At 63.6% G+C, this 113,435-nt stretch carries 97 protein-coding genes (2 of these 97 only partly in view); 54 read left to right on the top strand and 43 right to left on the bottom strand.

Translation table 11 applies throughout. The annotated features are described in order from the left end of the window. From HNQ39_RS02470 to HNQ39_RS02460, 3 genes are all read right to left on the bottom strand, one after another. A protein-coding gene (locus HNQ39_RS02470) for a beta strand repeat-containing protein (protein WP_184192373.1) crosses the window boundary here: on the bottom strand, positions 1 to 2,836 show its 5' portion. The gene continues 554 nt to the left of window position 1, outside the view; 2,836 of the gene's 3,390 nt are visible here — the first part of the coding sequence; its start codon is at positions 2,834 to 2,836; its stop codon lies beyond the left edge, outside the window. A gap of 183 nt (positions 2,837 to 3,019) precedes the next feature. Then, entirely contained in the window at positions 3,020 to 3,322 is a 303-nt protein-coding gene (locus HNQ39_RS02465) for an FmdB family zinc ribbon protein (RefSeq protein ID WP_184192372.1), read from the bottom strand. Positions 3,323 to 3,326: 4 nt separating this feature from the next. Next, a complete protein-coding gene (locus HNQ39_RS02460; RefSeq protein ID WP_184192371.1) occupies positions 3,327 to 4,373 on the bottom strand; it encodes a hypothetical protein in 1,047 nt (348 codons plus the stop codon). A 174-nt stretch (positions 4,374 to 4,547) separates the two neighbouring features. On the opposite strand from HNQ39_RS02460, the gene HNQ39_RS02455 reads away from it, so the two are divergent. The 19 genes from HNQ39_RS02455 to HNQ39_RS02365 all read left to right on the top strand — a co-directional run bounded on the left by HNQ39_RS02455 (position 4,548) and on the right by HNQ39_RS02365 (position 29,291). Then, positions 4,548 to 5,375 carry a DUF4114 domain-containing protein gene (locus tag HNQ39_RS02455; protein WP_184192370.1) on the top strand — a complete coding sequence of 276 codons (828 nt, stop codon included), beginning with the start codon at positions 4,548 to 4,550 and terminating at the stop codon, positions 5,373 to 5,375. A gap of 1 nt (position 5,376) precedes the next feature. After that, positions 5,377 to 7,284 (top strand): tetratricopeptide repeat protein, encoded by a 1,908-nt coding sequence (locus tag HNQ39_RS02450; protein ID WP_184192369.1) that lies wholly within the window; start codon positions 5,377 to 5,379, stop codon positions 7,282 to 7,284. Beyond that, positions 7,281 to 8,090 carry an archaeosortase/exosortase family protein gene (locus HNQ39_RS02445; RefSeq protein WP_184192368.1) on the top strand — a complete coding sequence of 270 codons (810 nt, stop codon included), beginning with the start codon at positions 7,281 to 7,283 and terminating at the stop codon, positions 8,088 to 8,090. Before HNQ39_RS02450 ends, HNQ39_RS02445 begins: the two co-directional genes overlap by 4 nt. Next, positions 8,087 to 8,527: a hypothetical protein gene (locus HNQ39_RS02440; RefSeq protein WP_184192367.1), complete on the top strand. Its 441-nt coding sequence runs from the start codon at positions 8,087 to 8,089 to the stop codon at positions 8,525 to 8,527. The genes HNQ39_RS02445 and HNQ39_RS02440 overlap by 4 nt, the downstream gene beginning before the upstream one ends. Next, positions 8,514 to 9,110, top strand: coding sequence for an exosortase-associated EpsI family protein (locus HNQ39_RS02435; RefSeq protein WP_184192366.1), 597 nt, complete (start codon positions 8,514 to 8,516; stop codon positions 9,108 to 9,110). Before HNQ39_RS02440 ends, HNQ39_RS02435 begins: the two co-directional genes overlap by 14 nt. Positions 9,111 to 9,142: 32 nt before the next feature. After that, positions 9,143 to 11,809: a BTAD domain-containing putative transcriptional regulator gene (locus HNQ39_RS02430; RefSeq protein ID WP_184192365.1), complete on the top strand. Its 2,667-nt coding sequence runs from the start codon at positions 9,143 to 9,145 to the stop codon at positions 11,807 to 11,809. Further along, entirely contained in the window at positions 11,806 to 14,274 is a 2,469-nt protein-coding gene (locus tag HNQ39_RS02425) for a PAS domain-containing sensor histidine kinase (RefSeq protein ID WP_184192364.1), read from the top strand. The genes HNQ39_RS02430 and HNQ39_RS02425 overlap by 4 nt, the downstream gene beginning before the upstream one ends. Beyond that, a complete protein-coding gene (locus tag HNQ39_RS02420; protein ID WP_184192363.1) occupies positions 14,271 to 14,690 on the top strand; it encodes a response regulator in 420 nt (139 codons plus the stop codon). Before HNQ39_RS02425 ends, HNQ39_RS02420 begins: the two co-directional genes overlap by 4 nt. Further along, the gene (locus tag HNQ39_RS02415; protein WP_184192362.1) at positions 14,687 to 16,321 is read left to right on the top strand and encodes an ATP-binding SpoIIE family protein phosphatase; all 1,635 of its coding nucleotides are present in this window, start codon (positions 14,687 to 14,689) and stop codon (positions 16,319 to 16,321) included. Before HNQ39_RS02420 ends, HNQ39_RS02415 begins: the two co-directional genes overlap by 4 nt. 4 nt (positions 16,322 to 16,325) lie before the next feature. Beyond that, a complete protein-coding gene (locus tag HNQ39_RS02410; RefSeq protein WP_184192361.1) occupies positions 16,326 to 16,679 on the top strand; it encodes an STAS domain-containing protein in 354 nt (117 codons plus the stop codon). A 38-nt stretch (positions 16,680 to 16,717) separates the two neighbouring features. Continuing rightward, a complete protein-coding gene (locus HNQ39_RS02405; RefSeq protein WP_184192360.1) occupies positions 16,718 to 17,881 on the top strand; it encodes an alkaline phosphatase family protein in 1,164 nt (387 codons plus the stop codon). After that, a complete protein-coding gene (locus HNQ39_RS02400; RefSeq protein WP_184192359.1) occupies positions 17,878 to 19,269 on the top strand; it encodes an O-antigen ligase family protein in 1,392 nt (463 codons plus the stop codon). Before HNQ39_RS02405 ends, HNQ39_RS02400 begins: the two co-directional genes overlap by 4 nt. Continuing rightward, positions 19,257 to 20,747, top strand: a complete 1,491-nt coding sequence (locus tag HNQ39_RS02395; RefSeq protein WP_184192358.1) for an MATE family efflux transporter — start codon at positions 19,257 to 19,259, stop codon at positions 20,745 to 20,747. The genes HNQ39_RS02400 and HNQ39_RS02395 overlap by 13 nt, the downstream gene beginning before the upstream one ends. A gap of 15 nt (positions 20,748 to 20,762) precedes the next feature. Further along, entirely contained in the window at positions 20,763 to 22,775 is a 2,013-nt protein-coding gene (locus HNQ39_RS02390; RefSeq protein ID WP_184192357.1) for a GumC domain-containing protein, read from the top strand. A 44-nt stretch (positions 22,776 to 22,819) separates the two neighbouring features. After that, positions 22,820 to 24,001: a glycosyltransferase family 4 protein gene (locus tag HNQ39_RS02385; protein ID WP_184192356.1), complete on the top strand. Its 1,182-nt coding sequence runs from the start codon at positions 22,820 to 22,822 to the stop codon at positions 23,999 to 24,001. Further along, positions 23,998 to 25,209 carry a hypothetical protein gene (locus HNQ39_RS02380; RefSeq protein ID WP_184192355.1) on the top strand — a complete coding sequence of 404 codons (1,212 nt, stop codon included), beginning with the start codon at positions 23,998 to 24,000 and terminating at the stop codon, positions 25,207 to 25,209. Before HNQ39_RS02385 ends, HNQ39_RS02380 begins: the two co-directional genes overlap by 4 nt. Next, entirely contained in the window at positions 25,206 to 26,054 is an 849-nt protein-coding gene (locus HNQ39_RS02375; protein ID WP_184192354.1) for a polysaccharide deacetylase family protein, read from the top strand. The genes HNQ39_RS02380 and HNQ39_RS02375 overlap by 4 nt, the downstream gene beginning before the upstream one ends. Before the next feature lie 40 nt (positions 26,055 to 26,094). Continuing rightward, entirely contained in the window at positions 26,095 to 26,823 is a 729-nt protein-coding gene (locus HNQ39_RS02370; RefSeq protein WP_184192353.1) for a phytanoyl-CoA dioxygenase family protein, read from the top strand. 155 nt (positions 26,824 to 26,978) lie between these two features. Continuing rightward, positions 26,979 to 29,291, top strand: a complete 2,313-nt coding sequence (locus tag HNQ39_RS02365; RefSeq protein ID WP_184192352.1) for a sensor domain-containing diguanylate cyclase/phosphohydrolase — start codon at positions 26,979 to 26,981, stop codon at positions 29,289 to 29,291. A gap of 14 nt (positions 29,292 to 29,305) precedes the next feature. On the opposite strand, the gene HNQ39_RS02360 is transcribed toward HNQ39_RS02365, so the two are convergent. Beyond that, a complete protein-coding gene (locus HNQ39_RS02360) occupies positions 29,306 to 31,036 on the bottom strand; it encodes a TPR end-of-group domain-containing protein (RefSeq protein WP_184192351.1) in 1,731 nt (576 codons plus the stop codon). A gap of 47 nt (positions 31,037 to 31,083) precedes the next feature. Between HNQ39_RS02360 and HNQ39_RS02355 the strand changes: the two genes are divergently transcribed. Continuing rightward, a complete protein-coding gene (locus tag HNQ39_RS02355; protein ID WP_184192350.1) occupies positions 31,084 to 32,094 on the top strand; it encodes an alpha/beta hydrolase family protein in 1,011 nt (336 codons plus the stop codon). A gap of 9 nt (positions 32,095 to 32,103) precedes the next feature. Here HNQ39_RS02355 and HNQ39_RS02350 read toward each other — a convergent pair whose 3' ends face one another. The 7 genes from HNQ39_RS02350 to HNQ39_RS02320 all read right to left on the bottom strand — a co-directional run bounded on the left by HNQ39_RS02350 (position 32,104) and on the right by HNQ39_RS02320 (position 41,490). Further along, positions 32,104 to 32,760 (bottom strand): hypothetical protein, encoded by a 657-nt coding sequence (locus HNQ39_RS02350; RefSeq protein WP_184192349.1) that lies wholly within the window; start codon positions 32,758 to 32,760, stop codon positions 32,104 to 32,106. A 12-nt stretch (positions 32,761 to 32,772) separates the two neighbouring features. Further along, a complete protein-coding gene (locus HNQ39_RS02345) occupies positions 32,773 to 34,170 on the bottom strand; it encodes an MATE family efflux transporter (protein WP_184192348.1) in 1,398 nt (465 codons plus the stop codon). A gap of 40 nt (positions 34,171 to 34,210) precedes the next feature. Beyond that, positions 34,211 to 34,801 (bottom strand): hypothetical protein, encoded by a 591-nt coding sequence (locus HNQ39_RS02340; RefSeq protein WP_184192347.1) that lies wholly within the window; start codon positions 34,799 to 34,801, stop codon positions 34,211 to 34,213. Positions 34,802 to 34,808: 7 nt separating this feature from the next. Then, positions 34,809 to 35,780 (bottom strand): hypothetical protein, encoded by a 972-nt coding sequence (locus HNQ39_RS02335; RefSeq protein WP_184192346.1) that lies wholly within the window; start codon positions 35,778 to 35,780, stop codon positions 34,809 to 34,811. A 72-nt stretch (positions 35,781 to 35,852) separates the two neighbouring features. Further along, positions 35,853 to 38,927 carry a PSD1 and planctomycete cytochrome C domain-containing protein gene (locus tag HNQ39_RS02330; protein ID WP_184192345.1) on the bottom strand — a complete coding sequence of 1,025 codons (3,075 nt, stop codon included), beginning with the start codon at positions 38,925 to 38,927 and terminating at the stop codon, positions 35,853 to 35,855. Further along, complete coding sequence (locus HNQ39_RS02325) at positions 38,911 to 40,299, bottom strand: DUF1501 domain-containing protein (protein ID WP_184192344.1); 1,389 nt, start codon at positions 40,297 to 40,299, stop codon at positions 38,911 to 38,913. Before HNQ39_RS02325 ends, HNQ39_RS02330 begins: the two co-directional genes overlap by 17 nt. Positions 40,300 to 40,389: 90 nt before the next feature. Beyond that, on the bottom strand, positions 40,390 to 41,490 hold the full coding sequence (locus HNQ39_RS02320) for a polysaccharide deacetylase family protein (RefSeq protein ID WP_184192343.1): 1,101 nt from the start codon (positions 41,488 to 41,490) through the stop codon (positions 40,390 to 40,392). Positions 41,491 to 41,592: 102 nt separating this feature from the next. Here HNQ39_RS02320 and HNQ39_RS02315 point away from each other — a divergent pair, with 102 nt between their 5' ends. Continuing rightward, positions 41,593 to 42,102, top strand: coding sequence for a hypothetical protein (locus HNQ39_RS02315; protein WP_184192342.1), 510 nt, complete (start codon positions 41,593 to 41,595; stop codon positions 42,100 to 42,102). Here HNQ39_RS02315 and HNQ39_RS02310 read toward each other — a convergent pair. The 6 genes from HNQ39_RS02310 to def all read right to left on the bottom strand — a co-directional run bounded on the left by HNQ39_RS02310 (position 42,094) and on the right by def (position 48,175). Further along, entirely contained in the window at positions 42,094 to 42,945 is an 852-nt protein-coding gene (locus tag HNQ39_RS02310) for an amidohydrolase family protein (RefSeq protein WP_184192341.1), read from the bottom strand. The two genes, HNQ39_RS02315 and HNQ39_RS02310, sit on opposite strands and share 9 nt — an antisense overlap. 3 nt (positions 42,946 to 42,948) lie before the next feature. Continuing rightward, the gene (locus HNQ39_RS02305) at positions 42,949 to 44,469 is read right to left on the bottom strand and encodes a carboxypeptidase M32 (RefSeq protein ID WP_184192340.1); all 1,521 of its coding nucleotides are present in this window, start codon (positions 44,467 to 44,469) and stop codon (positions 42,949 to 42,951) included. A 28-nt stretch (positions 44,470 to 44,497) separates the two neighbouring features. Further along, a complete protein-coding gene (locus HNQ39_RS02300) occupies positions 44,498 to 45,442 on the bottom strand; it encodes a decaprenyl-phosphate phosphoribosyltransferase (RefSeq protein ID WP_184192339.1) in 945 nt (314 codons plus the stop codon). A gap of 12 nt (positions 45,443 to 45,454) precedes the next feature. Then, positions 45,455 to 46,387 (bottom strand): hypothetical protein, encoded by a 933-nt coding sequence (locus HNQ39_RS02295; protein WP_184192338.1) that lies wholly within the window; start codon positions 46,385 to 46,387, stop codon positions 45,455 to 45,457. Positions 46,388 to 46,496: 109 nt separating this feature from the next. Beyond that, the gene (gene fmt / locus HNQ39_RS02290) at positions 46,497 to 47,441 is read right to left on the bottom strand and encodes a methionyl-tRNA formyltransferase (RefSeq protein ID WP_184192337.1); all 945 of its coding nucleotides are present in this window, start codon (positions 47,439 to 47,441) and stop codon (positions 46,497 to 46,499) included. Positions 47,442 to 47,611: 170 nt separating this feature from the next. Then, positions 47,612 to 48,175 (bottom strand): peptide deformylase, encoded by a 564-nt coding sequence (gene def, locus HNQ39_RS02285; RefSeq protein ID WP_184192336.1) that lies wholly within the window; start codon positions 48,173 to 48,175, stop codon positions 47,612 to 47,614. Between the two features lie 126 nt (positions 48,176 to 48,301). On the opposite strand from def, the gene HNQ39_RS02280 reads away from it, so the two are divergent. Then, positions 48,302 to 49,048: a hypothetical protein gene (locus HNQ39_RS02280; RefSeq protein WP_184192335.1), complete on the top strand. Its 747-nt coding sequence runs from the start codon at positions 48,302 to 48,304 to the stop codon at positions 49,046 to 49,048. Positions 49,049 to 49,150: 102 nt separating this feature from the next. Further along, on the top strand, positions 49,151 to 49,753 hold the full coding sequence (locus tag HNQ39_RS02275; protein WP_184192334.1) for a hypothetical protein: 603 nt from the start codon (positions 49,151 to 49,153) through the stop codon (positions 49,751 to 49,753). Between the two features lie 50 nt (positions 49,754 to 49,803). Here HNQ39_RS02275 and rplA read toward each other — a convergent pair whose 3' ends face one another. The 7 genes from rplA to HNQ39_RS02240 all read right to left on the bottom strand — a co-directional run bounded on the left by rplA (position 49,804) and on the right by HNQ39_RS02240 (position 55,441). After that, positions 49,804 to 50,526 (bottom strand): 50S ribosomal protein L1, encoded by a 723-nt coding sequence (gene rplA / locus HNQ39_RS02270; protein WP_184192333.1) that lies wholly within the window; start codon positions 50,524 to 50,526, stop codon positions 49,804 to 49,806. 11 nt (positions 50,527 to 50,537) lie between these two features. Next, complete coding sequence (rplK, locus tag HNQ39_RS02265; protein ID WP_184192332.1) at positions 50,538 to 50,963, bottom strand: 50S ribosomal protein L11; 426 nt, start codon at positions 50,961 to 50,963, stop codon at positions 50,538 to 50,540. A gap of 98 nt (positions 50,964 to 51,061) precedes the next feature. Then, the gene (gene nusG, locus HNQ39_RS02260) at positions 51,062 to 51,592 is read right to left on the bottom strand and encodes a transcription termination/antitermination protein NusG (RefSeq protein WP_184192331.1); all 531 of its coding nucleotides are present in this window, start codon (positions 51,590 to 51,592) and stop codon (positions 51,062 to 51,064) included. Between the two features lie 21 nt (positions 51,593 to 51,613). Further along, on the bottom strand, positions 51,614 to 51,859 hold the full coding sequence (secE, locus tag HNQ39_RS02255) for a preprotein translocase subunit SecE (RefSeq protein ID WP_184192330.1): 246 nt from the start codon (positions 51,857 to 51,859) through the stop codon (positions 51,614 to 51,616). Between the two features lie 225 nt (positions 51,860 to 52,084). Next, positions 52,085 to 52,582, bottom strand: coding sequence for an RNA polymerase sigma factor (locus tag HNQ39_RS02250; RefSeq protein ID WP_184192329.1), 498 nt, complete (start codon positions 52,580 to 52,582; stop codon positions 52,085 to 52,087). Between the two features lie 83 nt (positions 52,583 to 52,665). Then, positions 52,666 to 54,114 carry a glutamate synthase small subunit gene (locus tag HNQ39_RS02245; protein ID WP_184192328.1) on the bottom strand — a complete coding sequence of 483 codons (1,449 nt, stop codon included), beginning with the start codon at positions 54,112 to 54,114 and terminating at the stop codon, positions 52,666 to 52,668. A gap of 76 nt (positions 54,115 to 54,190) precedes the next feature. Then, positions 54,191 to 55,441, bottom strand: coding sequence for a hypothetical protein (locus HNQ39_RS02240; protein WP_184192327.1), 1,251 nt, complete (start codon positions 55,439 to 55,441; stop codon positions 54,191 to 54,193). 245 nt (positions 55,442 to 55,686) lie between these two features. Between HNQ39_RS02240 and HNQ39_RS02235 the strand changes: the two genes are divergently transcribed. From HNQ39_RS02235 to HNQ39_RS02210, 6 genes are read left to right on the top strand one after another with little or no spacing between them, the layout of a single operon-like run. Beyond that, entirely contained in the window at positions 55,687 to 56,502 is an 816-nt protein-coding gene (locus tag HNQ39_RS02235; RefSeq protein WP_184192326.1) for a CHAD domain-containing protein, read from the top strand. Positions 56,503 to 56,516: 14 nt separating this feature from the next. Further along, positions 56,517 to 57,230, top strand: a complete 714-nt coding sequence (locus HNQ39_RS02230; RefSeq protein ID WP_184192325.1) for a metallophosphoesterase — start codon at positions 56,517 to 56,519, stop codon at positions 57,228 to 57,230. Positions 57,231 to 57,238: 8 nt separating this feature from the next. Next, positions 57,239 to 58,567, top strand: a complete 1,329-nt coding sequence (locus HNQ39_RS02225; RefSeq protein ID WP_184192324.1) for an MFS transporter — start codon at positions 57,239 to 57,241, stop codon at positions 58,565 to 58,567. 18 nt (positions 58,568 to 58,585) lie between these two features. Then, entirely contained in the window at positions 58,586 to 61,279 is a 2,694-nt protein-coding gene (locus HNQ39_RS02220) for an adenylate/guanylate cyclase domain-containing protein (protein WP_184192323.1), read from the top strand. Positions 61,280 to 61,311: 32 nt separating this feature from the next. Next, positions 61,312 to 64,218 carry a CHAT domain-containing tetratricopeptide repeat protein gene (locus HNQ39_RS02215; RefSeq protein WP_184192322.1) on the top strand — a complete coding sequence of 969 codons (2,907 nt, stop codon included), beginning with the start codon at positions 61,312 to 61,314 and terminating at the stop codon, positions 64,216 to 64,218. A gap of 34 nt (positions 64,219 to 64,252) precedes the next feature. Further along, entirely contained in the window at positions 64,253 to 67,405 is a 3,153-nt protein-coding gene (locus HNQ39_RS02210) for a CHAT domain-containing tetratricopeptide repeat protein (RefSeq protein ID WP_184192321.1), read from the top strand. Here the strand turns inward: HNQ39_RS02210 and HNQ39_RS02205 are convergent. The 3 genes from HNQ39_RS02205 to HNQ39_RS02195 all read right to left on the bottom strand — a co-directional run bounded on the left by HNQ39_RS02205 (position 67,386) and on the right by HNQ39_RS02195 (position 73,914). Then, on the bottom strand, positions 67,386 to 69,611 hold the full coding sequence (locus HNQ39_RS02205) for a glycosyl hydrolase (RefSeq protein ID WP_184192320.1): 2,226 nt from the start codon (positions 69,609 to 69,611) through the stop codon (positions 67,386 to 67,388). The two genes, HNQ39_RS02210 and HNQ39_RS02205, sit on opposite strands and share 20 nt — an antisense overlap. A 146-nt stretch (positions 69,612 to 69,757) precedes the next feature. Then, positions 69,758 to 71,215: a glycoside hydrolase family 44 protein gene (locus HNQ39_RS02200; protein WP_184192319.1), complete on the bottom strand. Its 1,458-nt coding sequence runs from the start codon at positions 71,213 to 71,215 to the stop codon at positions 69,758 to 69,760. A 17-nt stretch (positions 71,216 to 71,232) separates the two neighbouring features. After that, positions 71,233 to 73,914, bottom strand: a complete 2,682-nt coding sequence (locus tag HNQ39_RS02195; protein WP_184192318.1) for a hypothetical protein — start codon at positions 73,912 to 73,914, stop codon at positions 71,233 to 71,235. A gap of 74 nt (positions 73,915 to 73,988) precedes the next feature. Between HNQ39_RS02195 and HNQ39_RS02190 the strand changes: the two genes are divergently transcribed. Genes HNQ39_RS02190 through HNQ39_RS02170 form a run of 5 tightly spaced genes read left to right on the top strand, consistent with a single transcriptional unit; the run spans position 73,989 to position 79,702 of the window. Then, entirely contained in the window at positions 73,989 to 75,566 is a 1,578-nt protein-coding gene (locus HNQ39_RS02190; protein WP_184192317.1) for an NTP transferase domain-containing protein, read from the top strand. 10 nt (positions 75,567 to 75,576) lie between these two features. Continuing rightward, positions 75,577 to 77,664 carry a hypothetical protein gene (locus HNQ39_RS30480; RefSeq protein WP_184192316.1) on the top strand — a complete coding sequence of 696 codons (2,088 nt, stop codon included), beginning with the start codon at positions 75,577 to 75,579 and terminating at the stop codon, positions 77,662 to 77,664. Continuing rightward, positions 77,643 to 78,401 (top strand): glycosyltransferase family 2 protein, encoded by a 759-nt coding sequence (locus HNQ39_RS02180; RefSeq protein WP_184192315.1) that lies wholly within the window; start codon positions 77,643 to 77,645, stop codon positions 78,399 to 78,401. Before HNQ39_RS30480 ends, HNQ39_RS02180 begins: the two co-directional genes overlap by 22 nt. Beyond that, on the top strand, positions 78,367 to 78,957 hold the full coding sequence (locus HNQ39_RS02175; protein ID WP_184192314.1) for a PI-PLC domain-containing protein: 591 nt from the start codon (positions 78,367 to 78,369) through the stop codon (positions 78,955 to 78,957). The genes HNQ39_RS02180 and HNQ39_RS02175 overlap by 35 nt, the downstream gene beginning before the upstream one ends. Before the next feature lie 25 nt (positions 78,958 to 78,982). Then, positions 78,983 to 79,702 (top strand): hypothetical protein, encoded by a 720-nt coding sequence (locus tag HNQ39_RS02170; protein ID WP_184192313.1) that lies wholly within the window; start codon positions 78,983 to 78,985, stop codon positions 79,700 to 79,702. A gap of 3 nt (positions 79,703 to 79,705) precedes the next feature. On the opposite strand, the gene HNQ39_RS02165 is transcribed toward HNQ39_RS02170, so the two are convergent. Both HNQ39_RS02165 and HNQ39_RS02160 read right to left on the bottom strand, forming a co-directional pair. After that, positions 79,706 to 80,368, bottom strand: a complete 663-nt coding sequence (locus HNQ39_RS02165) for an HAD family hydrolase (protein WP_184192312.1) — start codon at positions 80,366 to 80,368, stop codon at positions 79,706 to 79,708. 18 nt (positions 80,369 to 80,386) lie between these two features. Beyond that, on the bottom strand, positions 80,387 to 81,340 hold the full coding sequence (locus HNQ39_RS02160) for an ADP-ribosylglycohydrolase family protein (protein WP_184192311.1): 954 nt from the start codon (positions 81,338 to 81,340) through the stop codon (positions 80,387 to 80,389). A 70-nt stretch (positions 81,341 to 81,410) separates the two neighbouring features. On the opposite strand from HNQ39_RS02160, the gene HNQ39_RS02155 reads away from it, so the two are divergent. After that, positions 81,411 to 81,911: a GNAT family N-acetyltransferase gene (locus tag HNQ39_RS02155; protein WP_184192310.1), complete on the top strand. Its 501-nt coding sequence runs from the start codon at positions 81,411 to 81,413 to the stop codon at positions 81,909 to 81,911. Here the strand turns inward: HNQ39_RS02155 and HNQ39_RS02150 are convergent. Beyond that, positions 81,908 to 82,885, bottom strand: coding sequence for a radical SAM protein (locus tag HNQ39_RS02150; protein WP_184192309.1), 978 nt, complete (start codon positions 82,883 to 82,885; stop codon positions 81,908 to 81,910). The two genes, HNQ39_RS02155 and HNQ39_RS02150, sit on opposite strands and share 4 nt — an antisense overlap. A 52-nt stretch (positions 82,886 to 82,937) precedes the next feature. Between HNQ39_RS02150 and HNQ39_RS02145 the strand changes: the two genes are divergently transcribed. The 3 genes from HNQ39_RS02145 to HNQ39_RS02135 all read left to right on the top strand — a co-directional run bounded on the left by HNQ39_RS02145 (position 82,938) and on the right by HNQ39_RS02135 (position 86,655). After that, positions 82,938 to 83,879 carry a UDP-glucuronic acid decarboxylase family protein gene (locus tag HNQ39_RS02145; protein WP_184192308.1) on the top strand — a complete coding sequence of 314 codons (942 nt, stop codon included), beginning with the start codon at positions 82,938 to 82,940 and terminating at the stop codon, positions 83,877 to 83,879. 105 nt (positions 83,880 to 83,984) lie between these two features. Next, a complete protein-coding gene (locus tag HNQ39_RS02140) occupies positions 83,985 to 85,550 on the top strand; it encodes a copper amine oxidase N-terminal domain-containing protein (RefSeq protein ID WP_184192307.1) in 1,566 nt (521 codons plus the stop codon). A 103-nt stretch (positions 85,551 to 85,653) separates the two neighbouring features. After that, the gene (locus HNQ39_RS02135) at positions 85,654 to 86,655 is read left to right on the top strand and encodes an NAD-dependent epimerase/dehydratase family protein (protein ID WP_184192306.1); all 1,002 of its coding nucleotides are present in this window, start codon (positions 85,654 to 85,656) and stop codon (positions 86,653 to 86,655) included. 71 nt (positions 86,656 to 86,726) lie between these two features. On the opposite strand, the gene HNQ39_RS02130 is transcribed toward HNQ39_RS02135, so the two are convergent. Continuing rightward, a complete protein-coding gene (locus HNQ39_RS02130) occupies positions 86,727 to 87,821 on the bottom strand; it encodes a substrate-binding domain-containing protein (protein WP_184192305.1) in 1,095 nt (364 codons plus the stop codon). Between the two features lie 55 nt (positions 87,822 to 87,876). On the opposite strand from HNQ39_RS02130, the gene HNQ39_RS02125 reads away from it, so the two are divergent. Next, entirely contained in the window at positions 87,877 to 88,995 is a 1,119-nt protein-coding gene (locus HNQ39_RS02125; RefSeq protein WP_184192304.1) for a tetratricopeptide repeat protein, read from the top strand. Here the strand turns inward: HNQ39_RS02125 and HNQ39_RS02120 are convergent. Further along, the gene (locus HNQ39_RS02120) at positions 88,979 to 90,625 is read right to left on the bottom strand and encodes a CRTAC1 family protein (protein ID WP_184192303.1); all 1,647 of its coding nucleotides are present in this window, start codon (positions 90,623 to 90,625) and stop codon (positions 88,979 to 88,981) included. The genes HNQ39_RS02125 and HNQ39_RS02120 overlap by 17 nt on opposite strands. Positions 90,626 to 90,855: 230 nt before the next feature. Between HNQ39_RS02120 and HNQ39_RS02115 the strand changes: the two genes are divergently transcribed. Continuing rightward, on the top strand, positions 90,856 to 92,643 hold the full coding sequence (locus HNQ39_RS02115) for an AMP-dependent synthetase/ligase (protein WP_184192302.1): 1,788 nt from the start codon (positions 90,856 to 90,858) through the stop codon (positions 92,641 to 92,643). After that, positions 92,636 to 93,895 carry an MFS transporter gene (locus tag HNQ39_RS02110; RefSeq protein WP_184192301.1) on the top strand — a complete coding sequence of 420 codons (1,260 nt, stop codon included), beginning with the start codon at positions 92,636 to 92,638 and terminating at the stop codon, positions 93,893 to 93,895. The genes HNQ39_RS02115 and HNQ39_RS02110 overlap by 8 nt, the downstream gene beginning before the upstream one ends. Before the next feature lie 3 nt (positions 93,896 to 93,898). On the opposite strand, the gene HNQ39_RS02105 is transcribed toward HNQ39_RS02110, so the two are convergent. Genes HNQ39_RS02105 through HNQ39_RS02090 form a run of 4 tightly spaced genes read right to left on the bottom strand, consistent with a single transcriptional unit; the run spans position 93,899 to position 95,782 of the window. Further along, positions 93,899 to 94,366, bottom strand: coding sequence for a DinB family protein (locus HNQ39_RS02105; protein ID WP_184192300.1), 468 nt, complete (start codon positions 94,364 to 94,366; stop codon positions 93,899 to 93,901). Then, entirely contained in the window at positions 94,363 to 94,827 is a 465-nt protein-coding gene (locus tag HNQ39_RS02100; protein WP_184192299.1) for an NADPH-dependent FMN reductase, read from the bottom strand. The genes HNQ39_RS02105 and HNQ39_RS02100 overlap by 4 nt, the downstream gene beginning before the upstream one ends. Before the next feature lie 2 nt (positions 94,828 to 94,829). Continuing rightward, a complete protein-coding gene (locus tag HNQ39_RS02095; RefSeq protein WP_281380181.1) occupies positions 94,830 to 95,279 on the bottom strand; it encodes a DinB family protein in 450 nt (149 codons plus the stop codon). A gap of 32 nt (positions 95,280 to 95,311) precedes the next feature. Continuing rightward, entirely contained in the window at positions 95,312 to 95,782 is a 471-nt protein-coding gene (locus HNQ39_RS02090; protein ID WP_184192297.1) for an NUDIX hydrolase, read from the bottom strand. Between the two features lie 208 nt (positions 95,783 to 95,990). Here HNQ39_RS02090 and HNQ39_RS02085 point away from each other — a divergent pair, with 208 nt between their 5' ends. From HNQ39_RS02085 to HNQ39_RS02075, 3 genes are all read left to right on the top strand, one after another. After that, the gene (locus HNQ39_RS02085; protein WP_184192296.1) at positions 95,991 to 98,372 is read left to right on the top strand and encodes a VIT and vWA domain-containing protein; all 2,382 of its coding nucleotides are present in this window, start codon (positions 95,991 to 95,993) and stop codon (positions 98,370 to 98,372) included. 80 nt (positions 98,373 to 98,452) lie between these two features. After that, positions 98,453 to 99,046, top strand: coding sequence for a PEP-CTERM sorting domain-containing protein (locus HNQ39_RS02080; RefSeq protein ID WP_184192295.1), 594 nt, complete (start codon positions 98,453 to 98,455; stop codon positions 99,044 to 99,046). Between the two features lie 8 nt (positions 99,047 to 99,054). Then, positions 99,055 to 99,507: a hypothetical protein gene (locus tag HNQ39_RS02075; RefSeq protein WP_184192294.1), complete on the top strand. Its 453-nt coding sequence runs from the start codon at positions 99,055 to 99,057 to the stop codon at positions 99,505 to 99,507. Positions 99,508 to 99,510: 3 nt separating this feature from the next. Here HNQ39_RS02075 and HNQ39_RS02070 read toward each other — a convergent pair whose 3' ends face one another. Then, complete coding sequence (locus tag HNQ39_RS02070) at positions 99,511 to 100,827, bottom strand: DUF1501 domain-containing protein (protein ID WP_184192293.1); 1,317 nt, start codon at positions 100,825 to 100,827, stop codon at positions 99,511 to 99,513. 1 nt (position 100,828) lies between these two features. Continuing rightward, on the bottom strand, positions 100,829 to 102,160 hold the full coding sequence (locus tag HNQ39_RS02065) for a DUF1501 domain-containing protein (protein WP_184192292.1): 1,332 nt from the start codon (positions 102,158 to 102,160) through the stop codon (positions 100,829 to 100,831). An 89-nt stretch (positions 102,161 to 102,249) separates the two neighbouring features. On the opposite strand from HNQ39_RS02065, the gene HNQ39_RS02060 reads away from it, so the two are divergent. The 5 genes from HNQ39_RS02060 (at position 102,250) to HNQ39_RS02040 (ending at position 106,005) form a co-directional block, all read left to right on the top strand. After that, entirely contained in the window at positions 102,250 to 102,837 is a 588-nt protein-coding gene (locus tag HNQ39_RS02060; RefSeq protein ID WP_184192291.1) for a hypothetical protein, read from the top strand. Between the two features lie 12 nt (positions 102,838 to 102,849). Then, positions 102,850 to 103,242 (top strand): hypothetical protein, encoded by a 393-nt coding sequence (locus HNQ39_RS02055; protein ID WP_184192290.1) that lies wholly within the window; start codon positions 102,850 to 102,852, stop codon positions 103,240 to 103,242. Between the two features lie 3 nt (positions 103,243 to 103,245). Then, entirely contained in the window at positions 103,246 to 103,680 is a 435-nt protein-coding gene (locus tag HNQ39_RS02050) for an HNH endonuclease (protein WP_184192289.1), read from the top strand. A gap of 69 nt (positions 103,681 to 103,749) precedes the next feature. Continuing rightward, the gene (gene thrS, locus HNQ39_RS02045; RefSeq protein WP_184192288.1) at positions 103,750 to 105,603 is read left to right on the top strand and encodes a threonine--tRNA ligase; all 1,854 of its coding nucleotides are present in this window, start codon (positions 103,750 to 103,752) and stop codon (positions 105,601 to 105,603) included. 66 nt (positions 105,604 to 105,669) lie between these two features. Further along, on the top strand, positions 105,670 to 106,005 hold the full coding sequence (locus HNQ39_RS02040; protein ID WP_184192287.1) for a hypothetical protein: 336 nt from the start codon (positions 105,670 to 105,672) through the stop codon (positions 106,003 to 106,005). Position 106,006: 1 nt separating this feature from the next. On the opposite strand, the gene HNQ39_RS02035 is transcribed toward HNQ39_RS02040, so the two are convergent. Both HNQ39_RS02035 and HNQ39_RS02030 read right to left on the bottom strand, forming a co-directional pair. Then, positions 106,007 to 106,342 carry a XisI protein gene (locus tag HNQ39_RS02035; protein WP_184192286.1) on the bottom strand — a complete coding sequence of 112 codons (336 nt, stop codon included), beginning with the start codon at positions 106,340 to 106,342 and terminating at the stop codon, positions 106,007 to 106,009. Next, complete coding sequence (locus HNQ39_RS02030; protein WP_184192285.1) at positions 106,330 to 106,746, bottom strand: XisH family protein; 417 nt, start codon at positions 106,744 to 106,746, stop codon at positions 106,330 to 106,332. The genes HNQ39_RS02035 and HNQ39_RS02030 overlap by 13 nt, the downstream gene beginning before the upstream one ends. Before the next feature lie 90 nt (positions 106,747 to 106,836). Between HNQ39_RS02030 and HNQ39_RS02025 the strand changes: the two genes are divergently transcribed. The 5 genes from HNQ39_RS02025 to HNQ39_RS02005 all read left to right on the top strand — a co-directional run bounded on the left by HNQ39_RS02025 (position 106,837) and on the right by HNQ39_RS02005 (position 111,509). Then, positions 106,837 to 108,156: an RNA-guided endonuclease InsQ/TnpB family protein gene (locus HNQ39_RS02025; protein ID WP_184192284.1), complete on the top strand. Its 1,320-nt coding sequence runs from the start codon at positions 106,837 to 106,839 to the stop codon at positions 108,154 to 108,156. A gap of 158 nt (positions 108,157 to 108,314) precedes the next feature. Next, on the top strand, positions 108,315 to 109,040 hold the full coding sequence (locus HNQ39_RS30475; protein WP_184192283.1) for a PEP-CTERM sorting domain-containing protein: 726 nt from the start codon (positions 108,315 to 108,317) through the stop codon (positions 109,038 to 109,040). 45 nt (positions 109,041 to 109,085) lie between these two features. Further along, positions 109,086 to 109,736: a hypothetical protein gene (locus HNQ39_RS02015; protein ID WP_184192282.1), complete on the top strand. Its 651-nt coding sequence runs from the start codon at positions 109,086 to 109,088 to the stop codon at positions 109,734 to 109,736. Next, positions 109,723 to 110,679 (top strand): nucleotidyl transferase AbiEii/AbiGii toxin family protein, encoded by a 957-nt coding sequence (locus HNQ39_RS02010; RefSeq protein WP_184192281.1) that lies wholly within the window; start codon positions 109,723 to 109,725, stop codon positions 110,677 to 110,679. The genes HNQ39_RS02015 and HNQ39_RS02010 overlap by 14 nt, the downstream gene beginning before the upstream one ends. Continuing rightward, on the top strand, positions 110,676 to 111,509 hold the full coding sequence (locus HNQ39_RS02005; RefSeq protein WP_184192280.1) for a nucleotidyl transferase AbiEii/AbiGii toxin family protein: 834 nt from the start codon (positions 110,676 to 110,678) through the stop codon (positions 111,507 to 111,509). Before HNQ39_RS02010 ends, HNQ39_RS02005 begins: the two co-directional genes overlap by 4 nt. Here HNQ39_RS02005 and HNQ39_RS02000 read toward each other — a convergent pair. The 3 genes in view from HNQ39_RS02000 to HNQ39_RS01990 are tightly spaced (each overlapping or abutting the next) and all read right to left on the bottom strand, a layout consistent with a single transcriptional unit that may run on beyond the window. After that, positions 111,506 to 111,862 (bottom strand): hypothetical protein, encoded by a 357-nt coding sequence (locus HNQ39_RS02000; RefSeq protein ID WP_184192279.1) that lies wholly within the window; start codon positions 111,860 to 111,862, stop codon positions 111,506 to 111,508. The genes HNQ39_RS02005 and HNQ39_RS02000 overlap by 4 nt on opposite strands. Next, positions 111,859 to 112,563, bottom strand: a complete 705-nt coding sequence (locus HNQ39_RS01995; RefSeq protein ID WP_184192278.1) for an alpha/beta fold hydrolase — start codon at positions 112,561 to 112,563, stop codon at positions 111,859 to 111,861. The genes HNQ39_RS02000 and HNQ39_RS01995 overlap by 4 nt, the downstream gene beginning before the upstream one ends. Beyond that, positions 112,560 to 113,435: the 3' portion of a PhoPQ-activated protein PqaA family protein gene (locus HNQ39_RS01990; RefSeq protein WP_184192277.1), read on the bottom strand. It continues 363 nt past the right edge of the window; the window shows 876 of its 1,239 coding nt (coding positions 364-1,239); the start codon falls outside the window, past its right edge — the gene reads right to left on this strand; the stop codon is at positions 112,560 to 112,562. Before HNQ39_RS01990 ends, HNQ39_RS01995 begins: the two co-directional genes overlap by 4 nt.

Below are 113,435 nucleotides of genomic sequence, written 5' to 3'. Positions count from 1 at the left end.
AGGTCGCGAGCGTGCCATTGACCAGCAGCGTCCCCGCGTTGACATTGATCGCGCCGGTGTGGGTCGAGGCATTGCTAGTGAGCGCCAGAGTCCCCGTGCCCGTGTTCTTGTTGAGCGTCCCCGTTCCCTGCAAGGGGCCGGCCCAGGTCGCCGACAGCCCGCTGGCGACATTGGCGTTGGCATCGCCGTTGAGCTGGATGGTGTTGCCGAGGGTCGAGCTCGAGGTCGGAGTAAGGGTCGGGGCGGTCGAGCCCGAGGCGTTCTGGACGGTGATCGTCCCGCCCGGCAGGCTGGTCGCCGAGCCATAGCTGACAACGTTGTTGTTGCCGCCGTTGATCGTCAGGGGGGCGTTGCCCGTGGCAGTCCCCTGGAAGTCGGCGATCATGGTATTGCCCGAGTTGCCCAGCGTGAACCCGCCGGCGTTCGAGAGAACCGACGTGGACGTGAAGCTTACCCGCCCGTTGGGGATAAAGAAGGCCGACGACCCTGAGATTGTCCCGGTGAAGTTGGTCGCGCCCGTACCGCCCCCGCCGCCGCCCTGGAGGTTGACCGGCGAGTTGAGGGTGATGTTGCCGTTCCAGGTCTGGGAGCCGGTGGTGTTGCTCAGCGGCGTAAGGCGCGCCATCATGGAGAAGGGCAGCGCATCGCCCGCCAGGTTCTGGGCCCCGTTATCGACAATCAGAGGCCGGTCGAAGGTCGCGTTGGCCCCCGCCCCGGAGAAGCTCAGGGTGGGAACCGTGCCCAGCAGGTTGGAGTCGTTCTGCGCGACCCCGAGCGTGATCGCCCCTAGGCCCGCCCCGGTCTGGCTGGTGTTGAGGTTGAGTGTCCCCGCGCGAACGTCGATCGGGCCGGTGAAGGTGCTGGTGGCCAGGGTCGCGGTCGCCCCGTTCGATGAGACAGTGAGCGGGCCGGTGAGACCGGAGAGGTTCGCGTTGGTGGTAAAGTTGGCGGTGCCGTTGGCGACAATAATCCCCTGCGTGCCGGTGATGGCAGTCGGGAAGCCGGTGGCCCCAAAGGTGGTCGAGCCGAACAAGACGCCGGGCGTTGCCCCGAAGGCCACGGTTCCCCCCGCGAGGGTGTGGGTTCCGCTCTGGCTAAAGAGCATCCCCGAGGCGACACTCAGGGTGTTTCCCGTGCCAATGGTCGTGGTGAAGGTCGCGGTGGTCTTGAGGGCGTTGATGTTGGCGTTGCCAATGGTCGAGGCCGCCGCGCGGGTGACATTCGTCCCCGGCGTGCTGAAGTCGGTGGCGTAGGCGGTGAAGGGAGTGAAGCCGGTGGCGGCGTTGTAGGTGAGAAAATCATTGGTTCCCACCATGCGCGGCAGGATTCCGGTGGAGTCGGCGGCGGGGAGGGTGCCATTGACAAAGAGCTTGCTCACCCCGCCCAGGCTCGTGTTGCCGATCACCATAGTCGCGCGGGGAGCCAGGGTAAGGTTCCCATTGACCGTCAAGGTGGCCGAGCCCGTCCCCGAGCCCGCCGCCCCCGCGCCGGTGATGATATTGACGACATTGTGGCCGCCACTGACCGTCAGCGCCCCAAAGGTCTCCGAGGCGGTCGCGTTCAGCAGCCCCCGGTAGATCAGGTTGCCATCGCGTAGCTCGATTGTCGCATCGTCGCGGATACGGTCGTTGTTCTGCGCCGCGGGGATATTGGGGGCGTTGTTCCCACTGGCTCCCGAGGCGGCGTTGTTGTCGATCACGAAGGTTCCCGCCGCGAACGCCTGGATTCGGGTAGCGGACTGAAGCGAGCCATTGGCCCCCTGGAGGATCGCCTGGCTCCCGCCCGGCCCCCCGATTCCGGCGATCTTCAGGGAGGTCGTGGCGTTGGTACCGGTAATGACATTGGTGCCAGAGTTGAGCACGGTCGAGCCAGTGTAGGTATTGTTCCCAAAGAGACTGATACCGTCGATGGAGCCGTAGGTCCCTGCAAAGGTATAGCCCGGCATCTTAAGGAGCGAGCCGTTGCTGAGTGAGCCGGTGAACATCAGGGCAGTGTTGAGCCCGAACGAGCTACTGACCCCCACCCGCACGAGCTGAGTCCCGCCGCCTAAATCTAGGTTCGCCGCGATCGAGTTGCCGAAGTTGTTGCCCGTAACACCAATGACATTAATGTCTCCCAGGACGCGTAGGGTGCCGCTTCCGACCACACCGTTGTTGGCATTGAGGGTCGTGTTCCAGGCGGCGCTGCTGGTCTGGTTGACGAAAGTAAGCTGCGAGAGGGTTAGGTTGTTGCTCCCGATATCCAGGTAGCCATTGGCGATACTGACACGGGTGGAAGAGGGCAAGACACTGGAGTTGAGCAGGCGCAGGGTCCCGGCGGCGATGTTGCCCGTGGTGCCCCCGACAATCACATCGGCCCTGAGGTTGCCATTCGAGGTCAGGGGGATACCGCCCGAGAAGTTACCGGCACCGCTCAGCTCCAGAACCCCCGCCCCGATCTTCTGAAAGCCCACTGTGCTAGTGATCGGGATACTGATCTGCGTCGTGAGCCCAGAGGCGACATTGACCACCCCCGTGGTCTGGGTACTAGAGCCCGCCCCAAAGATCAGCGAGCCACCTCCATTGAAGGAGTAAGCGCCCCCCGTAACATTCAGGCTATCCACGACAACGGGGCTGGCCACACTGACCGTCCCAGCACCGGTCGCGCCGAAGATCGCGCCATTGATAGGAGCATTGACCCAGGCCGCCCCGGTCCAGTTGAGACTGGAGGTGTTCCAGAGAAAGTCCCCCGAGCCATTGTCCCAGGTGAGATCGGCAGCGTGGGCATCGCCGATACCCAGAGAGACGACAGCGATACCCAGGGAGGCAAGTAAGGTCGCGCGAGAGCGGAAAATCATCAGCATATCCTTGTTGCCGATGCTATTTTCTGGCAGTTCGGCAGGTTTGGCGACGATTATACAGCACTTTTGCGGTTGGTATTCTTACCTAAGACCGTTATTTGACCTAGAAAATATCCTATATCGCCCCCTGGCCCCCAAAATTGGGGGTCATGGGCAGGCGGGGGTCAGGGGGCAAGCTTCCTACAGCCCGTCGGCGGTATTATTGCCATCGAGTGTCGCGGGCGCTTCGGCGGAGCCTGCCACTTTTTCGTAGCGGCCTTTTCCCGCGCGGACATACTTGGTGAAGCCCTTGGCCTCGATATTACTGTCGGAGAGGTTGCCGCTATTGACCACGGCGCGCAGGGGCAGGCTCACCACGCGACGGATCGCCTTGTCGCACTCCTGGCACTGGGTAAGGGGCGCATCGGACATGCGCTGAAAGACTTCCTGATTGCCGCCGCAGGTCTCACAGGGCTCGTCGCAGCGGTAGGTATAGGTGGGCATAGCCCTATTTTACCGCGTCGCGCCGCCGTGTCTTCCAGAGCACCATCGGGAGCAGAGGGAGCATCAGCGCCATCGAAGGCTCCGGTGCGGAGAGCGAGCCATCTCCTCCATCCCGTACGCTCTTACCACCACCTCCCCCGCCTGCATTTCCAAGGATATTCTCCAGTACCTCTGTACGCGTGACACGCGGTGCTACAGTGGGAGTGCGCACCATAACTTGGGAGGGAGGCTCCGTGCCGCCGGAAGGCGCCGACGAAGCCAAGCCCTCCATATTGGTTGGGCTTACTGTACTCATGCCACCAGGGCTCCCACCTCCCACAAGTCCCGAAGCAGCAGACGATCCCAGGCTACTGAGGATTAGGTTAAAGGGAAGCGCAAAGCCCCCTCCACGCTTTTTCTCTTGCTTGGGAGCCGCCCCCGGGTCTGTCGCAGCCTCAGGGGTCTCGGTCAGGAACGTCGTCTCAGGTGGGCTTGTGGGCTCGGCGGGGAGGGGAGCCCCAGACTCTTGCAGCGCCACCGAGCGCTGGTCTGGAGGAAAGGGAGCCGGGTCAGCCGGCGGCGGGGTGTCGGTGTGCAGGGTCTCGATACTCTCCTCGGGAGTGAAATCAGGGACCTTGGCCTGATCCTGTGGGGAAACCGGCTTGGCCGGCTTGGCGATCGGGTTGCCGCAGATCTTCATCATCACGGGCGTCCCATCCGTACGCAGAAAGACGGGAGTCCCCTGCTTCACCCGCCGGAGCTTGTAGCCCCAGCTCCCTGTCGTGGGCCGGAAGTAGTAGACATTCAGCATCGCGGTCTGTGGCAGCTTCCCCAGACGAATCCCCGCAAAGCGCTTGAGAGTCTCCACTGTCGAGAGCCCCCATGCCTTCTCATAGCGCTGGCGCACCAACGGCGATGTCCGCACCAGCTTCGTAAGATCCTGGCCACTCACCACGGGCCGCGTGATATAGGCCCCTCTCGGCACCGATGGCCCTGCCCAAGCAGCAGTCCCCAGAGAGACAACCACCAGTGTTGCCCCAAGGCCAAGCAGAAAGTGATTTCCAAGTTTCATAGCCCCAATTATCTAGGACCACCATAAAAATTCCATTAACAAGAGCCGATACTAATACCGGTTTAAAAATTAAACATAGGGCAGAGATATCTTAATACGTTAAGAGATCTTGCATTTCATGGAAACGATCTATTAATGCATCTTTTATGTCCGCATCGCCACACTTGGGCCATCATGAAGAAAAAAGTCTTACTCGTCACGTCTTTCGTCTTGCTTGCCGGTGCCGCACAAGCTCAGGGAGGCTTTAGCCTTACGGGAGGAACGACAGCGTCTGTGGAGTCCTCTGTACGCCCCTTTGGACTGAACATTGTCGATCATGTCAAGGTAGCAGGCTCGGACTCCGCATCGGCCTCTTTTAAGAACAACGAGCTCAAGACCCTCAAGAACTTCGCCAACACGAACTTGCGCGAAGGCACCCCGATGAGCAACTCCGATGTCCAGCTCCACCGGATCGATCCCTCCAAGATCAAGCTCAATACCGCCGCCGATGTACGTGCCTACTTTGTGGGCGAGGGCGCAGGCTACCACAACACGCTGGGCTTCAACTCGCAGGGAGGCTCGACCTCCACGTTTGGCAGCGACCCCAAGCTGATCTTCCCGGATGCGTCGGAGCGCGGTGGGACTACCCGAACGACATCGGAGCCCATGAAGTCCGGCGACTTTGTGAACATGGGGAACTTCAGTGCCAACACCCAGCTCAACTTCTTCCTGATCGCCAACGGGGCCAATGGGGGAACCAATAAATACTCAACCAACCACATCAACCCCGATAACCTTGTCCATGCGGTCGCCTTTACGCTCCCGGGCACTCCCTACCTGCTGATTGGCTTTGAGGACCTCTACGGCGGCGGCGACCGGGACTACAACGATATTCTCTTCACCCTCGATGTGGGCCGCGCCAATATCGACCACCTCTCCAGCCCAGAGCCGACAACCGGCCTGATCCTGCTGGGCTTTATCGGGCTGGCACTGGCTCGGCAGCGACGAAAGGTAGCGGCTTAAGATGCATAAGCACAAGCTCATCCTCCTCGCAGGAGGGCTCGCCGTGCTCGCGGGGGGGCTCTTCGCCTGGCGTGAGCTTGTGATCAACCGGCAAGACCAGCGCCATACCCAGACCGCCAAGAAGCTCATTGAGCGCGGACGAGCCGTGGAGGCGCTGGGTGTCCTGCGCCAGTCCGGCTTGTCGGAGAAGAGCAAGGAGCTGGAGAGGGCCGGCCTGGTCGCCCTTGGAGACACCGCACGCCTGGCGGCACTCTGGCGGCTGAACCCCGAGTCGGTGAGCGGTGATGAGCAGGCCGCGGCGCTGGCGGCGCGAGGCCTGCTCCAGTCCAAGGACACCGCGGCGGCGGAGCGCCTGATCGCCGCGTGGAAGCCCAAGGCAAAACACCCCGCCTGGTGGCTCTGCCTGCGCGCCGATGGCCTGCTCGCCCAGCACAAGCCCGCCGAGGCCAAGAAGCTCCTGACCACGAGCCACTTCGACGGCCCCGACGACGCCGGGCGCCTGCTACGGCTGGCCCTGCTCTGCAAGGTCAGTACCCCCGAGGGGCGCCAAGAGGCCTGGGCACACCTTGAAAAAGCCATGGCCTGCGCCCCCAAAGACCCCGATGTCCGCTCCTTCCGGGGCCAGCTCCTCGAAGCCGCGGGCCGGGTGGGAGAGGCGCGGGTGGAGTATGTCGCGGCCCACCTCGCCGCGCCGCGGAGCCCCATCCACTGCGACCTGCTCGGGGAGTTCTACCGCCGGCGCGGGGAGTACACGCAGGCGCTGGCCACCTGGGACGAAGGCCAATGGAGCAGCCCGGCGGACTTTCTGCGGGTACGCTCGCTGTTCTGGCACAAGATGGCTCTCCCCGCCGCGCCAACCAGCCCCAAGTCCACGCCGCTCCCCGACCCGGCTGGCCCCGCGCAGGCGCTCGCCCACCACCTCGCGACAGTCCCCGCCAACAAGTTCTTCGACCACGATAGCTTCAACGGCCTCCCCGAAGCGACCGCCTACGCCGAGCGCTACCCCGAGGTGATCTACCTGGAGCTCACCCAGTGCCTCCAAGACGGTACCCTGGGCCGGGCCGCGACCCTGCTGGGTAAGCTCAAGGGAGCGGCATCGTGGAACCCCGCCCTGGAGCGCGGCCTCGCCCAGCTCCTGCGCCGCCAGGGCCAGAGTGTCTCCCTGCCCACTGTCTCCGCACAGCAGGAGCGCCACCCCTACTTTGTCGCCTTGGATGCGGGAGTGTCGGCAGACCCCGCCCTGGAGCGCCTGCTCAAAGACCGCCCTCACGCCCTCGCGGCGGCCTACCTCGCCGGCGGCTGGTGGGAGGCGGCGCTACGGCTCGCTCCCGCGAACCAAGATCTCTCGTCGTTCCCCGACTGGTACGCCTACGGCATGGCCCAGGCACTGCGCGAAAACCGCGGCAACGACCAAGCGCTACAGTTTGTCACCGCGCAGTCAAGGCCATCGGCGGCGCTCCGCGTCACCCAGGCCGAGCTCCTGTTCAAAGTAGGGAAGCAGTCCGAGGCCCTCGCCGCGCTCACCCCGCTCGCCGCCCTCCCCGAGCCCGCGGGCTACCGCGCCGCCTGCCTCAAGGCCCTCACGGAGCTGGAGCAAGGACAGGCCCCCACCGCCGAGCAGACCATCCAGGCGCGGCAGGACCTCCGAGAGAGCCCCACGGGTAAGGAGCTCCTGGCACGAATCGCCCTCGGCCGTAAGGACACCGCCACCGCCGAGAGGCTCTACCGCCAGATCGCGAGCCAGTCGCTAGAGGCACAGACCTTCCTGGCACGGCAGGCCTTTGCCGCGCGGCGCTGGGACGAGGCCGAGCGCTGGACCCGCCAGATGCTAGCCACCGCCCCGGACCTCATGCCCCTGCGCGAGAACCTAGCACAGATCGCCGCGGCACGCAAAGCGAGTGGGTCATGAAGCTACTGAGTACGCGAGACCGCGGTTTTCTGCTGGTCTTTGCCCTCCTGAGCGCCTTTCTCTGGCTCCGGGACCGTAGCTGGGTGGGCTCGTCCTCGGACACGCTCCCGATCCTGGCGGGTTTTCCTCTCTTTGTCTATCTGGGCGGGCCGTGGCACCTCCGCAAAGACCCACTCACTCTCACCCCAGCGGGTGTTGGGGGAGCTGTGGTACTTTTTATGGTCGGGCTCAGCCTGGAGGCCAACCTGCTCCTGGCACTGAGCATGGCCTTCCTCACCGATAGCTACCTGCGGACACGCCTGGAGCCACAGACCCTCACCCGCGCCCGCGCGCTCCTACCCTTGATCGTCTTGGCCTACCCGTGGCTCGTGCTCGACGGCCAGCCGCTGACCTGGTGGTTTCGGCTCACGGGGGCGGGGGCGACCGCGCATTTCTTCTCGCTCCTCGGGCTCTCGGTGGCGCAGGAGGGGGTGCACCTGACGATTCAGGGGCTCCAGGTCTCGGTCGATCCGGCCTGCTCAGGGCTCAATGTGCTCCAAGCCGCTCTGCTGGCGGGCCTCGCGGTGGCGGTGCGCAACGAGCGTGTTAAGCGGCTCCAAGATGCCTTGCCCGCCCTGCTCACCTTGGTGGCGCTCGCCTGGCTCGCCAATGTCGCCCGAATCCTCATGCTCTGTGTGATCGCCCTCACCTTTGGTGCCGATGTCGCGCGGGGGCCGGTCCACGCCAGCGGGGGCCTGCTCGTGCTGGTGCTGATGTTTGTCCTCACCCTCAAGCTCTTTGCCCGGCGACGGGAGCCACGCGCATGAACCTACGAACGGTCGGGCTTGCCCTCTTCTTTCTGAGCCTGTGGCAGTCCCGTGAGCTGCTTGTCGCTTGGCAGTCGGCGCCCCTGGAGCGGGTGAGCGGGCTACTCTTTACGCTCTGGGCGCTCCCGAGCCTGTGGGAGCTGCGCACCACACGCCTCCCCCAGCCCTCCCTCGTGACCGCCGGGCTTGCCCTCACCGCTCTGGGCACCCTCACCGATATCCATGCGCTCTGCTTTGGCGGTCTCGCCCTGAGCCTGGCAGCCTGGCGCAGGTCCTTCTCCCTTATCTATGTCTTGGCCGCTCTGCTCTGGATGCCCCTGACAAGCATGATCGGGATGCGCCTCCACCTGCCCGCCCTGCTGCTCCTCGGGCTCCGCAGCGTGCTTCTGGTGCTCTGTCTTCTTCCCTGGAATCGAACCCGCCATGAAAAACAATAATAACAGTAAAAAAAACTCTCTGCTCTGGAGCGCCCTGCTCGCCACGATTGTCGTAGGCGCTGTCCTCGATCGTGTCCCGCTGCGCGATGCCTCCGAGCGCCTGGAGCGCCTGCCCGCGTTTTCCCATGAGCTCGCCACCCGAGAGGCCGAGGTCACCGAGGCGGAGCACAAGGTCTTTGGAGAGGCCCGCATCTTCCGCCGCGAGGTGGCCCTGGAGCACCAGGGCTTTATGCTGACGGTCATCGATGGCACCCAGAACCGCCATGCCCTCCACGATCCCTACTACTGTGTCCAAGGCGCGGGCTACCAGATTGTGCGCTCGGAGAAAGTGCCTATCGCAGGGGGGAGCGCCTGCCAGCTCACGGTGCGTAAGGGCAGCCAGGAGCGCCGCCTTGTCTTTTACTTCTCCAATGGCCACGAGCGCCACGACTCCCCGATCCGTGCCTGGGCTGAGAGCGCCCTGCGCCGCCTGAGCCTAGGACGCTCCAGCGAGGCGCAGGTTCTTGTCCTCATCGAGCCCCTCACGGAGGGTGCTCAGGTAAATACTTTACTTTCTGGCTTTCCCCATCTCACGGAACTCTAAAGAACTACATAGAAATCGCTGAAAACACTATTGTGGATAAACTGTGGAGAATCGAACTACTGGGGGGCGTCCAGCTGGTACGCGCCGATGGCAGCATCGCGCGCTTCGCCACACGCAAGATCGCCTCGCTCCTGGCCTATGTCGCGTACTTTACGGGACGCCCTCACGCACGCGAGGTCTTAGCAGAGCTGCTCTGGCCCGAGGCAGAGTTAGATGCCCAGCGCAATAGCTTCCGTGTCGCGCTAAACTCTCTCCGCAAGCAGCTAGAACCACCGGGCATTATCCAGGGCCGTGTCTTAATCGCCGACCGTAGCGCCCTCCGCCTCAACCCCGAGGCCTTCACCACCGATGTCCAGCTCTTTGAGGACGCGATCCGGCGCAGCGACTGGGCCGAGGCGATCGCGCTCTACAAAGCTCCACTGCTCATCGGCTGGTACGACGACTGGATCGATGCGGAGCGGAGCCGCCTCGCCGATAGGTTCGCCCTTGCCCTGCGCCAGCGTACCGCCCAGCTCTGGGCAGCCGGGGAGCGGGAGCAGGCACTCGCCACCGCCCGTAACGCCGTCCAGACCGACCCCCTCGACGAAGAAAACCACCGCACTCTCATCACTCTCTATGCCCAGGCAGGCTTTCCCGAACAAGCACAGCGCCAGTACGAGGACCTGGAAGAGCTCCTGAGAGAAGAGCTAGGACGAGCCCCCTCCCTGCGAACCCGCGAGCTCCTCAGCCACCTCCCCGCCCCCGAGAGCCCGATTCTTCCTGCCAAGATCGACCCGCCCACCATGCCTATAGAACCTGTGTCCTCCCCCCTACCAGAGCCCAGCCCCGCCCCACAACGCCCCAAGCATGTCGGCTTCCTCCCCACCCCGCTGACCCGCTTTTTTGGGCGTGAGGACGAGCTCGCACGGCTCTTTGTCCTGCTGGCCCCCGGCGAGCTACGGCTCCTGACCCTCCTGGGACCAGGCGGTGTGGGCAAGACACGCCTGGCCCTAGCCGCCGGGGAGGCGCTCCGTAGCACCTACAGCGGCCGTGTCTGGTTTCTCTCGCTGCTAGAGACACTTCCTCTGGAGCGCCTCCTGGCCGATACGCTTCGCCTGAACCTCCCTGCGGAGGCCAATCCCCTCCCCGCCTGTATTGAGCACCTGCGCCAGCAAGAGAGCCTGCTGATCCTAGACAGCGCCGACACGCGCACCGACGAGCTCGCGGGCCTGCTCCAAGAGCTCCTCGCCTCTTGCCCGTCGCTGACCTGTGTGGTCACCAGCCGTGTCAGCTTGCAGGTTGCAGGAGAGCGTGTCCTGCCAGTCGGCCCGCTCCCCACCCCCAGCGCAACCCCGACCCTCGATGGCCTTGCAAGCTGCCCCAGTGTCGCGCTCCTCCTGGACCGTGCCCAGGCCGTGCGCCCCGACTTTCAGCTCACCCCACGCAACGCCGAGAGCATCACCCAGCTCTGCTGCAAGCTCGATGGCTGGCCACTCGCACTGGAGCTGATCGCGGCCTCAGCCTGGTCCCTGACCCCCCACCAGATGGTCGAGCGCCTGGAGCGACGCTTCGAAGTCCTGGTCACCGAACAACGCGGCATCCCCGAGCGCCAAAAATCACTCCGCGCCGTTCTGGAGGCCGCAGTGGAGCTCCTCGACGAAGACAGCCGACAGACCCTGCCCGCACTCTCGCTCTTCCGGGGCAGCTTCCGGGCAGAGCAGGCCCTCGCCGTGGTCGGCCCCGAGGCGGCCCACGCCCTCACCGCTCTCCAGCGCCAAGCCCTGCTCCAGACCCAAGAGACCGAGAGCGGCCTCCGCTTCTCCCTCCTGGAGACCGTCCGCGACTACGCCAGCACCCTTCTCGAGCCTCCCCATGCCGCAACCTGGAAAGCAGCCCACGCCAGCCACTTCCTGGGGGCGGCACAAGACGCACGCAACCAGTGGGATGGGCCCCACAGCGAGCTCGCGCTCCGCTTCTTCGACGAAGAGCGGGAGAACCTGCTCGCCGCGCTTCAGTACAGCACCCCGGAGCAGGCCGTGTCGCTGCTTGCGGCAGCCTGGCCTTTCTGGAACGCGACCGGCCTCGCGGAGGAGGGAACCCAGCTCCTCGAAGCCGCGCTGACCCACGCCCCCGACTCCGCAGAGGCATGGCTCGGCCTCGGACGGCTCCAGGTCTCGCTGGGGCGGCTCTCCGAGGCACAGCTCTCCCTAGCACGCAGCGAGGAGGGCTTCACCAACTCCTGCCCCCGCCAGCCGACCGCGATCTTCCAGCGCGCCCTCGCCGCACGCGATGCCGGCAATCTCGAGCAGGCCTGCAGCGCCTTCCAGCGCTTCGCGGAGGTCTGTGCCGACGATCCCTGGGCGGTGCAGTGGGCCGAGCGCGAGCGGGCACAGCTCTGCGGCGACTCGGTCGAGAGTGAGCTCCCGGAGATCGGGGAGGTGCTGCTAGAGCTCGGCTTTGTCGCCGCCGCTCAGGGAGACCTCGCCACCGGCCGCGCCTTGGTCAGCGATGCGCGCGCCTCGTTCCAACAAAACGGGGACACGCGCCTCTGCCAGATCGCCAGCGAGCGCCTTGCACGGATCGCGGGACAGCAAAGGGATGCCCAAGGCGCACGCCGGGCCACCGATGAGGCACTCGCCCTTGCACGCCAGAACGACGATCCCGGAGCCATCGCACGGCTGATGCGGCTCCAGTGGCAGAACCTAAGGATCCCCACATGAAGCCCGACTCCCCTCTCTCCTCGCTGACGGGGCTACAGACACTCTTGGAGATCGCGCTCGATGCGGTCGTGGTGATGGACACACAGGGCAAGGTGGTGGAGTTCAACCCCGCCGCAGAGACCCTCTTTGGCTACACCCGCGCCGAGATCCTGGGCCAGCCGCTCGCCGAGACGCTTGTCCCCCACGACCTTCGCGATGCCCACAAGGCCGGCCTGAAGCGCTACCTCGCCACCGGCGAGGCACATGTCCTGGGAAAGCGCATCGAGATCTCGGCCCTCAAGCGCGACGGTAGCCTGATCGATATCGAGCTTGCCATTGATCGCCTCCCCGGTGAGACGCTCTACTTCATGGCCTATATCCGCGATATCACCGAGCGCAAGCGCAGTGCCCGCGCCCTCGAGACCAGCGAAAACCGCCTCGCGACCCTGGTGGCCAATCTCTACGCCGGTGTCCTCCTGGAGGACGAGAACCGCAAGGTCGCCCTCACCAACCAGAAGTTCTGTGATCTCTTCCAGGTCCCGGTCGCGCCTGAGCAGCTGATCGGCCAAGACTGCTCCCAGTCCGGCGAGCAGAGCAAGGAGCTCTTTGCGACCCCGGAGCAGTTTGTCACCCGGGTGGGAGAGATTCTCGCCGCGCAAGAGCCTGTCCGGGAAGAGGAGCTCCGCCTCGCCGATGGCCGTATCCTGGAGCGCGACTACCTGCCGATCTTCTACGAAGCCAACTACCGCGGTCACCTCTGGGTCTACCGCGATATCACCGAGCGCAAGCAGACCGAGAAAGCACTCCAAAAAGAAAAAGAGCTCATGGCCGCGCTCTCCATGGCCTCCCAGCAGTTCCTGGACAATGCAGACCTTGAAGGGACGTTTGGTGGCCTGCTCAAGAGCCTGCTCTCGCTCACCAAGAGCGACTACGGCTTCTTAGGTGAGGTGCTCTACACGCTCGACGGCAAGCCCTATGTCAAGACCCATGCCATCACCAGTGTCGCCTGGAACGACGCGACCCAGGCGCTCAGTGACACCTATACCGGTAGTTTTGAGTTCAGAAACCTCGAGGCAATCTTTGGTGAGGTGCTGACGACCGAAAAACCCGTTATCGCCAACGACCCCACAAACGATCCGCGCTGTGGCAGCCTCCCGCCCAACCACCCACCGCTCGAGCACTTCCTCGGGCTCCCGGTCTTCCGCGGCACCGAGCTGGTGGGGATCGCGGGGATCGCCAACCGGCCCGGCGGCTACGACGAAGCGACAATCGCCTACCTACAGCCCTTTCTCTCGGCCTGCGCCAATATCATCAGCGCCTACCGCGATGATGCCGCGCGCGCCGAGGCGGTGCGCATGCTCTCCGAGGCCAATCACTTTGTCAGCCGGATCAACGACACGGCCCCCATGCTGATCTACCTCTACGATCTCAACCAGCGCCGGGATCTCTACGCCAACCGCTCGATCGCGGAGATGCTCAACTACTCCCCCGAGACACGCGCCTCGTTTGTGGGACGAGAGCTGGCCAGCCTGATGCACCCCGAAGACCGCCGCATGCTCCAGCGCGAGTTCCGCCGCCTGCGCTCCAGTACGCTCGATGAGACCCTGGAGTTTGAGTGCCGCCTCCAAGCCGCCAGCGGGGCCTGGCGCTGGTACCACAGCCGCTACACGGTCTTCCAGCGCAACCATCACGGCCGCCCCGACCAGATCCTGGGCGCCGCGGTCGATGTCACCGAGCGCAAGGAGGCCGAAGAGGCGCTCCAGAGCCTGACCAGCGAGCTCCAACGTAGCAACAAGGCCCTCCAAGAGTTCGCCTCGATCGCCTCCCACGACCTCAAGGAGCCCCTGCGCAAGATCCAGGCCTTTGGCGGACGGCTCAAGTCCAAAGAGGCACAGAATCTCTCCACGGATGGACAGGACTACCTCGCCCGGATGCTCTCCGCCGCCGAGCGGATGCAGGTGCTGATCGACGATCTTTTGGCCTACTCGCGGGTGACCAGCAAGGCACAGCCCTTTGTGGCGGTCAACCTCAACAATATCGCCTACGATGTGGTCTCGGACCTAGAGGCACGCGTGCTCCAGTCCGGCGGCCGTGTGCGCCTAGAGCCCCTCCCCGAGCTGGAGGCCGACCCGCTTCAGATGCGCCAGCTCCTCCAGAACCTGATCGGCAACGCCCTCAAGTTCGCACGCCCCGGAGTCGCTCCCGAGGTCGTGGTCTGGGCCGAGTCCGCCGGAAAGCCCGGCTTTACCAAGATCTTCGTCAGCGACAATGGGATCGGCTTCGCCCCCGAGTACACCGAGCGCATCTTCGAGGTCTTCGAGCGGCTCCATGGCCACGGCACCTACGAAGGCACGGGCATGGGGCTGGCCATCAGCCGCCGCATTGTCGAGCGCCACGGGGGGACGATCCAAGCGACCAGCACCCCGGGCGAGGGAGCCCTCTTTACCATCGAGATCCCTCTGTTTCAGAAAGGGGCCGGCGCATGACCTTCACGCCCAAACACCCCCTTCGGATCGTCATGGCCGACGACGACCCCGATGACCGGATGCTGACACGCGATGCCTTCGAGGAGTGCGATGCGGTCGACTGCGCCGGCTTTGTCGAGGACGGCCAGGCCTTGCTGGAGCTTCTCACGAGCCTAAGCCCGCTGCCGCGCCTGATCCTCCTCGACTGGAACATGCCCCGCAAGAACGGCCTGGAGACCCTCCATATCCTCAAGGCAAGCCCCAACTTTAAGAGCATTCCCGTGGTCATCCTCACGACCTCGACCGACTCCGTCGATGTGGCCTCCGCCAATGCCGCCGGCGCCGAGGGCTTTATCACCAAGCCCGTGACCTTCGAGGGCCTGGTCGCCATTGTCCAAGAGATGGTCGCGCGCTACGCACCGGAGCTTGTCCTATGAGCACACAGAATATCTTGGTCGTGGACGATGACGAAGAGGACTTCCTGATCGCACGGGACCTCTTGCGCGATATCACGGGAGAGCCACGCTACGAAGCACTCTGGGCACGAACCCCCGAGGAGGCGCTCGCCCACATGCTCCCCAAGAGCGGCGAGGCCCCCAACCATGTTCTCTGCCTCCTCGACTACCGCCTCGGCGCGGTCTCGGGAATCGAGGTGCTCCGCCAGGCACGCACCCAGGGCTACAGCCTGCCGGTCTTTCTTCTCACCGGAAGCAGCGAGCGCTCGGTGGACGACGAAGCGCTGGCGGTGGGGGCATCGGACTACCTGGTGAAGAACGAGGCGACCCCCGACCTGATGGCCCGCTCGATCCGCTACGCGGTGGCGCAGAAAAAAGTGGAAGAAGAGCTCCGGGTCACCGCACAGGCCCTCTCGGACTCCCGCCAGCGCGAGGCCGAGGTCGGCGCGGCGATCCAGCGGACGCTCTTGCTGCGCCATGGCCCCGCCAAGGTCGCGCCCGGCCTCTCGCTCGGGGTGCATATCACCGGCGCCGAGCGGGTGACCGGCGACTACTGCGACTTTCTGACCTTCCGTGAGCAGTGCTTCGATGTGATCCTGGGCGATGTGATGGGCAAGGGAATGTCCGCCGCACTAGTAGGAGCCGCGGTCAAGAGCCAGCTCCAGCTCGCCGCACGCCGCCTCACCGCGGAGTTCCAGCCCTTTGGACGCCTCCCCGAGCCGCAAGAAATTGTCGGGGCACTCCAGGCCGGGCTCACCCCCGCCCTCACGGACCTCGACTGCTTCGTGACCCTGACCTACGCCCGCTTTATCCGCGAGCGCAACTGCCTGCACTATGTCGATGCCGGACACCCCAGCATCCTGCACTGGAAGGCACACGAGCAGGAGTTTGTCTTCCTGCGCGGCGACAATGTCCCGCTGGGGATCATCCCCGATGAGCTCTACCTGGAGCAGTCCACGACGTTCGAGGCGGGCGATGTCTTTGTGCTCTACTCCGATGGTCTGGTCGAGGCACAGAACGAGGACGGCGAGGAGTTTGGCGAGCAGCGGCTGATCGCGGCGCTCGACCTCACGCTCTCTCCCCAGGAGCAGGCCGATGGGCTCTGCCGGCAGGTCAATCTCTGGCGCAACGGCAAGGGCGATGACCTCACCTGTGTGGTCGTGCGGATTGAGGGCTCGATCAAGAAGCCCGAGCAGCCCGCCCTGCGCAAGTCCCGCGAGTTCCGCACCGACCCCGCTGTCCTGGAAGACCTGCGCAAGGTCGCCGAGGACTTCTGCTCGGCCTGCGCGGTCCCCGAGCTCGCCGACCACGTGCTCCTTGGCCTCACCGAGGCCGCCAGCAATATCATCCGGCACGCCTACGCCGGCCGCTCGGACCAGCGCTTCCGCTTCGAGGCCAGCGCCTACGCGGACTACCTGCTCTTCAGCCTAAGCGACCGAGGCTGTCCCTTTGTCCCTGGCCAGGTCTCCGACCCGGCCTTCGACGGCACCCAAGACGGTGGCTTTGGCTGGTTCATGATCCAGAGCTGCTTCGACGAGGTGACCTACTTCCGGGATGAGCTCGGCTCAAACCGCTTGAGACTTAAAATCAACCTGAATACCCCTAGAAAGTAAAAAAATGGAGCTTACTAAGACCTACCTAGAGAATGGCGTTTCCTATATCGTCCTCAATATCCACAAGCTGGACATGAGCAACACGGTCGAGTTCAAGAAAAAGATAGTACAAGTTGCCCAGGGCGAGACCCAGGTGATCCTGGACATCAGCCAAGTGGAGTTTGTCGATAGCTCGGGGCTGGGCTCGATCCTCTCCTTCCTGCGCGACCTGCGCACCCGCGGCGGCGAGCTGCGCCTCTGCGGTGTCCAGCCACGGGTCATGGCGATGTTCGAGCTCGTCCGCATGCAGAAGATCGTTCCCATCGCCGCCAGCGCGGAAGATGCCCAAGCCGCCTTCGCCCTCCCCAAGGCAGCGTAGTAACGTCCACATGGAAAGACACCAGAAGGCAGGAGAAGATGGCACGACAGGGAACCCTCGCACTCTTTGTTTTTATCGACGCGCTCGGCTGGGAGCTGCTCCAGAAGAACCCGTTTCTGACAGAGCTCGCGCCCGTCCGCACGCGCCTAGAGACCGTGCTCGGGTACTCCTGTACCTGCGATCCGACCATTCTCACGGGACGACTCCCCCGTGAGAATGGTCACTTCTCCTTCTTTGTCTACGCCCCCGAGCGCTCGCCCTTTGGCAAGCTCCCGTGCAGCCTGCTGGGGCTCCTTCCGACCGCTGTCACCGACCGCGCACGGGTGCGAAGCAAGATCAGCCAGCTCTACAAAAAACAGCTCGGCTACACGGGCTACTTCAACCTCTACGCGGTCCCCTTTCACCGCCTCCCCGACCTGGAGTACACGGAGAAGCGCGATCTCTACCAGCCACAAGGGATCAATGGGGGCCAAAAAACCCTCACCGATGACCTGCGCGCGGCCAATATCCCACACTTTGTCTCGGACTGGCGCAAGGACGACACGGCCAGTGTGGCGGCACTCGCCGAGGCACTGACCACGCAGAAGCCCCGCACGGCCTATCTCTACCTGGCGGGCATGGACGGCATCCTGCACGCGGAGGGGACGAACTCCGAGCGGGTGCGCCAGAAGCTGGCCTGGTACGACGAAAAACTCACGGGGCTGGTGGCGCAGGCCCAGACCCAGTACAGCGAGGTCCGCCTGCATGTCTTCTCCGACCATGGGATGACCAACGTGACCAGCACCTGCAACCTCATGGCCCAGATCGAGGCGCTCGGGCTGGCCTGGGGCAAGGACTACGCCGCGGTCTACGACTCGACGATGGCGCGCTTCTGGCTCCTCTCGGACAAGGCACGCCAGGCGATCCCCGCCGCGCTCACCAAAGAGCCCCAGGGCCGCATCCTCACCGACACGGAGCTGGAAAACTTCGGCTGCAACTTCGCCGACAAGCGCTTTGGAGACCTGTTCTTCCTGCTCAACCCGGGCGTCTTGCTCTGCCCCAGCTTCATGGGAACCCGCCCGATCGCGGGGATGCACGGCTACGACCCCGCAGACAAGGACTCGGCGGCGAGCTACCTCTCCAACACCCCCACCGACGCGCTCCCCCACCGCCTCACCGACCTCTATGGCCTGATGCGCGCGGAGTCCGGCCTGAAGACGTGAAGTATGTTGTCTTCTTCCTCATGCTCTGCGTGGGGGTGCCGCTGCTCGCCAACCGGGCCGTGATCGATGCCAAGGTCCGCGGCTTGCTGGCAGGGGGGATCTTTCTCTTTGCGCTCCTGGTCAAGCAAGGCAAGGTCAACTTTGTCTCGATGGAGACCTACCGCGGCCCCGACCGAGGCTTTGAGGTCTGCACCTGCGACCTGATCGCCCTGGCACTCTGCATTGTCCTGCACAAGAAGTACCCCGAGAGAATTGTCAAGTTCCCCCCCGGAAGCTGGCTGCTGCTAGCGCTCTATATCATCGCAACGATCTCCGTGGCGGGCGCGGAGTTTAAGCTGGTCTCGTTCTTCTCGCTGTTCAAGTGGGCGCGCGCCTACGGCATCTACTGGATCACCTACAACATGCTGAGGATGCCCTGGCCGCGGCGCAATATCTGGCTGGGAATGGTGATCGCGGGCTGGACCCTCTTTCTCTGGGCGCTCAAGGACAAGTACATCGGCCATGTCTACCGGGTGGCGGCCTGCTTCGACCACTCCAACACCGTCCCGCTGTTTATCAACCAGTTTCTCCCCGTGCTGGCCATGTGGGGCCTCACCGACAAGAAGCTCAGCAATGCCCAGTCGGTCCTGAGTACGATCGGCTGCCTAGGGCTCTGTGTCGCCAGCCAGAGCTCCTTCTCGCGCCTGGGGATGCTACTCTCGGTCAGTGGCTTCTTTGGCTCGCTCCTGATCGCCAATATCTTCTGCCGCACCAAGCGTGTCCGCGGCGTGACCGTCTTTGCGGTGACGGGAGTGATTGTCGGGGGGCTTCTCGCCCTGCCGTCGATCATGGAGCGCATCCGCACCGCCCCCGAGGAGAGTGAGCTCGCCCGCAAGGAGTTCAATATCGCCGCCAAGAAGATGGCCGAGGACCACCCGTTTGGGGTTGGGGTCAATAACTTCTCCCACGCCCTCACCAAACAAGCGCGCTACAGCCAGTTCATCACGGTGATGGAGGACGAGGACGAGGCGGGGGTCTGCCACCATATCTACAACCTGACGGCGGCGGAGCTGGGCAAGCCGGGGCTCTATGTCTTTGTGGTGATCCTGGTCTACTTTGGGGGCAATGCACTGATCGGCTTCTGGAAGAACCGCCACAACATGGTCGGCTGGCTCTGCATGAGTGTCTTTATCGGGGAGTGCGCCCTCCACGTGAGCGGCTTTGCCGAGTGGGTGTTTCGTATCACCCCCGTGACCTACATGTACGCCATCATGGCCGGCCTCGCGATGGGGCTCAAGGACGGTGGCGGCTACGACCTGATCCCCCAGAAGAAAAAGCCGGTCAAGAAGCTCAAAGCGCTCGAAGTGCAGGAATTACAAGCCGTTGAGGAGGCTCCATGCGCGGTTTAAAAGGCAATGTCTTAGCCAGCTACGGCCGGTTCTTGGTCGTCATGGCGGTGCAGTTTGCGCTCACGCCCATCATTCTCAAAGCCGTGGGCGCAGAGGACTTCGGGCTCTGGTCGCTGACCTTTGCCGTGATGGGCTTCTTGGGGCTCATGGACGGTGGCCTAGCGACCAGCGCGGTGAAGTTTATCGCCGAGTGCCGCGGCAGCGGAGACACGGAGCGGCGCAATAAGATCGCCAGCACGCTTTTAGCGCTCTATCTGGGGCTCGCCGGGGTCGCGACTGTCGCGGTGTTCGCTCTCTCGCTGGGCTATGTCCACTGGTTCCACCTCCCGGAGGCCAAGGCCGGGGTCGCGCTCGCGCTGCTCTGGCTGCTGGCGCTGCGCTCGGTGATCTTCGCCCTGCCGCTCTCGCTGTTCCATAGCCTGCTGTTTGGCGAGCAGAAAAACGCCCTGCTCAGCGCGGTGCAAGCGGGGGCGACCGTGGTCTACGCCGCCGCGGTCTGGGTCGCCCTAAAGCTCGGAGCCGGAATTATTATTGTCGGTGCTATCAATCTTGCGGCCATGCTTGCCGAATATGGAGTGTATGCCCTTCTGGTCCGCCGCGTTGTCCCTGGACTCAAGCTCTCGCTCGGCCTGGCGGAGCGGAGCCAGCTCAAGACCCTGATGGGGTTCTCGGGCGCACAGCTCCTGGTCAATATCGCGCAGCTGGTCCGCCTGCGCACCGACCCGATCCTGGTGCAGCTCTTCTGTGGCCTGGAGCCGGTGGCGGCCTACGCCGTGGCGCTCCGGATCGCGGAGAGCGCCCTGCTGCTCATCAAGCAGGCGGTCAATGTGCTGGCCCCGGTGGTCGCGCAGCTCCATGGAGCCGGCGAGACCGAGAAGATAAAGACGCTGTTTGTGCGGGGCTCGAAGTTTGTGCTGGCCGGTGCCAGTGTGCTCAGTGTGGCGATTGCCTGCCTGGCACGAGAAGTAGTGACGCTCTGGGTGGGGCCACAGATGCAAGGCGCGGTGGTCCCGCTGGTTGTCCTGCTGGGCGCGATGGCCCTAGCGGCACCGCAGCTCGTGGCGGCGCTCGTGCTGGTGATGACCGGGCACCACGGGTTCTCGGCGCGGGCCCAGACAGTCGGGATGTTTTTAAACGTGGGCGCGAGCCTCGTGCTGGTCCGAGTCTTTGGGCCGGTCGGGGTGGCGCTGGGGACCCTGGTGGCGACCGTGGCAGTCGATGTCTTTACGGTCTTGCCCCGAGCCTGCCGGTGCGCGGGAGTGGGGGTTGGGCACTATCTCGCGACCGTGTTTGGCCCCGCTCTGGTGTGTGGTGGCGCGCAGGCTCTGGTGACCCTGGGGCTCAAGGCGGTCCTGCCCGCCCCGACCCACCTGCTGGGGATCCTGCCCCTGGCCGTGCCAGGTGCGCTGGCCTTTGCCGGCCTGTTTTTGGTGGCGTTCACCCGCCCCGAGGATCGGCGATGGCGCAGGAAAAAGTAAGTAGTTTACGCAGCTATGGACGAAGAAGAGGAAGAGGACGACAAGCCCAAGGCTCCTGCCAAGCCGCCGCTGGATATCAAGCGGCTCTTGCTGGGGGCACTGCTACGCTGGCCACTGATCGTGGTCGGTGTGGCCCTTGGCACGGCTGCCATCAAGCCGGTCTCGGGGCTCCTCGATAAGCAGAAGAAAGAGTCCAAGGCGGAGACGATCCTCAACTTCCAGCCCGTGGGAGAGAACGCCCGCTATGTCGATGCCAAGACCACGGTCGCGACCCTCAAGGACACCCTCAAGATCCGAGAGAACATCCTCACGGCCAAGGAGCGCCTCGGGCTAGAGGACTCCGCAGAGGCCATTGGGAAGGCGATCGATGCCCATATCCAGAAGAACACCACTCTCCTGGTGATCGAGACCAAGTGGCCAACCGCACGGGGTGCCGCGGAGCTCGCCAATACCATCCGCGATGTCTTTCTGGAGCGCTACCAGGCCCGTGTCCAGCTCAAGCAGCAGCGTGAGATCGGGGACCTGCGCAAGCGCCTGGAGCGGGTGCGGGCCGCCCTCAAGCAAAACGATGTCCAGCTCCGCGCCTTCACCACCGCCAATAAGATTGTCGATATCGAGAAAGAGTCCCGGGCGCTCCTGGAGGAGTACAACAACTACGGGGTCTTGCTGGAGCAGGCCCAGGCCGAGCGCAAGACCGTCGAAGAGCAGGCCATCAAGCTCGATAGCGCGATCAAGGAGCTCAAGGACCGGGTCAAGGCCGAGAGCAAGAACATGGCCCAGCTGGAGAACCTGGCCGATGTCAACACCCGGATCGAGCGCCTCCGAGACACCATCCGCGAGGACAAGGAGACCCGCAAGAATGTCGCCCTGCTAGAGCTGCGCCGCCGCGAGCGCGACCGCGCCAAGCAGCTCCTCGACAAGGGCTTTATCTCCCAGGCGGAGTACGACCGGATCAACAGCGAGTTTGAGGTCCAGCGCACCCTCACTGAAGAGACCGAGCAGACCGAGCGCTGGCGCTCGGAGCGCGCCAAGCTCCAGCAGCAGATTGTCCCCGGCGGCTCCGAGGGTGCTGCGCCGTCGGCCCCGATCCTCCAGACCATGCTGGTACGCACCTTCGATATCCAGCTCCAGAAGATCGCGGTCCAGAAAAAAGTCCTCTCCCTGGTCGAGGCCCGTGCACGGGTGAAGTCCCGCCTCGACCTCATGCCCGGCTTCCAGCAGCAGTACGACTCCCTCAAGCGCAATATCAGCGGACGCGAGATCGAGCGGGGGGAGATCGAGAGCCGGATCGCACAGAAATCCCGCGACGCGGAGTCGTCGCTGCAGGACTTCACCATTGTCTCCGAGGCAAGCGCGGCACCGGAGGCGGGTAAGAACCCCATGAAGGCGCTCATCCCCCTGGCCCTGCCGATTGTCGGGGGCATTGTGGGGCTGGCCCTTGCAGTGGTGCTCTCGCTCAAGAAGCCCAAGCCGCCGAGCTCGGGGATGACTGCGGTTCCCCTGCTCAGCACGATTCCCAAGCGGGGCACTCCGGAGTACAACCGCCGGATCGGCCTGCTGGCACGCCGCCTACGCCAGCTCGCCCCCCAAAAGGGAGCCAGTATCGCGCTGGAGGCCCTGCCCCTGGTCGATGGCGGTGCTCTGCTCCGGGTCGTGGTGGCGCTGGCGGTCTACCTCAGCAAGCGGGGACAGAGTATCGCCCTGATCGACACCCGCCCCGACTCCAAGCCCGGCAACCTGCTCACCGGCCAAGACCCCACCCCATCGGGGGGCCACCCGACACGCTTTAGCGGGGTCCACTGGTTTGGCGGCCCGGTCGATCCTCAGAGCCTGCGGGGCTCCTACGATCTCTTCTTGCTGCTCGGGCCCCAGTCGAGCGAGCTGGCGGCGCACACCCTCTTTGTGGGTCTCCCCGGCAAGGCCAAGCCCAAGGCCCTCAAGAAAGCCAGCGCGGGCCTGAGCGAGCACACCGAGCTCAATGGCCTGGTCTTGCTGGATGTTGCAGAGAGAAATCTCTTATCACTGTAGGCGATTTAACGCGACTTTAACGCGACTAGGACAGGGTAGGTACCATGAAGAAGCTACATGTCGTCTGGGTAAATGAAACGGCAGACTCCACGGGGGGATGTGAGCGCTACATTCGTGAGACCGCGGGGCACCTAGAGGAGCGTCACGGTGTCCGCTCCACCCTGCTCTACCGCGATGTCCGTGAGGCGATCGCGCCGGGGGTTCGTGAGGCCTTCACTGGGGGAGTCTTCCCGCTCGTGGCGCTCCGGGAGCAGCTCGAGAAGCTCAAGCCCGATGTGGTCTATGTCCACCGCCTAGTCGAAGAGGACCTCGCGGCCCAGCTCGGCAAGACCTGCCAGGCGCTCAAGATCCCCGCCCTGCGCTTCTTCCACGACCACAAGCTCTTCTGCCCGCGTGAGCACAAGTACACCGTGGTGGGGCGCAATACCTGCACCCAGACCGTAGGGATGAACTGCTTTACCTGTGGGGGCGTGGTCAACAAGGCAGGGCGCGGCTTCCGCCTGACCCTCCCGATGACCCTGCTCGGGCAGCAAGAGGCCTCCCGGCGCGCCTACACCGGCTTTGTGCTCGGCTCGGGCTACATGGCGCGGCACCTCCAGGCGCACGGCTTCCCCCAAGAGCGCCTGCACACGCTCCCCCTCTATGCCGACCCGCCCCAGCTTCCCCCGCTTCCCTTTGCGGAGCGCGACTCCCAGCAGCTGGTCTTTGCCGGCCAGCTCGGGGCGATGGGCAAGGGAGTCGATACCCTGCTTCAGGCCCTCCCGCTGGTCAAGAACCCGGTGAGCCTGGCGATCTACGGCTCCGGGAAGTTCGAGGGGCGCTACAAAGAGCTGGTCGCCCAGCTGGAGATCGGCAGCAAGGTGCAGTGGAAGGGCAAGGCCAGTGGCCAGACCCTCGAAGATGCCTTCCGTCGCGCCGCCGCTGTCGTGGTGCCGTCGCGCTCCCCCGAGACCTTTGGCCTGATCGGTCCCGAGGCGATGCGCCACGCCACCCCCGTGATCGCCACCACAGTCGGGGGGATCGGCGAGTGGCTGGAGGACAATGTCACCGGCCTCGCGGTGCCGTCGAACGACCCCGCCGCCCTCGCCCAGGAAATCGACCGCCTGCTCTCCGACCCGGCCCTGCGCGCTCGGCTGGGAGAGACCGGGCGCCAGCGCTACTTCGAGCGCTTCACCCCCGAGCACCACACCGACAACCTACACGCTCTCTTAAGGAAACTCGCATGACCGAGCGCTACACCCTAGAAGGCGGCCCTGCGGTCGAGGCACTGCTCCAGCAGATCATCGCCGATGTGCGCGCCGCGCTGGAGCCGCTCCTGCCCAAGGACCGCTGGACCAGCCTGCTGCTGATCGGCGGCTACGGGCGCGGCGAGGGCGGGGTCGAGACCCTCCCCGATGGCACGGAGCGCCCCCACAACAACCTGGACTTCTTGCTGGTCACCCGCCAGCTCTCTGGTGGCGATTCCAGCACGCTCAAGACACAGCTCGATGCCGCCCTAGCGACCCTGGCAACCAAGCACAGCCTCGGGCTGGACCTGGGCATGATCGACGAAGCCAAGCTGCGCCGGTCGCCGGCGCTGGTGATGTGGTACGATGCCCGCTTCGGCCACAAGACCATCCTCGGCGACCCCCAGCTCATGCCGTCGCTGACACAGTTCTCCCTGGAGAGTGTCCCCTTCTGGGATATCCGCAGCCTGCTGGTCAACCGCGGCACCCTCTTTGTCATCAACGACATGCTCCTAGAGCGCGGCCTGGAGAGCGAGACCGAGCGCCGGACCGTGGTCAAGCACGCGGTCAAGGGGATTATCGGCTACGGCGATGCGCTGCTCTTTGCCCACGGCCAGTACGACTGGAGCTACGCCGAGAAGCGCCGCCGGATGCAGCAGAGCCCCGTGGTCCCCGAGCGCTTCAAGGCACTCTACGAAGAGGCGATCGCCTTCCGGTTCCGCCCCGACTACAGCCGCTTCGCCCACCGCGACCTCAAGCTCTGGCAGCTCGACCTGCGCTGCCAGCTCAGCGATGTGCACCTCAGTGTGGAGCGCCAGCGCCTGGGCAAGCCCGGCCTGTGCTGGGACGGCTATATCGAGACCGCCCTGAGCGCCAACCTCCGCCCCGAGCGCCAGAGCCTATTGCGCCAAGGCGCGCGCCTGGTGCGCGGGAGCGCGATCCCCGCCCCCGCCTCCCTCTCCCTCGCCGCCGCGCTTGGGGTGCGGCTGGGCGGCCCGCGCGAGGTGCTCTCCGCCGCCTTCCCCGCAGTCGCCTACACCCTCCCCGAGCTCCGGGAGCGGGGGCTCGCCCGGGAGCTCCTGGGCAGTGCGGACCTGAGCCCCGCCGCGCTCCGCCGTGCCTACCTGCGGACCTGGCGCACCCACGGCGATATCAACTTTGCTACCGTGGTCCAGAAGCTGGGCCTGACCCTAGAGGAGACCCCATGATCTGTCTAACCGGTGACCTACACCACACCAGCCTCCAGACCGGCAACCAGAAACACTGCGATATCACCGAGCTCCAAGTGGCGCAGCGCTACTTAAAGATGCTGGAAGAGGCCAATGTCAAGGTGACCTTCTTTATCTCGGGGAAGTGCTTCGCCGAGGAGTGGGACGATGTCAAGCCGCTGGTGGGGAGCGAGCTGGTGGAGCTTGGCGGCCACAACTACGACTGCTTCCAGTGCCAGCTCTTCCACCGCGCCTGCAAGAAGCTGCTCGGGAGCTACAACGGCCCGCTCTGGTGGCAGACCCGCGATGCCCAGAAGACGATCGATATCATCCAGAAGAAGACCGGGCAGCGCATCTCCTGCTGGCGCAACCACATGTATATGCACGGCCCCCACACTGAGAAAGCGCTCGCGGCCTGTGGGATTCAGGTCTGCTCCGACGGTGTCAAGAAAGACTCTCACGGCCCTGAGCAGCACCCCGACGGGATCTACAACCTACCGATCAATATCCTCCCCGACCACGAGCACCTCTACCACGCCGAGCGGACGCCCGAGTGGGTGGACTGGTGGGTCAAGCGCTACAACTGGAGCGATGACTTCGGGCCGCAGAGCTACTATGTGGAGGAGTGGACCGAGCACGTGCTGGAGGGCCTGCGCCAGAACGAGGCGGCGGGCAAGACCAGCACCCTGATCATCCACCCGATCACGCTCTACCTCTGCGACAAGCTCAAGTCGTTTGAGCAGATCCTGGAGTACATCGCCTCCCGCCAGACCATCCATGTCCGCGAGCAGCTCCCCACCCCCGCCAGCGCAACCACAAAACCCACGCTCGCCCGCGCTGCATAAACGCCGCCGATTTCCAATCGGCGGGGCGTATAATAACCCCATGGTCACCGATGAACAGATAGCCGCCTTTCGCACGCAGGGATTTGTACACATCCCCAGTGTGATCTCGCGCGATGAAGCCGCACACTTCTACGAGGCCGCCCTCGACTACGCCCACCGCAACCCGCCGCTCTCCCACCGCCCGGTCTTCGACCAGCATGTCAATGTCTGGACCGAGGACGCCGCGATGCGTGAGCTGACCCTGCACCCCAATCTTGCGGCGGCGGCCAAGGCGCTCAATGGCACCCCGCTACGCCTCTGGCACGACCAGATTCTCATCAAGCAGCCCCACAACAACGCCGCCACGGAGTTCCACCAGGACCAGCCCTACTGGCCGCATACCACATCGCCCAACCCGATCTCCGCCTGGATCGCCCTCTGCGATGTGCCCGTGGAGAAGGGCTGCATGACCTTTCTGCCCGGCTCGTTTAAGCACACGGACCTGCCCGCCCAGAGCCTCGCCGACCCTCGGAGCCTCTTTGGGATCGAGCCCGAGTTTATCTGGTTCCCCCGTGTCACGGTCCCTCTCAAAGCGGGCGACTGCACCTTCCACCACGGGCGCTGCGCCCACATGGCGACCCCGAACCTCACCGACGATCCCCGGGTGGCGCATATCGTGATCTTTATGGAGCATAGCACGACCTACAGCGGCAAGCCCCACGTGGTCACCGATCCCCTCGGCCTGACCGTGGGAGAGCCTCTTGCGGGCACACTCTTTCCAGAAATTTAACCATCGCACGCCTTAAAAGCATAATTAAATATCCGCTATACACCGACTATATGTCTTAGAACACCAGTATTCCGGTCGCACTTGCGTTAGGGTAACCCGCTCTTATGTCCACCCCCTTTACCTCGCGGAATCCGCCTCTCGACGAGGAGCAACGTATGCTCCTTGAAGAGCTTGTCCGTCTGCGAGAAGACCACCAGACCTGCCAGAAGCGCTTTCAGGAGTCACAGGCGCTGTCGCAGTGTGGGAGCTGGGAGTTTGACCCGACGACAGGCCTGGGCTGGCTCTCCCACGAGCAGCGGCGTCTCTTCAACCTCTCCCCCGACGAGACCGATACCTCGCCGGAGGTCGTGCTGAGACACCACCACCCCGACGATATCCTCAAAGTTCAGGCGCTCATCCAGCAAGCGATCCACGATGGTAAGCCCTTCACCACCGAGACTCGGGTCCTCTGCGACGATGGCACTGTCCGCTGGCTCCACGCCGAGGGACGCCCGATGTGCGATGCTACCGGAAACGTGGTCCGGCTCATCGGTACGACCCTCGACATCACCGAGCGTAAGCGGGCACAAGGCGCTCTTGAAGATGGGCACCTGCGCCAGCAAGCCCTGCAAAAAGCGGCGCTCGATGCCGTTGTCTCCATCGATACCCAGGAGCGTGTGCTGGAGTGGAATGCCGTGGCTGCGGAGCTCTTTGGCTACTCCGCAGACGAAGCCCTCGGGCGTAACCTCGCAGAGCTGATCATCCCCCCCGCCCTCCGCGAGAGCCACAGACGTGGGATCGCTCACTTTCTCCAGACCGGTGAGGGACCGGCGCTCAATCAGCGCATCGAGGTCCCTGCGCTCCACGCCGATGGCACCGAGTTCCCGATCGAGCTCACCGCGGTCCCCGTGCAGCTTCAAGACGAGCTCTACTTCACCGCCTCGATTCGTGACCTGCGCCCCCGAGAGGCGGCCATCGAGGCGCTACGCCAGCAGCAGCAAGAGACCCACTCCAGCGAGCAGCGGCTCCAGCTCGCGCTCTACCACGGGGCGATGGGGCTCTGGCATGTCGACCTGGTCGCTCAAGAGTTTCTCTATGTCTCCGAGCGCTCCAAGACACTCTATGGCTACGCGGAAGACGCGCACTTTACCTGGGCAGACTGCCTCCAGCAGATCCTCCCCGAAGACCTCCCTCAGGTGGAGCAGACGATCCAGGATGCCTTGCAGAGCACCCTCTCCGCGACCGTGGAGTTTCGTATTTATCACCCTGATGGGAGTGTCCGCTGGCTCACGGCACACGGCGCGGCGATTGAGGACAGCTCCGGGGCACGCACACAGCTGATCGGGGTGAGCCAGGATATCACCGAGCGCAAGCGGCTGGAGGAGCAGCGCGAGGAGGCCCTCCGTGAGGCGCAGGAGCGCGCCGAGCGCGATCCCCTCACCCACCTCTTCAACCACCGCAGCTTTCACCGTCGCCTAGAGGAAGAGACCAACCGCGCCCAGCGGGAGAACACCACCCTCGCGGTGATCATGCTGGACCTGGACAACTTCAAGTTCTTCAACGATGCCTACGGCCACGCGATCGGGGACGAGGTCCTGCGCCTGCTGGCCCTGCGTCTCCAGCACATCTGCCGCCCCTACGACACCCTGGCGCGCTTTGGCGGCGATGAGTTCGCGCTGATCTTCCCCAATATCGGTGCGACCAGCATCGCGGACCTGGAGGCGCGTATCTACAACGACATGAGCGGGCTCTCCTACCAGCCAGAGGGCTACGAGAGCGCGGTTCCCCTGACCATCTCGCTCGGTGTCTCGGTCTTCCCCGACGATAGCCGGAGCCGGAGCGAGCTGGTCGAGCTCGCCAGCGCCCAGCTGCGGCGTGCCAAGAGCGGCGGGGAGAGCGATAGCGAGGCTGAGAGAACCCGCCTGCGCATGAGCAAGGCCCTGGAGGGCTTCTCCATGCTCGATGCGCTGGTCACCGCAGTCGATAACAAAGACCGCTACACCCGCCGCCACTCCGAGGACGTGCTGGGCTACTGCCTCCAGATCGCCCGGAGCCTGGGGCTGGACGCGGAGACGCAGCACACGCTGGCGGTCGCGGCGCTCCTGCACGATGTGGGCAAGATCGGGGTCCCCGATGCAATCCTGCGCAAGCCCGGCAAGCTCACGGAGATGGAGTTTAACGCCGTCCGCCAGCACGCCGCGATGGGTGCCGCCATTGTCAGCGCCGTCCCCGGCCTAGAGTCCATCCTAGACTGTGTCCGCCACCACCACGAGCGCTGGGACGGCACCGGGTACCCGTCGGGCCTAGGGGGCGAGAACATCCCCCGCCTCGCCCGCCTGATGGCGGTCGCCGATGCCTTCTCCGCCATGACCACCAACCGCCCCTACCGCCAAGGCATGCCCTGCGAGAAAGCCCGCGCGATCCTCAAAGACGGTGCCGGAACCCAGTGGGACCCCACCATGGTCGAGGCCTTCCTCGCCTCGCACTAGGATGAGCCCCTCCGCTAGCGCACGGTAAACGGGACGATGGCGCGGCTTGTTGCCTCTAGGGGGCCGCTCACCGCCACGATCCGAAGCTCGTGCGTGCCCGGTGCGAGGCCGCGGGGGTCGAGCTTGAGCGGCTTGCCGGGGAGCGCGGTCGCCTGGCGCTTGCCATCCACGTAGAGCTCTAGGCGCGTGGCTTGGGAGGCAACCACTTTCACGGTGCGCGGCGCGGTCACGAGCTCACCGGGCTTGATCCCCGCGACAAGCGGGTTTGTCGGGTGGGCCCATGGGCGGCAGAGCGGGTCGGCGATCAGGAGCTGCTGGTAGGGGCCGGTCACCGACTGGAAAAATGCCTCGGCGAGGGTCGCGCCGCTGGCGTAGTAGACATGCACAAAGGGCGTGGGGAACTTGCCGGGGACATTGTAGGGCTCGGTGACCGTGCCGCACGCGCCCGCCGCGCCGTTCTTGAGGTACTCCGTGAGCAGGGTCTGGCCCGCACCCGTGAGAACCCCACCGAAGCTGGTGAGGTGGTCGCAGAACGCGCCAGGGAGAAGGGTCGCCCCCGAGGCCTTCCAGTCGAAACCCGCGACCCCCATCATGGTCCCGGCCACCTGCGCGCCTTGGGGAGGGATCGCCCCCGCCAGGTTCTCCCCCTTCACCCCTAGCGGCTGAAGCGCGGCCACCGCCGACGGAAAGATCCACTTGCGCGGGCCGGTGCGTGCCCAGTCGGTCGAGGCCATGTAGTAGATCGTCCCCGCCGGCTTGCTCCCATCCGCCCCCACGCTTCGCTGGAGCCGTGCCAGGATCTCATCGCGGCTCTCCGTCTTCTCCCCCACGTGACCGAGCAGCGCGGAGAGCAGGTAGCGCCGCCCAGCCTGACCGGGGCGGCTCCAGAGCGAGACATTGTGAAACGGCGCAGGCGGCTCGCTCTGCACCGCGGTCTGGCGCATGCGCTCAAGCAACGCCTTGAAGTCCGGGCGGGCGCGCAGGCTGGTCAGGTCACTGTCCGCCTCCGTGAGGCCCGCGTTCATCCAGCCCGCAGCGGCGGCGGCGGTCAGCGCCACCATCGCATCGTCGGGGAGCCTCCCCAGCGCGAGCGTGCAGGCCAGGTTGTAGAGCAGCTCGGGCGACTTTGCAGGCGTGGCCTGGAGCTGCAGCGCGAGCTTTGCCGCCTCGGCCAGCCACTTCTTCTCGTCGGCGCTGGCGCTCCCGGAGGGCGCGGCCTGGGCGTGGGCGTAGACCGCGCTCAGGTCCGGCAGCGCACCCGTCCCCGATGCCTGGAGCTTGCGGGCGTAGAAGTTGGCGTCCAGCTCCAAGTAGCCTGTGTCGCGGCGGAGCACTTGCTCGTAGAGGTAGGTCAGGCCGGTCAGCGAGGCCGGGTTGGTCTGGAAAAACGCCAGCTTCTTGCCCTTGGTATCCGCGCTCACATCGACACTGTAGGGAAAGCCCGGCGCGTAGACCACGCCGTCGATCTGCGCCGTCAGCCCCCGCTCCCGGATCGCCGCAAGAATCGGCAGGAGGACCTTTGCCCGGAAGTCGTCCACCCCCAGCGTGTTGCCCGTGGGAATCCCGGTCAGCGTGATCCGGTTGCTCGCGGGAATCTTCCGTAGCTGGGCGTAGGTATCGGCGACCGCCACCGAGTCGGGGTTGTCGCCATTGACCACCAAGACCCAGCTCTCCGGGCCGCTGGCACGGGCCAAGGGGGTCAGGAGAGCGAGCGCGGCGAGTGTCGCGAGAAAAGCGTGCTTCATGCTCCAGAGTGTAGCCGAGAGGTTATAATGAGGCAAAAGGATTTTTTATGCCCGCACAGCCGCCCCTCTACAACGACAGTGTCGCCGCCTCGAACCCGCTCCGCGCCGAGCAAGCCCGTGAGCTGGAGCGCTATATCGAGCACCTCAAGACCGACAAGAGCCGTCGCCTCTCAGACATCAAGAAGCTCCGCCAGCGCTTTGCGGAGAGTATCGGCTACCCCCCGCCCGGCAAGCCCGACCCCAAAGAGCCGGCGAGCTTCACGCAGATTGGCGAGGACAGCCTGGGCGTTTACTACCGAGCGATGATCCCGATCTTGCCGGGTGTCCACGCTGAGGGAATCTACATCACGCCGAAAAATGCCACGGGCCGCGTTCCACTGGTGATCTCGATGCACGGCGGCGGCGGCTCGCCCGAGGTCGCGCTCTTCAACGGCGGGGCCAACTACCACGACATGGTGCGCGGTGGGGTGAAGAACGGCTACGCGGTCTTTGCGCCCCAGCACCTCTTCCGCGCCGATGGCTTCCCCGGCGATATCCGCACCCGCACCGACGAGCGCCTGAAACTAGTCGGGACGAGCCTCACGGCGGTGGAGATCGCCAAGATCACGCGCAGCCTGGATGTCTTGCTGAAGCGCCCCGAGCTCGATCCCAAGCGGGTCGCGATGGTGGGGCTCTCCTACGGCGGCTACTACGCGCTGGTCACTCCGGCGCTGGAGCCGCGCATTAAAGTGGCGGTATCGAGCTGCTACTTCGGGGTCCAAGAGTGGCGCTACGAGCACGACGAGCTCTCGGTGCCCTCGGATTTCCGCTTCCCGGATCGCTTCACCCAGCTCCTCGACTCCGACTTGGTCGCCCTGATCTGCCCCCGCGCCCTGCTGATTCAAGCGGGCAAGAGCGACGACGACGACCACCGGGCGGGTGGAGTCAAGCTGGCACCGGCCTCGGCGGAGCACTACAAAAAAGTCGGCAAGGGAGACAACTTCGAGTTTCTGATCTTCGACGGCGGCCACGAGTTCCACGACCCGTCGGCGTGGGCGTTTCTAAAGAAGCACCTGTAGCCGGGTCGTTCACAGTCTGGGCTCGGGCCAAGGCAATTTTTCGCTAAGCCGTAGCGCGATCAGCTCCACGGGGCGACTCCAGCCCACGCGGTCTGTTTCCAGGCGCTCCCAGTCCGGGAACGTGTCCATGCCGTGCTTGACGCGGATTTGTCGCTGCCAGGCTTGCTTGAAGCGTGGCCACGGGAAGTCTTCGTCGGGCCAGCGACGGAGGCGGTAGGTTTTGGGGCGTTTGTGCGAGCGGATGTAGCCACGGGCAATCGCGCTACGTAGCTGCTTGCGAGCGATCTCTTGGTCGGGTGCCGTGACCATAAAGCGCTGTGCGCCGCTGTAGAAATCCACGCGATAGTAGCGCTCCCAGACCGGCAGGCGCTCGGCGGCCCAGAGTGCCCCACCCACGGGGGTGAGCATAAAGCAGCTAGGGTCTTCGTCGTTTCTTTGAAACAGTCCCGCCGCCTCCCACCTGTCTATCCGTGCGATCAGCTCCGCATCGGTCATGGTGTGGGGCTGAAACGGCAGGTTCATGTGAAGCGCGGCCTCGTCCGCAGGGACCCAGTAAGACCAGCTACCGTCCATCGCTGCCCGGGCAAACCAGTCGAAGTGGATCAGCTCGTCGTCGGTGAGGCCGGAGGCGTGGGTGCGAAAGCGGAAATACTCGGCGCGGGTCATCTTTTGCGCGCGCTAGACACGGACCGTGCGCCAGCGGCCTTGGCGGAAGACAATCACCACAAGCACGCCTTGGAGCATGGTCGAGAGGCTCATGGCCCACCAGGCACCGTTGAGGCCGAAGTGGTTGAGGAGGTACCAGGCCAGCGGCAGGCGGACGACGATCATGGCGACCGCGGTCAGCAGGGTCGGGCTGAGGGTCTCCCCCGCGCCTTGGAGCGCCCCCACGAGGCCCATTCCCAGCGCCAGAAACGGCTCTGAGAGCGCGGCGATCTTGAGGTAGGCCACCGCCAGGCGCAGGGTCTCGTCGGCGCGGTCGTTCTGCGCCGAGTCGGTGCCGTGCTGGAGAAAGATCTGGGCAAAGGGCTGGGCAAAGACATAGCAGACCACGCCCATGACGCTCATCACCGCGATCGCCTGCCAGGTCGCGGCCCAGGCACCGGCGTTGGCGCGCTTGACATTGCCCGCCCCCAGGTTCTGGCCTACAAACGCCGACGATGCAATCGAGTAGCCAAAGCCGGGCATGAAGGCGATCGACTCAAACAAGAGCCCGACTCCCAGAGCCGCCACGGCCGCGCTTCCCGCCGCCGAGCGTGCCAGCATTCCCTGGAAGACCAGCATCGAGCCCACACGGATTAGCTGCTGGAGCGCAGCGAGCAGGCCGATCTTGAGGATGCGCCATGCCCAGGTGGTGTCGAGGCGCCACGGGCCGCCCAGCCCCGCCGCCACCGGGCTCCGCCGGAGGAAGTAGACCGTCAGCGCCAGCGCCAGCACCTGCGAGGCAATCAGCGCGAGGGCACCACCGACAATCCCAATCCGGGGAATCAGGATCGCATTGCCCACCGCATGCACCGCCACCGAGCCCAGGGTGACATAGAACGGCCGGGTCGTATCACCGAGGCCACGGAAGACACCGCCGAGGATCATCACCAGAAACTGCACGGGCTGCCCCAGCGCCAGGACCAGCAAGTACGGCTCCGCGAGGGGGAGGGCATGGGCATCGAGGCCCTGAAGCACCATGAGCGGGTGGCGAAAGGCAATCAAAATCCCGCCCACGACCACGGAGATCAGCAGGCTGAGGACGATAGACTGGCGCGTCGCGGAGGCGGCATCGTGGAGCGAGCGAGCGGCATGCTCGGAGTCGCCGGTCTTGCCCGCGCCGATAAAGCGGCCCACGAGCGCGGTTGTCCCCGTGGAGACCGCCATCGCGGCGGCGAGGATCAGCCACATCCACGAGGTACAGATCGTGACCGCCGCGATCGCCTCGGGGCCGAGCTTACTGACAAAGAAGCGATCCAGAAACCCATTGAAGGTCTGGACTAGCATCATCGCCACGGAGGGCATCGCGACTAAAAAGACACCTTTTGCCAGTGGCCCTTCGAGAATCAGCCCCTGTCGCGTATCTTTTGTCATTCCTCTTTCTACCACAAACCGGGTCGTAGAGTTCCGACTTTTAACGGCTCCCGATCACCAGAAAGGCATCCCGCGCCACTTGGAGCGCCCAGAGAGTTGCTCGGGCCGCCCGCCGCCCCTCCCGTCCGAGAGCGCGATTGCGTGTCAGCTCCTCCCGCGCGATCTGGAAGGCCCCATCTACCATGAGCATCTCCCAGGTAAACGTATCCAGCCGGATCGGCTCCGAGACAGGTGGCTCGATCAGGGCGGCTAGGAGGCGTGTCCCCAGCAAAAAAACCGAGTCCGCGGCGGGTCCCAGGAGGCGGATAATCACGAGCCGCTCTTCCTCGGAGAGGAGCTCCATGCTCCGCTGCAAGTGCTGTCGTACCCGTGCCAAGACACCAAGCTGTAGGATTCGGGTCGCATTGCGCTGCATCGTCAGCATCACGTCCTCCCCGAGCGAGCCATCCAGCACGAGGGAGCGATTGCGCCCCTCCAGGTCTCGCACAGCATCGGCGAGCTCCGCAGGAGAGACCACAGGAAGGGGCTGGCGCACAAAGAGTGCGGTGTCTGCCAGCAGGGTCAAGCTTGCGCCCAGCAGACGTGTGATATTGATCTCGATCTCATACAGTACCGGAACCGTCTGTGGCATGGCCTTATTATGGGGATATAGAGAGATTATCTAAAGGCCACCCGAGCTTCACAACTTCAAAATCCCGCCCACGGAGACGCTTCAGGGACGCGATATCGTGATCGTCCCAGCGCCGATCGGGGGTCCCTGAGATAAACCAGTCACCTCCGTTATCGGCGAGGAGCATTCCATAGGTCTTGAGGGCGCGGGCGATCACCCGTGCCTGGGGCGGGAGATCGTCGATGGGGATACTCGCCTTGAGCCGCACCCGCATGCCCATCGGCGGCAGATTTGGATCGGTAAGACGGCTCGCTTTATGGGTTGCGGGAGGAACAGACGCGGCGCGTGTCCGTACAACCGTGAAGCGAAGGGCATGGGCGATCTCGCCACGGGCAACTTCATCGTAGCGGGCCAAGCCTGGGAAGATCGGCAGACCGGCGGCATCGGCGCTGGTCCAGCCCTGTGGCCTCTTCGTGTTGTTACGGAGGTCAAAGATCGCCCCCGAGCCCGCCTTCCAGCGACCGTCGGGCTTGCGGTGGGCATCAAAGAGCTCATAGAGCCTCGCTTCCTGCCGGTCCACCAGCAGAACATGGCGATCCCCGGTGCCCTTCTCCCCGCCTTCGATGCGCACCTTTTCAGGGAGAGGATAGTCGGCGAGGTCACTCTCCGCCGGATAGTAAAAGTCTACCGGCACACGCTTTGTCTGGGGGCCAACCACGTTGTAGGGAATCCCATGGGGCCGGAGCCGATAGCTCGCGCCAAAGTCGGGATGGAGGGGACGGTCGAGGCCAATGGTCGCCACGATCGCATCAGAGCTTGGGTCCACGGGCGCCTTTGTGACCGGGGTATTCCAGGGATCGTTAGGACGAAAGGGGCGAAATCCGGCCAGATCGTCTTCGGGCCCCTGCGACGGCTCCGCGCCGATCCACTGAGAAACGGCTACGCCGCCGCCAGCCAACACTAAGACCACGGCTACCAGAATCTGTCTCTTAGCCCTCATCGTGCTCTGAGTGTACAGGAAAAAAAGCCGGGAGCATCGCTCCCGGCCTTCGTTTTTTGGTACGGGCTTACTCTAGCTGACGTAGACAAACTCATTGGAGCAGAGCAGTGCCTGCGTGTAGAGCTCCCAGCTATCAAGAGGCTTGCGCTCCACCATCTCGGTGTTGTTACGGATCGGGGCGAACTTGCCGACCCCCATTCCCTTCTTTGCGGGAGTCTTGACCACGGGCCGTCGTTGGAGGCGGCCCTTACCCGTTGCGGTAGCAGCGGGGGTCTCGGGGCCTTGTGCTGTCGCACCGATCTTGCTAAGGAATCCCAGGCCCGCCTGGATCTCCTCAGGCTTGGGGGAGCGCTGGTAGAGGATCAGGTAGATCGAGCGAATTTTTTCTTCATCGCTCTGGGCCTTCCCGACTTCCTCGCGGGCCACCACCTGCCGCGCCACATCGACCGCCATCGCACTGTTCATGAAGAAGAGCGCTTGCTGCGGGACAATGGTCGAGATACGTCCCGTGTTGGCCATGGTCGGATCGCTCACATCGAACTGGGTCAGCAAGTCCGAGAGGAAGAGGCGGTCGATATAGCCATAGACCGAGCGGCGGTAGATATACGGCTCATCGGTGATATTCACCGGCTTGCCTCCCAGAGTCGGGTCGAGCTTGCCCGTGAGCGCCACCATTGTGTCCCGGATCGACTCAAAGTCCAGGCGCCGCAGGTTGGCGCGCCAGAGGAGCCGGTTGGCGGGGTCTTTTTTCTCGTAGGCCGCGTTGGTCTCGGTGCCCTGCTGGTAGGTGTTGGAGAGCAGGATCCACTTATGGAGCTTCTTGAGGCTCCAGCCCGTCTCCATAAAGTGGGTCGCCAGCCAGTCCAGCAGCTCGGGGTGGCTAGGCTTCTCGCTCATGTTGCCCAGATCATCGGGGGTGCGGACAAACGCCGCCCCGAAGTGGTGCATCCAGACCCGGTTGACCAGCACGCGTGCGGTCAGGGGGTTCGATGGTGCCGCGATTGCCCGTGCCAGCTCCAGGCGCCCCGAGCCCGCTTTAATGGGCTGCGGTGTCGAGCCCGGCGTGCAGAGCGCAAAGACCTGGCGCGGAACGATATCGCCGGGGCGCTGCTTCTCTCCCCGGATCAGGATGCGCGCGTCCTTGGGCTCCTCCACATCCTCCACCACCATGGCATGCCCCGGTGCGCCGGGGTGCGTGAGCTGGAGGCGGTTGAGGTCGTCGAAGGGGAAGCGTGCGGCGGCGCGGTTATCGGCGCGGAAGCGCTCCGCCAGCTTGCGCAGGTTGGTCACCGAGCTAAACTGGGAGGCGGGCGGGAGGCCAAGGGGGAACTCGATGAGCTGTGCGGTCGCGCTATCGACACTCAGCACCTGGTTCCTCTTACGGGCCTCGATATAGGCCGCGCGCTGCTCCCCCACCTTGGCGAAGATCCGCCCGTAGGCCTCCGCCACATCGGCGATCGAGCGGGGCTTGAGGCTTGCCAGCTCCTTGGCGACAAGGGGATTGAGCTTCATCACGGGGATATTGGCCCCGGCTCGTGGTGCTTGGGCGGCGCGCTGGCGAGCAAAGCGCCCGACGGGTGCTGCGGGCGTGGGGGCGGTCCCCAGCATCTTCCCGATCGCCACGGCGTACTGGCTGGCGAAGCTGCTCTCGGGGAGGCGCTGGAGCAGGTTGAAGGGTGCCAGAATCTGGGGCGTGTCCTTGCTACTACGAACCCCCTGCTGCAGGATGCGTAGCATGTCTCGCTCGCGGATATTGGACGGATTGATCCCGTACTTCTCAGCCAGCTCACTGCCTTCTTTGGAGCGTACATTGGCGGTTGCCAGCATCAGGTAGCCGGCGGCCTTCTTCTGGAAGGCCTCCAGGTGCTCCCCAACATACTCGTAGTAGGCGACCCTGCCCTTATCCAGGAGCACTTTTTCCTGCGCCTCGTAGTCGGCGCGCTTATCGGGATCGCCGCTACCGGGAATCTCCGGCCCCACCTCCGGCTCGTCGATCGAGCTAAAGATGCCATAGAGCGAGTAGTAGTCGGCCGTGGGGATCGGGTCGAACTTATGGTCGTGGCAGCGCGCACAGGCAACCGTCACGCCCATCGTCGCCTTGGTCACCGTGTCGATGCGCTCGTCGATCAGGTCGTTCTTATCCGTAAAGCGCTTCCCCACTGTCAGAAAGCCCAGAGCCGCCAGCTGTGCAGGGTCGTCTTTGGTGGTGAGAATCTGATCCGCGGCCAGCTGCGCCATCAGGAACTCGTTGTAGGGCATGTCCTTGTTGAGTGCCCCGATCACCCAGTCCCGGTAGGTCCAGGCATTGGCGTAGCGGAAGTCCGAGAAGCGGTTCTGGCCCACTTGGGTCGCGCCGGTGGTGTCCGAGTAGCGCGCGGTATCGAGCCAGTGCCGTCCCCAGCGCTCGCCGTAGTGCGGCGATGCCAGGAGCGTATCGACCACCTTCTCCCAGGCAGTGGGGCTCTTGTCGGCCAGAAACGCCCGGACCTCGTCGACCGTGGGGGGCATCCCTATCACATCGTAGTAGGCACGGCGGATCAGCGCGGCGCGGCTCGCGGGCGCGGTTGGTACCATGCCACTGGCTTCGAGCTTTGCCAGCACAAAGCTATCGATGGGGTTCTTCACCCAGGCCGCGTTCTTTACCTTGGGGATCGCGGGGCGCTCCACGGGCTGAAAGGCCCAGTGACGGCGCGCCTTGTCCGTAATTCCCGTCATTTTTGAGGTCGTCTTTACGTCCGTGGCGCTGCGTGGGTCCGGCGCGCCCATCTTCACCCAGGCCTCCAGGGCGGCGAGCTCGCTGGCGGAGAGCCTACCTCCGGGCGGCATGGGCGCCCCCGTGCTCTTCACCCGCTGGATCAGCAGGCTCTTGTCCGGGTCTCCGGCGACAACCGCGGGGCCACTTCCGCCGCCGCGCTGCCAGGACTCGCGAAAGTCCAGTGAGAGCCCGCCGCGCGCGACCCCATCCACGTGACAGGGGGCGCACTTGCCCGTGAGGATCGGACGAATCTTCGCCTCGAAGAACTGTGTCTGCTCCGGGGTGAGCGCTTGGGGCTTTGGCGTGGGCTTCTGCGCCCCCGCGGCCAGCGCTAGGGCCACGGCTCCGCCAACCCCGGCCCAGCGGGGAGGATTTTTAAGCCAGAATTTCATTGACAATGTTCCCATAGTTGTCGGTCAGGCGGAAGTCACGCCCGTTGTAGCGGTAGGTCAGCTTGGTGTGGTCGAAGCCCAGGACCCGCAGGATAGTGGCGTGGAAGTCGTGGACATGGACCGGGTTGGCGGCGATATTCATCCCCAGCTCATCGGTCTCGCCGTAGTGCATTCCGCCCTTAACTCCCCCGCCGGCCATAAACGCGGAGAAGCAGCGCGAGTGGTGGTCGCGGCCGGACTGGTCGTTGATGCTACCCGCTGTGGTCGGGGTGCGCCCAAACTCACCGCCCCAGATCACGAGGGTAGACTCCAGCAGGCCACGCTCCTTCAGGTCCGCGATCAGTGCCGCGACCGGCTGGTCCATCTCGCCGCCCTTTCGATTGAGGCTCTGGACAAGCTGCTGGTGGTGGTCCCAGCCCCCAATCTCGACCTGGACAAAGCGGACGCCCCGCTCCACCAGGCGCCGGGCGCAGAGTAGCTTGCCCGCAAAGTCCGAGGTCCCGTACTTGGCGCGCACGGCGGCGGGCTCCTTGGTGATATCGAAGGCATCGGTCGCGGCGGTCTGCATCTTAAAGGCGAGCTCAAAGGAGTCGATCCGCGCCTCTAGCTGCTCGTCATGCTGGAACTTGGCGCTATGGTTGCCATTGAGCTGCCGGGCCAGGTCGAGCTGCATGCGCTGCGCCTCGGCGGAGCTAAACTCATTCTTGAGGTTCAGGAGCACCTTATCCACGGGCTTGCCGGGCGCGAAGTCCGCGCGGGTTCCCTGGAACGGGCTGGGCAGAAACGCCGACTGGCGCCACTCCGGGCTCCCTCCCAGCGTCACAAAGCCCGGCAGGTCCTGGTTGTCGGTGCCCAGGCCGTAGAGCACCCAGCTCCCCAGGCTCGGCTTGACCAGCTGGGTCGAGCCGGTGTTCATCATCTTGGCGGCCACTGGGTGCGCGGGGATGTCGGTCTTCATCGAGCGAATCACGCACAGGTCATCGGCGCACTTCTGGAGGTTGGGAAAGAGCTCGCTGATCTCCAGCCCGCTCTGGCCGCACTTCTGGAACTTGAAGGGGGTGGGAAAGATCACGCCGCTGGCCCCAGAGACGGTCTGCCCACGGAACTTCTCCATGCCGGGCTTGGGGTCGAAGGTGTCCAGGTGCGACGGTGCCCCGGAGGCGAAGATATGGATGACATGCCGGGCCTTCGCCGGCAGCGGCGCTTTCTTGGCGGCGGTGAGCGCATTTCCGGTATCGGCCTTCGCCTCACTCGCAAAGAGCGCCGAGAGCGCCAGCCCCCCGATTCCTAGCCCCGTCCGGCTCAGGAACTCCCGGCGCGACGTAGTCACCTCACGCCCCGAACACAGTGCAACATCTTGTAAACGACTCATGACAGCCTCCTCCGCTCTTCATCATCGGTAGTCTGAGGGTAAGGACGCAGGAGGCTAAGAGACTGTTCAGGTGGATTTTTCCACTCTAGGCTATTTCGAGGCGGGCACGATCGGCTTTCCCCCTGCCCCTTGGATGCCCTGGCTCTCGTAGGCATTGAGCTGCTTGCCCTGCTTCTCCACCCGCTCGCGTGCCAGCTCGGCCTCCTTGGCCTTGGGGAAGCTCACCCAGCTGGGGTCGCCATCGGAGATGTAGCGGCCTCCGCCCGGAGCCGTGAGCTTCTCGACCCAGTAGCGAATTCCATTGAGGCCATCGATCGAGTTGATGCGCTCTAGCCGGAGCGGGTTGAACTTCACCGATGCCGGGGAAGGAATCGGGCGCCAGGCGGCGTCGAAGGCGGCCTTGTAGGAGTAGCTGTGGCCATTGTAGGTCCCCTTGAGCAGCAGCGGCCAGAGCGCCTTGTTGCGTGGGTACTTGCCCATCGGCAGGGCGAAGGTCTCCAGCTTCACCTCGGGGTTGAGGTCGGTGACCAGCTTGTCGGCACCCCCGATCTCCTCTTGGATCTGCGCGGCGGTGTAGTCGGCGAAGCTCTTGTGCAGGGTCGAGTGGTTTGCGATCTCACAGCCATTTTTCAGGAGATAGGCAATCTTGTCTTTTCCCATCCCGGTCTGCCCAAACGACTCATTGGTGACTTTGGACTTTGGCAAGACAAAGAAGGTCGCACTCACCTTCCAGTCCGGGTGCGCCTTGACAAAGCGCTCCATCACCCCCAGCGCACAGTTGGGATCGACCTGCGGCCCCTGGTCGGTCTGGATCAGCCCAAACTGTGTCTTGCGAGCATCGTCGAAGGTAAGCGCCACCGGGGTCTTGCCCAGCGGCACATCCAGCCGGTTGGCGACAATATCGGCCGCGGTCACCGGGTAGAACCCCTTCTCGTAGAGGAGCTCCAGGTCTTTCTCAAACGATGCCACCGTGCGGTCCAGCGGCGTGTTCTTCCCGCTCTTGCCGATGTCATGGTACATGATGACCGGGATCTTCCCGAGCTCATCGGGCTGCACCTTGGTCAGGTCAAAAGTGGGCGGTTTGGGCGCAGGCGTCGGGCCAGGAGTCGGGGTGGGGCCGGTCGATTTAAACTTAAGGCACCCTGTTAGAGCAACGAGGGGCAGACAAAACAAAAGGGGGGTGATTCTCACAAAAGTATTATATCGCTCCCTTTGCCTGTAATATCCCCCGGCGATCCCTTGATTTCTCAGTACAGCCCCACGGGGCTGGAGTGGATTGAAGGAGAGACGCCAATGAAGATCCCCCGCGGGACTCTATTTCTACAGCTGAGCAGCACGACCCTGGCCTTGGTGGCGGTCGCGCTCTACCAGCACCAGACAGCAACACCACACGCTGGCACCGTCCGCGAGAGCCAGCGGATCCTCTACCAGCGCTACGAGGAGGTTCTCAAGCTCCTCTACGCCAACCAGCCCATGACCGCCGCGGAGCAGCTCGCCTGCCTGCCCAAGGAGACCGTGGTCCTGGAGACAGCCCTCCTGCGGGACTACAGTGTCCCCTACGCCCCGGAGATGCTCTTTTTGCAGCTAGGGACGATGTTCCAGCGCCATGCGGCCCGGGCGGCGGATCGCGGCGAGAGGGAAAAAGCGGAGCTGCTCCTCGGGGCGTGCCGGTCTCTACAAGGGCGCTTGCGGATCGGGAGCCAGGATGAGACCCCGCTGGAGCGTGCCAAGCGCGAGGTCCTTCTGCTGCGCCTAGAGCGTGTCAGCCAGCTCCCCCAAGGCCCACAGGAGAGCCTATCCTAGCCCATAGAAACGGGTGGCGTTCTCCCAGAAGAGCTTCTGTTGCTCGGTGTCGGGAAGGGAGGCGACAAGGGTCTTGAGGGTCGCGACCCACTCGGCGAGGCTCGCACGGAGCGTGCAGACCGGCCAGTCGCTGGCAAAGATCACCCGCTCTGGCCCAAAGGTCGTCAGAGTGTGGTGGATGCAGGGAGCCAGCTGCTCCACAAAATCAACACCCGGCTGGGTTCCCGCGATAATCCCGGAGAGCTTCACGATCGTGTTGGGGCAGGCCGCGACCTGCTCTAGCCCTTGTCGCCACGCCTCAAGCTGAGCCGGCGTGCCCGTGACCGGCGCGTTGCCGCAGTGGTCCAGCACAAAGCGCGTCTCCGGGCAGGAGCGGGCCAGCGCAGCACCATCGGTGAGCTCATCGGGGCGCAGGCACAGATCGAAGCACAGCCCGCGCCTCCCCAGCTCCTGCACGCCCGCCACAAACGCCGGCTGGAGGCAGTAGCCCTGCGGTAGCCCACCATGGAGCACCTGCCGCACCCCCTTGAGGTGCGGGTGCGCGATCTTGTCGAGATAGCCGTAAAAATCGCTCGCCGCCGGGTCACCACCCACCACCGCGCCCACCATCGGGTTCTGGGGATCGTCGCACAGCCCCAGGACATAGCGCGCCTCCGCCTCCCGCTGGTCGGGGCGAACATCGACCTCCATGTAGATCGTCGCCGCAATCCCCAGCCCGGCGGTCGCACGCGCGTAGTCCTCGGGCGTGTGGCTCTTGCTCAGGGGCTCGGTCGCGGTCTCCAGCCAGGGCAAGTCGAAGCGCGCCCGGTCCCAGAGGTGCTGGTGGGTATCAATAATCTTCATTGTCTATAAAATACGCTTGCGCTGACGGCGCTCGGCAAAGTAGATCTCACGGTACTTATTGTGCAGGTAGCGGATAAAGGGCTTGGCGGAGAGCGGCTCTCCACAGATGCGCTCGGTCAGCTCGCCGGGCAGGTAGCGCCGCCCCGGACGATGCACATTCTCGCGGAGCCACTCCAAGAGCGGCGCGTAGTCGCCTCGGGTGAGAGCCCCCTCCAGGCCAGGCTGGCTCGTCAGCGCCTTCTCAAAGAGCTGCGCGGAGAGCATGGTCCCCAGTGCATAGGTCGGGAAGTAGCCAAACATCCCCCCGGACCAGTGGACATCCTGGAGGCAGCCCAGAGAGTCGCTGGGCGGGGTAATCCCCAGGTAGCTCTGCATCTTGGCGTTCCAGGCATCGGGGAGGTCCTTCACCGCCAGGGTTCCCGCCACGAGCTCCTGCTCCAGCTCGAAGCGTAGGAAGATGTGCAGGCAGTAGGTCACCTCATCGGCCTCAACGCGCACCAGCGACGGCTCGACATGGTTGATCGCGCGGTAGAACTGGTGGATGTCGATATCAGAGAGGACCCCGGGGAAGTAGCGCTGGAGCCCCGGGTAGAAGACATTCCAGAAGGTCCGTGAGCGCCCAATCACATTCTCCCAGAGCCGCGACTGGGACTCATGGAACGCCAAGCTCGCCGCCCCCGAGAGCGGGGTATCGTCGTCCTTGGGATCGAAGCCCTGCTCGTACATCCCATGGCCCGCCTCGTGGATCGTCCCCATGAGCGCACAGGGCAGCCAGTTGGTCTCCACCCGGGTCGTGATCCGAACATCGGTGCGGTGCAGGCCCTGACAGAACGGATGGACCGCCTTGTCTTGGCGCCCGTGGTTGAAGTCAAAGCCCAGCTTCTTGGCGACATACTCAGTAAAGGCAAGCTGGTTTGCCTCATCAAAGCCGCGCTTGAGGCACGAGTTATCGACCTGCTCGCCCTCACGGATGATCTCCATCAGCGGGAGGAGGCCATCGCGCACCTCCGCAAAGACTGTCGCCACTTGCTCGGTGGTCGCCCCGGGCTCGTACTGATCGAGGAGGGCATCGTAGCGACACCCGCCGTGCCCCAGGTGATCGGCCACCTGGCGGGAGAGATCCAGGAGCTTCTCCAGGGTCGGGGAGAAGTGGGCGAAGTCGTTGTCCTGGCGCGCCTTCACCCAGACCTCGTGGCCCAGAGCGGTCTCCCGTGCCAGGCTCGCCACGAGCGCTGTAGGAAGCTTGACCGACTTGTCGTAGTCGCGGCGTACAGCCCGCAGGGTGAGCGCTCTATCGGAGCCCTCTTCGGCCCCCTCGGCCTCGGCCTGCGCCAGCAGACTCCCCGTGGCTTCGTCGGTGAAGCGCTCGTGCAGGAGCTTTCCCATCGCCCCCATGGCATTGGCCCGTGCGAGGGCACCACCGGCGGGCATGTAGCACTGCTGGTCCCACCCGAGGAGCGCCGCCGCGTGCCCTAGGTGGCCCAGCTCAGAAAGACGTTCTAGTAAACTCTCGTAAGCAGACATATCGGGGCATTGTACCTGAAGCGTGAGACTAAAGGCGCAAGACGATCAGGGCGACCAGTGCCCAGAGCAGGATATTGACCAGTAGCGCCTTGTCCTCCACCAGGGTCGCCTCCGGTGCCTCCCCCATGCCTTTTTTGTGGGAGAGATAGAGGTAGCGAAAGAGCCCGTAGATCACGAAGGGGATGGTCGCCATCAAGTACGGGCGGCTCTGGCCGTTCTGCGACTTGGAAAAAAACGTGTAGAGGGTGTAGGACATCACACAGGCAGAGGCGACAATGGTGATCATCTGCTCCAGCATGGGCAGGCTGTACTCTTTGAGGATCGCTCGTGTCGGAGAGGCGCTCCCGAGGGCAACCAGCTCACCGCGGCGCTTGGAGAGCCCAAGGAAAAGCGCGAGCAGGAGCGTGCAGAGCAGGAGCCACTCGGAGATGGGGACGTTGATCACAAAGGCCCCCGCGACCGCACGGATGACAAAGAGGGATGCCAGGACCAAGACATCGACAATCACAAGATGCTTTAGAACAAAAGAGTAGCAAAGCGTGACAACCAGATAGAGACTGGCAGCCGTAAAGAACTTCCAGGCGGGCCAGCCGCTTAGGTCGTACTCCAAGAGCCGGGCCGCGACTAGGAGGGCAGGGATTCCCAGTCCCGCCATAACCCGAGCCACGCCCAGAGGCAGACGCCCTGAGGCGATCGGTCGAAAGCGCTTTTTCGGGTGCTGGCGATCCGCCTCAACATCGAGGAGATCGTTGACATAGTAGGTCAGGCCGGAGAGGAAACAAAAGAGGAAGAATGCTGCGATCGCCTTTACCCAGTGGAGGGGGGCGTGCTGCTGGTCTTGTGTGAAGAGAAGCCCTGCAAAGAGAAGGACATTCTTGACCCACTGCTTGGGTCGCATTGCCTCCAACCAGGCCGGGAGCCGACCTGGTTGGGAGGAAGAGAGGGGCTGTGTTGGGGTCTCGGACGAAGCCATCCTGAAGAGACGCTAACGTCCTATTTCAAGAGCCAGGGTCTTTGTCATGGGCTTCTTGACCCCGTCCACATCGGAGACCGTCAGCGTGACGACTGTCTTGTGAATCTGCTCACCACCACGGAAGATACGTGCCGGGAAGACATGCTTGACGATGCGTCCTGTGTCGTCTTCCTGAATTCCATCGCTCGCGTCCCAGTCCCAGGAGAACTTCAGGGTGCTTGCACCGCCCTCGGCGTCTCCCACAAACGTGGTCTCGTTGTCCGCAAAGGCGATCTGGTCCTCCAGATCCGCGACACTGATCTCGGTGTCGTCGGTCAGGATATCCATCTCCCCCACGTAGAAGGAGTCGAACTTATCCCCACTGATCACCAGTGAGGCGAGCCGCGCGCCATTGCCCGAGAGAGGCTTCTTGGCCGCCTTCTTCAGGGCCAAGAGCGGCATGGTCACGGGAACATAGGAGTCCGGGTCCTCACTGGGCGGGATATCGAGGGGACGAACCACCTCGTACTGGGAGCCATCGGCCATGATAAAAAGAAAGCGCATGTGCTCGAATGCCGCCGCAGCCTTCTTCTGTCCAAACCCGGAGAGATCGACAACCTCCTGGGTAGCATTGAAGCTGGCACGCATGCGCAGGTAGCAACGGGGGTTGGCAAGGGCTGCGCTCAGGTCCACGGGCTTGGCAAAGTCGATTCGCCCACCCTGGTAGGTGCCATGCGTGGTGACTTTAATGGAGTAGTCGCCCATGAGCACTTTCCCATTGTCTCCCCGACTGGCCTCGGCGCGGCCACTACCCCAGCTCCCCAGGGTCACCGAGTTTTCCTCACCTTTGAACAGGGTAAACGCAACGGTAGCGTCCCCCTCCTGAGCCAGAGCGGCAGCAAGTGCCATGCCGCCCACAACGGCGGCGGCGGTAAAGCGCACGAGACGGCGGCTAAGGACACGCATCTTCAAACTCGATTCCTTTCGGCACAACTGATCCTGTAAGCACAACTGACAAGGATGCCAGCCTATTATACAACGTCGGCACGGCGATTCCTTCTTTGTAGAAAAAATCTTATGGGCGGCTCGCGAGGTCCCCGAGCCTGAGCCGCGCACCATTCGCATACGCCGCCGCCGCCATCACGGGCTTGCCCACCGGCTGCACGGTCACAAGGCGCAGGCGCCCTGCGAGGGTTGCCAGCTCTATCCCCGCCTTGGTGAGCGCCACCACGGTCCCCGGGACATCTTGCTCCTCACCCTGCAGGACCTGCGCCTCCAAGACCTTCACTTCTTTCCCCACCAGCAGGAGCACGCCCGCCGGACGAGGGGTGAGAGCACGGACGCGATTGGCCAAGAGCGCCGCGCTCTCCGCAGTCGGGTCCAGAAAGCCGTCCTCACGGGTGAGCATGGTAGCGTAGGTCATGCCTTCCTCCCGCTGCGGCGTCGGCTCCCAGCCAGGCTCCTGCTCAAGGCGATCCAAGGTCTGCACCAAGAGCAGCGCCCCCGCCTCCGCCAGGCGAGGCTCCAAGAGAAGCGTCGTATCATCAGGGGTGATCGGAAGGCGCGCCTCTAGAAAGACCGGCCCGGTATCGAGAGTCGCCTCCATCCGCATGGTCGCGACCCCGGTCTCAGTATCGCCCGCCATGATCGCACGGTGGATCGGAGCCGCACCCCGCCAGCGAGGCAGGAGCGAGGCGTGCACATTGATGCCGCCGTGTCGTGGGATATCCAGCACCCGCTGCGGAATAATCTGCCCAAAGCTGACCACGACCAGCGCATCCGGCTCCAGCGCCGCCAGCTCCTCGGGGAAGGGCTTGCGGCGCACTCTCTCGGGCTGCAAGACGGTCTCGTAGCCCAGTGCGCGCGCCGCTTTCTTGACCGCAGACTCCGCCAGCTGCATCCCACGCCCCGCCGGCCGATCCGGCTGGGTCACGACGGCAAGAACCGTGTGGGCACTGTCATGAAGCGCTTGCAGGGTCGGCACCGCAAAGGGAGAGGTTCCAAAGAAGATAACACGCATGCTGAATTCTATCGCCCTCCATTAGATCGCCCCGGTTAGAGCGGGGCGTCAACGGGCGTCGCAAGCTCCGCCGCAAAGGCCTTCGGCCATCCCGAATATTTTATGGGCGAAGCCCTTCCCAGCGCGAAGCGCTCGTTGACGCCCCGCTCTAACCGGGGCGATCTAAGATGCTACTCGGCAGGAGCGCGCTCGGAGGCCTGCTCCTCGGGCGTGAGCATGTGGAGGGTCTTGGGATCGGCGAGGTCGGTGAAGAGAATGCCATTGAGGTGGTCGACCTCGTGGCAGATAATCCGGGCCTCAAAATCACGGGCCTTGAAGCGCACGGGGTGACCGCTGCCATTGAGCGCCTGCACAAAGATCTGGCTGGGGCGACGGACCACACCGCGCAGACCAGGGATCGAGAGACAGCCCTCCTCAGGCTCGTACTGCTCGCCCTTTGCCTTGGAGATCTGGGGATTGATGAGCACCTTCAGCCCCGCTCCCGCATCGTAGACCAGCAGGCGAATGCTCTGCCCCACCTGAGGAGCCGCCAGCCCCACCCCGTGCGCGGCGTACATGATATCGGCCATCTCCGCGATCAGAGCCCGCAGCTCCGTGTCCACTACCTTGACCTCCGCAGCGGTCTTGAGGAGCACTTCCCAGCCAGGAGTCTCTTTGTACTTGACCACGCGGCTATCATCAAAAGGAATATCCTTGTACTTTGCCGCCAGGTCCGAGAGGTTTTCAGAAGCCATACAAGCCCCCATTTTATCACGTGGAGCCCCGCTCTCTGGCGAAAATTATTTTCTTTCACCCCTGTAATTTTGATAGGGAAGAGCCAATAATCCTCGGTGTACGATCATCCCAAAGGATTGAAAACCATGTCGCTATTTGGACGCAATACACCTAAAAAAGACGATGTTCTGGAGCCTGTCGCTCCCCCGATTAGCCTTGCCGCTACCCCCGTGGCCGCACCCGCTCCGCCCACGCCTGTCGTCGCGGTTGAGCCGCCAAAGCCCCTGGTTGCCCCCGAGCCGCCCACTCTCTCTGCCGATAAGACTCTGGACTTCCAGGCTATCTACCAGTTTGCCAAGGTCCCCACGGCCCCCTTCACCGCAGAGCAGACCCTCGCGATGCTAGAGCAGCTCCCCGCGGCCATGCCGCTGGAGATGAAGCGCCAGACCGTCCAGGTGACCCTGGGAGCGATGGGAACCGCGATCGGAGCGACCCGTGTCAGCATTGTCGCCGATGCCGACCAGAAGCGCACGACCCTCAACCAGTACGCCGACTCGCAGGGCAAGAAGACCGACGATACAGTCGCCGCTGCCGAGAGCGAGATCGCCGAGCTCCAGCGCAAGATCGCCGAAAAAGAGAACGAGATCGCCCTCGCCCAGGACAAGCAGGCCTGCATCCGCAACCTCTGCGACTCCGAGGCCACCCGCCTAGAGAGCGTCCTGAGCTTCTTCAACGAGGAGAGCACCACCGCCGCGCCCGCTCCTGCCGCAACGCCCCTTGTCAGCCTCACTCTAGAGGACAGCGACAAGGACGACAGCACGTTCTCGCCGTTTGGCCTAGAGGACGATGAGGACGAGAGCAGCGACGAAGCCCCGCTACGGGTCGCCGCCTAACCTAGCCCCGTCTTGTAAAAAGCCCTGGAGAGCGTGCTCTCCGGGGCTTTTTGTTGCAACTGCCCCCGTTTTCCCGCTATCCTGTGCAGTGGAGGACGCGAGATGTACCGAGGAACTGTGATTGTCCGGGCACTGCCGCCCATGCTACTGGTCGTTGGGCTGATCCACTGGCGACTTTTTGGAGAGACCCCCCACTACGACTGGGGCGACTATCTCCTACCGATTCTAGGAGCCTATGTGCTAGGGCGCGGCATCGCCCAGCGGGAGAAGGCCCGCCTCTGTGAGCTGATGGCGGGGCTTGGATTGGCGAGCATCGCCCTTGGGGCCGCAACCGCAAACCCCTATCTTGTACCCACAAGCCTCTTTTTAGGCGGAGCGGGGCTGTTTCTGCTCCCTCTCTACTCGACCACCCTGCGCCACTCCGACCCTGAGTGTGCCCTTGCGGTCCCCCAGACCCGTAACACGGCGCTTGCCCTCGTGGCGATTCTCTGCTTGGTCAGCGCGACCTGTGGCATGGGCTGGCGAGAGTCGATCCTCTGGGGCGCGATGCTCTCCACCTATATCTGCATCCCTGCTCTCTTGATCGCCCTGAGCTGCACCCTGGGCGGCAAGACCCGCACGGGAGCCAGTATCGGAGCGGTTGCGGCCTTGGTGCTGACCACGTTCTTGCTCTTGCTGACCGTGCTGGGGATTCGCTTCGACTAAAAAAAGGCCCCCGGCGCGGTTGCGCCGGGGGCCTTTTTGGTTTTTGGTGCCTACTTGTCGGCGCCGCGCTGTGCGACTGCCACATCGACACTGACCCCCGGTCCCATCGACGAGGAGACGGTGATCTTCTGGATGTAGCGGCCCTTGGAGCTGGAGGGCTTGGCCTTGATCAGGGTTCCGACCAAGACAGACAGGTTCTCCTGGAGCTGCTCGGCGGGGAAGCTGGCCTTGCCGATCGGGGCATGGATGATTCCGCCCTTGTCCACACGGTAGGCAACGCGGGTCGCCTTCTTGATCGCGGTGACAACCTTGGCGACATCCGTGGTCACGGTGCCAGACTTGGGGTTGGGCATGCGGGCCGCCAGCAGACGACCGAGCTTACCGACCGCGGGCATCATGTCCGGGGTGGCCACGAGGACGTCGAAGTCGCGCCAGCCGTTCTGAATCTTGGTGATCAGCTCCTCGGCACCCACTTCATCGGCTCCAGCAGCGGTCGCGGCCTCGGCGTTGGCCCCCTTGGCGAAGACAGCCACTTTCTGGCTCTTACCCGTGCCGTGGGGCAGGTCGGTGGTACCACGAACCATCTGGTCGCCCTGGCGAGGATCGACCCCGAGGTTGATGGCGACATCGATGGTCGAGTCAAACTTGGTGGAGGAGGTTGCCTTCACCAGCTCAAGCGCGGCGAGCGGCTCGTAGACAGCGGCCTTGTCGACCTTGGCTACCTCAGCCTTGTAGCGCGCAGAGACGATATGCTTTCGATCTTGTTTTCGCATTGATTTCTCCGTTAGTCCGTGATCGTCACGCCCATGGAGCGCGCTGTGCCTTCGATAATCCGCATGGCGGCATCCAGATCATTGGTGTTGAGGTCGGGGAGCTTCTTCTCCGCGATCTCCTTGAGCTGGCCCTTGGTGATGGAGCCCACCTTGACGGTGTTGGGCTTGCCAGAACCGGAGGGGACGCCCGCTGCCTTCTTGAGCAGGTCCGAGGCAGGCGGGGTCTTGGTCTCGTAGACAAACGAGCGATCATCGTAGATGGTGATCACGACAGGGACGATCGAGCCCACCATGTCGGCGGTCTTCGCGTTGTAGCCCTTGATGAACTCCATCATGTTGATTCCGTACCCACCAAGGGCCGGACCAACGGGAGGCGCAGGGGTTGCTTTTCCTGCATTGAGCGCCAGCTTAACGACGCCCACTACTTTTTTAGCCATTTTTTCTTCTCCGTAGTTTTAGCGGCAGGTTTTTAGTGAGGTCTGCCTCCTACTTTAGCAAGCCCCCTCGCTCCCATGAATGGGGGAAGGGGGGCTAACTAAATCTTTTCGATCTGGTTGAAGTCCAGCTCGACCGGCGTGTCGCGACCAAAGAGGGAGATCATGACCTTGACCTTCTCTTTTTGATCGTTGACCTCCTCGATCTTGCCGGTGAAGTCCGCAAACGGTCCGGAGTTGACCCGCACCACCTGGTTCTTCTCCCAGATCTTCTTGGGCCGCGAGGCCGCGTTGTTGGGATCGAGGGCATCGAGGATATCGCGCACCTCTTTGTCCTGGAGCGGGACGGGCTTGTTTCCCGACGAAACAAAGCCGGTGACTCCCGTGGTGCTCTTGATGAGGTACCAGGTGTCGTCGTCCAGAACCATGTCGATCAGCACGTAGCCTGGAAAGACCTTGCGCTTGTACTCTGTCTTCTTACCGCCGCGGTTGCGGGTCTCGGTATCCGTAGGCACGAGGATGCGGAAAAGCTTCTGCCGGAGCCCCATTGTCTCCGCGCGCTTCTCAATGGTCATCTTGACCTTCATCTCGTGGCCCGAATAGGTATGGACCGCGTACCAGTGTCGCTGCATCGTGCTGTCCTTTAAAACTTCCTACTTATGCGGCAGCACACGCTCGGCGAGCTGCGTCAAAATTGAGTCGAGTCCACCGCAGTAGAGCGCGACTACGGCAATGAGCAATAAGACGATCTGGGTCATCTTGATCATCTCGGGGCGGCTGGGCCAGTGGGTCTGGGGGGACTTCAGCTCGTGCTGGACTCCCTTCAGGTACTCCTGAACTCCCTGCCGAGGAGCCTTTTTCTTCGGCTCGGCTTGTTGCTGTGCGGTTGTGCTTGCCATTGTTTCTTCCCTAGTGTCCTGCGGGCAACAAAAAGCAGGGTACCGTGAAGGTGCCCTGCATCTGTGCAGATTATCACGTTTTCTAGTACCTGTCAAACAGATAAAAGAGTTCCCTGTCGCCGCTTCGCGCCATCTCCCCGCGCCTTAGAGCGCGACCCTCTTCCCCCGGGTGCCCTCCGGGCGGCTCCTTCGTCGCGGGAAGAGGGACTTAGGGGATGATGTCCCCTACGCCAGCGCGAGCTGCTTTTGTACCATCTTGCGGGCGCGGTGGATGCGGGCCTTGACGGTCGCCATGGGCAGGCCGGTGCGTTCGACAATCTCGTTGTAGCTCAGCTCGGCGAGGGTGAGCAGCAGGACATCGCGGTAGCCTGCCGGGAGGGTCTGCACAGCGTCCAAGACCGTCGTGGCCTCGACACCGTCGATGGCGCGCTTCTCCGGGCCGACAAACTCACGGGTGGACTCCCACTCCGCGATCTCGTAGGTGCCCTCACGGTCGCGGCGCTTGCGCTGGATTTTATGGAGGAAGATGCTCCGCAGGATGCAGCGCAGCCACGCCAGGGTGGCGTCCTGGGTGCGCAGCTGGTGAAAGCGGGTGTAGGCACGTAGCAGGGTGTCCTGCACTAGGTCCTGCGCATCTGCCGTGTCGTGCGTCAGGTGCAGTGCAAAGCGCATCAGGTTCTCGCGGTGGGGCAAGACCGCACTCTCAAAACTCGCTGTCCTCATGATGTCTCTATTCTAGGCGACACCACGAGGTTCCCGCATCGGGCGCAGGGTGGATTTTGCGGAGGGCGTATCCGTCTGTAGACCTACTTCACGCTCGTGCGCGGCAGCTTGGAGACCCCCATCAGGTACTGATCCACGCCATGCGCGGCCTCGCGGCCCTCGGCGATGGCCCAGACAATCAGGCTCTGGCCCCGGCGCGAGTCGCCTGCGGCAAAGACCGCGGGGACATTGACGGACATGTAGTCCTCGTCGGTCTTGACATTGCCGCGCTGGTCGAGCTCCAGCCCAAACTGCGTCAGGAGCGTGCGCTCCGGGCCGTTGTAGCCGATCGCGATCAGCACCAGGTCGGCGGGGAAGACGGTCTCGGAGCCGGGGACGGCAACCACGCGGCGGCCACCCTCCGCGCGCTCGATCCGCTCCACCTGGACCGCGTGCAGGGACTTGACATTGCCGTTCTCATCGCCCTCGAAGTGGGTCGTGTGGATGCCCCAGGCGCGCTCGCCGCCCTCCTCGTGGGCGGGGCCGTTCTTGAGGATGTGCGCGGGCTGCGGCCACCAGGGGTTGAGCTCGGGCATGTCGAGAGGCGGCTCGGGGTGGATCTGGAACTGGGTCACCGAGGCCGCGCCCTGCCGGAGCGCCGTGCCGTAGCAGTCCGCGCCCGTGTCGCCGCCGCCGATAATCACCACGTGCTTGCCCGCCGCATCGATCACCGGGATTTCGTCGCCGGCGTTGCGCTTGTTCTGGGGCACGAGGTAGTCCATCGCGTAGTGCACCCCATTTAGCTCGACACCGGGCAGCTCCAGGATGCGCGGCGCCAGCGCGCCCGTGCAGAGCAGGACCGCATCGAAGTCCCGGCGCAGCTCGGTGACCGTCACGTTCTCCCCGACAGTGGCGTTGGTGCAGAAGATAATCCCCTCTTCCTCCAGCTGGGCGAGGCGGCGGTCGAGCACGGCCTTGTCCATCTTGAAGTCCGGGATTCCGTAGCGCATCAGCCCCCCGAGGCGGTCGTCGCGCTCGAACACCGTCACCCAGTGCCCCGCACGATTCAGCTGCTGCGCCGCCGCCAGCCCCGCCGGGCCACTGCCGATAATGGCGACCCGCTTGCCCGTGCGGCTCTGCGGGGGCTCCGCGACCACCCAGCCCTCGTCGAAGCCATGGTCGATAATGCGCTGCTCAACCGTCTTGATGGTCACGGCCTTGTCGTTGATCGCCAGGACGCAGGCATCCTCACAGGGCGCGGGGCAGAGCCGGCCGGTGAACTCGGGGAAGTTGTTGGTGGCGTGGAGTGCGGTGAGCGCCTCGCGCCAGCGGCCGCGGTAGACCAGGTCGTTCCAGTCCGGGATGAGGTTTCCTAGGGGACAGCCGCTGTGACAGAACGGGACGCCGCAGTCCATGCAGCGGGACGCCTGGGCGCGCAGCTTCTCCGGGGCCATCGGAAGGTAGACCTCCGACCAGTCCTTTACCCGCTCCCCCACGGCGCGCTTTTTCGGCGCTTCCCGTGTCAGACTCAAAAACGCTCTGCTGTCACCCATTTTCCTGCTCCACAAAACCCTTTTCGTGGCGCCGGTGCCAGCGTAGTGCACGGCATTTTATCACAAGCCCAACCCACTAGAACGTATTGACCCCATCCACCAGATCGCCCTCATCGTCGATGTTTAAGACACGCCCTCGCGCCACGCTACTCCGACCGGGCTCCGTGGGCACGCCCGCACGACCGCCGTCGTCATCGCCATCCGGGCCCACACTGTAGAACACGGTCTTGCCACCATCTTTTTTCCACTTGAGCGGCTGATCTTGTCCCAGCGGATCGGTGAGACGTGGATCGGGCTTCCCGGTAAGCTGGAAGGTAAGGCGCGCCCGGAGCAGGTTCGCCTCGGTGCGGTTGCGTGCCACGACAAACTGAGTTTGCCAAAAAGCGGGTTTCAGAATCTCATTGATCGGATCGCTATTCGGATCGCTCCCATGGGGCTCCCGTGCCGTGCCCACGGCTTTTCGATACGGCTGCTTGACGATCGCGATGAGCTTGGCGTAGTAGCGGTCATTGTTATCTGCGGCCAAGCGCTTGGGCGTGAGCATCAGCCGCCAGCTCAGCCAGCGGTTCTCATTGGTGGGATCCATCCCTAAGCTCTTGGCGAGCTCCCCAGGCCCCATCTTTGCCAGATCACGGATGGTTTTCTGGCTCCACAGGTGCTCCACTTCAAATGTCTCCGCCAGTGGCCAACGCCGGGTATCGAGCCGATCCAGCCGCTCTAGCGTGGCTTTGAGAGTTGCGGCATCGAGCTTGGGAGCGACATCGGCGAGCGCCTTGCGCCCGATCCCCTCGCAGGCGATTCCCACCAGCATCCCGATCAGCGAGCTGCCGCGGGGAATCTTCACGCCCAGCGCGATCGCATCGGTGGCGCAGCGGGCGGCCTCGGGGTAGTTGCCCAGGTCGGCGTAGGTGTGCGACGCAAACGCGAGCATCCGTGCCAGCTCCCGATCCTCGGCGTACTCGGGGAAGGTCTGGGTCATGTCGTAGGTGAGGGGCTGCTGGTACTCCTGCTCCAGCGCCGCCCGAACCGTCGCAATCGCACGCGCATTGGCGGCGAGGAGCGCCTTTCGGTCCTCTAGCGGCTGGACATACTTGCCCTCCCGCGGGGCAGTCTCCGCCTCGCCTTGCTTGCCAATCTCCTGCGTCTTAGCGACTCGCAGGGTATCGTGGGCATTGGGAACCGGCATGACGCGCTGGGGCAAGACCAGCGGCGGGATCTCATTGAGGCGGGCATTGATCGCCACCCCGGCCAGCACCAGCGACGGCACGATAACACCGATGGCGACCAAGGCGCGCTCGGAGGTCGAAAAACGTTTGTCTGTACTCATGGGGAGAATAACGCAGAGCGGCGTGGATTGGTTACGGTCTCGGCCGAGGAACGATTTAGGCCCGAAGAACGAGTCTTCGGGCTTAAAAGGGCTACGGGCACCTTCGTGCCCAGTGTATTGGTTTGGCTTCGCCTCGTATGATTGGCTGCGAAGGCAGCCGTCGTCTTCTCAAGCCCGGACACTCGTTGTCCGGGCAAATCTGTCCGGGCCTCTGTGTTGTCCGGGCACACACGGTACACTGCGCTATGGAACCCATCACGACACTTATCGAGCGCCTGACCGCCGCACTGCCCCTGGCACTGAAGGGCGATCCGGTCGCGCTGAAGAAGGCCCGCACCACCGGGCGCCGTCTGCGGGTTGTCCTTCCCCTCTCCACGGCTGCTCTCCCCAAGAAGCTCCGCCTGCGCCTGCTCGACAACACCAAGACCCTCACCCGTGCGCTGGGCTCGGTGCGGGACCTGGATGCCCAGCAGGAGCTCTTGACCCAGGCCGCACTCACCGCAACGGAACCAGAGCGCGTCGGGCTGGCGTTTGCGGGAAAGGTCCTGCAAAAGCGGCGACGGCAAGCGCTCAAGCGGGTCTGCCGCCGCGATGCCGCCCGTGACTGGCTCAAGTGCGCCGAGCAGGTTCAAGGAGTTCCCGCCCTCGCCCCCGACAGCGAGCCCGCCGCCACCCACGCCGAGGTCCACACCGCCGCACAGCTCGTCCTCGCCTTCGACACGCCCATCCGCGACCCCAAAAATATCGCCGAGCTCCACGACCTGCGGATCGCCGTCAAGCGCCTGCGCTTCACCGTCAGCCGCGTCCCCGAGACCCAAAAGGCCCTCAAGACCACGGTCGCGGAGCTGCAAACGATTCTGGGGACGGTCCACGACCTCGATATCCTGCGCCTCTGGCTCCGCAGCCTGCTCCAGGAGAAAAAGCGCCGCCTGCGCCCCAGCCGGAGCCAGCGCACGAGCCTCACCGCCCTGCGCCAGCGCTTCCAGACCGAGCGCGGCGCGGCCTACCTCGCGTTCCGGGAGCAGTGGGAAGCCGCTCTGCCGACGCTTCAGGGGCTTTGACCGTATACTAGGCCATGGCATCGGTCTGGGCAATTGGCGATATTCATGGGATGGCCGCGCGGCTGGACACGCTCCTGGCGGCGCTCCCACGGGGGCCGGAGGACGTGACAGTCTTTCTGGGCGATGCGATCGACCGTGGCCCGGACTCACGCGGGGTGGTGAACCGCCTGCTGGCCGAGTACGATGCCGCACCGGAGCGCACGGTCTTGCTCTGGGGCAACCACGAGGACATGGCGTCGGCCTACCTCACCGGAAAGCATCCCTGCCGCATCGCCTACGATGACTACGACTGGTTTCGCAACGGGGGGATCGAGACCATGCACAGCTGGGAGCGCGATCCCCCCGCCTGCTTTGCGCGCGAGTGCCCCGATGACCTGGCCCGCTACTTCTCGCTCCTCAAGACCTACTGGAAAGCCCCCACCGAGCGCTTCCCCGAGCTGGCGCACTGCGTGTGGGTGCACGCCGGCACCGAGCGCGGCAAGCCCGTCGAAGACACTCACCCTGATACTCTCCTCTGGATTCGCTGGGAGTTTTTAGAGTACGCCGACCGCTCGGGGCGACTCACGATCCACGGCCACACCCCGACAACGGAGCCTGATGTCTCCGCATGGCAGATAGGGATCGACACGGGTGCGTGCCGCAGCGGCCCCCTCACCGCCCTGCAAATGCCCGAGCGCCACATCTACCAAGCCCTCCCCGACCAGACCACCCGCGATTTTCCGCTATAATGCCCGGCATGGATGGACGACGGCGTTTTCTGGACATGAACGGCTACCAGTGGACCGTGCTCTTTGCCGCGTGGCTGGGGTGGGGCTTTGATATCTTTGATGGGCTGCTCTACGCCCTCGTGGCGGATAAGGCGATCCCGGTGCTGCTCGGCCAAGCCATTGGCAGCCCGGAGGCCAAGGCGTCGGTGCCGTACTGGAACGGGATCATGGGCTCGCTCCTGCTGATCTTCTGGGCGATTGGCGGCGTGCTCTTTGGGCGCATCACCGACAAGCTCGGGCGCACGAAGACGCTACTCCTCACCATGCTGCTCTACTCCGTGGGGACGGCGATGTGCGCGCTGGCACCCAATATCTGGGTGCTGCTCCTCTGCCGGGTCTTTGTGGCCTTTGGGATCGGCGGCGAGTGGGCGGCGGGTGCGGCGATGGTGGCCGAGGTGGTCCCCGAGAAGCGCCGTGTCGAGGCCGGAGCGCTGCTCTACACATCGGCACCCCTGGGCCTGCTCGCCGCGGATGCCATGCGCTTCTATATTGTTGGGGGCCTGCTCAAAGACAGCCCCGAGACCAGCTGGCGCTGGGTCTTTGCCTGCGGTTTGTTGCCTGCGATTGTCGCCTTTGTGATCCGCATGTTCATCAAGGAGCCCGAGAAGTGGCAGGAAGTGGCGGGCGAGAAGAAGAGCCCCACGATTCGCGAGCTCTTCACCCCCGAGCTGCGCCGCGCGACCCTCGGCGGGATGGCGATGGCCCTGGTCGCGCTCCTCACCTGGTGGAGCTGTAACACGTTTGCATCGGTGATCGCCTCGCAGATGGCGGGAGCACAGGCCAAGCTCCAGGGCCTCGACAAGCCCGCCACCCAGGCGCTGGTCGAGAGCTGGAAGTCGATCGCCCTGGTGAGCTTCTGCGCCGGCGGGCTGATCGGGACCCTGCTCACCGTGCCGGTCGCCAAGCTCATGGGCCGCCGGGCGATGTTTGCGATCTACTTTGTCTTGGGCGCGGCCAGCATTATCGGCACCTTTGCCTTCCCCTGGACCGGCGCGACCCGGCTCTACGGCTACTTCCCGATCGGCCTGACCGTCTTTGGCGTTTTCGGCAGCTTTACCTACTACCTCCCCGAGCTCTTCCCGACCCGCCTGCGGGGCACGGGCGCAGGCTTTACCTACAATATCGGGCGCATTATCGCCGCCGCCGGGCCGTTTCTGGTCGGGGTGATCGCACAGCAGGGGCTGGATGCCGCCTTCCGCGCCCTCGTGATTGTCGGCTGCGTCCCCCTTGTCGGGCTATTCTTGCTCCCTTTTATTGTCGAGACCAAGGGCCGCTCGCTGGAAACGCTCGACGAATAGCCTATAATAGGGGCACCCATGAGCCAGCCTGGTGATCCCCCGCCGTTTTCCTCAGGGACACTGACCTTTCTCTTCACCGATATCGAGGGCAGTACCCGCCTCTGGGAGGCCTTCCCCCAGGAGATGGGGGCCGCGCTCGCGCGCCACGACACCCTCCTGCGTGGGATCGTCCAAGAGGGAGGCGGGTACCTCTTCAAGACAGTCGGGGATGCCTTCTGCGTCGCCTTCGACGATGCCACGCGTGCTGTCCTGACCGCGTCCAAGGCACAGCAGGTCCTCGGGGCCGAGCCGTGGCCGGAGAGCACCCCGCTCAAGGTGCGGATGGCGCTCCACACGGGCGCGGTCGAGAGCCGGGACAACGACTACTTTGGCCCGCCCCTCAACCGGATCGCGCGGCTCCTCTCCACCGCCCACGGAGGCCAGACCCTCCTCTCCCAGAGCACCGCACAGCTGGTCCTAGGCACCCTCACCGGCCCCGAGTCGCTCCGTGACCTGGGTATCCACCAGCTCAAGGACCTCACCAGCCCCGAGCATGTCTACCAGCTGGAGCACCCGGAGCTCACGGCGAGCTTCCCCCCGATCAAGTCGCTCTCCACCCACCTCAACAACCTCCCCCAGCAGGTGACCCAGTTTATCGGGCGAGAGCGTGAGACGGTCGCGGTGCGCGAGCTCCTCCAGCAGACACGCCTCCTAACCCTCACGGGCGCGGGTGGAACCGGCAAGACCCGCCTCGCGCTTCAGGTCGCCGCGGAGCTTCTAGAGCGCTTCCCCGATGGCATCTGGTTCGTGGAGCTCGCCCCGCTCGACACCGCCTGCCAGGTGGTCCAAGCGCTCGCAAGCACGATCGGCGCAAAGGAGCAATCCGACCTCCCGCTGGAGCTCGCCCTGACCATAGCGCTCAAAGAGAAACAGCTCCTTATACTCCTTGATAACTGTGAGCACTTGATCGATGCCACCGCGAAGCTGGCGGAGACCCTGGTGCGCCAGTGTGCCGGTGTCCAGATCCTGGCCAGCAGCCGCGAGGCCCTCGGGGTGCTGGGAGAGCAGACCTACCGCGTCCCCTCGCTCTCGCTCCCGGACCGCCACCGCCCCCAGACCCCGGAGGCACTCGCACAGTTTGAGGCCGTGCAGCTCTTCCTGGACCGTGCCCGGCTCACACGCCCGGACTTTCAGATCACGGCGCAGAACGCCAAGGCGCTCGCCTCGCTCTGCTGCCGCCTCGACGGCATCCCCCTGGCGCTGGAGCTCTCCGCGGCACGCCTGCGCTCACTCTCGGTGGAGGAGATCGATGCCAAGCTCAACCAGCGCTTCCGCCTGCTCACGGGGGGCTCGCGGACCGCACTACCCCGCCAGCAGACCCTGCGCGCCCTGATCGACTGGAGCTACGACCTGCTCAACGACCAAGAAAAGGCGCTCCTACACCGCCTCTCTGTCTTTAGCGGGGGCTGGACACTCCCCGCGGCGGAGGCGGTCTGTGCAGGCGATGCTATCGAGGACTGGGAGGTGCTGGATCTCCTCACGTCGCTGGTCGATAAGAACCTGGCGGTCGCGGACCAGGCGGAGGCCCATACCCGCTACCGGCTCTCGGAGACGGTCCGAGAGTATGCGACCGAGAAGCTGGCGGCACACCCCGACGATGCCCAGGCGACTTCTCAGCGGCATGCGGCGTTCTTCCTGAGTCTGGCGCAGGTGCAGCTCCAGAAGCTCCGAGACGCCGAAGAGGCCGAGGCACTCGAAGCCCTCACCAAAGAGGGAGCCAACCTCCGGGTCGCGCTGGAGGCGGCTCAGACTCTGGGGGATAGCCTTCTCCTGGGGGAGCTGGCCCTTGCCAATGGCATCCTGCACCAGCGCCACGGCTTCCTCCACGAGGCGGTCGAGGCGATCGAGCTCGGGCTAGGGGCCGCCGTACCCGCTCCCCTGCGTGCCAAGCTCCTCCTGGAGCGCGCGGGCCTCCACGCGGACTTTAACCAGCCCGACGGCACCCGCCGGTGCATTCACGAGGCGCTGGCGATCAGCACGCGCCTCCAAGACGCGCTCGGGGTGGCACACGCCCAGAACCTCCTGGGCCAGGCCGCGATGCAGGAGCGGGACTACCCAGACGCGCACACGCAGTTCCTGGCGGCTCTGGCAAGCTTCGAGGCCGCCGGCGATCAAGTGGGGGTGGCGATTGTCCAGAACAACCTGGGGGTGACCCTGCGCCGCGACCGCTCCGGTGCCCCCGAGGACTGGGAGGCGCGGGCTACCCAAGCCGAGCAACACCTCACCGAGGCCCTCCGGCTCCGCCACGCGCTCCAGGACCGCCGGGGCCTCGCAGAGACGCTCAATAACCTTGGGGTGCTGGCCTTTGAGCGCCAGGAGTGGGAGAAGGCCAATCGCTACTACCGCGAGGCGGTCCCCCACTACGAGTCTCTTCGCAATACCCTCGGGCTGGGCTTTATGCTCGCCAACCTCGGGGAGGTGGCGGAGAGCCAGCGGGACTTCCGCAAGGCAGTCCGGCTCTATCTTGGCTCAATCCTACTCCTGGAACAAGTACGCTCCCCCCTCGCCCAAGAGATCGAGGCGTGGCTCACCCGCGCCGCCACCGCGGGCACCCTCCCCAGCTCCGAGCTCGCCACGCTCCGCCGCGAGGCAAGCCTCCTCTCCCCCGAGGCGCAGCGCGGCTGGGCCCTCAGCGAGGAGAACTCCACAGCCCCACTGTCGCATAGTTCATAGTCTATCTTCGAGCGTGCAGGTATCATCCTGGCATGACTCTTAATCGCAATAGCATGCAGCAAGTCTTGGAGAAGGCAGCTCCTGAGGTCATGGAGCTTGTGCGGCAGGCGCAGCAAGCGAACTCCGCGGGAGACCCCGAGAAAGCCCTACAGCTCTACTCCCAAGCCATCGAAAAAGCGCGGATGCTTAAGGACCGGATCGGGGAGGCCGGTAGCCTCTACATCACCGCCGGAATCTACCGCCGCCAGGGCCAGACCGCGAAGGCGATCGAGTACTACCAGCAGGCCATCCCCCTCTACCACGAGCTAGGCTCCCTGCGGCAAGAGGGCGTGAGCCTCAACTTCCTGGGCCTGCTCTACGTCGAGCAGAACGATCCGAAAAAGTCCCAAGAGTCCTTTGAGGGTGCCCTGCGTGTCCACCGCGCCAACAAGGATGCCAAGGGGGAGGCGATGGCCCTGAGCAACCTTGGGGTGCTGGCGAACATGATCGGCCAGCCGCTCAAGGCGCTGGAGTACCTGGAGCAGTCCCTGCCCCCCACCCGCGCCCTCGGCGACACGGCCCGGGAGGCGGAGATTCTGAGCAAGCTGGGCGATGTCTACCAGGCACTGAGCCAGCCGCAGAAGGCCCTGGAGTTCTACCTCAAGGCCCTGCCCACTCTGGAGACGCTCAAAAACAAGACAACACTGGCCCAGACCGCCAACAACCTCGGTAACCTCTACGACATGCTCGGGCAGCCACAGAAGGCCCTGGAGTTCTACCAGCGTGCCCTCCCCCTGTTTCGTGCGGCCGGGGAGAAGCACAACGAGGCCAATGTCCTCAACAACATGGCCATTCTCCACAAGACGCAGGGCCAGCCTCAGCGAGCGCAGGAGCTCTTTGGGCAAGCGGGGACGCTCTACCGGGCGCTGGGCAACAAGGTAGGGGAGGCGACCGTCCTCCACAACCAGGCAGATAGCTACCTGAAGCAGGGCCAGCCGCAGAAGGCACTCGCCGCCTTCCAGCAGGCGCTCACACTCTTTCAGGCCCTCCGCTACCGTAGCGGGGAGGGGAAGACCCTCACCAGTGTCGGCAAGGCCTATAGTGCGCTCCAGCAGCCCCAAAAGGCCCTCCCCTACCTCCAACAAGCGCTTGCGATCCACCGTGAGACAGGCGAGCGTACGGGGGAGATCAGCGCCCTCAGCCAGCTCGCCCTCACCGACGAGCAGCTGAAGCGTCCCGCCAGCGCGGAGGCGCACTACGCCCAGGCCATCGAGTCGCTAGAGCGGCTCCGCACCCGGCTCGGGGGGCTGACCGAGGCCAAGTCGACCGTCCTGGCAGGCACCCTGGAGATCTACTACCGCTACCTGCAGCTCCTGCTGGCGCAGGGCAAGGAGGCGCGTGCCTTCGAGGTCGCCCAGCAGACCAAGGCACGCTCGCTCCTCGACCTCATGGCCGCGGGACGAGTCGATCTGAGCGCCGAGCTCCAGCCCGACGAGCGCCAAAAACTCCAGGCCCTCCGCGAGAGAGCGGATACGCTGAACCAGCAGATGGTCAAGGAGGGAGTCGAGAACGAGGTGGGCGCGAAGCAGCGCTACGCCGCGCTCAAGCAGGAGCTCCAAAAGACCGAGAGCCAGCTCCAGACCCTCACCGATACCCTCTACGCCACCCATCCGCGGCTTGCGCAGGCTCAGGCCGCCAAGACCGTCACTCTGTCCGGGCTCGCCACGCTCCTCCCCCCCGACACGGCCTTACTGGAGTATGTCGTGCTCTCCGAAAAGACACTGGCGCTCTTTGTCGCGACGCACCGTGGGGTCAAGGCACTCACCCTGCCGCTTAGCTACCCCAAGCTCGTCACCCAAGCCGCAACATTTCGCGCCGCCTGCGCCGACCCGCGCAAGGACTACAAACCGCTCGCCACGGAGCTTCACAAGCTCCTGCTTACTCCGGCAGCAAAGCAGCTCACGGGCGTCAAGCGCCTCGTCATCTGCCCCGACGGAGCGCTCTGGGATGTCCCGTTTCAAGCTCTGCTCACCGGAGGCCAGTTCCTCGCACAGCGCTACGAGATTTCCTACGCCTACTCCGCAACAGGCGCACAGGCCGCACTGACCACTAAAGCCAAACGCAAGCAACCCACGCAAACCCTACTCGCAATCGCAAACCCAGACTTCGGCTCAACCAAGCGCTTCGGCGACCTCGATAACCTGCCAGGGCAACGTCCCATTGATACTCCGAGTCGCCCCATCGACACACCATCACGGCCCATTGATACGCCGAGCAGACCTATTGATACACCGTCTAGGCCTATCGATTCACCGTCTAGGCCTATCGATTCACCCTCTCGTCCCATTGACTCTCCATCACGCGCTTTTGACATCGTCTCACGGGGCAAGGCCATTGTCGCACTTCCGGGCACACAGCGCGAAGCCGATGCACTCAAGCGGCTCTTTCCCAGCGCAACCCTGATGACGGGCAGCGCGGCACAGGAAAGCACCGCAAAGGCAGAAGCAACGAAATTCCGTTTTCTGCACTTTGCGACCCACGGCTTCTTCAACGATGCCTCTCCCTTGCTCTCTTCCCTCGTGCTGGCACAGCCAAGCGCGGGCAGCAAAGACGATGGCTTTCTCACAGCACGGGAGATCTTCGACTTGGACTTGTCAGCGGAAATGGTTGTGTTGTCCGCGTGTAACACGGCGCGGGGCGTTCAGCGAACCGGGGATGGCGTGATTGGCCTCACCTGGGCGCTCTTTGTCGCAGGCTGCCCGACCCAAGTCGTGAGCCAGTGGGCCGTGGACGATGCCAGCACAGCGACACTCATGGCGGGATTCTACGGCAACTTAGCCACCAAGAAACAGGGCAAGGGGGCGGCATTGCGGCAGGCATCGCTCGCGCTCCTGCAGAATCCAAAGCACGCGCATCCCTACTACTGGGCACCCTTTGTCCTCATGGGCGACTGGAGATAGCCGTTAGCACCCCCATGTTATAATTCCGCTTGAGATGACTTCCATCCCAGCACAGACAAAACCCAACCCCGAGGTCCAGGCCTTGCTGGATCGCGCCCTGGATGCCCAGCGCCAGCGCAACTTCCCTGAGGCACTACGCCTCTTGCAGAGTGCTCTCACCCAAGCACGCTCCCAAAAAGATCGCTCCAGCGAGGTGGTCACCCTCAGCTATCTTGGCTTTGTCCTGATGAACCAAGGCCGTCCTCAAGAGGCGGAGGACAACTACCAGAAAGCGCTCACGCTCTACCAAGAACGCAAAGACCGAGCAGGCGAGGCCAACACGCTCGGAAATCTGGGGATCCTCTCACTCAACCAGGGGCTTTTTCCCAAGGCGCTGGCGTACTACCAGCAGGTTCTCCCCCTCTTCCGCGACCTCGGTAATAAGAATGGCGAAGGGGCCACCCTCACCAATATCGGGATTGTCTATACCCAGCTTGGAAAGCCGGACAAGGCGTTGGAAACCTACCTGCAAGCCCTGCCTGTCCACCAAGCGACGGGCAACAAGAACTTCGAGGCCAACACGCTGGGCAATATCAGCAATCTCTACTCCACCCTTGGGGAGCCCGCGAAGGCACTGAAGTATCTGGAGCAGACCATTGCCCTGAAGAAATCTATCGGCGACACCGAGAGTGAGGGGGATATCCAGAGGCTCTTGGGCGAGATCTACTCGGAAGCAGGCCAGCCCTTGAAGGCGCTAGAGGCGTTCGAGAAAGCGCTGGTGCTCTGCCGTACCCGTAGCAACCTCTACGGCGAGGCGGCGTCCCTCCATGGCCTCGCTACCCTCCAGAGCGCCCTTGGCCAGTTCCCACAGGCCCTCAGCAACTTCCAGCAGTCCCTCCTGCTTCACCGAGGGATCGGGGACAAGAGCGGCGAGGCCAACACTGTCCAAGGAATCGGCAATGTCTACCTGCGACTCAGCCAGCCCGCTAAGGCAAAAGAGTTCTTTGGGCAAGCCCTCACGCTCTATCAGGCCATCCAGCAACGCAGTGGCGAGGCCAACACCCTCAACTCGCTCGGGACGCTCCATCAGGCCCTCGGGGAACACGCCGCTGCCCTCCGCACCTACGAGAAAGCCCTCACGGTCTACCGAGCGATGGGTAGCAAAAACGGCGAGGGCAATACGCTTCGGAATATCGGGGCGACCTACCACGCACAAGCCAACTTTGCCAAAGCCCGCACCTACTTCGAGAGCGCCCTTCGGCTCCTTCGAGCAAGTGGTCGCACGGCGCTTGAGGCTGATGTCCTCGCTAGCCTGGGCGCGGTTGCGGCCAATACAAAACAAGTGGAGAAGGCTCTCACTCTCCTGGAGCAGGCACGTAACCTCTATCAGTCCGTGGGCAGCCGAAAAGGAGAGGCAGATGTGCTCTATACTCTCGGGATTGTCTTGCGCAACTCACGAAAGTACTCCCAAGCCCTCCCCTACTTCCAGAAGGCCGTGGCCTTCTACGAGAGCCAGCGCACCCAGCTCGGTGGCTACACGGAGGCCAAGAGCGCCCTCCTCACGGCAAACCTTACCGCCTACTACCACTACTTGGAGCTACTCTTGCACCTTCGCCAAGGGGAGGAGGCCTTTGCACTGGCACAGAAGACCAAGGCGCGGGGTTTGCTAGACCTACTGGCGGCGGGCCGGGTGGAGCTAAGTGGCTCACTAACTCCCGAGGAGCGGGCACAAGAGCAGGATCTCAAACAACAAGCTAACTTTATCAACGCTCAGATGGTGAGAGAAGGGGTAGAGAACGAGGTCGGGGCGAAGAAGCGCTACGCCGCACTGAAAGAAGAGCTGATCAAAACCGAGCGTGCCCTCCAAACCCTCACTGACACACTCTACTCCCGTCATCCCGAGTTCGCCCAAAAACGTGCCGCCAAGACGGCAAACCTCGCCGATATTGCCAAACTCCTTCCGGTCGACACGGCACTTCTGGACTACATTGTGCTGAGTCAAGAGAAGCTGGCCCTCTTCGTTGTCACCTCAAAAGGAGTAAACGCATTTATCCTCCCCATTGTCTACAAGAGCTTGGTCAGTAAGGCGACGGCCCTTCGCTCCGCCTGTGCCGACCCGCGCAAGGACTACAAACCGCTCGCCACCGAGCTCCACAAGCTCCTGCTCGCCCCGGCTGCAAAGCAGCTCACGGGCGTCAAGCGCCTCGTCATCTGCCCCGACGGAGCGCTCTGGGATGTCCCGTTTCAAGCCTTGCTCATGAACGGCCAGTTCCTCGCACAGCGCTACGAGATTTCCTACGCCTACTCCGCAACCGGCGTCCAAGCCGCGCTGACGGTGAAGGCAGATCGAAAGCAACCCACGCAAACCCTACTCGCAATCGCCAACCCAGACTTCGGCTCAACCAAGCGCTTCGGCGATCTGGACAATCTACCCGGACAAAGGCCTATCGACACGCCAAGCCGTCCCATTGATACACCAAGCCGTCCGATCGACACCCCCTCCCGGCCGATAGATACGCCAAGTCGGCCCATCGACACACCGTCGCGGCCTATCGATACTCCCTCCCGGCCCATCGACACACCAAGCAGACCCATTGACTCTCCCTCCCGTGCTTTCGATAGCGTCTCACGGGGCAAGGCCATTGTCGCACTTCCGGGCACACAACGAGAGGCCGATGCCCTCAAGAAGCTCTTCCCAACCGCAACTCTCATGACCGGCAGCGCGGCGCAAGAAGGCAGAGCAAAGCTGGAAGCCAGCAAGTACAAGTACTTGCACTTTGCGACGCACGGCTTCTTCAATGATGCAAGCCCACTTCTCTCTTCCCTCGTGCTGGCACAACCGAGCTCGGGCAGCAAGGACGATGGCTTTCTCACAGCACGGGAGATCTTCGACTTGGACTTGTCAGCGGAAATGGTTGTGTTGTCCGCGTGTAACACAGCGCGGGGCGTTCAGCGAACCGGGGATGGCGTGATTGGCCTCACCTGGGCGCTCTTTGTCGCAGGCTGCCCGACACAAGTGGTGAGCCAGTGGGCCGTGGACGATGCCAGCACGGCGACACTCATGGCGGGATTCTACAGCAACTTAGCCACCAAGAAACAGGGCAAGGGTGCGGCATTGCGGCAGGCGGCGCTCACGCTCCTGCAGAGCCAAAAGCACGCACACCCGTACTACTGGGCACCCTTTGTCCTCATGGGCGACTGGAGATAGTCAGCCCCGCTTTCTTCGTGGTGACAACCTTACCATCGGAGAAGGTGATTTTTCGCGGCTGCGCCGTGGGGCTGTAGACCACGTAGGTGCGCTGGGTGCCTTTCTTGAAGACGCCATAGAGCGGCGTGTCGGCAGTCACGCTCGTCTCCACCTGGCCGACCTTGTTGAGGAAATGCACCCAGTGGTAGAAGTTGGCGCGGGAGTTGCCCTGCTCGATCTCCTGGGTCTCGAAGTTGCAGCTTGCCAGCGCCGCCGCGGGGTCGGCGAGGGCCTGGTACATCAGGATCACATCGCCCCAGCCGCCCCAGTTCTTGCCCGTGCGCGGGGGCTTGCTCGGATCGAACTTGGGGTCTTTCTTATCGTGGGCGACACGCTCGGCGGCGAGGCTTGTCAGGTTCTCCTTGATGTAGGTGGGGTGGGTCCCCAGGTAGAGCGAGCCGCTCTGCACCGGGAGCAGGTTGATACCGTGCATGTGGATCGGGTCGCCGGAGAACCAGGTGGCAAAGACCGCCTTCGCCCCCCAGACCATCGACGCCAGCGAGCGGGTGAAGGCCTTGGGGTAGAGCTTGTTGACATCGAACCAGTAGGTATCGATCGCGTCCTTCTCTGTCACGTAGAGAAAGATCCCCGTGTCGCGGAGCTTCTTATCGCCCATGAGCTCCCCCCAGAGGATCATCCCGGTCCAGGCGTTCATGGCCTCCGACGACGACTCATTATTATTGCCATCGGCGAAGTCGCCCTTGCCATCGGCCCAGGTGTGGCCCTCGTAGAGGTCGAAGTTGCGCAAGAAGGGGAACAGGGGATCGTCGCGGTCCGGGTTGGCGCAGTCGCGGATAAGGAGCTTGACCATCCCGCCCCACCTCTCGGGCGCGGCCCACTGCGGCTCCTGGCGCGCCAGCTCGGCGGCGGCGCGGATAAAGTAGCCGTAGTGGAAATGATGGTCGTTGAGCGCCTCATCGCTGCCATACGACGCCGGGTAGCCGATCAGGGTCCCCCAGGGCTTGTTGTAGTAGAACAGCCCCTTGGTCTTGCCCGGTCTTGCCGTAAAGTAGTCCTCCAGGAGCGCCTTGAGCCGGGGCTTAAACTGCTGGTTGGCCGCCTGATCGCCCGTGGCATCGGCGAGGGCGGCGAGGGTGGCGAGCTTTCCGAGGAACTTGCCGGTCCAGTAGGTATCGACCAGCTCGGGCTTGTAGCCGGCCGCATCGGTGTCGAGGTACTTCGTGAGTGTCGCCTTGTCGTAAGTCCCTAGATCCGGGAGCTGGGGCAGGACCCCGTGGAAGGGCACGGTCGTGGTAAAGCCCGTTCCGGCTGCCAGCTTGAGGACACCGCGGGCGCACTGGTAGGTATGGCCCGTGAGGGGATCGCGGCTCCGCTGGTACTGGTGCGGCAGGAGCGCGTAGAGCGTCCCCGGCGCCCCCCCCTCGTAGGACTTCACGGTCAAGGTATAGCGTGTCGTGACCTTGCTCGCCTTCTCGTCGTAGCTCCAAGACGCCTTTGAGTCCGTGACATGGTTGTGCGCGTATCTCGCAAAGAGTGCTAGTGTCTCGGGGTTGCTATCAGGAAGCAGCGCCACCGAGAAGTACGACTTGCCCCCGCTCTTGCAGGTAAGCTGCGCCGTCCCCACCCCCTCCCAGACACAGCCACTTGGGCCAAAGAGGGCGTAGGCGCGGCCCTGGACACGCACCCCCAGCACGGCGCTCTTGCTGTCGCCCGCAAAGACCGTCGGGGGGCTCGCAAAGCGAAAGGTCGGGTCGCCGCCCTCGAGCTTGCCGTAGACAAAGGGGGAGCCGTGGCCAAAGGTCAGGTGGAGCTGGGGGCCAAAGGCCGCCGTCACAAACCAGTCGCTCCAGCTCTCGACACGGGCATCGGGGAAGGTGGGGTGTGCGGAGTGGCCGATCGTGAGGTCATGCGGCTCGGGCTGGATCGCCGTGAAGATCCCCTCGGGGTTGGCGGTGTAGCCGACTCCGGGGTAGTAGAGGCGCAGACCCCTTGCCCCCGCCTGGAGACCGAGCGGGTGGGGGAACATCTGGTTGGAGAACGGGAGAAACGCCAGCGAGCTCCACCAGTCGTTGGTGGGCACGGGGCGCTTGACCGAGGCCGTCACAAAGGGAGCCACTCCCGGCTCCTTGGCACCGGGGGGTAGCACGGTCGTGTAGCTTCCTGCCCCGACCGGGACAATCGCGGGGCTAAAGCGTTGTTTCTTCATTACCTGTCAGATTCGCGTTCCAAACGGGGATGACCTTCTCGGTTTGGTCGCCCCCGTTGGAGGGGGGCGTCTCGCCCCCATAAACGGGGGCGTCTTGCTGTCGTCGCAGGCTCCGACACGAAGGCCGTTCCAGCCATAATGAGGGGCTAGCGTAGCTCCAAAGTAACCAGGCTCAGCGCTGGGGCGGTGAGGAGCACCTTGCCGTCCTGGACTCCTGCGGGGAGGCTCGTTGCCTGGCCTAGGTTGTTGGCGGTGGTCACGGTCGCGGTCGCCACCTTGACGGTTGCTCCCTTGAGCGCGAGGGTAAAGGCGCGGGGCTGCTCGGTCTTGTTGAGGAGCACTACCCGCACGACACCGGGCTTCTTGCGACTACGCGCCGCATAGACCGAGTCCTCCGCAGGGGTCTCGCCCGTCACCTTCAGCCCGAGCTCACCAAAGCCCGCAAACGCTCTAAATCCCGCGAGCTGCGCCGTGTCCTTGGCGCTCATCCCCCAGATACAGGCGGCGTGGACCCCGTAGCGGCCGTAGACCCCCAGAACATCGGCCTGGGAGAGTGCGCCGCTGATCTCGTTGCGCCCGCCGTAGTGGTACTCCGTGATCGCCAGCTTCGTGCCGGGGTAGTGGGTCTCGATCTGTTTCAAGAGGCGCGGCAGGAGCGCGATGGGCTTCTTGCCCAGCGAGTCCGTGATCCAGCTCTTCTCCACATAGCTCGGGTCCCAGAGCGAGCGGGGGGCTTGAATCCGTGCCTCCGCATTGCCGGGCTTGTCCTCGGTGATGCGCCCGCCAGCGCCCTGGGCCTCGGGGTAGAAGTGGATGTCCAAATAATCTAGCAGCCGCTTGCCGGTCTTTTTCTCCGCGGCGTGCATGCCATCCAGGTAGAAGTCCAGAAAGTCCCGGTTGCCCGCATCGCTGGCGTCTTGGAAGCGCCGGAAGCCCTGCCAGCCGTAGCTCACGGGGCCGCAGACCTTGGCACGAGGCGCCACGGACTTTATCGCGGCGGTGTAGGCGATACTGCGCTCCAGAAACGCGGCGTAGGTCGGGGTCTTGGGGACAATGCGCGCGTGGGTGCCCGCCCAGATATCGGGCTCGTTGTCCAGCGCGTACCAGACCGTCCCCGCCCCCTTCTGCTTCTCCACCCACGCCACAAACTCATCCTGGTAGACCGCATCGTCCTGGGGATTCGGAGGATAGACAAGCTTCCCGGGCTTCTTGGGCAGGGAGCGCCGAAAGCGGGTCGCCAGGTAGTTGGGGGTCTGGTTGACATCGCCATCGCCCTTTTTGTCCGCCGCCACGTAGCCCGCCATCGGGACCGTCAAGATCGCGGTGGCACCGTGGCGCAGAGCACCCTCCAGGAAGACCCGTGTCGTGTGGCCTGCTTCGTCGGTCTTGTCCAAGTACGCATCGTTCTGGTGCTTCCAGTCCGAGCCGGCGTTGCTGGCGTTGGTCTCCCAGTTGTAGGCGGTCATCCGGTTTCCCCCCTGGCGCGCAAGAGGAACGGTGAGCCCACGCATCCCGCTCCAGTCGGGGAAGTTCACTCCGTAGATCAGTGGGGAGATCGGATAGGTCTCGGTGACATTGATGGTGATACGGGCGGTCTTCTGCATGGCTCCCTTACTACCATCTAATCCGGGGAATCTGCAATTTTTGTGGCGGCGTACATCGCCCCGAGAGCCATCAGGAGCAAGATGCCACTCACCAGAAATCCCTTCCCCCAGGCGGGCTCGTAGCGCAGGGTAAGTGCCTGGGCTCCCGTAGGCACGGCGACACGCACCCGGTCCCAGCTGTCTTTCGTGCTCGGGACACGCTTGCCATCGACATAGGCATGGAGCTGCTCGCGCGCCAGAAAGTTCACCGTCAGGGTCCCTGCGGCGCTTCCTCCCAGCGTGACCCGCACTCCCTCAGCGGTTAGGGCGATAGGCAGCGCGCGCTCCGGGGCTCCTTCGACAAAGGCGAGTGGGTCGTACCCGGAGAGCTCGCGCACCTGTGTGTGCCGTGTGGCCTTGTGCAGTCTCCCGTTGTCCTTCAGGGCCTTCTCAAGCGCATAGATGCCCTTGATCTCCTTGTAGCCCTCTGTCAGCAAGGCCCAGCGCACCCCGTAGCGGCGCAGGGCGGTCAGGGGCTCGACCAGTGGGGTTGGGTCGAAGTCCTGGCGAGCCCGGGGGGCGGCGGTATTGGCATAGAGGCGATCCGCGAGGCGCACGTTCAGCGGAGACTTCGCCACCAGGGGGTCGTAGCCCTCCAGCATCGGCACGCCATAGACAGTCGCGAAGTTCTGGCTCAGGCCCGCCACCAAGCCAGGGTCCCTCCACTCCGGGAGCCAGGGAGCCAGCGCCATGCTCCGCTGCAGGGGCACACGAGGATCGAGCACCAAGGCACGCACCGACTCGGGCAGGGGCGCGTACGGAGCATCTGGCAGGGTTAAGACGGGCTGGGAGACAAAGGCATTGTAGGCAAGCAGTGCCGGGGTTAGGATCGTCAGCAGACGCTCGTGTGTCTGGGGATGGCGCTGTAGACGGAGCCAGCGCTCGATCATCAGTGCCCCGCCCAGCCCGCAGAACAGCGCCACAAGCGGTAGAAACTTCCAGCTATGCTGAAACTTATTGAAGACGGGCAAGAGCACCAGGAGCTGCGAGATTCCCCCACACTCCCCCAGGCAGATCGCCAGGGCCAGCGCCCCGCAGAGTAGCCAGACATTCGCGCCTACCAAGCGTCGGCTCCAGCAAAACCAGCTCGGCGAGAGGAGCCCCAGAAACGCGGTCCCCAGGAGAAACGGACCACAGAAGTACAGCGGTGAGAAGTTCGCCAGGTGCTTCCAAGGCCCTGTGGTCATCCACATGCCGGGCATGGCAACCTTGACCAAGGGAGTCGGGAGGAGCATCGCAAAGAGCCCCGGAAGGACCCCCGCCTTGATGTTGGCACTGCGCCGGATCCCCACAACCTCCATGCTCTGGACAATCAGGAGCGGGGCGGCGATCGCAAGCCCCACCAGCAGCGCCGCCACGATCCAGCAGAGCCGCCCCCGCACCAGCTGGCCCGTCCGCTGCCACAGGAGCAGCAGACAGGCAGCACATAAGAGCGTGTAGATCCACATCTGGGCGTTGCCCGCGTGAAAGTACAGGCCGAGCACCAGCCCCGTACGCAGCGGCCAGCCGACGGTCAAGGGCTTGGGGTCGGTGAGGGGCAGGAGCGCGAGCAGGAGCAGGGGAGTCCAGAGCGCCACGGGTCCCATGTAAAACCAGCAGCGGGTGTAGACCACAAAGTAGCCACACAGCACAAACGACAGGGCGACACAGAGCGCCAGCGCGGGCCGGAGCCCCAGGCGTCGCGCGAGACTAAAGGTCGCCAGGTACCCCAGGGCGAGATGAAGCACCTCAAAGAGATCGAGGGTGAGGTAGGTATCGTGGAAGAGCCAGCGTGCCACGGCGTAGCAGAGATATGTCGGCGGGTAGGTCAAGGCATAGGTTCCCACACTGGCAGTCGGGCTTCCCATGAGCTCGAAGGGGTTGTAGGTGGGAAAGATCCCCCGAAAGAGGCTCTCACAGCCCTGGAGAATCACGGGCAAGAACTGGGTGATATTGTCGTCGTGGACAAACCCGTAGCGCTTACCGTGCACCAGCAACACCAGAGAGCCCCCGAGACAGGCGAGCCCTCCCAGCCGGTAGACGCGCTCTGTCGCCGTCGGATACGCCCGCGCGGGACGTTGCCTAAGACAGAGGTGCAGGATCCGCAGGGGGCGCTGGAGCCTTGGCGCGAGCCACTCGCTCAGCCAAACCAGGCCAAACCCGACCCCCAAAAGCGCCAGCGCCTGCGCCCCTACCTCCCCGTACGGAGTGAGCTCGGGGCCGTTGAGAGTGCCAAAAGTGCCTCGCAGGCGGGGCGGGGAGTCCAGGGCAACCAGCGGCGACGGATGCCCGGTCGGTTTGGGAACCGGTGTCCAGGTCGTGGCGAGTGTCGCTGTGTCGGTCTCCAAGAGCACGCGCCCCGCGCAGGTCACGGTCAGAGGAAGCTTTTTTTGGAGGACGGCCGGGGGTAGATAGATCCGCAGGGTCTGGGTCTTGTAGAGAAACGCCTGCCGCCAGCGCGTGGTGCCATCCAGGTGAGCCAAGGGAGTCGCCTCTCCCAGAGCCGAGAGCGCAAACACCTGAACCTGGGGGTCCTCTTGTGGTGAGAGCCCCGTAATGTTCAGATCCACCGAGAGTGTCCCCTCCCCATCGTCCGTAATGATCTGGACACGAATCGCCAGGAAGACCAGGACAAAGCTGACCAGCAGGAGGAGTTTCTGCCGTAGGGAGTGGGGTTTCACCTCCGTATTTTTGGCAGGAAAGTTCTTCGGCTAGAGCCTGAAGATAATACGAGCGAGCAACCGATAAAAAACAGATGCAAATCGTAATTCCCCTCTCCGGCCAGGGTAGCCGTTTTCAGCGCGCGGGCTACACGGCGCTCAAGCCGCTGATCGAGGTCGAGGGCATGCCCATGATCGAGCATGTCGTGCGGATGTTCCCCGGCGAGAGCGACTTTCTGTTTATCTGTGGCCAAGATGCCCTGGAGACCATCCCTGCGCTCCGCCCGACCCTGGAGCGCCTCGCCCCCCAGGGCAAGATTGTCGGGATCGCGCCGCATAAGCGCGGCCCGGTCTGGGCGGCCCTGCAAGCGGCGGCATGGATCAAGGACGACCAGCCCGTGGTGCTGAACTACACGGACTTCTCGGTGGGCTGGGACTACGCGGACTTTAAAGCCACGATGGAGCGCGAGAACCCCGCCGGCTGTGTCACCGCCTACCGCGGCTTCCACCCCCACTCCCTCGGGCCGAATCTCTACGCCTATCTGCGCCACGACGAAGCCACGCTCCAGATGCGGGAGATTCAGGAGAAGCACTGCTTCACCGAAAACCGCCTGCAGGAGTTTGCATCGTCGGGGACCTACTACTTCCGCTCCGGGGCGCTGCTCAAGGCGACGTTCCATGAGGCGGTCGAGCGCGACCTGAGCACCAACGGCGAGTTCTACGCCAGCATGCCCTTTAATCTCCTGGTCGAGAAAGACGAGCCCGTGCGGGTCTACGAGCTAGAGCACTTTCTCCAGTGGGGCACCCCCGAGGACCTGGAAGAGTACCTGGCGTGGTCGCGCTACTTTAGCCACTACGCCGAGAAAGACGGCTGGGCGCCCGAGCTCGCGGAGATGCCTGGCACCAATCTTATCCCCATGGCCGGCGCGGGGATGCGCTTTGCCCAGGAGGGCTACAAGGTCGCCAAGCCGCTCGTGCCGGTCGATGGGACTCCCATGATTGCCCGTGCCCTGCGCTCGCTGCCCGCCGCCAAGCACTGGATCGCCGCCTGCCGCACCGAGCACCTGACCAGCTCTTGCCTGGCGGAGTACATGGGCCAGGACGGCCGCAACCTGACACTCCTGCCGGTCGAGACACTCACCGAGGGGCAGGCCTGCACCTGCCTGCTAGCGCGCGAGCAGATCGACCCGGAGGCACCGCTGCTGATCGCCCCCTGCGATGCCGCCTTTGTCTACGATGCCCTGCACTACGACATGCTGACCCGCAGCGCCAGCGGCCCGGACTGCCTGATCTGGACCTTCCAGAACCACCCGCACGCCAACCGCAACCCCAAACAGTACGGCTGGGTGGCGCTCGATGAGACCACCGGCAACGCCAAGACGGTCCTCTGCAAGCAGGCCCCCGACGGCGACATTCGGCAGGCGCACGGGGTGATCGGGGCGTTCTGGTTTAGGAAAGCCAAGTACTTCTTCGCCGCCGCCGATGCGCTGATCGCCCAGAACCTGCGGGTCAACGGCGAGTTCTATGTGGACTCCAGCATCAATCTATTGTTAGAGCAAGGCCACACCGCGCAGGTCTTCCCCGTGGAGCACTACCTCTGCTTCGGGGTCCCCGACGATGTGCGCACCTACGACTACTGGGCGGGCTACTTCGCCCAGCGAGCCCGAGCCTAGACCGATGCCCGTGCGTAGCCACCTGTTCTGGGGTGTCCTGGTTGTCAAGCTCCTGCTGGGGACGCTGTTCGCGTCGCACTACCTGCGGGAGCTGTTTATCCCGTTTGTCAACTACTACGTCCTCTCGGGCTACCAGGACCCCTACCAGCACTTTATGGCGCAGGGGCGCACCGATCTTTTTCCCTACAACCCCCTGATGCTCTACGCGCTCGCCGTGCCACGCCAGCTCTTTGCGGCGCTGCTCCCCGGCGGGGTTGAGACCGTCAGCTTTGGCCACCTCCTGGTCTTTCGGCTTCCGCTGCTGGCCTGCGACCTGGCGATCCTGAGCGTGCTGCTCTCGTGGTTTCCGCGGGAGAAGTCCCGTGTGCTCTGGCTCTACTGGTGCAACCCCCTCGTGCTCTACATCTGCTACTGGCACGGACAGCTCGATATCATCCCCACCGCGCTCTTTCTCTGCGCCCTACGCGGCCTGCGCCAGGAGCGCTACCAGAGCGCGGCGCTCTGGCTGGGGTTTGCGCTGGCGACCAAGGCGCACCTGCTGGCCGCCGCGCCGTTCTTCTTTATCTATGTCGCGCAGAAAAAAGGCTGGCAGAGCACGGCACGCTACGTCGTGATCGCGCTGGCGGTGCTGGTGGTCTGCCTCTTCCCCTTTGTGGGCCATCCCGCGTTCCGGCAGATGGTCTTTGGCACCGAGGAGAGCCGCCGCCTGCTCGCCTTTCGCCTGCCGGTCGGAGGAGACTTGGGACAGGGCATCCTGCTCGCGCCGCTGGTGATTCTCTTGCTCTGCGTGCGCTTCTTCTGCTACCCGAAGCGCAACTGGGACCTGCTGCTGGTCTACCTGAACCTGGTCTTTGCGACTCTGGTGTTGTTGGTGCCGCCGCGCCCGGCCTACATCCTCTGGAGCACCCCGTTTCTGATCGCCGTGCTCTGCCGCCAGCCGCGCAAGTACGGCCTGCCCTACGCCCTGCTGATCGTGGGCTACTTCCTCAACTTCCTGCTCGGCCCCCAGTCCGATGCGCTGGAGTCGCTCGCGCTGGTCGCTCCCGCGTGGGCAGCGCAGCAGACCAGCCTGACCCATGCGCTCTGCGGCAACACGCTCTGGCCGAGCCTCTCGTTCACGATCTTCGAGGCGGGGCTCGCCGGGGTGATGCTCTCCAGCTACCTCTTCGGGGTCCGCAGCAACCAGGTCTACCGGGACCGCAACCGCCCCGTACTGATCGGGCTGGCGGGCGACAGCGGCTCGGGCAAGGACACGCTCACCCATGGGATAGAGCGGCTGATCGGGGCGGAGCAACTGGAGGTGATCGCCGGCGACGACTACCACAAGTGGCCGCGTGGGCACGAGTCCTGGAAGACCTACTCCCACCTTGATGTCCGCGCCAACAACCTGCACCAGCAGGTGGAGCACGCCCTCGCGCTGGCGTCTGAGAACACGATCTACAAGCCGCACTACGACCACGCGACCGGCCGCTTCACCGAGGAGCAGGCCGTGGCCCCCAAGCCCTTTATCTTGTTCCAGGGCCTGCACTCCCTCTCGCTCCTGCAGCTCCGCGCGCTCTACGACCTGCGTATCTTCTTGGACCCGCAAGAGGACGTCCGCCGCCTCTGGAAGGTCCAGCGCGACAAGGCCGAGCGCGGCTACTCCACCGAGCAGGTGCTGGCCCAGCTCGACAAGCGCGCGGCGGACCGAGAGAAGTATATTCTGGCGCAGCGGGAGCTCGCGGACCTGATTGTCTCCTGGCGCACCCTGGAGCCGCTCCGCCCCGGCGACTACAACACCAACCCGCCGCTCTGCCTGCATGTCCAGGCGCTCAATAGCTTCAACTTCTCGGGGCTGGTGGAGCTGCTCGGCGCGACCGGGATCGGCATCCGCCACTACGAGCCCTTTATCGACGGCCGCTGGCAGGAGCTGGAGCTGGAGGGGACCATCTCCGCCGAGGCGCTCACCGAGCTGGCCGCCCAGCTGATCCCCAACCCCGATGAGCTCAGCGCAAGCTTCCACTTTGAGGACGGGCTAGAGGGCTGCACCCAGCTGATCTTCCTGCTCTGCCTGTCATCGCGCTTGAAGGTTTCCCAATGGATGACTCCCTCCCACTAAGTATCGTGCTTCCCTGCTACAACGAGGCGGGGAACCTGCCCAAGATCTACGCCGTGCTGAGCGAGATTCTCACGCACCAGCCCGGTGTTGAGGTCTTGCTGGTCAATAACGGCTCCACGGACCGCTCCGCCGCGGTCTTTGCGGAGCTCCAGGCGACCCACACGCTCCCCATTCGGGTGGTCGAGATCGCCCAGAACCAGGGCTACGGCCACGGGATTCTCACGGGAGTCCGCGCCGCGCGGGGGGAGTTTATCGCCTGGTCCCACGCCGACCTGCAGACCGACCCACGCGATATCCTCGCCGCCTACGAGAAGCTACTCCAGAGCGCACACCCCGAGAAGACCGTGGTCAAGGGCCGCCGCAAGAACCGGCCGCTCGTCGACGAGTTCTTCACCGCGGGGATGGCCTGGCTCTCCAGCGCGGCGCTGGGGCAGTGGCTCCACGACATCAACGCCCAGCCCAAGCTCTTCCCACGCAGTTTTGTCCCCCTCCTCGACCACGCCCCCACGGACTTCTCGCTCGACCTGTTCTTCCTCTACGAAGCCAAGACACGCGGCTACACGGTCCTTGAGCAAGAGGTTGTCTTTGGAAAGCGGGAGCACGGCGAGGCCAAGGGCGGCGGGACGATGAAGGGCAAGGTCAAGCTCATCAAGCGCACCCTCGCCTATATCTTCGCGCTCCGCAGAACACTCAAAACCAGCCATGGAAATCGTCGTACATCGCATCAACACCATTGAGGGCCTCAAGAGCGTCCCGACACACTTCGGCGCGGAGATCGATCTTCGGGCCCGTGGGAGCGAGCTCTACCTGCACCACGATGCGTTTCGTGAGAGAGAGGCCGATGCCTTCGTGGACTATCTCGAAACCTACCGCCACGGCCTGCTCGTGCTCAATATCAAGGAGGCGGGAATCGAGACCGAGGTGCTGCGGCTCGTGCGGGAGCGCGGGATCGAGCGCTATTTTCTGCTGGATGTGGAGTTTCCCTATCTCTACCGCGCCAGCCGCCAGGGGGAGCGTGCAATTGCGGTGCGGTACTCCGAGGACGAGAGCATCGAGACGGCGCTAGCCTACAAAGAGCGCGTGGACTGGGTCTGGATCGACAGCAACACCCGCCTGCCGCTCGACGAAACAGTGAAAACGCAGCTCAGCGGTCTCAAGACCTGCCTCGTCTGCCCCGAGCGCTGGGGCCGCCCGCAGGACATCCCCGCCTACAAGTTCCAGCTGGCCATGCTCGACTTTCGTCTAGATGCGGTCATGACCAGCCTAGCATGCGCCCCCCTCTGGCAGGCATAATTCGGTCTAGAGAGGAACCAAAACAATGGGATTCTACGATCATCGCTGCTCCATTACGGGGATTAGCCTGCGCTACGAAAAGGCAGTTATGGTGTTGTTGTTCCCGTTCGAGGGGCACTTCAGCCCATTCACTCTGGGAATCAAAGGCACCTACAATCGTCTGGGAGCAATTGATAGGATTGAGGAAGACAGTCACACAAAGCTTGTTGTAGACTTCTTTCTGGCCCATCTTGGGACGGGTGAGTTTCAGCTAGACAAGGAGTTTTTTCAGGGAGAGCGGTATTACCCCATTCAGACCCTGGAGGACTTGCTTTGCTGTATCGAACGCAATGTGACTATAGGTCATGTTGTACTTTGGAAAGGGCAACCCATACCGTACTGCCTCATCAGCCGAACCGTCTGGGATGCGATCGTGGGCTCTGAGACACTCGCGCCGGAACTGACAACCAAGGCAATCTATACATCACTCTTTCCCGAATCTTCTCCTGCGCGTTTGCTCTATCAGAACTTGCCTGATTCCATGGACACGCACGTTCACGAACTAGCCGCCATCCAGCAGTTTTTGGGTCGCCGAAAACAGACCTGGCAGCCTGTTGACGAGCCAGAGCAGCACTACGAGGAAATTGAGGAGTTTCTCGCCGAGGCCCGCAAAGCCTTTGCGGATACCCCCGCACTGTTTGGAGCCTTTGCTGATCTAGAAACGCATCTCCGGGATCTGGGTGTGATAGAGACAGATACTGTTTAGCCCCTACCATTTTGTGGCGGCATGTAGCCTGTCCCAAAAGCCCTTATCGGTGCGGTCCCGCCAGAGAAAGGTCAGGCCGCGTGCCTCGGCGACACCTCGGTCGCGCTTGGGGTCATCGCCGATAAACCAGACACCGGGGCCGGGGGCGATCCCAAACCGCGCGAGAGCCTCATCGACGCCGCGTGGGTCGGGCTTGACGGCCCCCACTTCCTCCGCCGTGACAAGATAGGTCACAGAATCCGCGATACTCAGGGTCTGGAGCTTGCGGAGCTGCTGCTCGGTGGTGAAGTCCGTGACCCACGCGGTCGGGACGCCGGCATCGCGCCAGAGGGAGAGCAGCTCACGCACGCCCGGATCGAGCTGCATCGCCGCGTGGTAGCCGTCCCAGTAGGCCTTGTAGAGCGCCAGGCTCGCCGTAGGTGCCGTGCGCCCCAGCCGGTTCTCCAGCAAGCGCTTGAAGTAGAGCAAGCGGCAGTGCGCCGCGCCCGTATCGGCGATGGCGTGCTTTGCCTGCTCCCGCGCCTCGGCGTAGGCCGCCCGAAACTCTGCTTCGTCGGAGAGCTCACTCACGAGAAACGCTGCCTTCAGGCCTGCTTCGTGGCAGGGCGCGTAGGCATAGACCGTGTTGTCGATATCCAGCAAGATCGCGGCGGGCTTAGAGAGCATGGGGGAATGATACCCGAGCTAGTAGGGAGGAAAGAGCCGCCGGAAGCCGTGGAAGAGGACGATGGGCCAGAGGAGGGTGTGGGTCGCCAGCCAGAAATTCCGGTCGGGGCGCTGGGGGGTGCGGCTGGCGGCGACCTCGGCGCACTGGCGGGCGAGCTTCGCGATGCGCTGCTCGCTCCACCACGGCTCGATCAAGCCGGCGAGCCAGTCGGTGGGGATGCCGTCGCGGCCCACCCATGCCCCGACCAGCCCGCCCACAATCGCGGCCACGGTGTCGGTGTCGCCGCCCAAGGCCACTGTCTCGATCACAGCGTCGCGAAGATTGTCGGGGTGGCGTGCGGTGAGCGCGAGCGCGGCTGCAACGGTGTGGACGATGTAGCCAGAGACCGGCCTCCCCCAGCTCGCACAGCTCGCTACCCCCTCCGGCAATCGCTCGTTCCTCGCTGCGAAGGGGGAGGAAGTGGTTGCTCTGGCAATGGCGAGGGCGCCTTCTTCGGCCTGGGGGTCGGTGTGGGTGAGGCGGGTGGAGACACGCACGAGGGCACGCAGGCGGGTGTCGTCGGGATCGGCGGCGCAGAACAGCCCGATAATCGGGGCGCGCATCGCCGGGCCGTTGCCTGCGGAGAAGACGCCGGCGTTTTTGTAGGAGAAGCCCACCAGCAGCTTCAGGCAGGCACGCGCCGTGGCGAGGCCCACGCCGGGCGGCAGGCTCAGAAACCAGAGCCGTAGACGGCACGCCAGCTCCCGGCCAAAGCGCTCGGGCTCGCCTCCCGAGGCAACCAGCGCCTGGGCGGTCATGAGAGCGTGCGCGGTATCGTCGCTGACAAAGCCACGCCCCAAGAAAAGCCGGTGCTGCGTGAGCGGGCCAAAGAGCCGCTGCGCCCGCTCGGGGGCGAGGCCCTCGACGGGTAGCCCGATCGCATCCCCGACCGCGGCTCCTAATAAACAGCCCATAAACTTGTTTTCATCCATACCACACCAACGAAATTTACGAGGTTCCGGTTACGCTCTGGCACGAGGCTTGCTCTAGGGGACTTGCTATATGGTCTCGCCACTCTCGGGTCTTCTTGTGCGTCCCCTCACCCCCGCAGACTCCGCCCTGCTCTCTGAGGCACTCTACCACTCTCTCTACACCTCACCTGGCGAGCCTCCCCTGCCCCGTGAGCTCTTGCTCCTGCCAGAGCTGGCACGCTACACCGAGGGCTGGGGGCAGCGCTTTGGGGACCAGGGGATGCTGGCTTGGAGGACCCCCCAGACCAGTATCGGGGCGGCCTGGCTGCGCCTCTTCTCGCACGATGCACCCGGCTACGGCTATGTCGATGACCTCACCCCGGAGCTGGTGGTCTCCGTGCAGCCTGCCTGGCGCGGCTTTGGGGTCGGGACCCAGCTAATCTTGGCGACCCTGGAGCAGGCACGCCCCCAGTTTCCCGCGGTGAGCCTGAGTGTTACCCCCGGCAACCCCGCTGTCCGCCTCTACGAGCGCCTTGGCTTTGAGATTGTCCGTGTTGGCCCCAACGATATCACCATGCGCCGCGCCCTCTAGGTTCCGTTGCGGTTGAGGGCTCGGATGCGCTCCACACAGGCCCGGTCGGCAGCGGTGCGGACAAAGGGCTCGATATCCCAGAGATCGGCGGTGACCCGCATCGTCGTGCTCAGGCTCTGGCCGTAGCGCAGGCAGGTCTCAACACTGACCAGGTTTGGGGGAGCGTAGTGGCCCTGTGCGGCCAGCGCCTCCAGGGCGCCATTGCCCGCCCGCACGGGGAGCAGCGCCGCAAAGGTCGCGCCGCACGCCGCCGCAGTGTCTAGGGAGCGGCAGCCCCACGCGACGCCCTCTTCCTCGCTCAGAAACGGCGGGCGCACCAGCAGAAACACCCGAAGCGCGATTGCATTCTCCGCCAGAAACGCCGCCGCGGCCTGGAACTCCTCGACCGTCATGCGCTTATTGAGTTTTTCGAGAGCCTGCGGGTGGACCGTCTCTAGCCCAATCGCCACCTCAAGCGTTGCGGGTGCGATCGCGGCTTGAAAGGCCAGCACCCGCGCGGCGTGGGCGCCCCGCAGAAACGCCGTGTGGCTCTCCACAATCACCCGGTCGAACGGCTTGGCCGCAGCCGCGATAGCCGCGTAGTCCTCGACCGGCACTTGTCCTGGGTCGAAGAAGCTCCCCGCGTTGTAGAGCTTCAGCGCATACCGCCTAGATTCCCCACACCCAGAGGGTACCCGGCGGGGGCTAGGGGGCTGGAGGCTCGCGAGCTGGGCGGCGATAGCACCAGGTGCGGTGGGCGTGTCGAGCGTGTCCTGCCAGAGGTCACACATCAAGCAGCGGAAGGCGCACTCCCGGTTGGTCAGCAGCAGCGTGTGGCACTCCCAGAGCGTCCCATCGGGGCCGGGCTCCTCCTCGACAAAGCAGCCGTAGGGCCGCGTGGGGTCGTGGGTCTTTTTGGGGCCGCGGCGCTCCAGGATCCAGCGCGTTCGCTCGGCGGGGAGCTCCGGGTAGGGCGTGAGAGGGAGCGGGGTCATGGGCGCATTTTATCGCGGTAGAATAGGGTAAGTTTTTTCCAAGAGGATTTTTATGCCCCGTTCTGTCGTTACTGGAGGTGCAGGCTTCCTGCCCTCCCATCTGTGTGACCGTCTGCTGGCCGAAGGCCACGAGGTGGTTGCGCTCGATAACTTTCTCACCGGCTCTTCCGACAATATCGCGCACCTGAAAGACAACCCCAAGTTTACGTTTATCGAGCAGGATGTCTGCCAGCCCTACGAGCTCGACGGGGATGTCGATTTTGTCTTTCACATGGCCTCGCCCGCGTCGCCGGTGGACTTCACGACCAAGGCGATCGAGATCATGATGGTCAATAGCGAGGGGACCCACCAGTCGCTCAAGCTCGCGCTGGCGAAGAGTGCGGTCTTTCTCATGGCCTCGACCAGCGAGGTCTACGGCGACCCGCTGGTGCACCCGCAGCCCGAGGAGTACTGGGGCAATGTCAACCCCATCGGTATCCGCGGGGTCTACGATGAGTCCAAGCGCTTCTCGGAGGCGCTGATCATGGCCTACCGGCGCTTTAAGGGAGTCGATACCAAGATCTTCCGCATCTTCAACACCTACGGGCCGCGGATGCGCCTCGACGATGGCCGGGTGGTGCCCAACTTTATCGGGCAGGCCCTGCGCGGCGACAATATCACGGTCTACGGCACTGGTACCCAGACCCGCAGCTTCTGCTATGTCGCGGACCTTGTCGATGGCATCTACCGGCTCTCGCAGGCTCCCAAGGAGGTCTCCGGGCCGATCAACCTGGGCAACCCCACGGAGCGCACCATGCTGGAGTTTGCGCAGGAGATCAAGCGCCTCACCGAGTCCGAGAGCGCGATTGTCTACGAGGAGCTCAAGACCGCCGACGATCCCAAGCAGCGCCGGCCTGACAACACCAAGGCCCGTGAGATTCTCGGCTGGGAGCCCAAAGTGAGCCTGGAAGACGGCCTCCGCGCGACGATCGAGTACTTCAAGGGGAAAGTCTAGTACCGAAGTTACCGATACTCTCTTGACAGCAGGATAGCCCTTGTGTTATCCTGCCAACAGTTTTTCTGTCTCTCTTAGATAGAGACAAGATACGAGGACAAACCTATGGCAATCCGACGGCTCGGCGGCGTGGCGGCGCTCGGCGTTCCCACAGCCCTATCGCTTCTGATGGCTGCACAGACTCCGGTTCTGGCACAGTCTTCTGCAACCCGTGGCTCCGCTGCGGACCTGCGCGTTCTTACCCCTCTCAATGGCGAGATCATTGGTGCGGGCTCTTTCAAGCTGGACTTCTCCTTCAAGAGCCGCTCCGCCTCCCCGATCACCCGTGTCGAGCTCTATGTCGATGGCGTGCAGTGGGCGGGTCGCAACCTGGATACCCCTAGCCTAGGCAATGTCCTGACCTTCGACGTGGACGGCTCCACTCTCACCGAGGGCGCACACACGTTCCAGGTCAAGGTGACCAACAAGGCGGGGATGACCACCACAACCGATGTCCAGGTGATTGCCCAGAGCAAGACCAGCGCCCCCGCAAGCACCGAGACGGCCGCCACTCCCGCGACCGCAACCGGTGCTCCCCAGATGACCTTCCGTGCCCTTCCCTCCAAGCGCGTGATGGGAACGGTCGAGGTCGGGCTGGATGTCAAGACCGCTCCGGGCCAGAACCCCTATGTCTCGTTCTACGTGGACAAGCAGTTCAAGGTCCTGAAGAACTACCCCCCCTACTCGTTCCTCTTCGACACGACCACGGTGAGCAATGGCAAGCATATCATTGAGGCCACGGGCTACCTGGAGTCGTCCAATGCCGCCACCACCCAGCGCATGGAGGTGATGGTCGACAACCTCGGAGGAAACACCGAGCGCGCCACCGAGATCAAGGACCTCAATAGCAAGCCCGCCGCCACCAAGACTGCGGAGCCCCAGCTCGCCACGGTTCCGGGTGCTCTTGCCGCCGCCGTGCGCGTCGCCTCCGGCCTCAAGCCGATCACGCCCAGCCTGCCCGGTATCACCGGCACCCGCTCGGTCGAGCCCAAGGTCACCACCAAGGTAGCCGTCGCCCCGGCCAGCCGCAACCACTCCTCCGTGGTGCGTGAGGCAGGAGCCGCTCAGCCGGTCGCGCTGGGTCTGCATGCGCCCCAGGTTGCCGCCACGACAGTCGCAGGTCGCCCGAACCCCACTGCCCCCGGTGCCTTCGCCGGAATCGCCGCTCAGGCCGTGAAGACCAGCAGCCTGATGGTGCCCCACCGCAGTGTCAAGGCCACGCCCCGCGCCAGCGCCGCTAAGCCGGTTCTCTCCAGCGCCCTGCCCAATGAGTTTGGCAAGAAGCTGATGGTTGCCTTCGATGGCAGCGCGATCAACTTCGATGTCGAGCCCCGGATTGAGGCGGGCATCCCGCTGGCCCCGTTCCGCCAGATCTTCGAGCACACCGGTGGCCAGGTCATGTGGGCCCCCGATGCCAAGACAGTCCGCGCCCTCAACGCCGACCGCGAGGTCGTCATCAAGGTCGGGAACCCCACCGCGACCGTCAACGGGCAGAGCGTCAACATGGAGCGCACGTCGTTTATCGACCGTGGCCGCACCATTGTCCCGCTGAGCTTCGTGGGTAAGGCGCTCGATGTGGACGTGGACTTCGATCCCGCCACCGGTAAGCTGACCATTACCAGCAAGAAATAATTCTTCACAAAAAAGCCCTAGTATTGCAATGCAGTACTAGGGCTTTTTTGTTTCTAAGCCAATGATAAGGTTATCCAACCACTCTCCCTCGTACTAGGAAACCATGAACTTACTGATTCTTGGCGGGACGCTCTTTCTGGGCCGCCACTTGGCAGATGCGGCACTCAGCCGTGGCCATACCCTCACCCTCTTTCACCGTGGCAAGACCAACCCTGGGCTCTTTCCGCAAGTCACGGAGATCTTAGGGGACCGCACGCAAGACGATGACCTCGCGCAGCTAGACGGGCGGCACTTCGATGCCGTGATCGATACCTGTGGCTACGTCCCCCGCATCGTCCGACAGAGCGCCCAGCGGCTCGTGGGCAAGGCGGAGCGCTATTGTTTTATCTCGTCGGTCTCGGTCTACCCCAACTGGCCGGATACGTCCACGGATGAGGACTCTCCCGTGGGCACGCTCGACGATCCCACGGTGGAGCAGGTGACGGGCGAGACCTACGGCCCGCTCAAGGCGCTCTGTGAGCAAGAGGCGCAAGCCGCCTTCCCCGACGCCGCACTGATCGTCCGGCCGGGCCTGATCGTCGGGCCGCACGATCCGTCGGATCGCTTCACCTACTGGCCCCACCGGGTCGCGCAGGGCGGCGAGATTCTTGCCCCAGCGGCGGCAGAGCTCCCCACGCAGTGGATCGATGTGCGCGACCTCGCGGAGTGGACCATTCGTATGCTGGAGCTGGGCCGCACGGGAGTCTACAACGCCGACGGCCCCGTGGTGAGCCTCGGGCAGCTTCTGGCGACGTGTTTTCTGGCAAGTGGCGCTCAGGGCAGTGTGACCTACGCCGACGAGACCTTCTTGCAGGAGCAGGGAGTCAAGCCCTGGTTGGAGCTCCCGCTCTGGATTCCGGGGGTCTTTGGCAAGAAAGAGAGCAGCGCTACCCGGACCCAGCGCGCCAACCTCGCCGGGCTCACCTACCGCACCGCGCTAGAGACCGTCCGCGATACCCTTCTCTGGGACCAGGGACGCGCGACGGAAAACGCCTGGAAAAACACACTCACGCCCGAGAAAGAAGCCGCGGTCCTCGCGGCGTGGCACGAAAAATCGGCCCCCTGACCCCCACAAGTGGGGGAAATAGAAGGAAAAACCTCTTATTTCCCCCATTCATGGGGGCCAGGGGGCCGTTATTAAAAGTCGAACTTGTCGACGTTGTCCTTGGTAAAGATCGTCGGATCGGCGACCATGATCTTATTGAGCTCCCCGATCTCACGCTCGCCCATCGCACCGACCTTGATCTTCTGGCCCTTCTCCGCCTTCGCCTCCCCCTTGGCAAGCGCGAGGCAGACATAGGCTGAGACCGTCCCCATGTCCACGGGGCTCCAGAGCATGATCTCGGGGGTGACTCCGTCCTTGATGAAGCTCCGCATCTGGTTGGGCAGCCCTAGGCCAAAGACCCGCACGCCGCCGTTCTTGGCGTTCGGTCCACCGGGATAGACCCCGCGCTGCTGCGCCACCTTCGCCGCCGCCGAGACCCCGACGGTCGTGGGGGCGATCACGCCCTTGAGGTTGGGGAACTTGGTCAGCAGCCCCTCCATCTCGGTCGCGCTCTTCTCGGGTTTGTCGTCGCCAAAGACCGTCGCCACCAGCGGCATCTTAGCGTACTTCGGGTCTTTCCACGCCGCGTTCATCTGCTCCACCCAGAGCTTCTGGTTGGGGGCATCGCTGGTCGCGGAGAGGATCGCTACCTCGCCCTCATAGTTGATTCCCTTGCCCATGGTCTCCAGGATGGTCGCGCCGAACTTGGAGAAGTCCGTGGCAAAGATGCCCACATCGCGGTGGGTCTCGTTGCCCGTCAGGTCCGCGTCCACGGTCACGACCTTGACGCCCTTTGCCCGAATCTCATCGAGGGTGCCATTGAGCGCATCGATCGAGTTGGCCGCGATACAGATCACGTTCGCCCCGCGCTGGACCTCGTCCTTGATGTAGCTGATCTGGTTGGTCGCCTCGGCCTGTGCGGGGCCGGTCATCGAGAACTCCGCGCCCTCTTTCTCACAGACCTCTTTCATTCCCTTGGCAATCGCATCAAAGTACGGATTGCCGACATTCTTGGGGATAAAGACCACCTTGATCTTCTTGCCATCGCCACCCGCCGGCTTGGTTGCATCCGCAGGCTTTGTCGCCCCTGTCGCATCCCCGCCCGCCTTGGGCTCCTCAGGCTTACAGCCCGTCATCAGTGCCAGTGCCGCCAGCGGCACCAAAGAGAGTAGTGTTCGTCGTTTCATGTCAGCTAATTCGTGCTTGACACAGGAGAATCCTCCCGTGTAGGATGCGGGCACGATGCGAACGATCCCTACAGTGCTCCTGGGAGCCGCGGCCTTGGGGCTAGGCTGTCGTGCGCCACAGCCGGCCCCGAGTCCCTCGCCCGCGCCGGTGCGCCAGAAGACCGAGCTCTACCCCGTGGGGGACCTGCCCGCGGCGGCGCAGGAGAAGGCGACGGCGCTCTCCGCGGCGGAGAACCGCACACAGGCGGCGGCTCTGGTTGCCGCACTGGAGCCGCTGGCGGGTCGCTCTGCCGATCTCTCGGACCTTCTCGCGAGCGCGTGCAATTGGATCGGGGCGGTGGACAAGGCGCTCCCGCTGGCACGGCAGGCGGTGCGGCTCGCCCCGCAGTCCGCCCGGCTCCAGCTTCACCTCGGCCAGCTTGAGCAGCAGCTCGGCTACTCGATTCCCGCCGAGGAGCATCTGCGCACCGCCGCGACCCTGGCCCCCGATGCGCCGGAGGTGCACCTCGCCCTCGCACGCTTTAAGGAGCGCGAGCTCCATACGGTCGAGGCGGAGCGCGAGTACCGGGAAGCAACGGCCATCGACCCGCAGGACCCGGGGCTCTGGGGCTATCTTGCGGAGAACCTCCTGCGGCAACAAAAATACGACGATGCCCGGAAAGCGCTCGCCGAGGCGGACCGCTTCGCCCCCGATGCTCCGCCCGGGCTGGTACAACGAGCGCTGATCGCCCGCGACGAGGCACGGAGCGGCAGGGGCGACCGCGCAGAAAAATGGAAAGAGGCCGACGGCTACCTGGAGAAGTGCCTGAGTCTCGCGCCCGGCTACCCGTCGGCGCTCTTTGTGCGGGGAACCCTCCAGCAGGACCGCGGCGACGATACCGGGGCGCGAGCCTCGCTGGAGGCCGCACTGGTTGCTGCACCCCAGCTCGATGGTCTCAAGACCCAGCTCGGGCAGGTGCTGGTGCGTCTGGGGGAGCAGAAGCGGGGACTGGAGCTGCTAGCGCAGAGCCGCCAGGCCCAGGAGCACAAGGATGCGCTGGAGCGACTGGTCAGCCGGGTGGCGATGCAGCCCAAGGACCAAGCGCGGCGCAAGGCCCTGATCGCCTGGTGCCTGAGCCACGGCGAGCCCGCACGCGCCCGGCTGGAGCAGGTCGAGCTTACGGCTCCTCGGTGACAGCCAGATAGCGGTCGAGGGCGGGCACTTCGATGCTCTGCTTCTTGCCCGACGGCCACCGTACGGTCAGGCCCGTGATCTTCGAGGCGCTTCCCAGCCCAAAGTGCACCCGTGGGTCCGAGCTAGAGAGGTAGGAGCCATCGGCGTGGCAGTGCCGCACCCGCTTTGTCCCGCCCTCGAGCTCCAGAGTCACCACCGCGCCATAGCCGCTGCGGTTGCTCTTGCGCCCCTGGAGCGCCAGCCCGAGCCAGTGCCCCCGCGAGGGGACCTCGTTGTGGAGCAGGAGCGGCTTGCCCGCGGAGTCCACGAGGAGCAGGTCCAGGGCACCGTCGTTGTCGTAGTCCCCCACGGCCAGGCCGCGGCCCACGAGCGGGGTCTGAAAACCAGGACCTCCCTGCGCACCGACCTCCACAAAGCGCCCTTGCTGGTTGTGAAAGAGCTGGCTGGGCTGGCGGTAGTGGGTCTTGGCATCGAGCGCCTCCACATTGTCTTGCACATGGCCGTTGGTAAAGGCCAGGTCCAGCCAGCCGTCGTTGTCGTAGTCCAGGAAGTGGCAGCCAAAGGCGACAAAGGGCTGCGTGGCGGCCCCGATTCCGGTGTTGTAGCCCTGGTCCACAAAGTGCTTCCCCTGCTCGTTGTGGTAGAGCGAGTTGGGCTCGTAGCGGAAGGTCGCCACCGCGAGATCGAGCCAGCCATCGTTGTCGTAGTCGCCCCAGTCGAGGCCCATGCCGGCGTGGAGCTTGCCATCGTTGTCGTAGGCCACCCCGACCGCATCGGCGACATTTGTAAAGCGTCCTCCAGCGGGCACGAGCAAGTCGCCGGGGGCTTCGTCGTTGGCAAAGGCGATCCCTGGCTGACCGTTCGCCTGAAAGTCCGCCGCCGCCACCCCGAGGCCCCGCCCCCGCGTGAGCGTCTGTGCCAGGCTAGTGAGAGAGGCGTCTTCGAAGCGCCCCGCCCCCCGGTTGCGGAAAAACGCGGCGGTCAGGGGCTCGTACTCCCGCGGGCCACAGGCGGCCAGCAGGGTCTTTCCCTGGGCATCCCGAAAGTCGCAGAGGGGCCGGGCACCGTGGGCGGGGTCGAAGTCCACGTAGTTGGCGACCATCAGGTCCAGCCGCCCCGAGCCGGGCACGGTCTCCACCCACGCCGCCGCGGTTCCCCAGGGCTGGGGCTTCAGCCCCGCGCTCACGGTGACCTCCCGAAAGCCCTTGCCGCTGTCGTTGTGGAGCAAGGCACCGCCCTGAAAGGCACTGAGATAGAGATCGGGGTAGCCATCGCTGTCGTAGTCCCCCACGGCGCAGCCCAGAAACTCCCCCTTGAGCTCCGGGAGCGCCACGGCGGTAAAGTGCCCCTTGCCATCGCCTTGGAACAGCCCACAGGGTGCCCCGACCAGAAGGATATCTAGGTTGCCGTCGGCGTTGAAATCAAGGAATGCCGCGCCATTGCCGATGGTCTCGCGCAGGTTCAGCGGCGAGCGCTGCGGCGGACTCCAGCGGTAGCGCACGCCCACCGCCTCGGCGACCTCGCGAAAGTAGGGAGCGCCGGTCGGGCTTGGCGGTCCGTGGGGCTGGGTACAGCCCGCGCCCAGTGCCAAGAGCGCCAGAGTAGCCCGAACGGGAAGTCCTGGTTTCATGGGGGCATTTTACCTACGTTTTCTAGGACTGGGGAGTGGAAAAAACGGGACAAATGCCTTGCGCGCCGCAGCACCGGCTCGGCCTAAACTCTAGGGCATGGAAACACTCCTTTTCAACGTACTGATAAAGTGGGCGCTGAGCGGAGCCGCTCTTCTTACGCTCGCCTGGCTGGGGGCGGCAGGGTTTTGCCGCCACGATGGCTAACTTTGGTAGACAAGAGGACGATGCAATGACAGAGCAGACACTGACACGATTTTTTCAGAGTACAGTCGCGGCGCACGGGAGCGCGGTGGCGATGCGCTACCGGGAGAACCGCGAGTGGCACGACATTACCTACGCCGAGCTCGCCGCGCGCGTCGAGGCAATCGCTGCGGGCCTCAAGAGCCTGGGCGTGGGGCACGGAGACCGGGTGGCGATCTATGCCGAGAACCAGCCCAACTGGGTCATCACCGACCTGGCCTGCCACGCCCTCGGCGCGATCAATGCGTCGATCTACCCCACGCTCCCTCCCCCACAAGTGGCCTTTATAGTCAACGACAGCACGGCCAAGGTCCTGATCGCGGGCAACGCCAAGCTGCTCGCCAACGCCAGAATTGCCCAAGCGGAGTGCCCCAGCCTCAGCCAGCTCGTGGTCATGGGGAGTGTCGCCGATGGCGATGCGCTCTCGTTTACCCAGCTTGAGGAGCGCGGCAAGACCCACCCCTTCGGCCCCGGCGAGTACGAGGCGAGCTGGAAGGGTGTGCAGCCCGACGATATCGCATCGCTGATCTACACGTCGGGGACCACGGGCGATCCCAAGGGCGCGATGCTCACCCACAAGAACTTCACCAGCAACGCCATCAATGGGCTGGCGCTCTTCTCCAAGGGCGGCGTGACGATCACCGCCGACGATACCTTTCTGTCGTTCTTGCCGCTCTCGCACTCGTTTGAGCGCATTGGGTGCTACCTGGCGATTGGCTCGGGTGCCACCACGGCCTACTCCGAGGGGGTCAAGACCCTCGCCGATGAGATGAAGACAGTCCAGCCGACCGTCATGCTCTGTGTTCCGCGGCTCTGGGAGATGATGCAGGAGCGGGTCCTAGCGGCGGCGGAGAAGGCGGGCGAGATGCGCTTTGCGATCTTCACCAAGTCTCTGGAGGCCGCGAAAGAGTGCATCCGCGAGGAGCAGGCGGGGCGGCACCCCAGCATGGCGCTCAATATCCAGCGGGCCACGGGCGAGAAGCTAGTCTTCCCCAAGATCCGCGAGGAGTTCGGCGGCAAGTTCCGGCTCCTGGTCTCGGGCGGCGCGGCGCTCAACCCGGAGACCGCGCTCTTCTGGCGGGCGCTGGGCATGAACTTAGTGGAGGGCTACGGCCTCACCGAGACATCGCCGGTGATCTCGATCAACCCCGGCCACGCGGCGCGGATCGGGACGGTCGGGCAGGTCATCAACGAGGGCGAGGTCAAGATCGCCCCCGACGGCGAGATCTGCTACCGCGGCCCCAATGTGATGAAGGGCTACTGGAAGAACGAGCAAGCGACTCGGGACATGATCGACGACGAAGGCTGGCTGCACACGGGCGATATCGGGACCCTCAGCGCCGATGGCTACCTCAAGATCACGGACCGCAAGAAAGATATCATTGTCCTGGCCAACGGCAAGAATGTCTCGCCGGTGCCCATCGAGACCAAGATCAAAAACTCTCCGTTTATCACCGAGGTCGTGCTGATCGGGGATAAGCAAAACACGATCACCGCGCTGGTTGTGCCCAATAAAGAGAAGCTCCGCGAGGCGGGCTTCACCGAGGCCGATGACAACGCCCTGCTGGCGCTCCCTGAGGTGAAGAAGAAGATTAAGTCCGAGATCGACGCCCACTCTACCGCCCTCGCCGACTTTGAGAAGATCAAGAAGTTCACGCTCATCAACGCGGTCTTCTCGATCGACACCGGCGAGCTGACCCCCACGCTCAAGGTGAAGCGTAAGGTAATCTTGCAAAAATGGGCCAAGGAAGTCGCCGAGCTGCGTGGCGATGAGTAAGCCAACCTTTCAAGACAAGCCTTTTTGGTATCTTGGAACGGGTGCCTACTGGTTTGTCACGAGCCTGAAGTGGTTCGTGCTCTTCTTGCTCCAGCCGCTTCAGGTGGCGGAGCTCGTGCCGGGTGGGGAGAAAAACGGCTCCTGGGGGATGATTGTCGCCATTGGGGCCTTTGAAGCAATGATCGGCCCGGCGCTGATGGGCTGGCTCTCCGACCGTACAAGAACCCGCTTTGGTCGCCGCCGTCCTTTTCTGGCGATCGGGGCCGCGCTCACCAGTGTCGCACTCCTGTTGCTCGGGCAGGCGAACTCGCTGGCCTTTATGGCGATTGCCTATCTGTTTCTCCAGGTCTCCGACGATGTCGCGACCGGGCCCTACGCCGCGCTGATCTACGACCAGGTGCCAGAGGACCACCGGGGTAAGGCAAGTGGGATTCTGAGCATGCTCCAGCTGGTCGCGCAGATTGTGGCGGTGGGAATCGGGCTGGGGCTAGGCAAGATCGCGCTGATCTATCTCGCGGTGGCGGTGATCAACATTCTCTGCGCCGCGCTCACGCTTGCGATCTGGCACGAGCCTGCTGTCCCGGAGCTACGTCAGGAAGAGGGGCTTCCCGCGCTTCCCAAGCTCTCGCTGAAGTCTTGGACCGAGCCCTTTCGCTCACCGGACTTTCGCTGGGTCTGGCTGGCGCGCTTTCTGGTCGCATTTGGCTTCTACTTGGTCCTTCTGTATGTCAGCAACTACCTCAGGGACCGTGTTCACAGCCTGACCCTCTTTGGGCTGGACCTGAAAGAGCCCAAGAACGGTGCGCTGGCGGCGGCGCTGGCGATCTCCCTCTCGGGAGCGATTGGCTCGGGGATTGCGGCTAAGCTGGTCGATACGGTCGGGCGGAAAAAAACCATCGGAATCTGTGGCTGGGTGATGGCGGCGGCGCTGGTTCCCTTTGCCCTGATCCCCAACTTCACCCTGATCTTCTGCGTGGCGCTTGTCTTCGGGCTGGCCTACGGGGTCTACCTCTCCGCCTCCTACGCCCTTGCCGCCGATGTGCTCCCCAACCCCGATGATGCCGCAAAGGACATGGGAATCTGGCAGGCGAGTGTCTCCACGCCGCAGGTGCTCACCGGGATTGTGGGCTTACTGGTCGATGCAGGCAACCGGCTCAGTCCGGGGCAAGGCTACACAGGCGCGTTCTTGCTCTCGTCGGCCGCGTTTCTCACCGGCTGCCTCTTGGTTCAGAAGGTTCAAGCCTCGCGATAAAAACTAGGCCGCGCGGTAGCGGATAAACTGCTCGGCGTGGTAGCCATCGTGGCCCAGGATCATCACGGAGAGATCGCTCAGGTTGATCCTCCCAATCTCATCGCGGTTGCCTTGGCGCTCCCACTGCTCGGGCGTCAGGCTCTCGAAGAACGCCACCAGCGCGGCGCGGCTCTGGATAAAGCGCTCCAGCGACTCCGCGACCGGCATGGCGGCGTAGTTGCGCTCGATCGCGAGCTGGCCTTCGTCGTAGCCGGGCAGCAGGGGGATTTCCTCATCGCGGATTCGCTCGCCGCGCGTTCGGAAGATCTCGTCCCAGTCCGCCATGTGCGCGATCGCCTCGCGGATACTAAAGCGGTCCGGGTCCGGGCGGCGGTCCGCCTCTTCGTCGGTGGTGCCCTCAAGGAGCTTGGCATAGACCTGCGGTGTCGCGCGCAGGCCGCTCAAGATATAGCGCTGGATGTAGGGGTTCATGGGGTTCCTTTCAAGAGAGAGTCTACCAGCTCCGCGACCCGGTGGCGGATATTCTCACCGGGCGTGTCGCCGTCGAAGTCGTTGCCCGTGGCATAGACAAAGCGCGGGACGATCCAGCAGCGAAAGTCCAGCATCAGGGCATTAGCGAAGCTGAGAATGCTCATGTAGCTGCGCTGCCCGCCCGCCTGGCAGAGAAACCCCACGGTCTTGCCCTCTAGTGCGTCCCCGTGGTCCTCGATCACCTGCTTGGCGGCGGCATTGACATCGTAGTTGTAGATCGGAACCGCAAAGATCACGTGGGTGGCTTGCTTCAGCGGCTCGGCAAGCTCCGGGGAGTCACGCAGGTCCAAGAGTGTGTGGGCGATCCCGCGCTCCGCCAGGAGTGTCGCGGCGTGACGTGCCAGCAGCTGGGACTTGGAGCTCGTGTCCAGGCTCGTGGCGATCAGGGTAACATGGCGCATGCCTACGATACAGCGCCCGCGAGAATCTGTTCCCGGTACTCGACGAGCTGCTTGAGGTGGTAGCCGTCGTGGCCCAGCAAGATCGCGGCCATCCCCAGAAGATCGCAGCGCTTGTCCTGCCGGAGCGAGGTGCGGTGCCAAGCCGCAGGGGGCAAGGCCGCCAGAAACGCCAAGACGCTCGCACGGTGGGCCGTAAACCGTGCCAGAGTCTCGGCGAGAGCGGACTGGGCGTAGTGGTTGTCCAGCGCCGCCTGGTCTTCGTCCCAGTCCGGCAGAAAGGGCTCGTCCTCGGCGACCGTGCGCTGCAGGCGCTCCAGAAAGACCTCCTCCAGATCCGCCATGTGGGCCACGACCTCGCGGACCGTGAAGCGCTCCGGCCCCGCGGTGAAGTTCAGCTGCTCCTCGGAGAGCCCCGCCGTGAGGGTGGCGAGCAAGGTCGGTGCGGCGCTCAGGCCCGAGAGGAGGTAGCGGGGGACATTCTCGTTCAGGGGAGGGCCTCGATCTTGGCGCGGAAGGTCTCGATCAGCGCCGCTTGCTCGGGCCAGAAGAGAGACGGGAGCGGCTGGGAGAAGTCAAACCAGTGCGTGACATAGCCGCGGCTCACCTCCGTGGGCTTTGGGTCGGTCTCGTCGGTGGTGTAGAGAAAGTAGTGGGTCGTGGTCCAGCGGGTCTTGTCAAAGCTCAGCCGCTCACGAACCCCGAGCTGCTCCACCAGCACGAGCCGTGAAAACCCCGCCTCTTCCTCGATCTCCCGCCGTGCTGCTGTCTCAATCTCCTCGCCTTTATCGACACCGCCCTTGGGGAGAATGTAGGCATCGCCCTTGAGGTCCTCGCCCGTGGTCAGCGCGATCCAGAGTTTCCCGGTATCGTCCTTGCGGACAATGATGCCCCCTGCCGCCAAGCGATCCCGGACGCCGCTTGCGGGGCGGGTGTACCAGCTCTCATCAATAGTCATAGTGGTATTATATCCCTTGCTAAAGTTCCCAGAGAACAAGTCTCCGGGCTTACAAGGGCTACGGGCACCTTCGTGCCCAATGGATACGTTTGGCTGCGAAGGCAGTCGTCACCCTCTCAAGCCCGGACACTCGTTGTCCGGGCAAACCTCGTTGTCCGGGAATAAGAGCGTGAACCTTTTGGGGAGCCAGTGGTACAAAAAGGGCACTATGGAAAATGCGTTCAGCCGTCGCCGCGCCCTACAAGTTCTGGGTGCGGGCCTTGTCACCAACCTCACCGCCGCCTGGGCACAGCCGCCTGCGAGCCAGCCACCGATCCGGCCTCTGCCGCCAAGGCCCTTCCCGCAGCCACCTACCCCCCTGATTACGGTCTCGTCGGTGACCCTCAATGCGGAGGTTCGTGAGGGGGTCGCGACTGTGGAGGTCTCGTATATCTTCAAAAACGCGAGCCCGGTCGAGGGCGAGGCGGACTTTGTCTTCCCCCTTCCTCCAGGGACGAGCGTGCGCGAGTTCGCCCTCTACGACGGAGAGAAAAAGTTCGATGCCCACCTGCTCAACAAAGACGAAGCCACGCAGGTCTACGAAGAGATTGTCCGGCGGCGGCGTGATCCGGCCCTGCTGAGCTATGTTGGGCAGGGGCTCCTGCGGGCGCGGGTCTTCCCGATCCCCCGCAACGGCGAGCGCCGGGTCACCCTCAAGCTGGTCTCGATCCTGCCACGCGAGGGAGCGGCGAAGAAGTTTGTCTGGGCGCTGGCGGGGCCGCACCTGCCCGGCGGGATGCGCCCCGAGTATGTCAGTGTCCGCGTGGTCGCCCACGGCGCGGGAAGCCTCTACTCCCCCAGCCATAATGTGACCCTCAAGCGCCTCGACGAAACCCGGCTCTCTGCGGAGTGGACGTCGTCGAAGGATGCCGCCGCGCTCGTGGAGCACCCGGAGCTGGCGCTCTACATCTCCCCCAAGGACACCAGCGCGGTCGCCCTCTCGCTCCTGGCCTACAACGCCGCGCTCCCGCAGGTCGCCAGTATCGGCGGCGGGCTCCACCAGAGTGGCTACTTCCTCATGGTCGCCAGCCCGAACCTGCCCAAGACCGCCCTCAAGGACCTTCCCCCGCGGCGGGTGGTGCTGATGATGGACCGCTCGGGCTCGATGCAGGGCAAGAAGCTGGAGCAGGCCCGCAGCGCCCTCAAGTTCGCCGTCGGCAAGCTGCGGCCGCAAGACAGCTTCAACCTCCTCACCTTCTCCGATGCGGTCACCCGCTTCGCGCCCGAGCCGGTCTTGGCGACTCCCGACAACCTCAAGCGCGCCGCGGCCTTTATCGACGACATGGTGGCAGACGGGGGGACCAATATCAACGATGCCCTCACCGAGGGGCTCAAGCAGTTCCCCGAGCGGGGCACGGGCAACCGGCTGCTCTTCTTCACCGACGGCCTACCCACGGTCGGGGTGCGCGACCACGCGACCATCCTCCGCAACGCGGTGACCGCCGCCCAGAGCCGCGCGCGCTGCTTTGTCTTTGGGGTCGGCTACGATGTGGACGTGCCTTTCCTGGACCAAGTTGGGAGCAAGCTCAAGGGCGATGCCGACTATGTCCACCCCGACGAGGATATCGAGCTCAAGACCAGCCAGTTTGTCGCCAAGACCAGCACCGCCGTCCTGGAGAACCTCAAGCTACAGCTCGCGGGGATCAAGTCCGGCGAGCTCTACCCGCGCCCCGATGAGCTCCCCGATCTCTTTGAGGGCGGACAGCTCGTGCTGGTGGGGCGCTACACCGGCGAGGGCACGGCGCGGGTCCAGCTCACCGGCGATGTGTTGGGCAAGCCCCAGACCTTCACCCTGGAGACCAAGCTCGCCGCAGTCTCCACCGAGGCCAGCTTCCTGCCGCGCCTCTGGGCCAGCCGCAAGATCGGCTACCTTCTCGATGAGATCCGCGATGAAAAAGACCCCGCGCGCCACAAAGAGCTCGAGGACCAGATCATCGCCCTCTCCAAGGAGTTTGGGGTGCTCACTCCCTACACCGCGCTCTTTGTCCCCGAGCCCGGAACCGCCGACGTCGAGCCCGCCACCCGCGTGCTGGGCCGCCCCGGCCTCCTTCCCAATGGCCCCGGTGGCGGGCAGAGCAGAGCCAGTATCGGCGGCTTCGGAGGCGCAATGGGCGGCGGCGGCTTTGCCGCCAAGGCCGACCTGCGCACGGGTCAGGACGCGATCAACCAGAGCCAGGGCGCACGGAGCGGACGTGGGCAGAACCAGACCGGCAACCAGGCCGTGATCGCCACCCAAAAGGGGCTGAGCAAGCAGGTCGCGGAGGAGCAGGCACGCCGCATCCAGTACGCCGGTAATCGTGCGTTCTACCAGCGCGGCGCGAGCTGGGAAGACGCCACCTACGACCCGAAAAAACAGACCGAGGTGGTGAAGATCAAGCTCTTCTCCGATGCCTACTTCGCGGTTCTGAAGCGCGGCGGCGAGTGGGCCAAGTGGGCCGCGGTCGGGGAGAGCGTGCTTGTTGTTGCCAATAATAAGCAGGCAATCCAGTTTGGTGAGCAGGGAAAAGAGAGGCTCACCGAAAAAGAGCTCACCGAGCTCCTGGGAAAATAGTACTTCTCTCTCTAGATTCTGTGTGCTCCAACCGACTCTCCTCAGTAGAGAAACACTTTCGGAGAGTGAGGAGCACACAGATGAGACGATACACACTACCCTTAGCGGCTGTCCTGGTACTTGCCAGTAGCGCGGCCCATGCACAGAACTTAATCACCAACGGCGACTTCAACGCGGGCCTGACCGGCTGGAGCAACTCGGCGGGCAATGTCTCCACCCACACGATAGGGGGGGCCTTCGGTGAGGTTGTCGAGGTGGGGGTCGGTGACTTCAACACCAGCCTCTTCCAGTCCTTCACGCTCGCGGCTCCCAGCGCACTGGGCATCAGCTTCAACCTCGGGGTCTACCGCGACACACTCAATGGCTTTGGGGTGTCGTCGGGGCCCTGGATCATGGGGATCTCGCTGGAAGACTCGGGCGCAACCACGGTCTGGAGTAGCACCGCCGATGCCTTCAACGCCACCCAGAGCGGTATCTACACCCCGGAGCTCTCCATCAGCAAGGCGACCACCGCCCTGCCCGCCGGAACCTACACCCTGCGCTTTACGTCGCCCACGGGCCACGGCTGGACCATCCTAGACAATATCTCGGTCACGGCCGCCCCCGAGCCGGGCACGCTCGTCTTGCTTGGGCTAGGAGGGCTCTGCCTCGCACGCCGTCGGCGCCCACGCTAGAATAGCGTATGCCACACCAGTACCAGAGCTGGGAGACAGACCAGACCCTGGCGGAGGGTCTGGCAGAGTACTACGCCGCCTACCCCGAGTTCGCCGGGGACTCGGATTTTCTCGGGCAGCCCCGCGCGACCGTCACCGCCCACGACATCTGCCATGTCCTGCTGGGCCTGGGAGCCACCTCGGAGGAAGAGCTCATTGTTGAGACCTTCACCGCCCTAGGCTGTAGCTTCCCGGTTCAAGAGATTGTCGCGATGCGCAAGAAAGCCTTTGTGAGCGAGCTCTTTCGCATTTTTGGGCTCCGTCGCCTGATCCGCCGCTTTCTGCGCACCCTCCCCCGCATCCTACGCGCCGCGTGGGTCTATGTGCGCATGCCCCAGCGCTGGCCGCACTTCGGCTGGCAGCCCTACCAAGACATCCCCCTCCGGGAGCTCCGCCAGCGCTTCCGCCTCCGCCCGCTGTAGCGACTAGATAAGCTCAGGCAGGGGCTCGCGGCCGGCGAAGAGGTAGTTGGGGCGGCCGGTCATGTCCGGGACGGGAGTGTTGGCAATATCAATGCCGAGGTTGTGGTAGAGCGTCACCATCACCTCTTTGTAGTCCACCGGGCACTCGTCGGGTTCCTCGCCGAACTTATTGGTGCTCCCGATCACCTGGCCGGTCTTCATCCCGCCGCCCGCAAGAAGCGCACAGGAGACACGCGGCCAGTGGTCCCGGCCACCGTCTTTGTTGATCTTGGGTGAGCGGCCAAAGTCCCCCCACACCACGACCGAGACATCTTTATCCAGGCCACGCTGGTGCAGGTCCTCGATCAGCGCGGAGATTCCCTGGTCAATGACCGGGAGGTGCGCCTTCATGTTGGTGAAGTTGCCCCCGTGCCAGTCCCAGAATCCGTAGGAGACACTCACCAAGCGCGCGCCGGCCTCGACCAAGCGCCGCGCCGCAAGGAACTGCTCATTGAGCATCGGGGACGCATCCCCTTGGGGCTTGTCGATTCCCTTGCCGTAGCGCTCGCGGGTTTTCACATCTTCCCGGCTGACATCCAGTGCCTGCACCAGCTTGCTCGATGTGAGGATATCAAAGGCGCGGGCGCTCATCGTGTCTAGCTCCGGGAGCGTGTCCACGCGCCGCCGATAACGATCAAGGCTTGCCAGCAGCTGCTTACGATGACTAAGCCGGTCCAGCGAGACATCGGTCAGGGTCATGTCCGCGAGCATCGGGCCATTGGGGTTGAGCGCGCCGTAGCCGGGGCCGAGGAAGCCGGGGCCGGGGTCGTTGTAGGGGGGGTGCTGGGTACGGGCGGCGAGGTTGACGTAGCTAGGGACGGTCTTATCCACCGGTGCCTCCAGCCGCGCCAGCACCGAGCCCATGGTCGGGGCCTTGTTCTGGCGAAACTCCGCCTCGGTGTAGCCCGAGAGGCAGAGATTCGACGAGTGCTCGTCGCGCGCGCCCACCAGCGAGCGGATCACTGCCACTTTGTCCATCATCTTGGCGAGGCGCGGCAGGTGCTCACAGATCTCGATTCCGGGGACATTGGTCTTGATGGGCTTGAACTCGCCGCGGATGTCCGAGGGCGCGTCCATCTTGAGATCAAACGTGTCCTGATGCGACGGTCCCCCCGGCAAATAAATCAAAATTACGGCCTTGTGGGAGCTTCGTATGCCTGCGTGCGCCTCGGCGGCGAGGAGCTGCGGCAGTGCCAGCCCCCCGAGCGCCCCGACCGTCAGAAACTGCCGCCGGGAGAGGCCGTCGCAGAACTTCCCCCCCGCACCTCGGATCGTTAGCATCTTAAATCAGCTCCGCAATCGGCTCTCGGCCGGCAAAGAGGAAGTTGGGGCGGCCGGTAACATCAGGGACGGGTGTGTTGACAATGTCAATCCCCAGCCGGTTGTAGAGCGTCACAAAGACATCCTTGATATCGATCGGGCGCTCGTCGGGCTCCTCGCCAAACTTATTCGTGCTTCCGATTACCTGGCCCATCTTCATCCCGCCGCCCGCCAGCAGGGCGAAGTTGGCGCGGGGCCAGTGGTCCCGGCCAGCGTCTTTGTTGATCTTCGGAGTTCGCCCAAACTCACCCCAGACAATCACCGAGACATCGTCTTGCATCCCGCGGTCGTGGATATCCTGCACCAGCGAGCTCACGGCAGCATCCAGCATCGGCAGGTAGCTCTTGAGCTGGGTGAAGTTCGCCCCGTGGTAGTCCCAGCGGCCGTAGCCAATGGAGACGCAGCGCACGCCCGCCTCGACCAGGCGCCGCGCGGCGAGGAACTGGTCGTTGAGCATCGGCAGGCCATCATCGACCGGTTCCAGCCGCCCGATCCCGTAGCGCTCACGGGTCTTCTTGTCCTCTTTGGTAACATCCAGCGCCTGCACCAGCTTGCTCGATGTCAGGATATCGAACGCACGGGAGTTGAGCGCATCGATCTCCGGGAGCGTGTCCACGCGCCGTCGGTAGCGATCAAGGCTTGCCAGTAGCTGCTTACGATGACTAAGCCGGTCCAGCGAGACATCGGTCAGGGTCATGTCCTTCATGAGGTCCCCCGACGGCCGCATCGCCGCGTGGGCCATGCCGAGAAAGCCATGGTCGCCCGGGTCGGCCCACTCCATGTGCCCGGCCTTGCCCTGGAGCCCCACAAACGGCGGGATGGTCTTCTCGGTCGGGCCCTCTAGCCGCGAGAGCACCGACCCCAGACACGGCGCCTTGTTCTGGTTGGTCTCGGCAACGGAGTACCCGCTCATGCAGATATGCGAGTCGTGCTCGTCGCGCATCCCGGTCAGCGAGCGGATGATGGCGAACTTGTCCATCATGGCCGCGATCTTGGGCATGTGCTCGCAGATCTCGATCCCAGAGACATTGGTCTTGATGGGCTTGAACTCACCCCGAATGTCCGACGGCGCATCGGGCTTCATGTCGAACATGTCGTGGTGGGGCGGCCCACCTGGCAGGAAGACCATGATCACAGCCTTCTGGTTCCTGCGAATCCCCGCGTGCGCCTCTGCCGCGAGAATCTGTGGCAGGCTCAGCCCGCCCATCGCCAGCCCACCGATCTTGAGAAAATCGCGCCGCGAGATGCCATCGCAAAACGCCCCGCCGCTCTTGTTACCCCGTATCGTCAGCATGCCCTTGCCTCTTCTTCGAACCGTCCGTGGTGAAACTAATCTCTCATTATAGGCAATCTGATACAAGAGTGCCATAGTATAATTGGTAAATGAGCAAGACGCAGCAAAGCCTCCTGTGGCTGAAACGTGGTCTCTTAGTTGCCCTGAAGATAGGGGGAGCGTTAGGTGGCCTGATTGCGATACTTCTCCTCAAAGAACCTCTGATCGCTCTTGAGGCTTTCCTTATCCTTCTTGTGCCTTGTCTTGTCCTCGGAGCGCTCTGCACGGTGACGGTCCCTTGGGTGCGAAGTCGCACGGTGGCGGGGATTTTACCGGGGCTGCTCCTCGCCCTTGTCTGCGCCCTCCGTGAAGGCGATACGCGGCTACTGATCCTTGCTGTCCCGACATGCCTTTTTGGGCTCCTGATAAATGCTCTCGCCGATCCCTACCGGAGCACACCGGAGTACCAGAGAGCCATGCAGGAAAAAGACGCCGATCCGCTGGCATACTATCCCAAGGGGCTGAAGATTTTTATAGCGCTCGTCTTTGTCTGCGTTGTGATCTGTGGCCTTATCGCCTTTTGTCTCTCGCTCTGGGATAAGTTTAAAAAACCATCGCCACCTAGCCCTCTATTAAGCAAGATCGCTCTCATGGACGATAGAGCAAGAACCACGCCCCTGCCAAACCAGACAGCGTGATACCATAGTGCGATGACACTCACCGTAGAAGTTAGCTCTGACCTAGCCGAAGTTCTGCGTAAAGCCGCGCGAGCCGCAGGCACAGATGTCCCCACCTTTCTACTTGATTCCGCGCGGCAACGCCTCGTCAGCTCTCTTGATGCTCCCTCGGAGGCCGACCTGCTAGAGCGCATCTCGACTCCCTTCCCTGCCCCTGTACGAGAACGCCGACAGGAGCTCCTTGAACTCCGTGATTCGGGTGCGCTCAATGAGGCAGAAACCAGCGAGCTCTTTGCGCTCCAAGAGCAGCTCGATACACTTCAACTAACCCGCTGGAAAGCCATTGGCGAGCTTGCAAAGCGTCGTGGAAAGACACTTCTAGAGATGGCGGATGCCCTTGGAATCCCCTCCTCCGAGGTGCGCTAGACAGTGTCGCGGAGCTATGTCAGTGAGGCGCTCCGCCTGCAGGTGATCACGCGAGCTGAGAGCGTCTGTGAGTACTGTGGTGCCCCGATGCGAATCGGCTCCGATCTCTTCTGCATCGAGCACACCATTCCCGAAGCCGATGGCGGCGCGACCTCCCTGGAAAACCTTGCCCTTGCCTGCTCCGCCTGCAATCTCTATAAAGGAGCCGCTCGGTTCGCGCCTGATCCTGTCACGAACCAAGATGCTCCCCTCTTTGATCCGCGCCGCCAGAGCTGGCCTACACACTTTATCTGGAGCGCCGACACACTTCGCATCATTGGCATCACGCCCACCGGCCGCGCCACTACCGAGCGCCTGCGGATGAACCGAGATCAAATGGTAGAGTTCCGTCGCCTCCTGCGCGAGTTCGGGCTCCATCCTCCTGCACACTTTCTTTAGCAGACACCAAGCCTCGGGCGACAGCGTGGTACCATAGAACATCCTTTTGTATAGGAGTATGTGAAAAACATGTCTTCCGTCTCCCCCGCCGATGAGCTCTCCGCTCCGGCTGATTTTCTCTCCCGTATGCGCCACACGACGGCGCACGTGCTCGCGCAGGCTGTCCGCGAGCTGATCCCCGAAGCGAAGATGGGCATCGGTCCCGTGATCGAGAACGGGTTCTTCTACGACTTCGACCTTCCCCGCCCCCTCACCGAGAGCGATCTGTCTACGCTGGAGGCGCGGATGAAGGCGATTGTCAAAGAGAACCTGCCGATGCAGAAGTTTGTGGAGCCGCGCGAGGTCGCCCGCAAGCGCTGCGAGGAGATGGGCCAGCTCTACAAAGTGCGCCTGATCGACGATCTCCCCGACGAAGCCGAGATTAGCTTCTACCAGCAGGGCGACTTTATCGACCTGTGCAAGGGCCCCCATATCGAGTCCACCGGACGTATCGGCGCGTTTAAGCTGATGAGTATCGCCGGGGCCTACTGGCGCGGCAAGGCCGAGAACGAGCAGCTCACCCGTGTCTACGGGGTCGCCTTCCAGAAACAGAGCCATCTGGATGAGTACCTGAACAAGCTCGAAGAGGCGAAAAAGCGCGACCACCGCGTGATCGGCAAGACCCTCAAGCTGTTCCATATCGACGATCAAGTGGGCCAGGGGATGGTGCTCTGGACTCCCGCCGGTGCCGCCGTGCGCCAGGAGCTCCAGACCTTTATCGGCCACGAGCTGCGCAAGCAGGGCTACCACCAGGTCTTCACGCCCCATATCGGCAAGCTGGAGCTCTATAAAACATCGGGGCACTTCCCCTACTACGCCGAGTCTCAGTACCCGCCGGTGATCGACCGCGAGTTTCTCAAGAAGCTCAGCGACGAAGGCTGCACCTGCGGCGAGCTGGCCAACAAGCTGGAGTCAGGCGATATCGAGGGCTATCTCCTCAAGCCGATGAACTGCCCGCACCACATCAAGATCTACGCCAGCGAGCGCCGCTCGTATCGTGATCTGCCACTGCGCCTGGCGGAGTTTGGGACGGTCTACCGCTGGGAGCAGTCCGGCGAGCTCAATGGCATGACCCGTGTGCGCTCGTTCACGCAGGACGATGCCCATCTTTTCGTGACCGAGGAGCAGGTTCCCGCCGAAGTTCAGGGCTGTTTAAGTTTGGTACGCACGATCTTCGACACGCTCGGGATGAAAGACTTCCGTGTCCGTGTGGGCCTGCGCGATCCTGATTCTGCCAAGTATGTCGGCGATCCGGCGAACTGGGACAAGGCGGAGAAGGCCTGCCGCGACGCCGCCGCATCGCTGGGGGTCCCCTTCTCCGAGGAGCCCGGCGAGGCCGCGTTCTATGGCCCGAAGATCGACTTCGTGGTGAAAGACGTGATTGGCCGCGAGTGGCAGCTCGGCACGGTGCAAGTCGACTACAACCTCCCGATCCGCTTCGGGCTGGAGTACATCGGCTCGGACAGCCAGCCGCACCGCCCGGTGATGATCCACCGCGCCCCGTTCGGCTCGATGGAGCGCTTCTGTGGCGTCCTGATCGAGCACTTCGCCGGCGCGTTCCCGACCTGGCTCTCGCCCGAGCAAGTGCGCTTCCTGCCCATCGCCGACCGGCATATCGAGTACTGCGAGGCGATCAAGACCCGCCTGGTCGAGGCCGGTGTCCGCGCGACCGTCGATGCCCGCTCCGAGAAGACCGGCAAGAAGGTCGCCGAGGCGCAGGTGGAGAAGGTGCCCTACATGATTATCGTGGGCGACCGCGATATCGAGGCAGGGAATGTCGCCGTCCGCCACCGTGACAAGGGCGACCTAGGCCCCCGCTCGGTCGAACAGTTTGTCACCGACCTGCTCGCCGAGATCGCCGAACGCCGTCTCAGCCCGGCGTAGCGAGTAGCACAAAAATAGCCCTGCGGAGTTTTCTCCGTGGGGCTACCTCATCGGAGCCAGGATACAATGAAGTTCCGAATTCGTTATCTATTTCTGGGTTTGCTGCTGGGAATTTGGTTCATAGTTGAGTACACAAATTTCTACGAGCCAAGCATGTTTTCTGACCTGGAAAAGCACTGGAAAATAGATGATGGCAAGCTACGAGTAGGCCGCGAGGCATGGTATCTTGCCTTCTTCCTGGGGAAACCTGCGTATGTTATTGCAGGCTGCCTCACGGCAGTCTTTACCAAGCAAGCTTATCAAGAACAGAAAACAGTCAAGATCTTATCTCTTGCCTGTGCCGTTACCTGCATCTTGGTGCTAATACGATTGGTGCTTCTTCGCATTTGGCAGGCTGGATAGATTACGCGACGGCAAACTCGGAGGCGGCGCGGCGTTCGGGGGAGCGGAAGCCGAGGACGATTTGATCTCGAGGGATGCCGTGGCGTAGGAGCTGCTCGGCGAGGGGGCGGTCGGTGTTGTCGGCCTGCACCCAGATCTTGCCATCGCGAATCTCCAGATCGGCGAGCAGACCGTGAATACGCTTGTTCCCCTCCCAGCCTTCTTCCAAGAGGAGATACCGATCCTGCTGGCGATCCGACACGGGAATAATCGCAAATGCAGCTTCGGGGCCGGGTAGCTCGTGCCACACCGCGAAAACCTTCTCAATCGCTTGACGTAGCTCTTCTAGGGTAGCCATTCGACAATTTCCTCTCGCTCTGAATCGAAACTAAACACTCTTAGGATGCTGTCTTCCAGCAAGATCTCGCCCAGTGCATCTTCAAAAACCGTTTCCAGTGCTTCCTGGGGAACCGCCAAAACCAGACTGCGCTCTGGATCAAGGCGGCGCAGAAGAGAGCGGTAGACCATGAACTGCCCGGTTGCTTGCTCCAAGTCGGCCACGTCCGACGCGCCACCAAATGTCTTGATCTCCACCGCGATCTTCTCAGTTCCACGCTCCGCGGCCAGTAGGCGCTCCGCTCCCAGATCAACATACAAACGCTTCTTTTTGTAGTTCAGCCGAAGAGGGTCGTGGGTTATCGTCCAGCCATTTTTGACAAGAGCATTTCGTACAGCAATATGGTCGCGATCCAACGCAGGCATACCCCTATTTTATCGCAGGCGGCGCAAAGTTTAGGAGCGGGAACTTTTCTTGGGCAGGGCGACGTAATAGTCCTACCATCAAATGCGAGAGTGCCCACGGCTTTAGACGCGGGGGGAATCGCTTCCTCTCTGCCGAAGGCTTCGGGGAGGCGTTGGAAAATTCTTGATTATTTTCCCTTTCACAGTTTCCGCTTTTGCGGACATAAACACAGTATCGCAACAGTGGCAAGTAAGGCATACAAATACAGAATCTATCCAACCAAAAACCAATTAAGCATTATGCTTCAACTCTTGGAGACACATAGGCATCTGTACAACAATGCGCTGGCCCAACGTAAGGAATGGCACGAAGCGGAGAAGACTCCCCTGAATTTCGCGCAACAATGCAAGATATTGACACAAGAAAGGAAGATTAATCCGTTTCTTGCTTTTGCCAATGCGGCATCTTGCCAACGAACCCTGAAGCGTCTTGACCGATCTTTTCAAGCGTTCTTTCGTCGAGTTAAATCCGGCGAAGCTCCGGGCTATCCTCGATTCAAAGGGCGGGGACAGTTTGATTCGGTTGAGTACACCATTGGCGACGGGTGCAAGTTTACTTTGGACAATAAGGCGTATTTCCAGAAGGTTGGCAACATCAAGATCAAGATGCACCGACCGATTGAAGGTAAGATCAAGACCATGCGATTCAAGAAAGAAGGCGACGGCTGGCACGTCGTTTTCTCCTGCGAGTTGCCGCCCATGCGCAGCGCTGGTCACGAGTTGCCCGACGTAGAGATTGAAGCTACCAAGCTTCCGTCCGTTGGCATTGATCTTGGATTGAAGTCTTTCCTTGTGGATTCTGAAGGAAACGAAGTCAAGCCACCGAAGCATTATCGCAAGGCTCAGGCTAAGTTGAGGCGACTCCAACGTAGTGTTGCACGTAAGAAACGTGGCGGAGCCAACCGGAAAAAGTCTGTCAACCGGCTTGCTAAGTTCTCTCAGCACGTCGCCAACCAACGTAAGGATTTTCACCACAAGAGTGCGCTTGACTTGGTGAAAAGGTTTGGCAAGATCGCGCATGAAAACTTGAATGTTAAAGGTATTGTTCGCTCATTGAACCTTGCTAAGTCGGCCCACGATGCCGGTTGGGGGAAATTCCTTTCGATCCTCAAGCACAAGGCTGAGAGTGCCGGTGTGGAAGTCGTAGGAGTTGATCCCCAGAACACAACCCAGGCGTGCAGTAATTGCGGGTGTTTGCCCGTTGAGAAGCTGACTCTTAAAGTTCGTGTTTATAAATGCCTGCATTGTGGTCTTATCCTTGATCGTGACCATAATGCCGCGATCAACATCCGCAACAAGGCTTGGATTGAGCCTTTGGGAGTTAATCAAGAGGGTTACCTCATGGATTTCTCAAGAAGCCCCCAGCTTTAGCTGTGGGGAGTGATCACATGGCTACTGCTCTTTTGAGCGAGAGGTGTGAGTAAGGTACCTACTCCAGAAAAGCCCCCTTGGGAAACGTCCCTTGGGGGCTTTTTAGGCACAAACCTCGTCGCCTTGACAGGGGGTGGGAGTTCAGTCACACTGGGCTTGTGAAAAAACGAATTTTCGGACTTCTCTTGCTCTCCCTCGTGCCGACACTCCCCGCCGCCGCTGATGCAGGCTGGGACGGGATCATTGGAAGCGAGTGGAACGGGATCACCCCTGTCCAGGTGACCTACGATCCGGGGGCGCCGCTGGGCAACTTCGGAGCGCCCGGCCCCACCAACCACAACACGGGCTATGAGATCTTCACCCGGCGCGACAGCAGCTTTGTCTACGTGGCGCTACGCACGACCGGGCCGACCGATTCGCAGGGGCTTGTCTTTAGCAACCTGGGCTTTGCACTCCGCTACGGCGCGGGGCCGTTTGGCACCAGTGAGTCCACGATCGGCTTTGAGGTCACCAACGACCGCGCGTCCAAGGGGGTTGTCTCTTTCCCGGATAACGCGTCGGACCTGATTCGCCAAGGGGTTGTCACGGGGACGGCCGCGGACCCGGATGTGATCGAGGCTGCGTTCCACTGGTCGATCTTTCTACAGAATGCACTGGGGGTGACCGGCTATGGGCTCCCGCCGGGCGAGACCGTAGCAGGGCTGCGCCTCTTTCGCTCCCAGAGCTTTGGCTACAGTGTCGCGGGCGGCCCCACCTACGGCGAGACGGGGCTTGGCTTCTTGACGCTCCCTCCCGTCCTGACCAGCGCCCCCGAGCCCAGCACGCTCTCGCTACTCGCGTTTGCTGGAGTGGGAGCGCTTGTGTTCCGCCGTCGCCTCCGCTAAGAATCTCCTTTACTGGAAACCCCTTGTTGGGCGACATAGCCTTACATGGACACCGCAAGCGGAGATTTTGAGACACACCTGACAATCGGTAGCACAGAGCCGGCGGTGCTGGCACGCCTCGGCACCTGGGCGGCGGAGCGGGCGGGGCTCAAGCTGACACACATTGTCTTGGACCGGGGAGCAACGCCGTCCCAGCCGATGCTGACGCAGCGCTGGCGCGGGAGCTTTGGCGCGGCCTTCGCCGCAGCCCAGGCCCTGCGTCGCCAGCTCCACGCCGCAGGGTTCTCGGTCGTGCGCCTGAAGCTAGAGGCGGCTCCCTGGAATGGGGGGATTCCCCAGAGCGAGAGCGAGGCGCGGGCGTTCCCCGCCTACTGCCACTTTGAGCACCACCTCAAGCTCCTGCTTCCGTCGGAGAGTGCGCTGGAGAGCCTGCGCTTGGCGGTCCAACCACACGGAGCGCACCTCTCGCGCAACGCCCGCCGCACCCGCCCCGACCACCAGCACGAGCGCTTTGTCACCCAGCGCTGCTACGGAGTCGGGCAGAGCGTGGCGCAGGCGCACCTTGCCGCGCTCACCGAGGCGCTCGCCGCCTACACGATCCTCGACTCCGAGGAAGAGTTTGTCCTCTACGACAGCAACCTCACCCTCGACCACGGCTGGATTCAGCCACAGGAGCTCCCCCATGCCAAACCTTGACTGGAGGCGCCTACTGGGTAAGTCAAACCCCACTGGCTACCCCCATACCCTCCTGCGAACCAAGCAAAGCGCTTCGCAGGCCGAGTTCTTTGACCCCGCCCTGAAACAGTACGGGCGTGCCTTCCGGCTGGGCGAGCCGCGCCTGCGCGACCTCGCGGAGCGCACGCGCTGGTACGCCGCGCGGCAGCAGGTCATGGAGCACTTGCTCGGGATTGTCAGCACGTCGTCGTGGCAGAAAAGCCTGGTGCTACGCGGCAGCGTGCTCCTCAAGACCTGGCTGGGCGAGAGCGCCCGTGAGCCGGGTGACCTAGACTGGGTCGTGCTGCCCTCGACGCTCAAGATGGACGATCCCCGAGTCGATCTCTACGACATGATCCTCAAGCGTGTCGCCAAGCAGCCGGAGTGGGGAGATATTACGATGGATGCCACGGGGGCGCGCCTCGACGATATCTGGACCTATGAGAAAGCGCCGGGTCGCCGCTTGGTCTTTCCTTGGCAGACAGCGGACGGGCTCGCGGGAACCGTGCAGCTAGACTTTGTCTTTGGGGAAAAAATCCCCTCAGAGCCGGTGCCGTTTACCTACCAGACTCAAGAGGGCCAGGCGCTGGAGCTGCTCGCGGCCAGCCCAGCGCAGTCGCTCGCCTGGAAGCTCCTCTGGCTCCACACAGACATGTACCCCCAGGGCAAGGACCTCTACGATGCCGTGCTCCTGGCCGAGGCGTTTCCTCTAGATGCAGAGCTGCTCGAAGCTACTCTGAATACCACGCCCCACCAGGAACCCTTTACCCTGGCGAGTATTGAAGCGTGGGATATCGACTGGCTCAGCTTCCTGAGCGAGTACCCCAACCTGGGAGAAGATGCCAAGACATGGAAGGCCGAAAAAGCCTGGCAGGAGCGCCTCGCACAAGCACTCCGCCCGACGTTTGATCAAGCGGGACAATGAAGATGGAGGAGGAAGTCTGGGAGCCCCATTTCACGACACCCGAGGAAAGGACATACTGGTACGCGGCACGCCAGCAGGTGATTGAGTTCTTGCTCTGGCAGCTCGCCCACTCCCCTTGGCAAAGCGAGCTCGTCTTGCGGGGCAGCCTCCCCCTGAAGCTCTGGCTCGGAGAGAGAGGGCGCGAACCGGGTGATATCGACAGCCTCGTTCCCTCGGCTCAGGAAGATGTCGGCTGGGCTATTTTTGAGACCTTAAGCCGCCGTTTGGAGAAGCAATCTTCCCTGGGGCAGGTCACGATTATCAGAGAAAAAGCGATCTGCGCAACCCTGTGGGAGTACACGGACCTGCCAGGGCAGCGTCTTATCTTTCCATGGCGGACCACAGACGGCTGGTTTGGCACTGTCCAGATGGATATTGCGCTCAACGACCCGATGCCCTCCGCCCCCATTCCGCTGCGCTATACGATGGGAGATGGAACCGTCCTTGACTTCCTGTCGGCGAGTCCGGAGCAAGCTCTTGCCTGGAAGCTTCTCTGGCTCCACACGGACACAATTGCTCAAGGAAAGGACCTCTATGATGCGGTGCTCTTAGCGGAAGCGTTTCCGCTGGACCGCGCCCTGCTGGCGGCAACCCTGCAAACGGACTCGAACCGCTTGCCTTTCCATAGAGAGACCATCCTCGCCTGGCAGGTTGATTGGGTAGGTTTTGTCGATGCCTACCCGAATCTTACGGCAGATGTCTATGTGCACGGAGCCGTTGGACAGTGGCTGAAGCGCCTCGCACAAGCACTCCGCCCCACGTTTGATCAAGCAGAGGGCGAAAGGCTCTAAGGTTCTTGCACGGCATTGTCCGTAGGCAGATTGGATTCGAAAACGTCTTCAATGTATGCAGCGAACCAATAGACATACCGGAAGTCAATCCCTACTCTGCTCTCTGCCTCTTCAGGATTGCTGAGAGGGAAAGAACTCACGTGGAACACGGCATTTCTTATTTTTCGTGCATCCTCTTGATCTAGCTCTTCTCCCTGCTGAATTTTGGAGATCGTTTTGCGGTAATCCTCTCGCTGAAAGCCGCTAACGAGATAGGCATCAAGCTCATGAATATGGCTCGCCTGTACAAAGATATCCAAACACGTTGAGATGATTTCGCACTCTTCAGGAGCGAAGCAACTTCGTAGTGTCATCGTCTATTTTCTCGGGTCGTCGCGACCGTCAGCCAGCGCTCGGTGGCGGCAGCGACTTCTGGGGCGCGGGTGCTGAGGAGTGGCCCGACATGGCTCATGCCGGCGTAGCGGTGGAGATCGGCGTGGAGGCGGGTGGCCAGGGCGACACTGGTCTCGGGGGGGATGTCGGTGTCGCGCTCCCCGATAACCACGAGCGTGGGGCAGCTTGGGTTGGGGAGCTCGACTCCCGCATGGAGCGTGTTGAGCACCGCCCCGGACTCATCGCGCCAGCGCTTCCAAGCAAACTGGATGGTTTTCTCGTCGCTATCGGGCATCGAGTCGCGGGTCTCTTGCAGGGGGCCGTTTGCCCAGCGCACCACGGGCGGCGACGGCTTACTCTCCGTGCGGGGCCAGGGCACTCCTTTGGGTGGGACACTATTGACCAGCACCAGCGCGGCGGGCTTGCGCTGGGCGGCGGCGGCAAGCGCCAGCAGGCCACCCATGCTCGCCCCAATAAAGACCAGCGGAGCGGCATCTTTGGGGACAGCGGCAAGCACCTGCCCGACATAGTCGGAGAGCTGGGTCTGCTCCAGGCCACTGGCAGCGGGCACGAGGTCCGGGGCCAGCGTCCGCCAGCCTGCCTTGCGAAAGACCGGCTCCCAGAGCGTGTACTCCCAGCCGCCGCCGCCCGCGCCATGGATGAGAACTGCGGTCTTCTTCACTTCTTCCCAAAGATACGGATCTGAGTCGAGAGGGTGAAGGGCTGGCCGTCGAGGTCGAAGGTCGCCTCGCCGTAGGCCGCCCCAAAGCCGCGCCGGGGGGTGGGCATCCAGGTGTCGAAGCCGTTTGCGCTAGGGGTGAGCTCGGTGAAGGACCATTTTTGGTCGCGGAAGTCCGTGGTGGGGCCTAGGCAGCGGAAGAGCCGGGCGGCACGGATCGGCGACGTGCTCGCAAAGCGCAGGCGGGCACCGTTGTCCTCGGTGGTCCAGTCCCAGCTCAGGGTGGGCCAGGGACGGCGCGACGCCAGCGAGCGGGTGAAGGCAGCCAGGGTCGCCATCACGCGCCCTCGGTCTTCGAGGCCATGGCCCGAGTTGGGGGCGTAGAGCACCCACTTAGGCCCCTTGAGGCCGTCCCAGTAGAGGTTCAGCGCGTCCTGTGCCCAGTACCGGTCGTTGGTGCCGAGCTGGAGCAGCTTGGGGAGGGTGAGCCGGTCTCGATACGAGAACGGGTCCTCCAGGTCCATCAGGCGCTTGCCGGGCGGGGTGAGCAAGAGCTTATCGAAGCCCGTGCGGACATAGTCCTCGATCTCCTCGCTAGGCTTGCCGCCGAGCATCTCGAGCTGGTGGGGAATCTGCTCCGCCACTTTCAGCACATCGATCACCTGCGGCGCGATCCCGACCACGCGCTTGTCCTGGCTCGCCCCAACCAGCCACGTGGTCCAGCCGCGCTTGCTCGCGCCAAAGACCATGAAGCGCTGGAGCCTGCCCTTGGTGTGCTGCTGAAGCGCATCTAACGTCTTGAGCACCGCCTTGGCCATCGGGAAGTGCAGCGGCCAGCTCTCGTCGTTGGTTTCGAGGTACTTCTGCCAGGTGTA

Source organism: Armatimonas rosea, from assembly GCF_014202505.1.
GTDB lineage: Bacteria > Armatimonadota > Armatimonadia > Armatimonadales > Armatimonadaceae > Armatimonas > Armatimonas rosea.
Note: the sequence above shows the minus strand (reverse complement) of the source record. Positions and strands in the feature narration are given on the sequence as shown.

Excerpts from the sequence above, each read along its gene's own strand:
- HNQ39_RS02220 (WP_184192323.1), top strand. The coding sequence starts at position 58,586 with ATGAGCCAGCCTGGTGATCCCCCGCCGTTTTCCTCAGGGACACTGACC.
- HNQ39_RS02035 (WP_184192286.1), bottom strand. The coding sequence starts at position 106,342 with ATGGCTACCCTAGAAGAGCTACGTCAAGCGATTGAGAAGGTTTTCGCG.
- HNQ39_RS02105 (WP_184192300.1), bottom strand. The coding sequence starts at position 94,366 with ATGAACCCCTACATCCAGCGCTATATCTTGAGCGGCCTGCGCGCGACA.
- HNQ39_RS02120 (WP_184192303.1), bottom strand. The coding sequence starts at position 90,625 with ATGAAACCAGGACTTCCCGTTCGGGCTACTCTGGCGCTCTTGGCACTG.
- HNQ39_RS02165 (WP_184192312.1), bottom strand. The coding sequence starts at position 80,368 with ATGCTCTCTAAGCCCGCCGCGATCTTGCTGGATATCGACAACACGGTC.
- rplA (WP_184192333.1), bottom strand. The coding sequence starts at position 50,526 with ATGCGAAAACAAGATCGAAAGCATATCGTCTCTGCGCGCTACAAGGCT.
- HNQ39_RS02250 (WP_184192329.1), bottom strand. The coding sequence starts at position 52,582 with ATGAGGACAGCGAGTTTTGAGAGTGCGGTCTTGCCCCACCGCGAGAAC.
- HNQ39_RS02445 (WP_184192368.1), top strand. The coding sequence starts at position 7,281 with ATGAAGCTACTGAGTACGCGAGACCGCGGTTTTCTGCTGGTCTTTGCC.
- HNQ39_RS02005 (WP_184192280.1), top strand. The coding sequence starts at position 110,676 with ATGAAGATGGAGGAGGAAGTCTGGGAGCCCCATTTCACGACACCCGAG.
- fmt (WP_184192337.1), bottom strand. The coding sequence starts at position 47,441 with ATGCGTGTTATCTTCTTTGGAACCTCTCCCTTTGCGGTGCCGACCCTG.
- HNQ39_RS02395 (WP_184192358.1), top strand. The coding sequence starts at position 19,257 with ATGCGCGGTTTAAAAGGCAATGTCTTAGCCAGCTACGGCCGGTTCTTG.
- HNQ39_RS02170 (WP_184192313.1), top strand. The coding sequence starts at position 78,983 with ATGGGATTCTACGATCATCGCTGCTCCATTACGGGGATTAGCCTGCGC.
- HNQ39_RS02330 (WP_184192345.1), bottom strand. The coding sequence starts at position 38,927 with ATGAAATTCTGGCTTAAAAATCCTCCCCGCTGGGCCGGGGTTGGCGGA.
- HNQ39_RS02090 (WP_184192297.1), bottom strand. The coding sequence starts at position 95,782 with ATGACTATTGATGAGAGCTGGTACACCCGCCCCGCAAGCGGCGTCCGG.
- HNQ39_RS02040 (WP_184192287.1), top strand. The coding sequence starts at position 105,670 with ATGAAGTTCCGAATTCGTTATCTATTTCTGGGTTTGCTGCTGGGAATT.
- HNQ39_RS02315 (WP_184192342.1), top strand. The coding sequence starts at position 41,593 with ATGAAGATCCCCCGCGGGACTCTATTTCTACAGCTGAGCAGCACGACC.
- HNQ39_RS02215 (WP_184192322.1), top strand. The coding sequence starts at position 61,312 with ATGACTCTTAATCGCAATAGCATGCAGCAAGTCTTGGAGAAGGCAGCT.
- HNQ39_RS02345 (WP_184192348.1), bottom strand. The coding sequence starts at position 34,170 with ATGACAAAAGATACGCGACAGGGGCTGATTCTCGAAGGGCCACTGGCA.
- HNQ39_RS02415 (WP_184192362.1), top strand. The coding sequence starts at position 14,687 with ATGAGCACACAGAATATCTTGGTCGTGGACGATGACGAAGAGGACTTC.
- rplK (WP_184192332.1), bottom strand. The coding sequence starts at position 50,963 with ATGGCTAAAAAAGTAGTGGGCGTCGTTAAGCTGGCGCTCAATGCAGGA.
- HNQ39_RS02245 (WP_184192328.1), bottom strand. The coding sequence starts at position 54,114 with ATGGGTGACAGCAGAGCGTTTTTGAGTCTGACACGGGAAGCGCCGAAA.
- HNQ39_RS02130 (WP_184192305.1), bottom strand. The coding sequence starts at position 87,821 with ATGAAACGACGAACACTACTCTCTTTGGTGCCGCTGGCGGCACTGGCA.
- HNQ39_RS02375 (WP_184192354.1), top strand. The coding sequence starts at position 25,206 with ATGATCTGTCTAACCGGTGACCTACACCACACCAGCCTCCAGACCGGC.
- HNQ39_RS02150 (WP_184192309.1), bottom strand. The coding sequence starts at position 82,885 with ATGACCCCGCTCCCTCTCACGCCCTACCCGGAGCTCCCCGCCGAGCGA.
- HNQ39_RS02300 (WP_184192339.1), bottom strand. The coding sequence starts at position 45,442 with ATGGCTTCGTCCGAGACCCCAACACAGCCCCTCTCTTCCTCCCAACCA.
- HNQ39_RS02085 (WP_184192296.1), top strand. The coding sequence starts at position 95,991 with ATGGAAAATGCGTTCAGCCGTCGCCGCGCCCTACAAGTTCTGGGTGCG.
- HNQ39_RS02390 (WP_184192357.1), top strand. The coding sequence starts at position 20,763 with ATGGACGAAGAAGAGGAAGAGGACGACAAGCCCAAGGCTCCTGCCAAG.
- HNQ39_RS02235 (WP_184192326.1), top strand. The coding sequence starts at position 55,687 with ATGGAACCCATCACGACACTTATCGAGCGCCTGACCGCCGCACTGCCC.
- HNQ39_RS02275 (WP_184192334.1), top strand. The coding sequence starts at position 49,151 with ATGTACCGAGGAACTGTGATTGTCCGGGCACTGCCGCCCATGCTACTG.
- HNQ39_RS02160 (WP_184192311.1), bottom strand. The coding sequence starts at position 81,340 with ATGGATGAAAACAAGTTTATGGGCTGTTTATTAGGAGCCGCGGTCGGG.
- HNQ39_RS02000 (WP_184192279.1), bottom strand. The coding sequence starts at position 111,862 with ATGACACTACGAAGTTGCTTCGCTCCTGAAGAGTGCGAAATCATCTCA.
- HNQ39_RS02450 (WP_184192369.1), top strand. The coding sequence starts at position 5,377 with ATGCATAAGCACAAGCTCATCCTCCTCGCAGGAGGGCTCGCCGTGCTC.
- HNQ39_RS02075 (WP_184192294.1), top strand. The coding sequence starts at position 99,055 with ATGCCACACCAGTACCAGAGCTGGGAGACAGACCAGACCCTGGCGGAG.
- HNQ39_RS02360 (WP_184192351.1), bottom strand. The coding sequence starts at position 31,036 with ATGAAGCACGCTTTTCTCGCGACACTCGCCGCGCTCGCTCTCCTGACC.
- HNQ39_RS02405 (WP_184192360.1), top strand. The coding sequence starts at position 16,718 with ATGGCACGACAGGGAACCCTCGCACTCTTTGTTTTTATCGACGCGCTC.
- HNQ39_RS02055 (WP_184192290.1), top strand. The coding sequence starts at position 102,850 with ATGACACTCACCGTAGAAGTTAGCTCTGACCTAGCCGAAGTTCTGCGT.
- HNQ39_RS02385 (WP_184192356.1), top strand. The coding sequence starts at position 22,820 with ATGAAGAAGCTACATGTCGTCTGGGTAAATGAAACGGCAGACTCCACG.
- HNQ39_RS02125 (WP_184192304.1), top strand. The coding sequence starts at position 87,877 with ATGCGAACGATCCCTACAGTGCTCCTGGGAGCCGCGGCCTTGGGGCTA.
- HNQ39_RS02410 (WP_184192361.1), top strand. The coding sequence starts at position 16,326 with ATGGAGCTTACTAAGACCTACCTAGAGAATGGCGTTTCCTATATCGTC.
- HNQ39_RS02280 (WP_184192335.1), top strand. The coding sequence starts at position 48,302 with ATGTCGCTATTTGGACGCAATACACCTAAAAAAGACGATGTTCTGGAG.
- HNQ39_RS02145 (WP_184192308.1), top strand. The coding sequence starts at position 82,938 with ATGCCCCGTTCTGTCGTTACTGGAGGTGCAGGCTTCCTGCCCTCCCAT.
- HNQ39_RS02230 (WP_184192325.1), top strand. The coding sequence starts at position 56,517 with ATGGCATCGGTCTGGGCAATTGGCGATATTCATGGGATGGCCGCGCGG.
- HNQ39_RS02425 (WP_184192364.1), top strand. The coding sequence starts at position 11,806 with ATGAAGCCCGACTCCCCTCTCTCCTCGCTGACGGGGCTACAGACACTC.
- HNQ39_RS02135 (WP_184192306.1), top strand. The coding sequence starts at position 85,654 with ATGAACTTACTGATTCTTGGCGGGACGCTCTTTCTGGGCCGCCACTTG.
- HNQ39_RS02225 (WP_184192324.1), top strand. The coding sequence starts at position 57,239 with ATGGATGGACGACGGCGTTTTCTGGACATGAACGGCTACCAGTGGACC.
- HNQ39_RS02015 (WP_184192282.1), top strand. The coding sequence starts at position 109,086 with ATGGACACCGCAAGCGGAGATTTTGAGACACACCTGACAATCGGTAGC.
- HNQ39_RS02325 (WP_184192344.1), bottom strand. The coding sequence starts at position 40,299 with ATGAGTCGTTTACAAGATGTTGCACTGTGTTCGGGGCGTGAGGTGACT.
- HNQ39_RS02440 (WP_184192367.1), top strand. The coding sequence starts at position 8,087 with ATGAACCTACGAACGGTCGGGCTTGCCCTCTTCTTTCTGAGCCTGTGG.
- HNQ39_RS02365 (WP_184192352.1), top strand. The coding sequence starts at position 26,979 with ATGCTCCTTGAAGAGCTTGTCCGTCTGCGAGAAGACCACCAGACCTGC.
- HNQ39_RS02200 (WP_184192319.1), bottom strand. The coding sequence starts at position 71,215 with ATGCAGAAGACCGCCCGTATCACCATCAATGTCACCGAGACCTATCCG.
- def (WP_184192336.1), bottom strand. The coding sequence starts at position 48,175 with ATGGCTTCTGAAAACCTCTCGGACCTGGCGGCAAAGTACAAGGATATT.
- HNQ39_RS02240 (WP_184192327.1), bottom strand. The coding sequence starts at position 55,441 with ATGAGTACAGACAAACGTTTTTCGACCTCCGAGCGCGCCTTGGTCGCC.
- HNQ39_RS02305 (WP_184192340.1), bottom strand. The coding sequence starts at position 44,469 with ATGTCTGCTTACGAGAGTTTACTAGAACGTCTTTCTGAGCTGGGCCAC.
- HNQ39_RS02340 (WP_184192347.1), bottom strand. The coding sequence starts at position 34,801 with ATGCCACAGACGGTTCCGGTACTGTATGAGATCGAGATCAATATCACA.
- HNQ39_RS02175 (WP_184192314.1), top strand. The coding sequence starts at position 78,367 with ATGGAAATCGTCGTACATCGCATCAACACCATTGAGGGCCTCAAGAGC.
- HNQ39_RS02070 (WP_184192293.1), bottom strand. The coding sequence starts at position 100,827 with ATGCTAACGATCCGAGGTGCGGGGGGGAAGTTCTGCGACGGCCTCTCC.
- HNQ39_RS02380 (WP_184192355.1), top strand. The coding sequence starts at position 23,998 with ATGACCGAGCGCTACACCCTAGAAGGCGGCCCTGCGGTCGAGGCACTG.
- HNQ39_RS02295 (WP_184192338.1), bottom strand. The coding sequence starts at position 46,387 with ATGCGTGTCCTTAGCCGCCGTCTCGTGCGCTTTACCGCCGCCGCCGTT.
- HNQ39_RS02310 (WP_184192341.1), bottom strand. The coding sequence starts at position 42,945 with ATGAAGATTATTGATACCCACCAGCACCTCTGGGACCGGGCGCGCTTC.
- HNQ39_RS02335 (WP_184192346.1), bottom strand. The coding sequence starts at position 35,780 with ATGAGGGCTAAGAGACAGATTCTGGTAGCCGTGGTCTTAGTGTTGGCT.
- HNQ39_RS02180 (WP_184192315.1), top strand. The coding sequence starts at position 77,643 with ATGGATGACTCCCTCCCACTAAGTATCGTGCTTCCCTGCTACAACGAG.
- HNQ39_RS02065 (WP_184192292.1), bottom strand. The coding sequence starts at position 102,160 with ATGCTGACGATACGGGGTAACAAGAGCGGCGGGGCGTTTTGCGATGGC.
- HNQ39_RS02110 (WP_184192301.1), top strand. The coding sequence starts at position 92,636 with ATGAGTAAGCCAACCTTTCAAGACAAGCCTTTTTGGTATCTTGGAACG.
- HNQ39_RS02010 (WP_184192281.1), top strand. The coding sequence starts at position 109,723 with ATGCCAAACCTTGACTGGAGGCGCCTACTGGGTAAGTCAAACCCCACT.
- thrS (WP_184192288.1), top strand. The coding sequence starts at position 103,750 with ATGTCTTCCGTCTCCCCCGCCGATGAGCTCTCCGCTCCGGCTGATTTT.
- HNQ39_RS02205 (WP_184192320.1), bottom strand. The coding sequence starts at position 69,611 with ATGAAGAAACAACGCTTTAGCCCCGCGATTGTCCCGGTCGGGGCAGGA.
- HNQ39_RS02190 (WP_184192317.1), top strand. The coding sequence starts at position 73,989 with ATGCAAATCGTAATTCCCCTCTCCGGCCAGGGTAGCCGTTTTCAGCGC.
- HNQ39_RS02355 (WP_184192350.1), top strand. The coding sequence starts at position 31,084 with ATGCCCGCACAGCCGCCCCTCTACAACGACAGTGTCGCCGCCTCGAAC.
- HNQ39_RS02030 (WP_184192285.1), bottom strand. The coding sequence starts at position 106,746 with ATGCCTGCGTTGGATCGCGACCATATTGCTGTACGAAATGCTCTTGTC.
- HNQ39_RS02060 (WP_184192291.1), top strand. The coding sequence starts at position 102,250 with ATGAGCAAGACGCAGCAAAGCCTCCTGTGGCTGAAACGTGGTCTCTTA.
- secE (WP_184192330.1), bottom strand. The coding sequence starts at position 51,859 with ATGGCAAGCACAACCGCACAGCAACAAGCCGAGCCGAAGAAAAAGGCT.
- HNQ39_RS02460 (WP_184192371.1), bottom strand. The coding sequence starts at position 4,373 with ATGAAACTTGGAAATCACTTTCTGCTTGGCCTTGGGGCAACACTGGTG.
- HNQ39_RS02465 (WP_184192372.1), bottom strand. The coding sequence starts at position 3,322 with ATGCCCACCTATACCTACCGCTGCGACGAGCCCTGTGAGACCTGCGGC.
- HNQ39_RS02100 (WP_184192299.1), bottom strand. The coding sequence starts at position 94,827 with ATGCGCCATGTTACCCTGATCGCCACGAGCCTGGACACGAGCTCCAAG.
- HNQ39_RS02455 (WP_184192370.1), top strand. The coding sequence starts at position 4,548 with ATGAAGAAAAAAGTCTTACTCGTCACGTCTTTCGTCTTGCTTGCCGGT.
- HNQ39_RS02210 (WP_184192321.1), top strand. The coding sequence starts at position 64,253 with ATGACTTCCATCCCAGCACAGACAAAACCCAACCCCGAGGTCCAGGCC.
- HNQ39_RS02155 (WP_184192310.1), top strand. The coding sequence starts at position 81,411 with ATGGTCTCGCCACTCTCGGGTCTTCTTGTGCGTCCCCTCACCCCCGCA.
- HNQ39_RS02115 (WP_184192302.1), top strand. The coding sequence starts at position 90,856 with ATGACAGAGCAGACACTGACACGATTTTTTCAGAGTACAGTCGCGGCG.
- HNQ39_RS02350 (WP_184192349.1), bottom strand. The coding sequence starts at position 32,760 with ATGACCCGCGCCGAGTATTTCCGCTTTCGCACCCACGCCTCCGGCCTC.
- HNQ39_RS02420 (WP_184192363.1), top strand. The coding sequence starts at position 14,271 with ATGACCTTCACGCCCAAACACCCCCTTCGGATCGTCATGGCCGACGAC.
- HNQ39_RS02435 (WP_184192366.1), top strand. The coding sequence starts at position 8,514 with ATGAAAAACAATAATAACAGTAAAAAAAACTCTCTGCTCTGGAGCGCC.
- nusG (WP_184192331.1), bottom strand. The coding sequence starts at position 51,592 with ATGCAGCGACACTGGTACGCGGTCCATACCTATTCGGGCCACGAGATG.
- HNQ39_RS02080 (WP_184192295.1), top strand. The coding sequence starts at position 98,453 with ATGAGACGATACACACTACCCTTAGCGGCTGTCCTGGTACTTGCCAGT.
- HNQ39_RS02370 (WP_184192353.1), top strand. The coding sequence starts at position 26,095 with ATGGTCACCGATGAACAGATAGCCGCCTTTCGCACGCAGGGATTTGTA.
- HNQ39_RS02140 (WP_184192307.1), top strand. The coding sequence starts at position 83,985 with ATGGCAATCCGACGGCTCGGCGGCGTGGCGGCGCTCGGCGTTCCCACA.